This is a genomic window from Streptomyces sp. NPDC043427 (genome assembly GCF_056436655.1).
In genome coordinates, this window is record NZ_JBWKCC010000005.1 from 1 (window position 1) to 101,275 (window position 101,275).

General features: G+C 72.1%; 82 protein-coding genes and 5 pseudogenes. 44 read left to right on the forward strand and 43 right to left on the reverse strand.

What is annotated here, in order from left to right; translation table 11 throughout:
* A pseudogene (locus AC067M_RS12000) lies at positions 1-87 on the forward strand (IS5/IS1182 family transposase); the annotation flags it as partial.
* Here the strand turns inward: AC067M_RS12000 and AC067M_RS12005 are convergent.
* The 3 genes from AC067M_RS12005 to AC067M_RS12015 form a co-directional block, all read right to left on the reverse strand.
* The gene (locus AC067M_RS12005) at positions 65-973 is read right to left on the reverse strand and encodes an AAA family ATPase (RefSeq protein ID WP_478696888.1); all 909 of its coding nucleotides are present in this window, start codon (positions 971-973) and stop codon (positions 65-67) included. The pseudogene AC067M_RS12000 and the gene AC067M_RS12005 overlap by 23 nt on opposite strands.
* Positions 974-1,140: 167 nt before the next feature.
* Complete coding sequence (locus tag AC067M_RS12010) at positions 1,141-2,148, reverse strand: (-)-alpha-amorphene synthase (RefSeq protein ID WP_478696889.1); 1,008 nt, start codon at positions 2,146-2,148, stop codon at positions 1,141-1,143.
* Positions 2,132-3,616 carry a cytochrome P450 gene (locus AC067M_RS12015; RefSeq protein WP_478696890.1) on the reverse strand — a complete coding sequence of 495 codons (1,485 nt, stop codon included), beginning with the start codon at positions 3,614-3,616 and terminating at the stop codon, positions 2,132-2,134. Before AC067M_RS12015 ends, AC067M_RS12010 begins: the two co-directional genes overlap by 17 nt.
* A 389-nt stretch (positions 3,617-4,005) precedes the next feature.
* On the opposite strand from AC067M_RS12015, the pseudogene AC067M_RS12020 reads away from it, so the two are divergent.
* The 5 genes and pseudogenes from AC067M_RS12020 to AC067M_RS12040 all read left to right on the forward strand — a co-directional run.
* Positions 4,006-4,140 (forward strand): annotated as a pseudogene (locus AC067M_RS12020) (SDR family NAD-dependent epimerase/dehydratase); the annotation flags it as partial.
* Positions 4,141-4,186: 46 nt separating this feature from the next.
* The gene (locus tag AC067M_RS12025; RefSeq protein ID WP_478696891.1) at positions 4,187-5,428 is read left to right on the forward strand and encodes a glycosyltransferase; all 1,242 of its coding nucleotides are present in this window, start codon (positions 4,187-4,189) and stop codon (positions 5,426-5,428) included.
* A gap of 336 nt (positions 5,429-5,764) precedes the next feature.
* Positions 5,765-5,956: a CsbD family protein gene (locus AC067M_RS12030; RefSeq protein ID WP_478696892.1), complete on the forward strand. Its 192-nt coding sequence runs from the start codon at positions 5,765-5,767 to the stop codon at positions 5,954-5,956.
* Positions 5,957-6,156: 200 nt separating this feature from the next.
* Positions 6,157-7,923, forward strand: a complete 1,767-nt coding sequence (locus AC067M_RS12035) for a glycoside hydrolase family 15 protein (protein ID WP_478696893.1) — start codon at positions 6,157-6,159, stop codon at positions 7,921-7,923.
* Positions 7,924-7,991: 68 nt separating this feature from the next.
* Entirely contained in the window at positions 7,992-9,011 is a 1,020-nt protein-coding gene (locus AC067M_RS12040; RefSeq protein ID WP_478696894.1) for a sigma-70 family RNA polymerase sigma factor, read from the forward strand.
* A 4-nt stretch (positions 9,012-9,015) separates the two neighbouring features.
* On the opposite strand, the gene AC067M_RS12045 is transcribed toward AC067M_RS12040, so the two are convergent.
* From AC067M_RS12045 to AC067M_RS12075, 7 genes are all read right to left on the reverse strand, one after another.
* The gene (locus tag AC067M_RS12045; RefSeq protein WP_478696895.1) at positions 9,016-10,863 is read right to left on the reverse strand and encodes a hypothetical protein; all 1,848 of its coding nucleotides are present in this window, start codon (positions 10,861-10,863) and stop codon (positions 9,016-9,018) included.
* Positions 10,860-14,843, reverse strand: coding sequence for a vWA domain-containing protein (locus AC067M_RS12050; RefSeq protein WP_478696896.1), 3,984 nt, complete (start codon positions 14,841-14,843; stop codon positions 10,860-10,862). Before AC067M_RS12050 ends, AC067M_RS12045 begins: the two co-directional genes overlap by 4 nt.
* Positions 14,844-14,847: 4 nt before the next feature.
* Positions 14,848-16,017: an ATP-binding protein gene (locus tag AC067M_RS12055; protein ID WP_478696897.1), complete on the reverse strand. Its 1,170-nt coding sequence runs from the start codon at positions 16,015-16,017 to the stop codon at positions 14,848-14,850.
* Positions 16,018-16,277: 260 nt separating this feature from the next.
* Positions 16,278-21,335, reverse strand: coding sequence for a hypothetical protein (locus tag AC067M_RS12060; RefSeq protein WP_478696898.1), 5,058 nt, complete (start codon positions 21,333-21,335; stop codon positions 16,278-16,280).
* Entirely contained in the window at positions 21,332-22,186 is an 855-nt protein-coding gene (locus tag AC067M_RS12065) for a DUF4132 domain-containing protein (RefSeq protein ID WP_478696899.1), read from the reverse strand. The genes AC067M_RS12060 and AC067M_RS12065 overlap by 4 nt, the downstream gene beginning before the upstream one ends.
* 118 nt (positions 22,187-22,304) lie before the next feature.
* Positions 22,305-23,927, reverse strand: coding sequence for a serine/threonine-protein kinase (locus AC067M_RS12070; protein ID WP_478696900.1), 1,623 nt, complete (start codon positions 23,925-23,927; stop codon positions 22,305-22,307).
* A gap of 120 nt (positions 23,928-24,047) precedes the next feature.
* Positions 24,048-24,437 carry a cold-shock protein gene (locus AC067M_RS12075; protein WP_478696901.1) on the reverse strand — a complete coding sequence of 130 codons (390 nt, stop codon included), beginning with the start codon at positions 24,435-24,437 and terminating at the stop codon, positions 24,048-24,050.
* A gap of 113 nt (positions 24,438-24,550) precedes the next feature.
* Between AC067M_RS12075 and AC067M_RS12080 the strand changes: the two genes are divergently transcribed.
* The gene (locus AC067M_RS12080; protein ID WP_478696902.1) at positions 24,551-24,730 is read left to right on the forward strand and encodes a hypothetical protein; all 180 of its coding nucleotides are present in this window, start codon (positions 24,551-24,553) and stop codon (positions 24,728-24,730) included.
* Between the two features lie 32 nt (positions 24,731-24,762).
* Here AC067M_RS12080 and AC067M_RS12085 read toward each other — a convergent pair whose 3' ends face one another.
* Complete coding sequence (locus tag AC067M_RS12085; RefSeq protein WP_478696903.1) at positions 24,763-25,155, reverse strand: DUF5997 family protein; 393 nt, start codon at positions 25,153-25,155, stop codon at positions 24,763-24,765.
* A 58-nt stretch (positions 25,156-25,213) separates the two neighbouring features.
* Here AC067M_RS12085 and AC067M_RS12090 point away from each other — a divergent pair, with 58 nt between their 5' ends.
* Entirely contained in the window at positions 25,214-25,993 is a 780-nt protein-coding gene (locus tag AC067M_RS12090; RefSeq protein WP_478696904.1) for a LysR substrate-binding domain-containing protein, read from the forward strand.
* Positions 25,994-26,020: 27 nt separating this feature from the next.
* On the opposite strand, the gene AC067M_RS12095 is transcribed toward AC067M_RS12090, so the two are convergent.
* The 4 genes from AC067M_RS12095 to AC067M_RS12110 form a co-directional block, all read right to left on the reverse strand.
* Positions 26,021-28,825 carry a beta-L-arabinofuranosidase domain-containing protein gene (locus tag AC067M_RS12095; protein WP_478696905.1) on the reverse strand — a complete coding sequence of 935 codons (2,805 nt, stop codon included), beginning with the start codon at positions 28,823-28,825 and terminating at the stop codon, positions 26,021-26,023.
* Positions 28,826-28,929: 104 nt separating this feature from the next.
* The gene (locus tag AC067M_RS12100) at positions 28,930-32,244 is read right to left on the reverse strand and encodes a wHTH domain-containing protein (protein WP_478696906.1); all 3,315 of its coding nucleotides are present in this window, start codon (positions 32,242-32,244) and stop codon (positions 28,930-28,932) included.
* Between the two features lie 67 nt (positions 32,245-32,311).
* On the reverse strand, positions 32,312-33,013 hold the full coding sequence (locus AC067M_RS12105; RefSeq protein WP_478696907.1) for an HAD family hydrolase: 702 nt from the start codon (positions 33,011-33,013) through the stop codon (positions 32,312-32,314).
* A 20-nt stretch (positions 33,014-33,033) separates the two neighbouring features.
* The gene (locus AC067M_RS12110) at positions 33,034-33,510 is read right to left on the reverse strand and encodes an Lrp/AsnC family transcriptional regulator (RefSeq protein ID WP_478696908.1); all 477 of its coding nucleotides are present in this window, start codon (positions 33,508-33,510) and stop codon (positions 33,034-33,036) included.
* Positions 33,511-33,771: 261 nt separating this feature from the next.
* Here AC067M_RS12110 and AC067M_RS12115 point away from each other — a divergent pair, with 261 nt between their 5' ends.
* Together AC067M_RS12115 and AC067M_RS12120 are read left to right on the forward strand one after the other, a co-directional pair.
* A complete protein-coding gene (locus AC067M_RS12115; RefSeq protein ID WP_478696909.1) occupies positions 33,772-35,268 on the forward strand; it encodes an FUSC family protein in 1,497 nt (498 codons plus the stop codon).
* 535 nt (positions 35,269-35,803) lie between these two features.
* Positions 35,804-36,838: a lactonase family protein gene (locus AC067M_RS12120; protein ID WP_478696910.1), complete on the forward strand. Its 1,035-nt coding sequence runs from the start codon at positions 35,804-35,806 to the stop codon at positions 36,836-36,838.
* Positions 36,839-36,956: 118 nt separating this feature from the next.
* Here AC067M_RS12120 and AC067M_RS12125 read toward each other — a convergent pair whose 3' ends face one another.
* The 4 genes from AC067M_RS12125 to AC067M_RS12140 form a co-directional block, all read right to left on the reverse strand.
* Positions 36,957-37,877, reverse strand: coding sequence for a sirohydrochlorin chelatase (locus AC067M_RS12125; protein ID WP_478696911.1), 921 nt, complete (start codon positions 37,875-37,877; stop codon positions 36,957-36,959).
* A 173-nt stretch (positions 37,878-38,050) separates the two neighbouring features.
* A complete protein-coding gene (locus AC067M_RS12130) occupies positions 38,051-39,052 on the reverse strand; it encodes an N-acetylglucosamine kinase (RefSeq protein ID WP_478696912.1) in 1,002 nt (333 codons plus the stop codon).
* The gene (locus AC067M_RS12135; RefSeq protein WP_478696913.1) at positions 39,049-39,726 is read right to left on the reverse strand and encodes a uracil-DNA glycosylase; all 678 of its coding nucleotides are present in this window, start codon (positions 39,724-39,726) and stop codon (positions 39,049-39,051) included. Before AC067M_RS12135 ends, AC067M_RS12130 begins: the two co-directional genes overlap by 4 nt.
* 82 nt (positions 39,727-39,808) lie before the next feature.
* Positions 39,809-40,894 (reverse strand): WD40/YVTN/BNR-like repeat-containing protein, encoded by a 1,086-nt coding sequence (locus AC067M_RS12140; RefSeq protein ID WP_478696914.1) that lies wholly within the window; start codon positions 40,892-40,894, stop codon positions 39,809-39,811.
* Positions 40,895-41,165: 271 nt separating this feature from the next.
* On the opposite strand from AC067M_RS12140, the gene AC067M_RS12145 reads away from it, so the two are divergent.
* Positions 41,166-41,750, forward strand: a complete 585-nt coding sequence (locus tag AC067M_RS12145; RefSeq protein WP_478696915.1) for an Rv1733c family protein — start codon at positions 41,166-41,168, stop codon at positions 41,748-41,750.
* A 1,131-nt stretch (positions 41,751-42,881) separates the two neighbouring features.
* Here AC067M_RS12145 and AC067M_RS12150 read toward each other — a convergent pair.
* Both AC067M_RS12150 and AC067M_RS12155 read right to left on the reverse strand, forming a co-directional pair.
* Entirely contained in the window at positions 42,882-44,939 is a 2,058-nt protein-coding gene (locus tag AC067M_RS12150; RefSeq protein ID WP_478696916.1) for a HEAT repeat domain-containing protein, read from the reverse strand.
* Positions 44,940-45,032: 93 nt separating this feature from the next.
* Positions 45,033-46,694: an acyl-CoA dehydrogenase family protein gene (locus AC067M_RS12155; protein WP_478696917.1), complete on the reverse strand. Its 1,662-nt coding sequence runs from the start codon at positions 46,692-46,694 to the stop codon at positions 45,033-45,035.
* A 72-nt stretch (positions 46,695-46,766) separates the two neighbouring features.
* Between AC067M_RS12155 and AC067M_RS12160 the strand changes: the two genes are divergently transcribed.
* On the forward strand, positions 46,767-47,510 hold the full coding sequence (locus AC067M_RS12160; RefSeq protein WP_478696918.1) for a PaaX family transcriptional regulator C-terminal domain-containing protein: 744 nt from the start codon (positions 46,767-46,769) through the stop codon (positions 47,508-47,510).
* A gap of 112 nt (positions 47,511-47,622) precedes the next feature.
* On the opposite strand, the gene AC067M_RS12165 is transcribed toward AC067M_RS12160, so the two are convergent.
* Both AC067M_RS12165 and AC067M_RS12170 read right to left on the reverse strand, forming a co-directional pair.
* Positions 47,623-48,432: a pectate lyase gene (locus AC067M_RS12165; protein ID WP_478696919.1), complete on the reverse strand. Its 810-nt coding sequence runs from the start codon at positions 48,430-48,432 to the stop codon at positions 47,623-47,625.
* Between the two features lie 39 nt (positions 48,433-48,471).
* Positions 48,472-49,446, reverse strand: a complete 975-nt coding sequence (locus tag AC067M_RS12170) for a pectate lyase family protein (protein WP_478696920.1) — start codon at positions 49,444-49,446, stop codon at positions 48,472-48,474.
* Between the two features lie 351 nt (positions 49,447-49,797).
* On the opposite strand from AC067M_RS12170, the gene AC067M_RS12175 reads away from it, so the two are divergent.
* Together AC067M_RS12175 and AC067M_RS12180 are read left to right on the forward strand one after the other, a co-directional pair.
* Positions 49,798-50,895 carry a glycoside hydrolase family 62 protein gene (locus tag AC067M_RS12175; protein ID WP_478696921.1) on the forward strand — a complete coding sequence of 366 codons (1,098 nt, stop codon included), beginning with the start codon at positions 49,798-49,800 and terminating at the stop codon, positions 50,893-50,895.
* Between the two features lie 102 nt (positions 50,896-50,997).
* A complete protein-coding gene (locus tag AC067M_RS12180) occupies positions 50,998-52,266 on the forward strand; it encodes an extracellular catalytic domain type 1 short-chain-length polyhydroxyalkanoate depolymerase (protein WP_478697109.1) in 1,269 nt (422 codons plus the stop codon).
* Between the two features lie 418 nt (positions 52,267-52,684).
* Here AC067M_RS12180 and AC067M_RS12185 read toward each other — a convergent pair whose 3' ends face one another.
* Both AC067M_RS12185 and AC067M_RS12190 read right to left on the reverse strand, forming a co-directional pair.
* Positions 52,685-54,028, reverse strand: coding sequence for an FAD-dependent oxidoreductase (locus AC067M_RS12185; RefSeq protein WP_478696922.1), 1,344 nt, complete (start codon positions 54,026-54,028; stop codon positions 52,685-52,687).
* Positions 54,029-54,172: 144 nt separating this feature from the next.
* On the reverse strand, positions 54,173-54,835 hold the full coding sequence (locus AC067M_RS12190; protein WP_478696923.1) for a DUF305 domain-containing protein: 663 nt from the start codon (positions 54,833-54,835) through the stop codon (positions 54,173-54,175).
* Between the two features lie 151 nt (positions 54,836-54,986).
* On the opposite strand from AC067M_RS12190, the gene AC067M_RS12195 reads away from it, so the two are divergent.
* Positions 54,987-56,414 (forward strand): LVIVD repeat-containing protein, encoded by a 1,428-nt coding sequence (locus tag AC067M_RS12195; RefSeq protein WP_478696924.1) that lies wholly within the window; start codon positions 54,987-54,989, stop codon positions 56,412-56,414.
* On the opposite strand, the gene AC067M_RS12200 is transcribed toward AC067M_RS12195, so the two are convergent.
* From AC067M_RS12200 to AC067M_RS12220, 5 genes are all read right to left on the reverse strand, one after another.
* Complete coding sequence (locus AC067M_RS12200; protein WP_478696925.1) at positions 56,402-57,079, reverse strand: TetR/AcrR family transcriptional regulator; 678 nt, start codon at positions 57,077-57,079, stop codon at positions 56,402-56,404. The genes AC067M_RS12195 and AC067M_RS12200 overlap by 13 nt on opposite strands.
* Positions 57,080-57,201: 122 nt before the next feature.
* Complete coding sequence (locus tag AC067M_RS12205) at positions 57,202-57,912, reverse strand: HAD family hydrolase (protein WP_478696926.1); 711 nt, start codon at positions 57,910-57,912, stop codon at positions 57,202-57,204.
* Between the two features lie 74 nt (positions 57,913-57,986).
* Entirely contained in the window at positions 57,987-58,718 is a 732-nt protein-coding gene (locus AC067M_RS12210; RefSeq protein WP_478696927.1) for a phosphatase PAP2 family protein, read from the reverse strand.
* 78 nt (positions 58,719-58,796) lie between these two features.
* Positions 58,797-59,732: a M56 family metallopeptidase gene (locus tag AC067M_RS12215; protein WP_478696928.1), complete on the reverse strand. Its 936-nt coding sequence runs from the start codon at positions 59,730-59,732 to the stop codon at positions 58,797-58,799.
* Between the two features lie 105 nt (positions 59,733-59,837).
* Complete coding sequence (locus tag AC067M_RS12220) at positions 59,838-60,392, reverse strand: DUF5134 domain-containing protein (protein WP_478696929.1); 555 nt, start codon at positions 60,390-60,392, stop codon at positions 59,838-59,840.
* Positions 60,393-60,558: 166 nt separating this feature from the next.
* Between AC067M_RS12220 and AC067M_RS12225 the strand changes: the two genes are divergently transcribed.
* Together AC067M_RS12225 and AC067M_RS12230 are read left to right on the forward strand one after the other, a co-directional pair.
* A complete protein-coding gene (locus AC067M_RS12225; protein WP_478696930.1) occupies positions 60,559-62,223 on the forward strand; it encodes an FUSC family protein in 1,665 nt (554 codons plus the stop codon).
* The gene (locus tag AC067M_RS12230) at positions 62,220-62,753 is read left to right on the forward strand and encodes a MarR family winged helix-turn-helix transcriptional regulator (protein WP_478696931.1); all 534 of its coding nucleotides are present in this window, start codon (positions 62,220-62,222) and stop codon (positions 62,751-62,753) included. Before AC067M_RS12225 ends, AC067M_RS12230 begins: the two co-directional genes overlap by 4 nt.
* Positions 62,754-62,802: 49 nt before the next feature.
* On the opposite strand, the pseudogene AC067M_RS12235 reads toward AC067M_RS12230, so the two are convergent.
* Positions 62,803-62,928, reverse strand: a pseudogene (locus AC067M_RS12235) (VOC family protein); the annotation flags it as partial.
* Positions 62,929-63,314: 386 nt separating this feature from the next.
* On the opposite strand from AC067M_RS12235, the gene AC067M_RS12240 reads away from it, so the two are divergent.
* A complete protein-coding gene (locus AC067M_RS12240; protein WP_478696932.1) occupies positions 63,315-64,223 on the forward strand; it encodes a GNAT family N-acetyltransferase in 909 nt (302 codons plus the stop codon).
* A gap of 11 nt (positions 64,224-64,234) precedes the next feature.
* Here the strand turns inward: AC067M_RS12240 and AC067M_RS12245 are convergent, their stop codons facing one another.
* A complete protein-coding gene (locus tag AC067M_RS12245) occupies positions 64,235-64,627 on the reverse strand; it encodes a VOC family protein (RefSeq protein WP_478696933.1) in 393 nt (130 codons plus the stop codon).
* A gap of 82 nt (positions 64,628-64,709) precedes the next feature.
* Between AC067M_RS12245 and AC067M_RS12250 the strand changes: the two genes are divergently transcribed.
* Entirely contained in the window at positions 64,710-65,276 is a 567-nt protein-coding gene (locus tag AC067M_RS12250) for a GNAT family N-acetyltransferase (protein ID WP_478696934.1), read from the forward strand.
* A gap of 3 nt (positions 65,277-65,279) precedes the next feature.
* Here the strand turns inward: AC067M_RS12250 and AC067M_RS12255 are convergent, their stop codons facing one another.
* Positions 65,280-65,963 (reverse strand): glycerophosphodiester phosphodiesterase, encoded by a 684-nt coding sequence (locus AC067M_RS12255; RefSeq protein ID WP_478696935.1) that lies wholly within the window; start codon positions 65,961-65,963, stop codon positions 65,280-65,282.
* Positions 65,964-66,331: 368 nt separating this feature from the next.
* Between AC067M_RS12255 and AC067M_RS12260 the strand changes: the two genes are divergently transcribed.
* From AC067M_RS12260 to AC067M_RS12285, 6 genes are all read left to right on the forward strand, one after another.
* Positions 66,332-67,729, forward strand: a complete 1,398-nt coding sequence (locus AC067M_RS12260) for a DUF6421 family protein (RefSeq protein WP_478696936.1) — start codon at positions 66,332-66,334, stop codon at positions 67,727-67,729.
* A gap of 41 nt (positions 67,730-67,770) precedes the next feature.
* Positions 67,771-68,520 (forward strand): SDR family NAD(P)-dependent oxidoreductase, encoded by a 750-nt coding sequence (locus AC067M_RS12265; RefSeq protein WP_478696937.1) that lies wholly within the window; start codon positions 67,771-67,773, stop codon positions 68,518-68,520.
* The gene (locus AC067M_RS12270) at positions 68,517-69,587 is read left to right on the forward strand and encodes a threonine aldolase family protein (protein ID WP_478696938.1); all 1,071 of its coding nucleotides are present in this window, start codon (positions 68,517-68,519) and stop codon (positions 69,585-69,587) included. Before AC067M_RS12265 ends, AC067M_RS12270 begins: the two co-directional genes overlap by 4 nt.
* 88 nt (positions 69,588-69,675) lie before the next feature.
* Positions 69,676-70,248, forward strand: a complete 573-nt coding sequence (locus AC067M_RS12275; protein ID WP_478696939.1) for a transglutaminase domain-containing protein — start codon at positions 69,676-69,678, stop codon at positions 70,246-70,248.
* Positions 70,249-70,256: 8 nt separating this feature from the next.
* Entirely contained in the window at positions 70,257-70,952 is a 696-nt protein-coding gene (locus AC067M_RS12280) for a B3/B4 domain-containing protein (RefSeq protein ID WP_478696940.1), read from the forward strand.
* A 111-nt stretch (positions 70,953-71,063) separates the two neighbouring features.
* A complete protein-coding gene (locus AC067M_RS12285) occupies positions 71,064-71,387 on the forward strand; it encodes a hypothetical protein (RefSeq protein WP_478696941.1) in 324 nt (107 codons plus the stop codon).
* Positions 71,388-71,406: 19 nt separating this feature from the next.
* On the opposite strand, the gene AC067M_RS12290 is transcribed toward AC067M_RS12285, so the two are convergent.
* Positions 71,407-72,135: a lysophospholipid acyltransferase family protein gene (locus AC067M_RS12290; protein WP_478696942.1), complete on the reverse strand. Its 729-nt coding sequence runs from the start codon at positions 72,133-72,135 to the stop codon at positions 71,407-71,409.
* 188 nt (positions 72,136-72,323) lie between these two features.
* Entirely contained in the window at positions 72,324-72,740 is a 417-nt protein-coding gene (locus tag AC067M_RS12295) for a DUF4395 domain-containing protein (protein WP_478696943.1), read from the reverse strand.
* A 74-nt stretch (positions 72,741-72,814) separates the two neighbouring features.
* Between AC067M_RS12295 and AC067M_RS12300 the strand changes: the two genes are divergently transcribed.
* From AC067M_RS12300 to AC067M_RS12315, 4 genes are all read left to right on the forward strand, one after another.
* A complete protein-coding gene (locus AC067M_RS12300) occupies positions 72,815-73,228 on the forward strand; it encodes a TlpA family protein disulfide reductase (RefSeq protein ID WP_478697110.1) in 414 nt (137 codons plus the stop codon).
* Positions 73,229-73,445: 217 nt separating this feature from the next.
* Positions 73,446-73,955, forward strand: coding sequence for a flavin reductase family protein (locus AC067M_RS12305; RefSeq protein WP_478696944.1), 510 nt, complete (start codon positions 73,446-73,448; stop codon positions 73,953-73,955).
* Positions 73,956-74,174: 219 nt separating this feature from the next.
* Positions 74,175-74,963, forward strand: a complete 789-nt coding sequence (locus tag AC067M_RS12310) for an electron transfer flavoprotein subunit beta/FixA family protein (RefSeq protein WP_478696945.1) — start codon at positions 74,175-74,177, stop codon at positions 74,961-74,963.
* 234 nt (positions 74,964-75,197) lie between these two features.
* Positions 75,198-76,160: an electron transfer flavoprotein subunit alpha/FixB family protein gene (locus tag AC067M_RS12315; protein WP_478696946.1), complete on the forward strand. Its 963-nt coding sequence runs from the start codon at positions 75,198-75,200 to the stop codon at positions 76,158-76,160.
* A 66-nt stretch (positions 76,161-76,226) separates the two neighbouring features.
* Here AC067M_RS12315 and AC067M_RS12320 read toward each other — a convergent pair whose 3' ends face one another.
* Positions 76,227-77,132, reverse strand: a complete 906-nt coding sequence (locus tag AC067M_RS12320) for an endonuclease/exonuclease/phosphatase family protein (protein ID WP_478696947.1) — start codon at positions 77,130-77,132, stop codon at positions 76,227-76,229.
* Between the two features lie 182 nt (positions 77,133-77,314).
* On the opposite strand from AC067M_RS12320, the gene AC067M_RS12325 reads away from it, so the two are divergent.
* The gene (locus AC067M_RS12325) at positions 77,315-78,619 is read left to right on the forward strand and encodes a DUF6986 family protein (RefSeq protein ID WP_478696948.1); all 1,305 of its coding nucleotides are present in this window, start codon (positions 77,315-77,317) and stop codon (positions 78,617-78,619) included.
* 431 nt (positions 78,620-79,050) lie between these two features.
* The gene (locus AC067M_RS12330) at positions 79,051-80,871 is read left to right on the forward strand and encodes a serine/threonine-protein kinase (protein WP_478696949.1); all 1,821 of its coding nucleotides are present in this window, start codon (positions 79,051-79,053) and stop codon (positions 80,869-80,871) included.
* Here the strand turns inward: AC067M_RS12330 and AC067M_RS12335 are convergent.
* Complete coding sequence (locus tag AC067M_RS12335; protein ID WP_478696950.1) at positions 80,832-81,614, reverse strand: hypothetical protein; 783 nt, start codon at positions 81,612-81,614, stop codon at positions 80,832-80,834. The genes AC067M_RS12330 and AC067M_RS12335 overlap by 40 nt on opposite strands.
* Positions 81,615-81,621: 7 nt before the next feature.
* Positions 81,622-82,671, reverse strand: a complete 1,050-nt coding sequence (locus AC067M_RS12340) for a LacI family DNA-binding transcriptional regulator (RefSeq protein WP_478696951.1) — start codon at positions 82,669-82,671, stop codon at positions 81,622-81,624.
* 221 nt (positions 82,672-82,892) lie between these two features.
* Between AC067M_RS12340 and AC067M_RS12345 the strand changes: the two genes are divergently transcribed.
* From AC067M_RS12345 to AC067M_RS12385, 9 genes are all read left to right on the forward strand, one after another.
* Positions 82,893-83,849, forward strand: coding sequence for an ROK family protein (locus tag AC067M_RS12345; protein WP_478696952.1), 957 nt, complete (start codon positions 82,893-82,895; stop codon positions 83,847-83,849).
* A 156-nt stretch (positions 83,850-84,005) separates the two neighbouring features.
* On the forward strand, positions 84,006-84,974 hold the full coding sequence (locus AC067M_RS12350; protein ID WP_478696953.1) for a DUF1731 domain-containing protein: 969 nt from the start codon (positions 84,006-84,008) through the stop codon (positions 84,972-84,974).
* A 278-nt stretch (positions 84,975-85,252) separates the two neighbouring features.
* On the forward strand, positions 85,253-85,450 hold the full coding sequence (locus AC067M_RS12355; RefSeq protein WP_478696954.1) for a hypothetical protein: 198 nt from the start codon (positions 85,253-85,255) through the stop codon (positions 85,448-85,450).
* A 141-nt stretch (positions 85,451-85,591) separates the two neighbouring features.
* Positions 85,592-86,635, forward strand: coding sequence for an NUDIX hydrolase (locus tag AC067M_RS12360; protein ID WP_478696955.1), 1,044 nt, complete (start codon positions 85,592-85,594; stop codon positions 86,633-86,635).
* A gap of 405 nt (positions 86,636-87,040) precedes the next feature.
* Positions 87,041-88,030 (forward strand): ABC transporter permease, encoded by a 990-nt coding sequence (locus tag AC067M_RS12365; protein WP_478696956.1) that lies wholly within the window; start codon positions 87,041-87,043, stop codon positions 88,028-88,030.
* An 87-nt stretch (positions 88,031-88,117) separates the two neighbouring features.
* Complete coding sequence (locus AC067M_RS12370; protein ID WP_478696957.1) at positions 88,118-89,788, forward strand: ABC transporter substrate-binding protein; 1,671 nt, start codon at positions 88,118-88,120, stop codon at positions 89,786-89,788.
* Positions 89,789-89,872: 84 nt separating this feature from the next.
* On the forward strand, positions 89,873-90,865 hold the full coding sequence (locus AC067M_RS12375) for an ABC transporter permease (RefSeq protein WP_478696958.1): 993 nt from the start codon (positions 89,873-89,875) through the stop codon (positions 90,863-90,865).
* A gap of 11 nt (positions 90,866-90,876) precedes the next feature.
* Complete coding sequence (locus AC067M_RS12380) at positions 90,877-91,959, forward strand: ABC transporter ATP-binding protein (protein WP_478696959.1); 1,083 nt, start codon at positions 90,877-90,879, stop codon at positions 91,957-91,959.
* Positions 91,956-93,017, forward strand: a complete 1,062-nt coding sequence (locus AC067M_RS12385; RefSeq protein WP_478696960.1) for an ABC transporter ATP-binding protein — start codon at positions 91,956-91,958, stop codon at positions 93,015-93,017. Before AC067M_RS12380 ends, AC067M_RS12385 begins: the two co-directional genes overlap by 4 nt.
* Here AC067M_RS12385 and AC067M_RS12390 read toward each other — a convergent pair.
* From AC067M_RS12390 to AC067M_RS12400, 3 genes and pseudogenes are all read right to left on the reverse strand, one after another.
* A pseudogene (locus tag AC067M_RS12390) lies at positions 92,990-94,043 on the reverse strand (protein kinase family protein). The gene AC067M_RS12385 and the pseudogene AC067M_RS12390 sit on opposite strands and share 28 nt — an antisense overlap.
* A gap of 10 nt (positions 94,044-94,053) precedes the next feature.
* A pseudogene (locus tag AC067M_RS12395) lies at positions 94,054-94,769 on the reverse strand (MBL fold metallo-hydrolase).
* Positions 94,770-94,830: 61 nt separating this feature from the next.
* Positions 94,831-96,186 carry a M20/M25/M40 family metallo-hydrolase gene (locus AC067M_RS12400; protein WP_478696961.1) on the reverse strand — a complete coding sequence of 452 codons (1,356 nt, stop codon included), beginning with the start codon at positions 96,184-96,186 and terminating at the stop codon, positions 94,831-94,833.
* A 190-nt stretch (positions 96,187-96,376) separates the two neighbouring features.
* On the opposite strand from AC067M_RS12400, the gene AC067M_RS12405 reads away from it, so the two are divergent.
* A complete protein-coding gene (locus AC067M_RS12405) occupies positions 96,377-97,618 on the forward strand; it encodes a geranylgeranyl reductase family protein (protein ID WP_478696962.1) in 1,242 nt (413 codons plus the stop codon).
* On the opposite strand, the gene AC067M_RS12410 is transcribed toward AC067M_RS12405, so the two are convergent.
* Positions 97,608-98,060 (reverse strand): nitroreductase family deazaflavin-dependent oxidoreductase, encoded by a 453-nt coding sequence (locus AC067M_RS12410; protein ID WP_478696963.1) that lies wholly within the window; start codon positions 98,058-98,060, stop codon positions 97,608-97,610. The genes AC067M_RS12405 and AC067M_RS12410 overlap by 11 nt on opposite strands.
* A 129-nt stretch (positions 98,061-98,189) precedes the next feature.
* Here AC067M_RS12410 and AC067M_RS12415 point away from each other — a divergent pair, with 129 nt between their 5' ends.
* The 3 genes from AC067M_RS12415 (at position 98,190) to AC067M_RS12425 (ending at position 100,869) form a co-directional block, all read left to right on the forward strand.
* Positions 98,190-98,885 (forward strand): TetR/AcrR family transcriptional regulator, encoded by a 696-nt coding sequence (locus tag AC067M_RS12415; RefSeq protein ID WP_478696964.1) that lies wholly within the window; start codon positions 98,190-98,192, stop codon positions 98,883-98,885.
* Between the two features lie 95 nt (positions 98,886-98,980).
* Positions 98,981-100,207, forward strand: a complete 1,227-nt coding sequence (locus AC067M_RS12420) for a sensor histidine kinase (protein WP_478696965.1) — start codon at positions 98,981-98,983, stop codon at positions 100,205-100,207.
* Entirely contained in the window at positions 100,204-100,869 is a 666-nt protein-coding gene (locus tag AC067M_RS12425) for a response regulator (RefSeq protein ID WP_478696966.1), read from the forward strand. The genes AC067M_RS12420 and AC067M_RS12425 overlap by 4 nt, the downstream gene beginning before the upstream one ends.
* On the opposite strand, the gene AC067M_RS12430 is transcribed toward AC067M_RS12425, so the two are convergent.
* On the reverse strand, positions 100,830-101,150 hold the full coding sequence (locus tag AC067M_RS12430; RefSeq protein ID WP_478696967.1) for a DUF6332 family protein: 321 nt from the start codon (positions 101,148-101,150) through the stop codon (positions 100,830-100,832). The genes AC067M_RS12425 and AC067M_RS12430 overlap by 40 nt on opposite strands.
* Positions 101,151-101,275 lie beyond the last annotated feature (125 nt).

A 101,275-nucleotide genomic window follows, 5' to 3' on the forward strand; every position in this document is an offset into this window, starting at 1 on the left:
TGGCGGATCTTCCGCAGGTCCCGCTGCAGCCCCAACCGCATGACGTCAATCGCCAAAGCCATTCTCACCCTGGAGCGGCAACGCTGAAGAGGCTCAGTCCGGGCCCCTTGATGGCCGTCGCGAGGTCCCTCATCACCGGCAACTCGTGCCGCAGGCCCTTCACATGCCGTTCACGGAGCCGGAAGGCCAGCTCGACGGCTTCGAACGGGCTTCCCCAGGTGGCTCGCCAGCACTCTTCGCAGAACTCGTCCTCGGCTCCCTCCCCGATCACGTCCCTGACGATCCGCGCCACGCTCTGCGCGCCGAGCGGCACCAACGTGTGGGGACGGTTCCCTTGGTGTTCGACCAGCGCGCAAAAGGTGGTCCGGTCGGGCGGCAGGTCGTCGGGACGATAGGCGACGACGATCAGGAGCGGTAGGTCCACGGCCCGTGGCGCGAACGAGGCCAGCCAGCTGAGGGACTCGGCGTCGGCCCAGTGCAGATCGTCCAGGAGAAGAACGACGGGCGCCTTCTCCACCGCCAACCGCGTCATCACCCAGTCGAGGCCGTCGCGTACCCCGGTCGGGTCCGGTACGTGGGAAGTGTCCGTCGCTTCGAGACCGAGCGCGCCGGCGACGGTGTCGTACCAACTCCCCAAGAAGGTACGGCGCTCCGTCTCCTCCATCGCGGCCAACGCGGGCTGCAGGAGCTGGCGGACCACGCGGAACGCCAGCCCCTGTTCCTTCTCGCCGCCCTTACCCGAGAACACGGTGAATCCGTGTGCGGCGGCGCGGGCACGTGCCGCCGTGATGAGGGTGGTCTTGCCCAGCCCCGCCGAGCCGGCGAAGGCGAGCACACCGCTGTCCGACACCCGTGGCACGCCCGGGACGGCGCCCTGGAGGTCCGACAGCGCGGAGTCAAGTGCGTGTAATTCCCTGTGGCGCTCGAGCAACGGACGATGCTCGCCGTTCGGTTGCCGCAGCCCAGGTGCCATATGCGCTACCGCTTCCTGTCGTTGATCCGAGGAGGAGTGGGCGCCGAGCGTATGCCTTTCGAGCGCCCCTTTGCCGTATTAACGCATGACGACGACAGGAAAGGGTGAATAATTCGCAGGCCCATGTGTTGTGCGCCTGGCCTGCTAGTACTATGCCCCGTCATTCCTCACAGAAGGGCGGGTGCCGCCACAGTGTCCGCGTATCGGGGCACGGTGCGGGACCAGAAGTAACATCCGCGGATCCAGCCGGCCATGCCTTCCACGTAACCGACGCCGGCGGGGCTCAATTCGGGCTCGATCTCTTCGTACAGCGTCTCGAATTCCCGGATCGTGCAGTTGATCTGCTGGATCGCCAGCATGACGGCCATTGGCAAGGAGCACCGGTGCGCGCGCTGGTAGGCGAGGGCCAGGTTGATCATTCCCCCTTCCCGTTGTTCCTTCACGGCGGAGAAGAGATCGGGAATCCACACCGCCGCGTCGGCCGACAAGCGCCTCAAGCGCCGCATAGCCGGGTGGCAGAGCTCCTCGGCACGCACCTCGGCGGCCTGTCCGGCCTCGCACAGCGGATAGAACGGCTCGACGCCCGCGATGAGCGAACGAATCGACTCGCACACCCCCGTCCGAACACCCCCCGCCTCCCCCTGCGCCACCGCCTCGTACAACAACCCGTGCACATACTCCCGGCTGTTCCACGCCCAGCGTGCCGCCTGGGCGGGCGTGCACCGGTCCTGGACCTGGCGGTGGAGGTCGGCCAGGGCCGCGCCGAGAGCGGTGCTGGGGGGTTCGCCGTCCCGGAGGATGGCGATGCTCTCGCACAGCATGGGCAGCAGGCGGGCCGCACCCTGCCGGCCGACCTCCTCCGCACGGTCGTCGAAGATGAACTGGTAGGCGATCTGGTTGGCGACGATCTGGAGGAGATCGGCGTCCATCGTCGGGCTGTTGTAGGCGGCGAGCTCGGCGGGGCGGGTGCGGGCGATCATCGTCGCCACCCCCGGTTCGTCGGTCAGCCCCCGTCGGCGCAACCACGTCTCGACGCCCGCCGCGGCCTCGGACGCATGGCGATTGCACTGGAACGGAAAGGGCATGTAGAGGTCCGCGTCGATCAGATCCCTGAGACTGCCGGCCGAAAGAACGTTCTGCGGGGTTACCGCGATTTCCTCATGCGTCGTCGACACCGTTGTCACCTGCCGTTCGGGAGTCCTGCACTCGTGGTGCTGCGGTTGCTCGGATGGCGAGGGAACGTGCATGGGATGCCCCGCCGAGCGGCGCGTGGGCGCGCGGTTCGCAGGTCATCACCAGCGAACGCGGGCCCAGCGTCGCGGCGGGGCGCAGCTGTTCGGTGTATCCGGGCCGATGGCACAGCCGCCATCGGCCGGCGATGGTCGCGACGGCCACCATGGCCTCCGCTAGGGCGAACCGGTCGCCGATGCATTTGCGGCTGCCCTTGGAGAACGGGAGCATCGCGCCGTGCGGGACGGCGGTGGCCTGTTCGGGCAGCCAGCGGGCGGGGCGGAAGCGGTCGGGGTCGGGGAACGAGGCCGGGTCGTGCTGGAGGAGGTAGGGGCTGTACAGGACCGTGGCCCCCGCCGGGAGGCGCTGCCCGGCCAGGGCCGTCTCCTTCGTGGTCCGGCGCGTGAAGAGCCAGCCGGGCGGGCGGTGCCGGAGCGTCTCGGTGACGACGCACCGGGTGTAGGTGAGGCGCGGAAGGTCCTCGGGCCCGGGAAGCCGTCCGCCCAGCACGGTGTCGACCTCGTCGTGCAGCCGACGCTCCGCCTCCGGGTGCAGTGCCAGGAGTCCGAAGGCGGATGCGAGGCACAGGGCGTTGCTCTCGGCTCCGGTGAGCAGGAACGTGACGAGCTGGTCGTGGACCTCCTGCTCGCTGACCGCCGCCGCGGTCTCGCCGTCGCCACGTGTGGCGGCCAGAAGCGTCCCGAGCAGATCGTGCCGGTCGTCGCGCCGCGGGTCGCGTCGGCGTTCCTCGACGACTCCGTCGACGATCGCGTGTACCCGCTCGACGGCGCGGCGGTACCGCCGGTTCGCGGGTGTCGGCACCCGGAACAGGGCGTCGACCGGCACGGCCGTACGGACGAACAGACCGCGCACGATGGTGGCGAGACAGTCGCGCACCTCGGCGGCCGTCGCCCGGTCGAGGGAGTCGGAGAACAGGACGTGGCTGATCACCCGGGTTGTCAGGGCCAACATCTCCGCGCTGATGTCGACCGGTTCACCGGCCTGCCACGTGCGGAACGTCGACTCGGCTTCACGCCCCATCAGTTCGGTGTGCTCGGCGATACGAGAGGGGTGGAAGTCGGGTTGCAACAGCCTGCGTTGCCGCCTGTAGCTGTCATGACGGCAGGTGACGAGACCGTTGCCCATCAGCGGGCGCAGCCTGTCGTACAGCGGGCCCCCCTTGTCGAAGGTGCGCGTGTCCATGAGGAGTTGGTGTACCAGCTCCGGGTGACACGCCATCCAGGCACGCAGAGGACCCAGACGTATCTCGACCAGATCTCCGTGCTCAGGCAAGGAATTCAGAAAATCCAGCGGCCGACGGAACAAAGCGATACCGTGACCGACGAAGGGGAATATGCCTGGTGCAATACCCACCGTCCAGGCGCGATCTGTTTCAGGCGCGGCACCGTTCATCGATTACCACCTGCCTCAATCGACACACGAAATCAGTGGCCGTTCCACCGATTTGCGTTCGAGTCTTGTACTGCCCAGTTCAACCTCCCTTCGGTTGCCTGAATCGCCTCTACGCCGGGGCGCACAGGAGCACGAAGAGGCATTGCGTGGCGTGGACGACCACCCTTGGTGTGCATGGCACCGATGGACGGTCCTCTTTTGTCACTCAGGCGCTCTCACTCTCCGTGAGTCACCCGAATGCCCTACGCGGCCATGCCCGTGGCGGCGGTGCGGCGGACGCTGAGCGAGAGCTCGGAGCCGCCGACGGAGGAGAACCCGGATGACCACCACCCGTACGCGGAACTGGAATCACGCCGTCGTCACCGGTCGCGCGGGGTTCGTCGGCCTGGAGGAACTTCGCCGAGGCGCTGACCACCGCCCGCGCCCAGGCCCACGGCACCGACACCTGCATCGTGCGCCTGTTCAACACCCACGGACCCCGGATGCGCGGCCACGACGCCCTGGCCGTTCCGACCTTCGTCCAGTAGGCGCCACCCGCGCAGGGGAACGGACGGCAAGGGGAGCGGCCGTATGAGCACCGCGCCGACCGGCCCGGCCGCCCCTGGCGTCCTGGACATCGCACTGGTCGCGGGGCCCGTCGGCCCACCCGCCGCGCTCGCCGAGGGCGGGCGGAACGCCCACCTCACCCGCCTCGCGGGCGCGCTCGCAGACCGGGGCCACCGCGTGACCGTCTACACCCGCCGAGCCACGCCCGAGCCGCCCGACCGGTTGCCGTTGCGCGACGGCGTAGAGGTACACCTGGTACCCGCCGGACCCCCCGAACAGCTCCCCGAGGCCGAACTCCTGTCCCACACGTCGGAGTTCGGCCACCACCTGGCCCGGATCTGGCACAGACGGCCCCCCGACCTGGTGCACTCACACGGGTGGATCTGGGGCCCCGCCTCCCTGTGCGCGGCCCGCCACCACGGGCTGCCACTGCTGCACACGTACCACACCCTCGGCACAGTCGAGCGACGACACCGACAACTCACCGACACCAGCCCGACCCAGCGCATCGCCTACGAAACACAGGTGGGCCTGGCCTGCGACCGGATCATCGCCACCTGCCGGGACCAGGTCGCCGAACTGACCCGCATGGGCGTCCCCGCAGAGAAGACAACCGTCGTGCCGTACGGGGTCGACACCGACCGTTTCACCCCGCATGGCCCCACGGCACCGCGCGGCGCCCACCCGTACCGACTGCTCCAGCTGGGCCACCCGACCCCGCGCAAGGGCGCGGCGGTCTCCGTCGCCGCCCTGCCCCTCCTGCCGGGCACCGAACTGGTCATAGTGGGCGGCCCTGCGCCACCCCACCTCGACGAGAACGCAGAAGTACGCCGGCTGCGCGCCCTGGCGCACGAGGCCGGCGTAGCCCACCGCGTCCACTTCACAGGCGGCGTCCCCAACGACCGGGTGCCACCGCTCCTGCGCTCCGCCGACGTCATCGTCTGCCCCGCCGACCACGAACCCTCCGGCACCGTCCCCCTGGAGGCCATGGCCTGCGGCAGACCCGTCGTCGCCAGCGCCCTCGGCGGCCACCTGGACACCGTCGCCGACCCCGGCACCGGCCGCCTGGTACCACCCCGCGACCCCGAAGCACTGGCCCGCGCAGTCGGCGCCCTCCTGGCCGACCCGACGACCCGCCAGGCATGCGGAGCGGCCGCCCGCCGCAGAATCCTCGGCCGCTACGCCTGGGCACAGGTGGCAGCGGCCACCGAAAACGCGTACTGCGAGACCCTCGACGCAGAGTGGGCGGCCACCGGGGCAAGCTGACCCACCTCCCACCGACGGAGGTGCGGGCCCGGACCCCCACGTCGCGGAGGCCGCCGTACTTACGGGAGCGGGGTGATGCGGTGCGGCGCAGCCCGTCGCGTAGCCGGTCCCGACGCCGACTCACCGTGACAGCGGACACAGGGGCCAGACCAGCGACGCCGCTCGCCGCGCCGCCATGCCCCCGCCCCGCCCACGGCCGTGGCGCACCCGCGCCCTGAGAAGCCGACGCCCCCAACTGCCGTGACTACAGTGCGTGATGCTCCAACGCGCGGACGCTCCGACTCCCGTTTACGTTGGGCGGGCAAGCGACTCACCCCATCCCCCCAAGGAGGAGTCATGGCCCGCAAGGGTGGTACGGACAAGATCAAGGGCAAGGCCAAGGAGATGACCGGCAAGGTCTCCGGCGACCGCGAGCAGGAGGTCGAGGGCCGGCTCGACCAGGCCCGCGGCGAGGCCAAGAAGGTCCGGGGCAAGGCCGAGGAGCGCATGCCGGAGAGCAACCGCTCCACGAAGCGCGACCGCACCTGACCGACGCGCAGCGAACCGCCGGGCGGCGAGGCGAGGCCGGGGGACCCCCGGCACCAGCCCACCGCGTCCGGCGGTTCCCGCTGTCCGAGCGCCCCGAAACAGCGCCCCGAAACAGCGTTCTTCCGTTGCCCTCCGCGATCTCCGGGTACCCGTCCTCCCCAGAGCGCAGACGGAAACCTGACAACGGAAGGCCGACAGCCATGGGCACACCCTTTCAGCCACACGCGCTGCACGACTACGCGCTGCTGGCCGACGGGGAACGCGGCGCGCTGATCGGCCCGGACGGCGCCATCGCCTGGCTCTGCGCCCCCACATGGCACGACGACGCCCTCTTCGCCGCCCTCGTGGGCGGCCGAGGCGCCTACGCAGTAACCCCCAAGGGCCGCTACGTCTTCGGCGGCTACTACGAAGAGGGCACCCTCATCTGGCGCAGCCGCTGGATCACCGACGACGGCATCATCGAGTGCCGGGAGGCACTCGCCTTCCCCGGCGACCCCGACCGCCTCGTCCTGCTGCGCCGGCTGCGCGCCGTCGACGGCCCCGCCCACCTCACCGTCGCCCTCGACCCGCACGCCGGATACGGCAGCGCCACCCTCACCTCCGCCCACCGCAACGACGACGGCGTATGGCACCTCCGCACCGGCGACCTCCACCTGCGCTGGCGGGGAGCGGCCGCCGCAGTCGCGGGCGAACAGGGCCTGACCGCCGATCTGACGCTGCAGCCGGGCGAGCACCACGACCTGATCCTCGAATGCTCCAGGACCGAGCTGCCGCACGAGGAGCCGCGCCCCGACCAGGCGTGGGCCGCCACCGAGGCCGCATGGCGGAAAACGGTCCCCGATCTCGAGAACACCATCGCCGTCGGCGACGCCCGCCGGTCGTACGCCGTGCTGCGCGGCCTGACCGCCCGAGGCGGCGGCATGGTCGCGGCCGCCACCACCAGCCTGCCCGAGCGCGCCGAGGAGGGCCGCAACTACGACTACCGGTACGTGTGGATCCGCGATCAGAGCTACGCGGGCCAGGCCGCCGCGGCCGTGGGCTCGCACGACCTGCTGGACGACGCCGTCCGCTTCGTCTGCGCACGACTGCACGACGACGGCCCCCGCCTGGCCCCGGCCTACACCGTCCACGGCGGTCCCGTCCCCGAGCAGCGGGATCTCGCCCTCCCCGGCTACCCCGGCGGCTTCGACCGCGTCGGCAACCGCGTGAACCGCCAGTTCCAGCTCGACTGCTTCGGCGAGGCCCTGCAACTGTTCGCCGCCGCCGCACAGCACGACCGCCTCGACACGGACCACTGGAAGGCGGCCGCCCTCGCGGTGAACGCCATCGCCGAGCGCTGGCGGGAACCCGACTCCGGCATCTGGGAGCTCGGCGCCCGATGGTGGACGCACAGCAGGCTGGCCTGCATCGCCGGACTGCGAGCCCTGGCCACCGCGGCCCCCCGCCACCCGCTCGCCGAGACCTGCACCCGCCTGGCCGATACCGTCCTCACCACCACCGCGGGCACCTGCGTCCACCCCGACGGCCACTGGCAGCGCAGCCCCGACGACCCCGCGGTGGACGCGGCCCTCCTGCTGCCCGCCGTACGCGGCGCACTGGACGCTCACGACGTGCGGACCCGCGCCACCCTCGACGCCTGCCGCCGCGACCTCACCGAGGACCACTTCGTCTACCGATTCCGCCACGACGACCGACCCCTGGAAGAGGCCGAGGGGGCGTTCGTGATGTGCGGATTCGTCATGGCCCTGGCCGAGCACCAGGCGGGCCGGACCGTCGCGGCGCACCGCTGGTTCGAACGCAACCGCGGGGCCTGCGGCGCCTCGGGCCTGTACGCGGAGGAGTTCGACGTCGCCCAGCGCCAGCTGCGCGGCAACCTCCCGCAGGCCTTCGTCCACGCCCTGCTCCTGGAGAGCGCCGTACGGCTCGCCGGGACGCCGGAGGGGGACCCGCGACACGGAACGACATGACGGGTTCGCCCGGTGCTCCCCGGGTACCCGTGCCTTTTGGCACGAGGAGGGGACGGAGGAACGCAAACATGTCTCCCCTGGCACAGGCAGTCCCGGCGGGCCCCTCGGAGGACCGACGCGCTCCCGCCCGCACCGCTCGGCTGCGCAGCCGGATACCCGAGCCCGACGAGGAACCGGACCTGCTGGGCCAGTATCTGGCTCAGATCGCGGCGACCCCGCTGCTCACCGCGGAGGACGAGGTGCGGCTCGCCCAGCGCATCGAGGCGGGCGTGCACGCCATGGAGGAACTGGAACAGGCCGACGCGGGCGAACGGAACGTACCGCCGGAACGGCGCCCGGAGCTGGAGCGGATCACCCGTGAGGGGCTGGCGGCCAAGGACCACATGGTCCGCGCCAACCTGAGGCTCGTGGTGTCGATGGCCAAGCGGCACGCCCACCGGGGTCTGCCGCTGCTCGACGTCATCCAGGAGGGAAACCTGGGTCTGATCCGGGCGGTGGAGAAGTTCGACCACACCAAGGGCTTCAAGTTCTCCACGTACGCCACCTGGTGGATCCGCCAGGCCATCGAGCGGGGCCTCGCGGCGCACGCCCGCACGGTGCGGCTGCCGATGCAGGTCGTGGAACAGCTGCAGAAACTGGCCAAGATCGAACGGCGGATGCAACTGGCCCTGGGACGTGCGCCCTCCGCCGAGGAGGTGGCCGCGGAGAGCGGCTTCAGCGAGGAGAAGGTGGCGTGGCTGCGGCACGTAGGACGGGACGCCGTCAGCCTGGACACTCCGGTGGACGAGACCGGCGAGACCGTCGTCGGCGACCTCATCGCCGACACGGAGGTCCTGCAGGCCCCGGAGGTCGCCGAGTACCAGGCCCTCGCGGAGGAGCTGCACGAGGCCGTCGGTACCCTGGCCGCCCGCGAGGCCATGATCCTCAGCCTGCGGTACGGCCTCCACGACGGGCGGCCCCGCACCCTGCAGGAGGTGGCGCGGCAGGTCGGCCTGACCCGCGAGCGCGTCCGCCAGCTGGAGAAGGAGTCCCTCGCCCGGCTGCGGGCGCCCGACACCCGCGAACGACTGCTGGCCTGGACGAGCTGAGGTCTCACACCGGAAGCATCAACCGTTGTCCCGGCTCCACCCGCCATGCCGAGGCGCACAGCGCGCGGTCGACCTCATCGGTGTAGAGCGCGGCGGCGAGCCAGGCGCGCGCGAACCGGTCGGTGTCCGCGGGCAGGAGACGGCCGAAGGCGTCCCGGGCACGGTCCGCGGCGGCGGCGTGGAGCGCGTCGAGGAGATCGCCCGCCGTCGCGAGGCCGTACTCGCCGAGGCGCCGGCTGTCGTACGCGCCGTCCCCGGGAAAGGCCAGCACACGACGGCCCCCGGAGACGGCCTGATGGACGCGCCGACGCAGGAGGTGCAACGGGGCTTCGTCGGGCGTGGGCGGCGCGCCGGCCGACGGTGTCCCCGAGGAGGCGGGCAGGTCCGCGTGCTGGAGACGGTCGAGGCCGAGGTCGACACGGCTCCCCAGGTCCGAGGGGTGGTCGCAGGCGAGGAGCAGGGCGCGGGGGAGCGGGGCCGGGGTCAGACGCGCGACGACACGGAGCCGGGTGCCCGTGGCGGCCGCGAGCAGACGGAGATTGTCGCGGTGGGGCAGCGCGGGATCGTCGTGGGCGGCGGCCAGACGCAGCGGCAGACCGCCACAGTCCGCGAGCAGGCAGTCGCCCGCGGCCTCGCGCACCGTGCCCAGGAGGGTCACGTCCAGGAAGAGCAGGCCGGGGCCGCCGTCGGACAGCGCACGGGAGACCTGCTCGGCGACGGGCACGGCCCAGAGACGGTCGAGCGGCTCGCCCCGCCAGGCAGCGCCGGACGCTCGGACCGCCCGTACACCCGCCCCCGCTCCCAGCCGGCCCGTCGGCGAGACGGTGGCGCCGGAGACGGCGAGCCCGGCGCGCGACAGCTCGCGGTGCGTCAGGGCCGTGTCGCCGATGCGGACGGCCCGGTCGGCCGCGCCCACGGCCCGGGCCGCGCGGCCCGGGGCCACGTCGGAGACCGTGTAAAGACAGCCGTCGGCGTCGGCGGTCCAGGTGACGGCTCCCGCGTATCCGGTCGCCGTGAGGACGGGCTCGGAGAAGAGCCCGTACAGGCGCAGGGACCCGTCCGGGGTGTACGGCTGCCGTGCCGTGCCGCGCAGGGCGGCCAGTTCCGGGCCGGTGGCGTACGGGAGACGGTGGGCGGTGCCCAGCAGGTCGCGCAGCGCGGCGACCAGGTCGGCGAGGCGGTACGCGGGGTCGGCGGAGCGGGCCGCCCGTAGCGCGGTGACCACGGACACCGCCGAGGCGGCGGCCCTCGGCAGCCCCGCGAGCCGCGCGGTGTGCGCCGCGCGGAGCAGTTCCGCCTGGAGGACGGCCCCGGCACCGTCCGTACCGGCTTCGAACACGGCGGCCGCGGCGTCCTGGACGGCTCGGGCGGCGGTGTGCTGAGCGGGGGTGGGGGTGTCGGGCATGGCCGGGGGTGCCGGAGCTGCCTGGGCCGGGGCATCGGTGGACGTGGCATCGGTGGACGGGGCGTCGGAGTGGGCGGCCGGACCGGAGTCGTCCACCACCGGCTGGTCGGTTTCGGCTTCGAGGTCCGTCTCGGCGTCGGGGCCGGTGATCAGCGCCGCGTCGGCGATCGGGGCGGCCGAGGCCGCGGCGGCGCGGTGCAGGCAGTCGGGGGCGAGAAGACAACCGCAGCGGATGGCGTCCGCACTGGTCACGGCGCCGCAGGGGGCATGCAGTTCGAGGTCGGTGTCGTCGTCGACGGCGAGGCGCACGGTGTCGCCGTCGACGACCACCGGCCGGTCCACCAGCTTGGCGATACCCGCGTCCAGCCGCTTACGGAGCCGGGGTGACAGCGCCTCGACGAGTTCGGCGGTCACGGACGGCGCGACCGGAGGCAGCTGCGGGCTCATGCGATCTTCTCCCCTACCCAGCGGGCGAGTTCGAGCGGGCTGAGGGCGGCTACGGGCATCCCCGCGGCGACGAGCTGTCCCGCGACGCCGGTGGAGTACCGGGGGCGGCCCGTGTCGTCGAGGCTCGCGCACCCCAGGACGTGACAGCCGGACCCCACCAGGGCACGGACCTCGGCGAGCAGACCGCCGAGCGGATAGCCCTCCTCGAAGTCGCTGACGACCACGACGAGGGTGCGGGACGGCACGGTGACGAGTTCACGGGCGTGTCGCAGGCCCGCGGCGATGTGGGTGCCGCCGCCCACGCTGACCTCGAGCAGCAGGGACAGCGGGTCGTCGACATGGCCGGTGAGATCGATGACCTCGGTGGAGAAGGCCAGGAAGTGCGTGGACAGGGTGGGCACTCCGGCCAGCACCGAGGCCGTGAGGGCGGCCCACACCGTGGACGCCTCCATGGACCCGGACACGTCGGTCACCAGCATCAGCCGCCAGTCGGCGGCACGCCGGGCGCGAGTACGGAAGACCGGGTGCTCGGGGATGATCTGGACCGTTCCGTCGGGGCCTCGGCGGGCGGTCGCCAGGTTGGCGCGCAGGGTGCCGGGCAGATCGAGCCCGCCGCCCGGCCGTCGGCTGGGGCGGGGCAGGGCCGTGCCGTGCAGCGCGGGGCGCAGCCGGGTGGCCAGCTCCCGGGTGAGCGCGTCGACCAGGCGGCTCACCAGCGGACGCAGCGCGGCGATCCGTGCCTCGGGCAGGCCGCCCGCGTGCCGCAGCACCGTGCGCAGCAGGTCGACGGAGGGCCGCACGCTGTCAGGGGCCAGTTCCGCGAGCACGTCCGTCCGGCCCGACGCGGCGGCCGCCGCCAGCACCTCCTCCCGCACACCCGGCCCGAACAGCGCCGCCAACTCCTCCGACCACTCCCGCACACCGGGATACGGCGCCTCCCGTCCACCGCCACCCCCAGCACCCGGCCCACCCCTGCTGCCCTCACCGCGGCCATTGCCGTACAACTCGTCCAGCGCGGTGGCCAACGCGGCCGCGGACCGCGGAAGCTTGTCGGCCCGCCGACCGAGGAGAAGGCGCCAGCGGTCGGCGGGCGCGAGGTGGTGTGAGCCCGAGCCGGCGCCGGAACCGATGCCGGAGTCGGCCCAGCCGAATCCGGGGGCGGTGGAGCCGCCACGAGCGCCGGAGCCGGGGTCGGGCGAGCCGACGCCCTTGTCGGCGGCGCCCTCGCCGGACGCCGAGGCGGGGCTCGTGTGGGTGGCGTTGTCGGGGGACTTCGAGGCGGGGCTCGTGTGGGTGGCGTCGTCGGGGGACGCCAAGGCGGGGCTCGTGTGGGCGGCGCCCTCGCCGGACTCCGAGCCGGGGCCCGTGCCGGTGGAGACATCGCCCGGGGCCGAGTCGGAGCCGGGCTCGGTGGCGGCGCTTCCGGAACCTGAGCCGGAGCCGGGCTCGGTTGCGGTGCCCTCGGAACCCCAGCCGGAGCCGAAGTCAGCGGTAGCGGCTTGGGGTTCGGTGCCGCTCGGCGCTGCTTCGGCGCCCCCGTCGACCCGTGCCGCCGGCAGCAGCCCCAGCCGCTGGAGAGCCGCCCGGGCGGAGATGTCCGCCCGGGTCCAGGTGGCGAGGTCGGTGGGGTCGACACCGCCCGTGTCGGACAGGGGCCGGGTGGGGGAGAGGCGTTCCTCCACCGTGCCGAGGAGTCGGTCCCGGGCCGCGGGGCTCAGCGTGTCGAAGCCGCCCCGCAGCGCGGGGAGCCGCTCGAGGAAGGCTTGGTCGGGCAGTTCCGACATCCGGTCGAGGAGGGGTTCCAGCGCGGGAGCCGCCGCCTCCAGGAGCGGCCCCGCGGCGGTGAGCAGGCCGGTGAGCCGCGCGGTGAGGGCGGACCGGGCCTCGGCGTCCCAGGCCCCGTCGACCCAGGACGCGACGCGACCGCCGAGCACCTCGGCGTCCTCGTGCCCGAGCAGGACCCGTACGGCGCCGGCGGCACCCCGCATCAGGGGCGAGCCGTCGGCGGACAGCCGGGCGAGGGCGTCGGTGAGCCGCAGGCCGCCCTGGAGGTCGGCACGGTGGGCGAGTTCGAGCAGGGCGTGGGCGTCGGCCGGATCCTCGGAGCCGGTCAGACCGTCCACCTGGCGCACCGCGGCGGCGGTGAGAAGGCCGGCCACGTCGGCGGCCCTGTCGGTGCGCTCCTCGTCCGCGCCGAGCCCCGCGAGGTGACCGGCCCTCAGCCGGTCCAACAGCGCCAGACCGGCGAGGAGTTCGGACAATGTGCCGGACGGCGGCAGCACCTCGGCGACATCGGCGAGCCGTTCGTCGGCGAGCCCGGGCAGGCCGCACTCCGCCGCCTCCTGAAGGCCCCGCAAGGCCTGCGCCGCCGTGGGCCCGCCCTCGTCCCCCTCTATACGCCGCCGCTCACGCAGGACGCCCTCCGCCGCCTGGGCGGGGGTGACTCCCCGTACGCCGGCCGCGGTCAGCATGGCCGCGGTGGCGGGCGTCCACCTCACCTCCCAGCGCGAGGTGAGGGACTCCGCACCGCCCGCGCCGGCAACCTCCTTGGCCTCCGCGTACGGCACCCCGCACACGGTCAGCCTGCGCAGCAGCAGTTCGCGCCGCCGGTCGAGACCGGAACGCAGCGGATCCAGCCGCAGATCCCGGCTCGCGCCGGATCCGCGGTCCCCCGGCCCCGGCAGCCCCAGCTCCGCCACCTCCGTCTCGACCGCCGGGACCAGACCACTGCGGGGCGCGCCCGGCGCGGGCCGCCCGCCGCGCGTACCGACCAGCACCCGCTCCATCGCCCGCGCGACGGCCCGCCCTCGCCCGTACGGCTCGCCCTGCGTCAGCACCGTCTGCACGGCCTCGACCAACTCGCCCCGCCCGGCCGCGGGCAGCCCCCGCAGCCGCGCCAGATCTCCGGCGAGCCGAGTGATCTCGCGGGCGTCGGCGGGCCCGGACGGATGGCCGAGAGCCCGCAGTTCCGCGCACACCCGCACGGCCGCCCGGGTCAGTGCCTCCTCCAGCGCGGCCGGATCGCCCGCCGCCCCCAGCACCATGTGCTGCCACTCCGGATCCCGGATGCCCGCCGGGTAACCGGACCGCTCGTCGAGGAGGGCGTAGGTGTACGGGATCAGCGAAGTCGTCCACACGGGCCGGGCAGCGCCCGCCGTGACCTCGGAGGTGGCGCCCAGCTCGACCGGCTCCGCCGGCCCCCCAGCGGCTGTCGGTTCCTTTCCGGCATCGCCCGTCAGCGCCGGCGCATGGAAGGCCCCCACCACCATGGCGGCCCGCTCCCCGTTCGCGGTGGCGGCGGCCAGCCGTGCCCGCATCCAGCGCTCCCGCCGCAGATCCAGCTCGGGCACGCCCCCCGACGCGACCGCGTCCTCCCGCAGCGCCCACCCTGTGAGCAACGCCGCCCGCCGCAGCGCCTCGACCGGCGACCCCGGAGCGGTCGCCTCGACGAGCCGATCCCACAGATCGTCCCCCGGCCGACCCGTGAGCCGAGCCCGCAGGGCGACGGACAGGCGGGGAACCACGCCCACCCGACCCGGCGCCCGCCGTTCCTCCCCCCACGCCCGGTCGGCCAGCGGCAGGTCGCAGGCGATCACCGGCACCCCACGCCGGGCCGCCCACCGCACGGCGGCGAGTTCGGGCGAGAAATCGGCGAACGGATAGAAGGCCGGACCACCCCCGTGGCCCCCGCCCCCCTCACCGTGACTCCAGCCGCCCCCGGCACCGCGCCCCCCGCCACCAGGCGCGGCCGCGAGGGCCACCGGCGCCCGTGTCTCCTCGTGGGCCAGCCAGGGCACCCACTCCTGCATCTCCGCGGGGAGCTCCACGAGCAGCACGTCCGGCTTCGCCTCGTCCAGCAGCGCGGGCACCGCCGCGGCCAGGGAGGGCGCGTGGTGCCGTACGCCGATCAGGTAGGGCCCCGTCGCCGGGTCGGTGAGCAGGGCGACGGCTTCCTCGGGGGAGAGGGAGGAGTGGGTCACGACCTCAGCCCTCCAAGACCGTGCGCAGGTCCCACAGGGTCCGCCAGGTGGCGGAACCCTGTTCGGCGCGGCGCCGGACGGGGCCGTCCCAGTAGCCGCGCAACCGGGCCGCGTCGGCCGGGTCGTCCTTGCGGACCACGCCGAGAAGGTGCCCGGGGAGCAGCCCGAGCACGTCACGGTCGCCGGGGAAGTACGCGGCCGCGAGCCCCAGCGCGCCCGCGACGGCGACGGCCTCCGCGGTGCTCATCACCGTGGAGGGCCGCTCGACCTCCCAGCCCTCGGTCGACCTGCCCTCCCGCAGGTCCCGGAAGGCGGTGACGAGGGCCTCGAGAACGGCGTCGTCGACCCGGAAGGCCGCACCGGACCGCTCGACGGCGGCCCGCGCCTGGCTGCGCACCAACGCGGTCTCGGCGTCGAGGTCGGGGATGGGGCCGACGGTCTCGAAGTTGAAGCGGCGCTTGAGCGCGGCGGACATCTCGGAGACGCCCTTGTCGCGGAGGTTGGCGGTGGCGATGAGGTTGAAGCCGGGCGCGGCGTGCGCCAGGGCGTCGTCCGTGCCCGCCAGCTCGGGGACGGCGATCCGTCGCTCCGACAGGAGCGAGACCAGCGAGTCCTGCACCTCGGGCAGACAGCGGGTCACCTCCTCGACCCGGGCGATGGCGCCCCGGGCCATGGCGGTGAGCACCGGAGAGGGCACGAGCGCCTGCCGACTGGGCCCCTGGGCCAGCAACAGGGCATAGTTCCAGCCGTACTTGAGCTGGTCTTCGGTCGTACCGGCCGTGCCCTGAACGACCAGGCCGCTGGTGCCGCACACCGCGGCGGACAGCAGCTCGGAGAGCATCGACTTGGCGGTGCCGGGCTCACCGACGAGCAGCAGTCCGCGCTCACCGGCGAGGGTGACGACACATCGCTCGACCAGCGCCCGGTCGCCGACGAACTTGCCCTCCACCACGAGCCTGCGTGGCACGCCGTCGGGCACCTCCGCGTCGTCGGGCAGCCGGAGAGCCTGCCCGTCGCTGCCCCTCACGAACGTGACGACGGCACGCGGCGTCAGCCGCCAGGCGGGCGGCCGCGGCCCGTCGTCGTACGCGGCGAGAAAAGCGAGCTCGACGGCATGCCGATCCTCGGGCGGCACGATCTGCCGCACGGTGTCGGGAACAAGGACGGTGGTCATCGCAGGCCCTTCGGGATGGCGCGGGTGCGGTTCATGGGCGGCGGCCCTTCCGGGCGACACGAGCGGAGTTCACGGGCGGCGGCCCTTCCGGGCGACACAAGCGGAGTTCACGGGCGGCAGCCCCTTCGGCCGGCGGGGGATGTCATCGGCCGTGGCCCACTCGGACGGCATGGCGGGTGGCCATCGACGACGGCCCATCCCAGTGGCCCCGTGGGTGTCATCAGCGGCGGCCCTTCCGAGTGGCTCAGTGAGTGTCCGTGTCATCGGCGGCGGCCCTTCCGGGTGGCGCGGGTGGTGAGTTCCTCGTAGGCGGGTGCGTCGCCGGAGCGGACGCGGTCCCAGGCGCGGGCGAAGACCTCGGCGACCGGGAGGAGGGGGACGGGTTGGGAGAAGGCGGTGACCGGGTAGAGGCCTTCCTTCCAGGTCTCCACAGGCAGGGCGGGTGCCTTGAGGTCGAGCCAGCCGCACGGCAGGAAGAGGGTGCGTCCGGCGCGGGGCCGCTTGGCCTCGACGACCAGGTCGGTCGCGGCCAGCTCGGCGCGGGCCGTCTTCAGGCGGGCGGGCTTCCAGCCGGTCCAGCGGGCGCAGTTGCGGTCCGTCGGATCGGCAAGGGCGAGCAGTTGCAGGTAGAGCACCGCCGCGTCCTGGCTCAGCCCGTGGGCCGCGGCGACCTCGCCGACGAGCGCGGGCGCGCTGACCGTGGGGTCCTGGGCGTGGCCCACGGGCCCCTCGGGGTCGGTCCCGGCCGCGAGGGCCCGGGCGAGGTCGTCGCCGAGGATCCTCCGCAGCGCCCACAGCCCGCTCCCGCGCAGGGCCCCGACGAGCCCTTCCAACAGCCCGAACACGGCGTCGTCCGGACCGGTGAGGGCGGCCGGGCGGACCAGGACGGTCTCGTGGTCGGCGGTCCAGGGGCGCAGCACGAGCGCTTCACTGGCGGGTGTCAGGCCGTGTGCGTCGGCACCGCCCGTGGCGGGGAGCCCGTACGCCTTGCGGATCTCGGCGGCGGTCGGCCCGCCCTTCTCCGTCCACGCCACGTCCAGGTCGAGCAGCAGCCCCGGGTCGGCGACACGACGGCGCAGTGCGGCGAGGCCGTCCGGCAGGGCGGCGCGCAGGGGGTGCCCGAAGGGCAGGGCGTAGGCGAGCGCGGCCAGGGCCCCCACGGCGGTTGCCAGGTCGTACCGTCCGGGCAGGGCCTGGGCGTCCTCGGGGACGAGGTTGCCGTCCTTGTCGGGCCGTTGGACCGTGGTGCGGCTGATCCATGGGGTGAGCCCGGGATTGAGCACGGCCTCCGCGGACGCGATCTGCACACCGGCGAGGTCGCCGGCGACGTCCTCGGGCAGCCGGACGAACGAGCCGAGGCGCTCGGCCCACACCCGGCCCGCGGCCTGTGTGTCCGGCCCGCTCGTCCACAGGTCGGCGGGGTCCTCGGGCAGCAGCGCCTCGATGAGCGCGGCCCGGTCCGCCGTACGCAGCGAGCCCAGCATGGTGTCGCCGAACTCCAGCTGACGCGGTTTCAGCCCGATCTCGGCAAGTGCCTCGGCACGGGCGTCCTGCGGCCGGGCGGCGAGCAGCACGGTCGCCTGGACGGGGCCCAGCGCGCCGCCGGTCGCTGCGGTGAGCGCCTGCGGTGCCTCGGGCCTCCACGGGGCCGCGCCCTTGTCCCGGACCAGACGGATGACGGCGGCGAGCCGCTCGGCGGGGAACGCCGACGCGTGCCCGGTCTCGTTCTCCAGGGTGAAGTGGGCGACCGCGCCGAACGCCCCGGTCGGATCGTGGTCGAGGGCGAGCCAGATGATCCGGTCCCGGGTGATGTCGACGCGCTGGCAGCCGAGCACGACCACGGTACGGCCGTCCCGGCGCAGCACCTGACCGGCCCGCTCCTGCTTGCTGTGCGGCTCGCCCAGCATGACCGTGCGCAGTCCCGCCCCGGGCGCGGCGAGCGGCCCTTCGCCGACCGCCTCGAGCAGCAGGAGCAGCGCCTCCCGCGAGGCGTCGGACAGCGTCGGCGAGGCGGCACGGTAGGCGAGCGGCGGCAATGTCTCCAGGAGGGACGGCCACACCATGCCGATCCTCGGGACGGTGTGCTCCTCGCTCCGCCATCCGTCGCCGAGGGCGGCCAGCCGGGCGCGGTCGGGCAGCGGCTTGCCGTCGGCGGGCTTCCCCGACAGCACGTGGTTCACGGCCCGGATCTGGCGCAGCACGCTCCACTGGTGGTCACCGCCCCACCAGCCGCCCAGGTGGGCGAGGCCGTCGACGGCCGCGCGCAGCGTGCCGTCGTCACCGTGCAGAGGGCGGTAGTCGGCGAACATGCCCTCCGTCCGCGAGGGATTGACCTGCGTCCGTTCCACGGGAGGCGCCGCGAAGGCCGCGGCCGTCTCGGCGACGCGCAGGGCCGTGCGGACGAGCGTGCTGACGCCGACGATCAGCCGTTCGTCGGTGAGCCCTGGCAGGGCTTGGGCCACGGCGAGCCGGACGACCTCGTCCGCGGTCGGCACGACGGGCTTGCCGGCGGCCGTCGCCGCGGCCGCAGCGGCGGGCCCGCCGGCGACGGCGAGCTTCGCCTGCCGCTCGGCGAGAGCGGCCGCCGCGGCGCGCAGTACGTCGGCGGCCTGCTGGTCCGTCAGCGCGCGCAGCAGTGCCGACGCCCGCTCGTCGCGAGGGCGCAACGCGTGCCAGAAGGCGACCGGTGGTACGAGCCGGGTGCCCGCCGCGTACTCCCCGCCCTGCTCGTTCAGCGTCACCCGGCCGAGCTCTCCGGTGCCGGAGGTGTCGTCGGCCGCGAACAGGGACACCTGGCGGTGCGTCTGGGCGGCGACGGGCTCGGCGCCGCCGGGCAGCCGCAGCGCCCCGAGCGGAACACCGCGCGTGCGGCCCCGGACGACCGGCAGGGAGACGGTCCGTCCGTCCGGTGTCCCGGTCGTCGTGCGTGCCTCCACCCCCGTCCCCTCCGTGCGCACCCAGCGGCCGAGGACGGTGCCGTCGGTGCCGAACGGGCTGTGCTCCAGGCCCGGTTGCAGGGGCAGGACCTCGCAGTCGTCCTGCGCGAGGGTCGCGTCCTCCCGGATGCCCGACCGCAGGAAGGCGGGCAGGGAGGCACGCCCGTGCGTGCCCGTCACCGGGTCGTACTCGAGCCACACCGACTGCCGGCCCTGCCTGCCCAGGCGCCACAGCGTGGTGCCGTCACCGATGACGGGCCGACCGGGCGGCAGGGCGGTGTCCCCGGCGTGCAGGGTGCGGCCGCCGGTGGCGCGGCCACCGCCGGGCAGCGGGATCGATGGGGTGCCGGCGTCGCGGCCGTGCCACCAGGAGGCCAGGTGTTCGCCGCCGAGGACGAACACCTCGGACGGCCGGTTGGACCAGTAGCCGAACTGCTTGTTGTCGTGCCGCCACACCACCAGCAGCTCGCCGTCGGTGTAGCGGAAGTTCGGGCGCTGCCAGCGGTCCAACTGGACCGGGATGCGCAGGTCGTGGTCGAGCAGCACCTTGTCCGGGCCGACGACGACCACCTTGTGCCCGCGCGCGAGGATCAGCGCAGGCCAGGCCTCGGCCAGGGTCAGCTCGTTGTCACGAGGGTCGCGTGTCGCGTCATCGAGCAGGCGCAAGGCCTCGTCGAGGGCGGGCCAGCCCAGCTCGTCCATGATCCCCGCGCGCAGGGTGCGGCCGAGCAGCGGCGCGACCTCGTGCGCGGCGACCCGGGCGACCGCCTCGGAGTTGGCCTTCGCGGCGACCGGGCGGAAGGGGCGAAGCCGGTGCAGCGCCGCCCCGGCCGCGGGCAGGCCCACCGCGCCGGTGAGCTCCCCGGTCGCCTCGTCCAGCCACTCGCGCAGCACCTCACTGAGCACCGGGTGCGCCGCTACAGCCTCCAGCAGCTCGGTCGCCGCCCGGTCCCGGCCCAGGGTGCCGACCGCCTGGTGCAGCAGGGGCCGGAACCGCGGATCCGCCGCGACGGCCCTCAGGTTCCGCCGCGCGGGCCGGGTGTCGCGCAGCCACCGGTCGAGAGCCAGGTGTACGTCGGTCTCGGCGTCGGGCGCCGCCAGGGGGATGCCCTCCGCCACGCACAGGTCCAGCAGGTCGAGGTCGGCGCCCGCGTGCCAGCGACCCGTGAAGAGGTCGACGGCGCGGCCATCCGCGCGCAGCCGGGGTGCCATCCGCTCGACGAGCGCGAGTGTGGCCGGCGAACGGCCGGACACCGATGCGCCGTGCTTCCGGAAGCCGGCCCAACGACTCAGCCAGTCCGCGGCGTCGACCCCGCTCGCCGCGCGGCCACCACCGCCGACGTCACCACCGGCGGCGTCCTCGGCTCCCTCACTCCCGCCCGTCAACAACCGCTCCGCACCGCTCTCCGCCAGCAACGCCAGCCAGAGTTCGTCGTTGTCGACGCCAGGGCCCAGCCCGGCGGGCATGATCTCCAGGAGCCGGGCCCGTACGGCCGGGCGCTGTTCCGCGAGCACGGGCAGGGTGGCGCGGTAGGCGTTCCAGAAGGAGGCGGGCGCCCGGACGGAGGCGGGTGAGGCGATCAGATCGGCGACGAGGGCGCACTCCTCGGTGACCCGGGCCAGACCGGCGGCCTTGATCAGCCCGCGCGCGTCCTGCGGCAGCGAGGCGTACGGCGGCATGCCCGCGGCGCAGCGCTCCACGGTCAGCTGCCGGAACTGGGCCCACGCCGCGGCGGGATCGAGCCGGTCGGCGAGGTCCTTGACGTGCTGCTTGAGCGCCTTGACCGTCAGTGCGCCGGCGAAGGCGAATTCCAGGAACACGGCCCGCTGCCGGTCCTCGTCGACGGCCAGGGCGTGCACGCGCTCGGCGTCACGGGCCTTGCCGAAGAACGCGCCGGCGTAGGTCGTGTTCTCATGCTGGAGGAAGACCCGGGCGGCCTGTTCGTAGAAGGTCGGCAGGAAGTGCGGCACCGCGCGGCCGAGCCGTTCGCCGAGCTCCTCGAAGCCGTCCTTGGCGGTGCCCGGGCGGGACTTCGCCTGCCGCGCGAGCCGCTCGACGTCCTTGACCAGGGCAAGCGCGTGGTGGCCGTTCGCCGGGTCGTTGACCAGGGCCCAGGCGGGAAACCCGAGGGTCTCCCGGCGGACCTGACCGACCTCGGGGGAATCCGGATCCCGCGCGAGTCCCAGGAAGTCCAGGGCGAGATCCTCCGCCTCACCGAGTGTGCCCGGCACCAGGCGTACGACACGCCGGTCGTCCAGGGCGGGGTGGGTGTAGGTGCGCACCGTGAGGGTGTCGGCGTCCTCGCGCGTCGTCGTGCCCGGGGGGAGGACGGCGCCCGCGTCGAGCAGTGCGGCCGCGGTGGTGTCGTCGTACGTGGTCATGCCGCCCGCTCCTCGTCCTCGATGTCGCGTCCGGCGTACAACGCGGCCGCCATGCGCATGCCCTCCGACCAGGCCACCGGCCCGATCTGACCGAGCTTCAGCACCCGGCCCGCGGTGTCGGTCCACATCAGGGGACCGGTCTCGGTCTCCTCGTAGCTGTCGTAGTCGCCGATCCAGACCCGGGCCTCGACGCCGACGCCGTCCTCCCGCACGGAACAGACGGCGTTCCCGCCGCGTACGCGGTAGCCGAGCTGGGTGGTCCTGCCGTGCAGGAAGCGCAGTTCCTTGAACGCCCCGCCCGCGTACTCCTCGACCGCGGTGCCCTCCGCGTCGAGACCGGCGGGGCGGTGCCAGACCTCGCGGAAGAGCTGCTGGGCGCGTTGTTCGACGCCGAGTTCGACGGCGAACTCCCGTAGTTCCTCAAGGTCTTCGAGGAGTACGGGGTGGGGGAGGCGGACGAGTTCGGGGGTGATGCGCACGGTGTCGCCGTCGAGGTCGACGAGACCGAGGCCGCGCTCGAGGTCGGCGTCCCTGAGGAATCCCGCGACCTCGCCGTCGACTCCGGTGACCACGAGGTCGCGCAGGGCGCTCTGCCAGGCCGGGTCCGGCCACACCCGGGCCATCACCGCGAGCGGAACGGGGAGGGAGCGCACCATCCACCGCTCCACGTCGGTCAGGCACTGCCGTTCGTGCCGGTCCAGCCACTCGGCGAGCTGACGGAGTCCCACCACGGCCGGGTCGTCCGCGAGTTTGGCCGGAACTGACTTCAGCCGTCGCCCGGCCGCGTTGCGGCACACCACCTTCCCGCTGTCGAGGGCAACCTCGTAGTCGCCCGCCGTCACCCACCCCATACGTGCCTCCCCGCACCGCAGTGATCAAGTGACGGGAACTCTAGGGCAGGCCACTGACAACGCCTCCGACGCCTGTGTCCTGGCCCGCGGCGGCCTCCCGGCCGCGGTGGGCGCGGGGTCAGTCACCGAGTCTGGTGAACCCGTCCCGCACGTTGTCGAAGACGGGCCGGTACGTGTTCCACTCGGCGTCGGGCGCCGACAGGTAGATGTCGTACTCCCGGCCGCCCTCCCGGCCGAAGCCGAGGTCGATGGCGCGAAACAGGCGGGCCTTGCCGTGGAACGTGAACTCCCACACCGCGGCCGGCTGCTCCCGGAACCGCATCTCCTGCATGCGCAGCCGCCGGTACGTCGGGTAGTTGACCTTCGTGTTCGTCTCGATGTCCATGAAGTGGTCCTTGGGGCTCGAACCAGCGGGGTCGACCATGCCGATCGTGATGCCGGCCAGGCCGGACGGGTCGGTGTAGACGACCTCGTCGTCGGACCGCCTGGTCGCCTTCCACCCCTCGGGCACGGGGAAGGAGATGTCGAACCGCTCCTCCTTGACCGACCTGTAGCCATCCGGCAGGGGTGAGGGTGCGGACGACGCCGTGGTGGGGCCGGGCGAGTGCGTGGCGGCACCGGGTGTGTCCGTGCCGGACGGTGACATGGTGATCACGCCGACGGCCACGGCCGTGGCGGCCGCCACGGCGGCGACGACGAGGGCGAGTACGCGGCCCCCGCGACGGCCTCGGCGTCCCTCCCGGCCACGGTCGTCGAGGGAGTGTTCGGACGGCACGGGCTCCCCACCGGAGGACCGCCCCCGGGCCCCCTCGGCCGGCCGCCCCGGGGACCGCCCCAGCGTCTCGTCACCCGGCGCCCGGTCGGCCGACCGCCCCACCGTCGTGGCTGTCGTGGACCAGTCCGGCGCCAGTCCGGCCGCCTGCGCGGAGGACCGCGCGGACTGCAGCGCCCGCTCGGTCTGTTCCGCCGACGGACGCTCCTCGGGCTCCTTGAACAGCAGCGCCTCGATCAGCGGTTCCAGCGGCCCGGCCCGCTTCATCGGCTCCATCGGGTCGACGGCGATGGCGTACGCCGTCTCCACGGCCGTGTCCCGGCGGAACGGCGGCCGCCCCTCGACCGCCTGGTACAGCGTCGCGCCCAGCGCCCACAGGTCCGAGGCGGGCCCCGGGCGCCGGCCGCGGATCCGTTCCGGGGCCATGAAGTCGATGGAACCGACCATCTCGCCGGTCCGGGTCAGCGTCGACGATCCCGTGGTCACGGCGATGCCGAAGTCGGTGAGCACCACACGGTCCCCGGCACCGAGCATGACGTTGCCGGGCTTGACGTCACGGTGCAGCACACCGGCGGCGTGCGCGGCCCGCAGGGCGGCGATCATCCCGAGGCCGATACGGGCGGCCTCCTCCGGAGGAACCGTCCGGCCGTGTTCGAGGAGATCGCCGAGCGTGACGGCCGGCAGGTACTCCATGACGATGCAGGGCCGCCCGTCGTCGTCCACGACGTCATGGACGACGACCACGTTCGGATGCACGACACGGGCGGCGGCACGTGCCTCGCGGCGGGTGCGTTCGTACAGCGTGGCGAGCTCGGCGTCGGCGAGGTGCGGCTGTACGTGCAGCTGCTTCAGCGCGACCCTGCGGTCGAGCACCTCGTCCTCGGCGCGCCACACCGTGCCCATGCCGCCCCGGCCGATCAGCTCCACGAGCCGGTAGCGCCCGGCGACGAGCCGCCCCTCGTCCGACACCGCCTGTCCTCCGCCGCCTTGCCCCGTTCGATTTCGTTCCGCCACCATAGTCGCCCGCGGACAACGATCAGGTGACGACGATCACGCGGCGAGGACCGGGCGCTCACGCGCCCGGTGCGGTCAGCCCTCGACCCAGCCGTGTCCCCTGCCGAACTTCGCCAGCGCACCGCGGACCTGCAGGATCTGCTCACCGGTGAGCGAGGGCGCCGCCGCCAGCAGGAGCTCGGTGACCTCCGCGGTGAACTCCTGCGTGTTCAGCACGTCGCACAGGGAGTCGTCGTCCGGAGCCAGCGGCTTGCCGTCCTCACCCCGGGCGAGCCGCACGGCGGAGGCCTTCGGACCGCGCTCACCCTCCTCGATCTCGAACTCCACCACCACACCCCGGTGCACCGCCGACTCCGGAATCAGCATGTCGTTCACATGCAGGAACACGTCCTCGCCACCGTCGTCGGGAGCGATGAACCCGTACCCGCGCTGACTGTCGAAACGCACCACACGACCAGCAACCATGACAACCCCCAACAGACCGGGCCCTTCGCCCGTGGAACCATGGCCTGATCGTAGTGGTCGCCGGGGGCGGCACTTTTCCGCGGGGTGCGGCGTTCAGTGGTCGGGAGGGTGAGATGACACGAGAAGAGAAGACGTCCACCGAGGCGGCCGAGGCCCTGCGTCACGCGCGCTTCGGCACGCTGCCGGAGCGGATCCGCCTGGAGGACCTGGTCGAGGAGAAGCCGGCCACGCTGCCCGATCCGGCGAAGGACACCTACAACCCCGACGAGTGGCTCATCCGGTACTGCCTCTGAGACGGGCGGCCGTCAGGGCGGTTCCCGAGGCCTCAGGAACCGCCCTCGGCGCGCTCGGCGTCCCGCTGCTTGAGGCGGGCCGCCTCCTTGCGGACCTCGGCCTGGGTGGCGCGCTCCTTCTCCAGCCACTCGGGCTTGTCGTCCTTGAGCGCCTCGATCTGCTCGGTGGTGAGCGCCTCGGTGACCCCGCCCCGGGCGAGACCGGCGATGGAGACGCCCAGCTTCGCGGCGACGACCGGGCGAGGGTGCGGGCCGGTGCGTCGCAGCTCCCGCAGCCACTCCGGCGGATCGGCCTGGAGTTCGTTCAGCTCGGCGCGCGAGACGACACCCTCCTGGAACTCGGCGGGGGTGGCGGGGAGGTACACACCCAGCTTCTTCGCCGCGGTCGCGGGCTTCATCGTCTGGGTGGTCTGGTGCGACTTCATGCTGTCCAGACTATCGGCCGCGAAGGTGACCCCCGACCACAGCCGGTAGCCTGGCGGAGTGACCGGCTCGCCAGACTCCCCCTCCTTCCGACTCGCCTACGTCCCCGGGGTGACGCCCGCCAAGTGGGCGCGGACCTGGACCGAGCGACTGCCCGACGTCCCCCTGACCCTCCTCCAGGTGACGGCCGCCGAGGCATCCGATGTGTTGCGCGACGCCGACGCCGACGCGGGCTTCGTACGGCTCCCGGTCGACCGTACGGTGTTCAGCGCGATCCCCCTCTACACCGAGACGACGGTGGTCGTGGTGCCCAAGGACCACGTCGTGACCGCGGCGGAGGAGGTGTCCCTCGACGACCTCGCCGACGAGGTCGTCCTCCACCCCCTCGACGACGTCCTCGGCTGGGAAAGCCTCCCGGGGCAGCCCGCCTTCGAACGCCCCGCCACCACGGCGGACGCCGTCGAACTCGTGGCGGCCGGCGTGGGCGTCCTGATCGTCCCGCAGTCGCTGGCCCGCCTCCACCACCGCAGGGACCTCACCTACCGTCCCGTCGTGGACGCCCCCCAGTCGAGCGTCGCCCTGTCCTGGCCCGAGGACGCGACCACCGACCTCGTCGAGGACTTCATCGGCATCGTCCGCGGCCGCACGGTCAACAGCACGCGCGGCCGCACGCAGCCGAAGTCGCAGACCGAGCAGAAGCGAGAAGGCCGCAAGCTCACCACAGGCGGTAAGCCGACGGGCGGCCGTGCGAAGTCGGGCGGCGGCACGGCGCGCACCCGCTCCGCCGCCCCGAAGAGCGGCGGACGGCGCGGCACCGGAAAGCCGCGCCGCCGGTCGTAGCCCGAAACCGCTCTCAGCCAGGAGACGTCACCGCACGTACGTCGCGCTGCGCGCCGTGTTCACCACCGTCTCCCCGTCGGCCCGCGCCAGCAGCCCCGCGGACACCCACGCGTCCACCGTCGACCGCACCCGCGCCACCAGCGCGCCCTTGCCGCTGAACGGCGCCCCGGCCCAGATCTCGTCGAGGAGGGTCGTGCCGTCGGCCTTCGCCGGGTTGGCGACGCCGGAGTCGGTGTTCCCGAAGACCACGCGGGGCTCGGCCCGCCGCACGTACGCGTGGGTGGGGTCTTCCGTCCCCTCGAAGAAGGGCGCGAACTCGGTGCCGTCGAGCGTGTAGTGCAGGGGCTTTCCGGCGACCGGTGTGAGGGAGGGCAGCAAATCGCCGGAGAGGGCGGCGTTGCGGTACAGGCCGAACGGCAGGTAGCTCGTCGCCGCGTTGCGGCCGACCAGGTTGACCGGACCGTAGAACAGGGTCTGGAGCGACGGGTCGTCGAGGGCCTTCTCGACGCGCAGCCGGAACGGGACGGCGACGCGGACGGTGTCGCCGTCGCGCCACTTCCGGGACACGGTGAAGTAGCTCCCGGGCTTCGGAGTGCCGTCGACCGTACGCCCGTTGACGGTCACCCGGAATCCGGCGGTCGCCCAGGAGGGCACCCGTAGCCGTAGCGCGAAGGTGCCGGTGCGGCCCCGCACGGTGAGGGTGGTGCCCTGCTCGCGCGGATAGTCGGTGGTCTGGGTGACGGTGACGCCCTTCTCGGCCCAGGTCAGCGTGGACGGGCTGTAGAGGTTGACGTAGAGGGTGCTGCCGTCGGCGGCCTTGAAGTACACCGAGTCCTGGTACTTGGTGGCGCTCTCCATGCCGGTGCCCTCGCAGCAGGTGGTGCCCTGCTTGGGCGTGTAGTCGCGGACATGACCGGGGGTGAGGCCGATGAAGTACGTGACGAGCGGCTTCTCCGCGTCCGCCTTGTCCTGCTTGGAGCCGAGCACCTGGTTGTACAGGGCGCGCTCGTAGTAGTCCATGTACGCCGGGTTCTGATCGTGGAAGAACAGCATCCGGCTCAGCTTCAGCAGGTTGTACGCGCAGCACGTCTCGGCCGTGGTGGCGCTGATGGTCCCCGCGATGACGTCCCGGGCCTTCCAGAACTCCGCCGTGCTGGTGCCGCCGATGCCGTACATGCGGTGCGGTACGACCATGCCCCAGAAGTTCTTCGCGGCGGTCAGGTAGCGCTCCTCGCCCGTCGCGTCGTACAGCCGCACGAGCCCGGTGAAGATCGGGATGTGCTGGTTGGCGTGGAGCCCGTCGAGCGTGTCGGTGCCGGCCGCGCAGGCGTCGATGAGCTTGTCGAGGTCGAACAGCTTGGCGAGCGCGAGGTGTTCGGCCTTGCCGTTGATCGTGTACAGGTCGACGATCGCCTCGACGATGCCGCCGAACTCCCCGCTGGAGAAGATGCCCCACATCCGCTGGAGTGTGGCGTCGGGCAGCTTCGACAGCCGGGAGTACATCCAGTCGCACATGCCGGACGCGAGGTCGAGCGCGCGGTCGTCGTCGGTGGCGATGTAGGCGTCGAGCAGACCCCTGAGGATCTTGTGAGCGGTGTAGTACGGCGCCCACACCTTGGTGTAGTCGGGGCTCGTCCTCGACTCCAGGTCGATGAACTGCGTCTCCGGGTACGCCGCCAGGAACCCGGGGTGGCTCGGCGCGCCCCAGGTGCGGCGCAGCGTCGCGGTGAGGCCGCGGCCCGAGGCGTCCGCGAACGCGCCGCCCGTCGTCTCGTCGAAGGCGTACGACGCCAGGTCCCCGCGACCCGCGGACGAGTCGGCGGCACGGTTGCCCCGCAGCGAGGTGATCTCGTCCGGGGTCAGGGCCCGCGACCATACGTTGAACTCGTCGAGGGCGCCCGCGAAGACGGGGTCGGCGGGGAAGTTGGAGCGCCCGAGCCAGTTGTTGGCGAGGGTGCCGAGGGTGGCCGGGGTGAGGCTCATCGCCGTGTTCTGCGCGACGGCGGCGCCGTTGACGTACAGGGTGCCGGTGCTGCCCGTGAGGGTCACCGCGAGGTGGCTCCACTCGTCGAGCGGGAGCGCGGCGGTGCCGTTCAGTCCCTGCTCGCCGCCCGGTCCACTTGTCGTGATGGCGAAGCGCGGCACACCGCTGCCGTTGCGGGCGGCCAGGTACAGGTACCGCGTGTTGTTGTTCCCGAAGTCGAAGATCCGGGCCCAGTTGGCGTCATGGGTGGGCTTGACCCAGGTGGACAGCGTGATCGCGGAGGCGCCGCCCAGCACGCCGGAGGGCAGGTCGACGTACTGGTAGGAGCCGCGTACGTTCTCGGCGGCGGTCCCGAACCTCCCCGTGGCACTGAGCACGACGGGTTCGTGCCGCAGGGCTTCACGGACCTCGGTCAGCGCCCCGACCATGGTGCGGATCCGGTCCGCGTAGACCTGGTCCCCGGTGCCGGCGTACGCCTGCGCCAGCATGGTCAGGAAGTGCCCGGTGTAGTGGCCCCGCAGGTTGCCGTTGGCCTCTCCGTCCAGCCCCTCCCAGCCGGCCGGGGCGACCGCGCCGAGCGTCGACAGGCCGGCGTTGGCGCGGAAGACCTGGAGCAGCCGGTTCACGTCGTAGCCGCGGGCGTGGTCCAGCATCAGTTGCCGCTTGGTCGCGAAGAGGCCCTTGCCCAGCGTCACGTCCTTGAGCTGGAAGGGCTGGAGCGTCCAGGACGCCGGTGGCGGCAACGGGGCGGCGAAGGCCCCGCCGTCGGCCGCGGCCGCGAAGCCGGGGGCGGCCGCGGCGAGTATCGCGGTCTGGAGAAGGGTTCTTCTGGAGAGGGGCGGGGCCATGTTGCTCCTCCACGGGGCCACGTCGTTCGAAATCACGGACAGTGTGCGGGTGATCGACCAGACGCTATGTGTGAGGTGAGGGAGCGTCAACGGTGCGGACGAGATCAGTCGGGGCGGGGGACGCGGGCGAGGGCTGCTCGGATCGTGTCGGCGGGGTCGGGCACGGGGATGCCGAGTTGGTTGAGGAGGGAGGCGATCTCTTTGATGCCGGTGCCCTTCCTCAGGGCGGTCTGATGCAGATACTGCAGGGGGAAGTGGACGGCCTCCGGCAGCTCGCCCTCGTCCAGTTCGCCGTCGCGGATCAGTTTCAGGGCCTCGCTGAACGACAGGCCCTTGGGAAGCCTGGGGTGGGAGGTCGGGACGTTGTAGGCGCGCAGTCGTCGTGCGACGACCCCCGGCGTGGTTCCCAGCTCTCTCGTGGCCAGAAGCACATGGCTGAAGGGCACGACGTCGTCCGTCGCGATCGACCACCAGCTGAACGGGCCCGCGGCCCGAAGGATCTCCCGGTCAAGTCCCCTGGGGCGCGGGGGAACCGCCAAGGGGACGTCGAATCCGTAGGCCCGCAGACGGTGGACGGCGCGCCTGAGGTCCTCCAGATCCTTCGCACCATGGAAGATCTGCCCGTAGAACAAGGGACCCGGGGGACGGGCGAGCCCGGCTTCGTAGGCGTCTCCGAAAAGGCGGAGGTCCCCCGGAGCCGCGTTGGCGGGGAAAGGCTCGGGTCGAGGGAAGCCGAGAGCGGCGAGTTTCGCCACCACTTCCAGCGGCTCAAGATCGAGCCTCTTCGCCGCGTGCAGCACAAGTCCCGGTGGTGGGGGCTGGGTCCGGTTCATCCAGGGCCACCTGCCGTTCCCATGGGTGCTCAGCAGGTCGACCATCTCGGAGCCCGGCCGATCGGGCAGCAGGCCACGGTCGGGCCGCAGTCCGTGGGCGGCGAGCCGTCGGCACACCTCGGCAACGGGCAGGTCGAAATGGACGCTCGCGTTGGCGATGTGCCCCGGCGGCACCACGGAGCCGGGAGCCAGAACGCCGTTCGACCTCGTGCCCGGGGTCAGCCAGAGCAACTCGTCCCGCTCGGCCGCCCGGCACATCGTCACGACATCGTCCGCCACGTGGAAGCCGAAGCCCCTCATGAAGGCGGCTGTCGCGGTGACTTCCTCCTGCACGTAGTCCACCGCGCGCATGAGGTCGGCGGACGTGAGGGGGGCGGTCTTGTCGAGAGGAAGGTCGTACGCGTTTCTGAATGCGGGACTGTTCGCTACGGTGAGCTGAGCGCCCTCCCGCCATGTGCGTGGATCGATGTCGTGAAATCCCAGCGCAGCCGCCTGCCGTGCGATCTCGTGAGGGGTCGACCGTAGCCGGTCCGCTGCGAGCGCGATGTCCCTGAGGTCCAGCGGCCCACCACGCCATCGGTCCGGGTGCGTCTTGAACTGCAAGAGCCACTGGTCGGAAGGTCTCGCCCTGCGGACGGGACCCGGTTCCGCGATCTCCGGACATACGGCGGTCAGTTCTCGCAAGGCGCTGCCCCGGTAGTGGGCCAGGAGCCTCCACAGGTAGATGTGGTCCCGTGCGTGACCGTACACCGTGGCGGCGTTCCCGATGCGATGCCGCGCATTCCTGAAGCCGGGGACGAGCGAGAGGTCGCCCGGGAAGAAGCCCGTTTGCTCCGTGCCGAACGACGCGGGGTGGAGCGCCGTCCTTCGCCCCCTCGCGGAGAGTGCCGAGGCGGCGATGTCCGCCAGCACCGGACTGCCGCCGGCCACCCGGCACAGCCAGGCGAAGTCGGGCAGCGGTGTGGCGTCGTCCGCCAGGGCGCCCGAGGCCTTCTCCAGCACTTCCTGGACCGCCGAGGACACATCGTCCAGCACGTGCCTGCGGTCCACGGACAGCGTGTCCGGGGACCACGGGCCCCGAAGATTCACCACTACTCCCGTCAGGCCGGAACCCTGGGGGCAGAAGACGCCCGCGCGTGTCTGTGGCTTCACGAGCAGGCCGTCCACGAGCAGGGCGCCACCCTTCTCGCACCAGACGACCTGAGCTCCGGAGGAGTCCCCCCACTGGCCCAGTTGACCTCCGTGCGCGTTCAGCTCGAAGCGTTCGGGTTGGCCGGCGTCATCGCGCTCTTTGAGACGATCTGCTTCCCAGTCGCCCCGCCGCTCACCGTGCCGCGCGCTCGTGGCGAACTCGGCCAGGGCGAGGAAGCGTTCCAGCACATCGACGACAGACCACGTACGCGGGTCCACGTCCTCCCGCAGGTACAACCGCACACTCGTCCCCGGCTCCCGCCCCCGGGCAGCGCTTCGCACGATCCTGAACAGATGACTCGGCCCGCAGATCGAGACCTCGAACACCGGCCCGGGAACCCCGTCCGCCCCCATCCGGCACGTCGTCACGCGGATCTCCTCCGCGAGCATGAAGTAGCTGAGCACCCCGATCCCGAAGCGGCTGTTCGGATACAGCGTCACGGGCGGATCCAGCGACTCCCACTTCGCCCGCTCCAGCTTGAACTCCAGTTGCTCCGCGAAGCGTTCACCCGCGTGGGAGAACACCCCGCGCAGCTCCGCCTCGCCCATGCCGATGCCGTCGTCCCGGCACTCCACATACGCGCGTCCGTCGTGGTCGTCCGTGGGCAGCAGGTTCAGGAACTCCGGATGGCAGACGTCGGGTCCTCGCCGCAGCCCGTGCAGCAGAGCGGTCACCCTGTCGCAGGCGAGTGCCCCGCCCAACTCCTCCGCCGGCTCGCCCAGTTCGGACAGCAACCGGCGGACCGAGCCGCTGTCCATGAACTCCTGATGCCGGGTCAGCCAGCGGTGGAAGAGCCACCAGCCGAGCCGCGGCTGCGCCTCGGAGTGCCGCAGAGCGCGCTGGACGAGTACGTCGTTGCCTTCCACGAAGACCTCGAACGATCTCCGCTCGGGCCCCGCGCCGACCATGGGCCGCAACGACCAGGGTGCGACCTGCGCGAGCAGCGCGGCCCGGCGCAGGTAGTGGACCCGGTAGACGAAGGGGAACAGGACGAGGAGGGCCGCCTCGGCGGGATGGAGGTCGAGGTCGACGCCCCCGTCCTGCGCCGGCTCACCGAGCAGCCACTCCAGGTGGTCGAGGAACCGTTCGGCGATCCGCGGGTCGCTCCAGGGGTCTTCGGCCGGCGCTTCGCGCGACTCGTCGCGCAGGAGGGCCAGCCGACCGGCGACCGCGGCGGCACGGTCCCGCTGGTGACCGCAGTCGCGCCCGTTCCGCACATGCCGCCAGACCTCGGAGCCGACGACCCTGTGCACCCACGCGTCCGCCCCCGAGGCCTCGCCCACGGACTCCGCCGCCGGAGCGGCCGCATGGAAGTGCACCTCCCCGATCGACCGCGCCTGGACAACCGTTCCCGCGGTGCCGCCCATGACATTGCGGGTGTGACCCTCGACCAACCCGCCGCTCCTTCCCGATGACGCTCCGAACGAATCTAGAGGAGCGGCATCGGCGCAGGGCCCGGCTTCACGCGATCCGCGTCCCCACGGAGCGTACGAGCCACTCGTAGGCCCCCCGCGCCGTGAATCCCCCCTGTCCGCCCCGCACGAGCAGATCCGCCGAACCGAACTCCGGCGCGTCCGCCTGTGACGGGACGTACGGAACCGCGATGCACCGCATCCCCGCCGCCCGAGCAGCGGCCGCGCCCGGAGCCGCGTCCTCGACGACCACGCAGTCGGCGGGGGCCGCGCCGAGACGGCGGGCCGCCTCCAGGAAGACGTCGGGGGCGGGCTTGCCGTGGGTGACCTCGTCGGCCGAGACGGTGGTCCGCAGGTACGCGTCCAGGCCCGTGCCGGCCAGTACCGCCTCGATGGCCTCCGGCGCCGAGCCCGAGGCCACGGCCATGGGGACGCCCTCGGCCGCCAGCAGTTCCACGAACTTGCCCATCTCGGGGTAGGCGGAGGTGGCGACGCGGGCGAGTGCGAGGTAGCGGCGGTTGGTGTCGGTGAGCAGTTCGTCCACGGGGGCCTGGATCCCGTACCGCTCCTTCCAGATCGCGGCTGACTCCAGTGTGCTGATACCGACGTAGCCCTCGTGGTCCGCCCAGGTGAACTCCGGGACGCCGTGCTCGGCAAGGGTGCGGCGACTCGCCTCGTAGTAGTTCGGCTCGCTGTCCACGAGTGTTCCGTCGAGGTCGAATATGACCGCAGTGGTGCCGAAGTTGCTCATGTGGTCCAGCATGCCAAGCGTCACTTGGCGGCCGTGCGGCCGATCGACTCCACCAGCGGCAGCAGCCGGTAGGGGACGCGTTCGCGCAGGGCGACCTCGGTGCGGGTGCGGACGACGCCGGGCAGGCTGATGAGTTTCTGGATGACATCCTCGAGGTGGAGGTTGTCGCGCGCCACCACGCGCGTGAGCAGATCTCCGCCACCCGTGATCGAGAACGCCTCCACGATCTCCGGTACGGCGGCCAGCGCGTCGCCCACGTCGTCGAGGTGGCCCTGGGTGACCTCGATGTGCACGAACGCGAGCACCGGGTGGTCCAGGGCGGCGGGGGAGAGCGTGGGGCCCGTGCCGGTGATCACACCGGCGCGCTCCAGGCGGTCGAGGCGGGCCTGGAGTGTGCCCCGGGCGACGCCGAGGAGACGGGCGTACTCGCGCACGCTGGTGCGCGGCTGCTCCAGCAGCAGCCGCAGGATGCGCGTGTCGAGCTCGTCCACGGCCATGGTGCGGGGCCTCCTTGTCCGTCCTTGATCGGCGTCGACTGTACCAATGGCCCAGCGGCAAGAGGTGCAGGTGGACCACCTCTCCTGGTCCGTTGGCCTGGCGTGGCTCAATCTTCACCGCCTACTGGTGGACCAATGGCACAGCTTTCAAGGAGACACTTGAGCCAGTGGTGGAACAGGTGCTCTCATGGGTGCGTCGATGGCGCTGCGGATCCCCGCGGCGCCTTTTTCATGCCGGTTGAACCAGAGGGGCGGGAAGCAGTGCTGAAGAGGGTGTTCGTGGCTCCGGACCCGGGGCGGACGCGGCTGCGTTTCGCCGCGCGGGCCGTCCTCGGCATCGGGGCGACGGTCGTCGTCTGCGGTCTCGCCGGACAGTCCCTCGCCGGTGCCGTCACCGGAGGGCTCGCCGCGCTCCTCGCGCTGTTCACCGTCACCGACGCGACCGTCCGAGGTCAGGCCGTGACCACCGCGCTGCTGCCCGCCGTCGGTCTGCCCGTGCTCGCCGTCGCGGCGGAACTGCACGACCACCCCGTGGCACGTGACCTCACCTTCCTCGCCGTCGTCGGGGCGGGCGTGTACGCGCGCCGCTGGGGGCCACGCGGGCACAGCCTCGGCGTGTTCGCGTTCATGACCTTCTTCGTGGCCCAGTTCCTCCACGCCACCACGGACCAGCTGCCCGAGCTGTACGCCGCTGTCCTGCTGTCGGTCCTCACCGCGTCGATGGTCCGCTTCGGGGCGTGGTGCTACGAGCGCCGCCTGCCCCCGGCCGCCGTGCCCGCCCCGCCGGGCGGCAGCGGGCTGGCCCGTGTGACCACGCGCCAGGCGATCCAGGCCATGGCCGGGGCGGGCTTCGCCCTCGTCGTGGGGCAGCTGGTGTCCGGGCAGCGCTGGTACTGGGCCGTCGGCGCCACCTGGTGGATCTTCGTGAACACCACCTCGCGCGGCGAGACCCTGGTCCGCGGCTTCCGCCGGGTGCTCGGCACCGTGATCGGCATCGGCCTCGGCCTGCTCGTCGCCGTCCCGGTGAACGGCACCGCCGTCCCCACGGCCGTGCTCGTCGCCGTCTGCGTCTTCGGCATCTTCTACACCGCCGCCGTGTCCTACACCTGGATGATGCTCTGCGTGACCCTGCTCGCCGAGCTCCTCTACGGCCTCCTCGGCGTCCTCGACCCGGGCCTGCTCGCCCTGCGTCTGGCGGAGACCGGCGTCGGCGCGCTCGGCGCGGTCCTGGCGGTGCTCTTCGTCCTGCCGGTCACCACCCACGCCGTCACCGACGCCTGGATCCAGCGCGCCCTGCGAAGCGTCCACGCCTGCACCGCCGAGGCCGCGGCCCGGCTCGCGGGCGACCCCGACGCCGACCCGGCCCGCCGTGTGGCCGAACTGGAGCAGCTTCTCGGCCGCGTACGGCTCTCCGTCGCGCCACTCGTCCACCCCCTCAATCCGATGCGCAGCCGCAAGCGCCGCGCCCGCCAGGTCCTCACCCTCCTCGACAACTGCGCCCACGAAATCCGCGGCCTGGTCACCGTCGCCGCGGACCCGGAGGCCTCCCACGACGCCCGCCTCGCGGCGGCCTGCTGGCGCGTACAGGCCACGGTAGAGGCACTCACGAAGGGCGGCGGCTCCGAGCAGGTCCCGATGGCCGCAGCGCCCCCCGCCGAAGAGGCCGCCCTGATTCACCTTTACGGCCTGGAACGAGCCCTGGCGGAACTGGCCCACCCCTTGCGAACGCCGTCAGGCTCGCCGCTGGTGGGGGCCTGAGGCAGGCACCCGGCTGCTCTCGGGGAGCCCGCGCCGGCCGCCGCGGCGAGCCTCCTGCCGCACGCAGGCCGCAGGCCGCGTACCCGGGCAGCCGCACGAGCCGCCGACGGCCCGGCTACCAGCCGGGGGTTGGGAGGTGTGGCACCTGCGCCCCCAGGCCGCCGCCCCGCCGTACCCACCCGCCCCGCCGGCTCCTCCCGCGGCCGCATCTTGCTGGGCTTGCCCCACGGCGCGCCTCACGGGCCGCCGCGTCGGCTGCAGGCCACGTGCGTCGGTCAGCCGCAGCCGGCGGGCCGAGGGACGCGGGGGGGCGTAGGGGGTACGCCCCGGCCGCCGTGTTGGCTGCGCCCGCCCAGCCGTAGCAGCCCGCCTGCCCGCCGGGCTCATCCCTCAGCGCGCCTCGCAGGGGCGCACCCCGCGCTCCACACCTCGCCCGGCCCACCTCGGCACGCCGCCGCCCGAACCTTGGTCTAGACCTTGAGTGATCTCCTGCTACGGTCACCCCCTGGACAGCACCCAACGAGAGGGGACCGCGGTGACAGGTGATGGCGCGCGGCAGCGGCGGGCGTTCATTGGGTCGTTCACGGCGGCTGGGGGGCCCGGACTGGTTGCGGCCGCTGTGGATCCGGAGAGCGGGGCGCTGACGGTTCTGAGCAGTGTGGACGGTGTGGCGGATCCCTCGTATCTGGCGCCGGCGCCGGGCGGGGACATGCTCTACGCGGTCAGCGAGACGGCAGAGGGCGCGGTGGTCGCGTACCGGATCGCGGGCGACGAGCCGGAACTCGCCGGGCCGCCCGTCGCGGTCGGCGGCAGCGGGCCCACGCACCTCGGTCTGTACGACGGGCACGTCCTGACCGCCAACTACGGCTCCGGCAGCGTCACCGCCGTCCCGCTCCGCGCCGACGGCACCCTCGCACCCGCGGCGTCCGGCGTGCTCCGGCACACCGGCGGCGGACCGCACACACTGCGCCAGCAGGGACCGCACGCCCACCAGGTGCAGAGCGACCCCAGTGGCCGCTGGGCCGTCAGCGTCGACCTCGGCACGGACTCGGTGCGGATGTGCACGCTGGCCGACGGCAACCCCGTCCTGCACCGGGAGACCGCCCTGCGGCCCGGCTCAGGACCGCGCCACCTCGCCTTCCACCCGGACGGCGAGCATGTGTACGTGCTCAACGAACTCACCCCGACCGTCACGGTCTGCCGCTGGGAACCCGCCGACGGCCTGCTGAAGCCGCTGGACGAGACACCGGTGCTCCCCGGCGCCCCGGCCGGCGATGCCTACCCGTCGGGCATTGTCGTGTCCCCGGACGGTCACTTCGTGTGGACCGCGACCCGGGGCGAGGACGTGCTGTCCGTGTTCGTCGTCGAGGGGGAGGGGCTGCGCCTGGTCGGCACGGTGCCCTGCGGGGGCCACTGGCCGCGCGCCCTGGCCGAGTCGAACGGCTTCCTGTACGTCGCCAACGAACGCTCCGGTGACGTGACCTGGTTCCGCCTCGACCAGGCCACGGGCCTGCCCCGCCGTGCCGGGTCGATCGAAGTGCAGGCCGCGTCCTGCGTGGTCTTCGCCTGATGGCTGACGACTGACCGGCCGGTTCAGGAAAAAGCGAAGGGCCCGCTCCTGCTTGAGGAGCGGGCCCTTCGCCGTACGACCCGGCGCACCGCGGTCGTACGACCGTTCACGCGCCGTCTCAGCGCACCGGAGCGCCCTGCGGCTGCGGCGGGGCGATGCCCAGGGCCGTCGTGTACTTGGCCAGGGCGAGCTTGCCGATGGCCGGGTACGGGCCGAGCGCGTCGGCGGCCGCGCACCCCGCTTCCCTGGCCGCCTCCTCGAGAAGGGTGGCGTCGATCTCGGGGCCGATCAGGTACGGCGCGAGCGCCAGCTGCTGGGAGCCCGAGTTGCGGAGCTGATCGGCGACGGACGCGATCGAGCCCTCCTGGTCCAGGGCCGCCGCCATCACGGGCACGGCGAGACGCGCGGCGAGCAGCATGCCGGTGATCCCGGCAGCCTGCACGGCCTCGTCACCGCCGACGGACGCCAGGATGATGCCGTCCGCCGCGGTCGCCACGGTGAACAGGCGGGCGCGGTCGGCGCGGGCCAGACCCGCCTCGGACAGGCGTACGTGCAGGGCCTCGGCGAGGAGCGGGTGCGGGCCGAGCACATCGGTGAGGTCGGCGGCGACGCGGCTCTCCATGACGGCCTGGCGGACCTGGCGCAGCAGCGCGCTGTCCGGGCCGGCCAGCAGGGGCACGACGACGGCGACCGGGCCGTCGGGCTCCTTGACGTCCAGACCGGCGGCGCGGGCCTGCTCGTAGCGGGCGGTGCGCTCGTCGGCGGCCCGCACGAGCACGGACTGGAGCGTGGGGTACTCCGTGTCGTCCCCGTCCAGGTATCCGATGCGGGCGTCGAGGCCGGGGAGCTCGGAGCGGGCGATGCTCACGACCTCCTCGGCGAGGCCGCGGGTCGCGGCGCTGGGCGTGCCCGGAACCGCGAGGACGAGCGCGGGCGCGCCCTCGGGAGCCGCCAGGGGCTCGGGTCGGCGGTGCCGCCCGGGCTGGCGGGGGCGCGGCATTCGTACTGGCAGGCCGGCGGGCCCAGTGGGGGAACTCATGGCGCCGCATGTTACTGGCTTCTTGGGCTCCCCTGTTCGGGGAGGGTGCAGGTGAGCGGTATCCGTCCGGTTTTGTCTGATGAGTTACGTACGGATCAGAAGTGATCAGCATGTTTTCCGGGCGATTTATGCAACTGGGTCATGCCCGGAAAGCGTGACCGTTCGGCGAGCGGTCATTCCCTCTTCGTGGTCACCACGTGCAGCATCGTGTCGTCACCCGGCAGAGTGAGCGCGCCCGAAGCGAGTTCGGTGGCCACTCGCACGGCGCCGTGCAGCGGATCGCCGTCGGCGCGAACGCGCCGCGCGTGCGGCAGCCGCCGCCCCAACTCCTCCTCCAGCGGTACGACGAGTGGGGCGCCCATCCTGAACAGGCCACCGGTGAGCGCGACCTGGGGTTCTCCCGAGCTGGGGCAGACCGCGGCCGCCGACTCGGCCATGTGCCGGGCCGCCGCCCGCAGGATGTCCGCGGCGCCCGGATCGCCCGGTGCGCAGGCGGCCACCTCGGGAGCGAAGGAGGCGAGGACGGCCGCACGGTCCGCACGCGGGTAGAGCCGGCCGGGAAGCCCCGGCATCGGACCGAACACCTCCTCGGCGCGGGCCAGCAGCGCGGCCGAGCCGCCGGGCCGGCCGTCGTGGGCGCGCAGCGCGGCCTCCAGCCCGGCCCGGCCGATCCACGCGCCGCTGCCGCAGTCACCGAGCAGATGACCCCAGCCGTCGGCCCGCCGCCACCCCGTCAGATCCGTCCCGACCGCGATCAGTCCCGTCCCGGCGGCGATCACGGCACCGGGACGGAACCCGAGGGCGCCCACGTAGGCGGTGACGGCGTCGGCGGCCAGCGCGACCGTGCGGGCGCCGAACTCGCGCAGCAGGACGCCCGGGAGCTCGGCGCGCAGGCCCTCACCCAGCGTGGTGAGCCCCGCGGCGCCGACCACGGCCGTGCCCGCCCGCGCGATCCCGGTCTCGGCGGTCAACGCCCGCATCATGGGTATCAGTTGCTCCACCAGGTGCCCCGGGTCGATGCCCCGGTCACCCGTGCGCACCGGCTCCCGGGACGCCCGTACGCCCAGCACCCCGCGGTCGGTCGTGCCGACGGCAACCCGGAGGCCGGAGCCTCCCGAGTCGACGGCGAGGATGCTGGAGGCGGCCGCCACCGGGCCCGCCTCGGCGGCGGTCACGGCAGACGCCAGTCCACCGGCTGTCCCCCCTGCCGCACCAGGAGATCGTTCGCGCGGCTGAACGGGCGGGAGCCGAAGAAGCCGCGGTCCGCGGACATGGGGGAGGGGTGGGCCGACTCCACCGACGGGAGGTCGCCCAGGAGCGGACGCAGGTTGCGGGCGTCGCGGCCCCACAGGATGGACACCAGGGGCTTGCCGCGCGCGGCCAGCGCCCGTATCGCCTGTTCGGTGACCTCCTCCCAGCCCTTGCCGCGGTGCGCGGCCGGCTTGCGCGGGGCCGTGGTCAGCGCCCTGTTGAGCAACAGCACGCCCTGCTGGGTCCACGGCGTCAGATCGCCGTTGGAGGGCTGGGGCAGCCCCAGGTCGGTGTTCAGCTCCCGGAAGATGTTGATCAGGCTGCCGGGCAGCGGGCGTACCTCGGGCGCGACCGAGAACGACAGCCCCACCGCGTGTCCCGGGGTCGGATACGGGTCCTGACCCACGATCAGGACCCGTACCTCGTCGAAGGGCTGCTGGAAGGCTCTCAGGACGTTCGCCCCGGCCGGGAGGTAGGTGCGTCCCGCGGCGATCTCCGCGCGCAGGAAGTCGCCCATCTCGGCGATCCGTCCGGCGACGGGTTCCAGGGCGCTCGCCCAGCCCGGTTCGACGATCTCATGCAACGGTCGTGGTGCCACGGTCGTCACCCTACTGCCGTACGGGCAGCAGGGATCAACCGGTGGCCAAGGCCGGACAGTCGGCCGGTGGAGGTGGTCCGGCTCATGCGACGATCGCGGCGCGCACGCACAGCACGTCCGGCAGGTGCGACGCCAACTGCCGCCAGCTGTCGCCGTCGTCGGCCGACGCGTACACCTCGCCGTTTCGGTTGCCGAAGTAGACGCCCGCCGGGTCCGCGTCGTCCGTGCACATCGCGTCCCGCAGGACCGTGCCGTAGTGGTCCTCCTCGGGCAGTCCCGCCGTGAGCGGCTGCCAGGTCCTGCCCGCGTCCGCCGTGCGGAAGACGCGACAGCGGCGGTCGGCGGGGACCCGGTCCGCGTCGGCGTTGATCGGGAACACGTACGCCGTGTCGCCCCGATGGGGGTGTGCGGCCGCCGCGAAGCCGAACGTGGACGGCAGGCCCTCGCCGATGTCGGTCCAGTGCGCGCCCGCGTCGTCGCTGCGGTACACGCCCCAGTGGTTCTGCAGGTACAGGCGGTCCGGGTTCGCCGCGTCGCGGGCGACCTTGTGGACGCACTGCCCGAACTCCGGATTCGGATCGGGCAGGAACACCGCGGAGACGCCGCGGTTGGAGGGGGCCCAGCTCGCTCCGCCGTCGGTCGTGCGGAACACGCCGGCTGTCGAGACGGCCACCGTCACCGCCTTCGGGTCGCGCCGGTCGGTGAGCACGGTGTGCAGGCCCTCTCCACCGCCGCCCGGTACCCACTTCGAGCGTGTGGGGTGTTCCCACAGGGGGCGGACCAGCTCGAAGCTCTCCCCGCGGTCCTCCGAGCGGTACAGCGCGGCCGGTTCCGTGCCCGCGTACACCACGTCGGGCTCCGCCGCGGCCGGATGCAGCTGCCACACCCGCTCCAGGGAGGCCTCGGTGTCCTGGGGAAACTTGACGGCGGGACGGGCCGGTTCGGTCCAGGTGCGGCCCAGGTCGTCGGAGTGGAACACGGACGGTCCCCAGTGCGCGCTGTCGCCGCCGGCCAGCAGACGGGGGGTGTCGCCGCGCGTGTCGATGGCGACCGAGTACACCGCCTGCGCGTTGAAGTAGGGCGTCTCGTCGAACTCCCATGCACCACCGCGCCGACGCCCGATGAACAGGCCTTTGCGGGTGCCCACGGCCAGCAGAACCTCGGTCATTCCGATCACCTCCGCGACATCTTTGTCTCAGACACCGGCCAGTCTGCACCCCGCCACTGACAGTCACCTCTGGACATGACGTCACCGCAGGTCAGAGCGGTCGGAGGAGGGTACTGGGCGTACGGATTCGTCCTTCAGGGCGAGGGCGCCCACGGGGCCGGGGGAGGCGTCGTGGCGTCGAACCGGCGGAGTCGGCATGAGCATCGCGAACGCATCGCCCGTATGGGAGGGCGGTCGGGATGTTCGTGCGCTCGTGAGGAGGAAGCCTTCGATGGCGTTCCGTGGTCCGAAGGTCTGGCTGTGGCGGTGGCGACGCAACCCCCTCAAACGCCGGGCCGACGCGGTGGAGAGCTGGGTGCTGCTCGGTGCCTGGGCACTCACCGTCCTTGCCGGGGTGCTCGCCGGTCTCACGGCGGCCCGGTCCGTGGAGGACGGGCTGGCCAGGGAACGCGTCGAGTGGCGCCCCGTCGTGGCCCGGCTCACCGAGCAGGCGCCCGGCTCGGCCCCCGCCCACCCCGGGGCGGGCGGCGGCGAGCGGGTCTGGGCCAAGGTGAGTTGGACCGCGACGGACGGTTCCGCGCACTCCGGTCAGGCCCGCGTCGAGGCGGGCAGCGCGCAGGGCGCTCCCGTCACCGTCTGGACGGACGCCCAGGGCCGCCTGGTGACCAAGCCCGCCACCGTCTCCCAGGCCCAGCTCCGCGCCTCCCTCATCGGCGGCCTCGCCGGCGTGAGCGCCGCCGCCATCCCCTTCGTCGGCGGCCGCGCCCTCCGCACCCGCCTGGAACGCCACCGCATGGACCAGTGGGACGCGGAGTGGGCTCTCCTCGGGCCCCTGTGGGGACGCAAGACGGGCTGACGCCGGCGGAGCACGCCGCTGTGCACAGGGCGCGCGGGTGTGCGGACCCCCGCGCGAAGGCCTGCGGCCGGCCGGACGCGCCGGTCGTACGTGGACGCCGGTCGTGCGCGAACGCGTCCGGTTCCGAGCGGCTCGTGGCTACTGCCCGGCCGGATGCGTAACGGCTCCCCATTCCGGCGCATGCGAGGGGATGCCCGGCCGGGCGAAGCGGCCCCCGCAGCCAGGCGCGCGCGGCCGTCGCACCAAGTTGTCCGGCGGCGGGCGTGCGGCCCCCACAGACAGGCGTGCGGTGCCTGGCCGCGACTGGTGGCCCTCGGAGGCAGGCGTGCGGTGCCTCATCACACTGCGGGTAGCGGCCCTGGCGGGCGTGCGGTGCCTGGCCATGAGTGGCGGCCCCGCGGGCAGGCGCGCCGTGGCCCACCGCAGGTGGCGCCCCGCAGGCAGGCAGGTGCCCGGCCGCGAGTGGCGGCCTCCCTCGGCAGTGCGGAGAGCTCGAGGGCAGCGGGCAGCGGGCAGCGGACTGCGTCGGCAGTGCGGAGTCGGCGTTTCTGGTGCTGACCGCAGGCAGCGGCCCCAGAGAGCAGCCGCGTGGCCACGCACCCGGTGTTCAGCCGCCTGCACCGGTCCCCGGCGCCTGCACCGGCCCCCCGGCGCCTGCACCGGCCCCCCGGCGCCTGCACCGGTCCCCGGCGCCTGCACCGGCCCCCCGGCGCCTGCACCGGTCCCCGGCGCCTGCACCGGCCCCCGGCGCCTGCACCGGCCCCCCGGCGCCTGCACCGGCCCCCCGGCGCCTGCACCGGCCCCCCGGCGCCTGCACCGGCCCCCCGGCGCCCGCACCGGCCCCCCGGCGCCCGCACCGGCCCCTCGGCCCCCGCACCGGATCCCACCCGCCCGTGCCGGGTCCGCGGCCCGCCCCAGGGCCGCCGCCCGAGCCGGCACAGGCACGGGCACCGGCACCGGCACCGGCGTACCCCGCGTGGCACGCAAGGCGCCGTGGCACATGCCCGGCGCCCTCCGCCCCCGGCGCCCCATGCACGGCATCACAGACCCTCCCTCTTACTCCCTCCGCCAACCCCATGCACCGGCATCACAGGCCCTCACGCACCTCCCCGCCACCCCCACGCACCGGCATCACACGCCACCGCCCCCACCTCCCGCCAACCCCTCCCGGCAAGCCCGCAACAACCGCTCGTCCGAGTGAACCTCATAGCTGCCGTACGCCTCGGGCTGCGCCAGGTGGCGTCGAGGGGACGCCAGTTCGGTCTCGAAGAGGTCCCGGGCCGGTGCCGCTGCCGGGCCCATCTTGGTGAGGCAGTCCGCGATGGTGGTGCGGGTGTGTGGGTTCTCCGTCCAGAGGGAGCGGAGCACGGGGAGGACGGGGCCCGGATCCCCGGTGATTCGGCTCACCGCACACGCGGCCGGCATCCGCTCCCAGAGTGTGCCGGTGTCCACCATGCGGCGCAGTGCGGGCAGCGCGGGGCGGGCCGACGGGCCGAGGTGTTCCAGGGCCTCGGCAGCCCGTCGCCGACGGTAACCGTCCTCTCCCGCGAGCCCCCGACGCAGCACGGGCAGTACGGCGGACGCGGACGCCTCCCCCTCCACTGACCACAGCGCGCCCGCCGCCCAGATCGCGTGCTCGGTGTCCAGCAGCCCGCGCAGCACAGGCACAGCCTCGCGCGCGGCGGGCCCGAACGCGCCGAGTGCGCGGACGGCCGCCTCCACGACGGTGTCCCGGAGGCGCGCGTCCTCCGGCACGCCCCGCAACAGCCGGAGCACCTCCGGCACCGCCTCACCGTCGCGCAACGCCGCCAGGGCGGACAGCAGCGACCAGGCCCGGTCGAACGTGTCGGGCGCGTCCACGGGCACGCCCCCGAGCCGGTGCCGCAGGGCGGGGGCGAGCGGAGCGGCGGCAAGGCCCAGATGGGGGATCACCTGGCCCAGGTCGTGGGGTACGACCGCACCCGCCAGCACCTGGGCCAGTACCGGTGCAGCCCGCGGATCTCCGCAACGGGCCAGTGCCTTCAGCGGATCGCCCAGCGTCGGCGCCCCGTGCTTCCAGTGCCGCACCCACAGGTCGGGCCGGGACTCCAGCAGCGCATGAAGATCGTCGGCGGCGGGAACGGCCAGCTCGAAGAGGTCGGCGAGGACGGACGCCGCCGCTTCCCGCAACCTGTCCTCCTCCGCACCCAGTTGCGCGCCGAGCAGTGCCACGGACGCGGCGTAGTCCGCGCGCCACTCGCGCAGCAGGCCAGCCGACATCCACACCGCGTTGCACCGGTCGGTCGGATCGGGGCTGGTCAACTGCCCGTTGAGCAGGGCGATCCGCTCGGACACCCGACCCCCCAGCGCGGTGTGCAGGGTCCGCAGCAGCTGCGAGCCCTCCTCGTCCGAGGGTCGCAACCGGCGCAAGTGGCCGATGAGCGTGTTCGTGTCGGGGCGGCCGGGCTCGTCCGGACGGCAGGGCCGCTGCCGCGACCTGTCCCTGAGCAGTTCCACGACCGTGTCCACCAGGTCGGCCGGAAGGCGGTCCGGCGCGCAGCCGGCCAGCTGACCCAGCGCGGCCAGCCGCAGCCCCGGCCCGTACGGCGGCGCGCTCTGTGCCGCCAGCAGGTCCACCGCCTCGCCGGCGAGACCGGGATGGCGCTCAGCGAACAGACCGAGGCTCCCGATCAGCGCGGTCAGGACCCGGTCGTCCCGCTCCACCGTGAGCCGCTCCCGCAGCAGTTCCAGCACCCGCCCCGGCGTGTCCAGGAACCGTACGAGCGCTTCGGACGCGGCCCGCCGCACCCCTGCGTCCGGATCGGCCGTCAGCGCGACGAACACCTCGGCACCCGCCCGGACAGCGGCGCGCGCCTCCCCGTAGCAGCCCTCCTCACCGGCCCCCTCCTCATCGCTCCAGTCTCCGTCCCCTCCCCCTCCTTCTCCGATGCTGACCAGCAACTCCACTATCCCGTCCCGGTCCCGCACGTCCTCACACCGGGCGAGGGCGAACAGGAAGGGGATGCAGGCCAGCGTCGAGTCGTACACGTCTCCCTGGTGGTGCACCGCCCCGTACATCCCGTCGAGCGCGATCTCCCGCTCGGCGGGGTCGGTGGAGGCGAGCCCCCTGAGCAGTCCGGGAACGTCCTCCGCACTGCCGTACGCATGCCGCATCGAGGCCCAGTCGACCCCGTCGATCCCCGTGAACAACCTTGTCCTCCAAAGGCGAAGTGCAGGCTGATCGCGAGTGTGCACCACGCCACTGACAACGATGCGGAACCGGGCGGCGACTGTCCGGAACCGCTACACGTCAGTTCCCCCGGGCAGGGCCCGGTCGAGGACCGCGTCGAGGTCGGCCCCGTCGGGGAGCGTGCCGAAGGCGTGCCCCCAGTCGCCGCCGAGCCGACTCGCGCAGAAGGCGTCGGCGACGGCGGCCGGCGCGTACCGGACCAGGAGGGAGCCCTGCAGGGTGAGGGCCATCTGCTCCACCAGCCGTCGGGCGCCCGCCTGGGATCCGTTCGCCAGCAGTCCGTGCAGCCGGGTCACCGCGGCGTCCAGCCGGGCGTCCGCCCCGCGCGCCAGGGCCAGTTCCCCGAACAGGGCGTCCGCGGTGCCGGGCTCACGGGTCAACGCCCGCAGCACGTCGAGTGCGTTGACGTTTCCCGACCCCTCCCAGATCGACAGCAGGGGAGCCTCGCGGTAGTGCCGGGGCATCCCGGAGTCCTCCACGTAGCCGTTGCCGCCGAGGCATTCGAGGGCCTCCGCGGTGAAGGCCGGGCCCCGCTTGGTGACCCAGTACTTGCCGACGGCGGTGGCGATCCGGCGCAGCGCCTGCTCGCCCGCGTCCCCGCGCGCCGCCCGGTCGGCCGCGCCGGCCAGCCGCAGCGTGAGCGTCGTGGCCGCCTCGGACTCCAGCGCCAGATCGGCCAGAACGTTGCGCATCAGCGGCTGGTCGACCAGCCGCGCCCCGAACGCGCTGCGGTGGCGCACATGATGGGCCGCCTCGACGAGCGTCTTGCGCATCAGCGTCGCCGACATCATCACGCAGTCAAGGCGCGTGCAGTTGACCATCTCGACGATGGTCTTGACACCCTGTCCCTCCGGTCCGACCAGCCAGGCCACGGTCCCGTCGAACTCGGGCTCGGAGGACGCGTTGGAGCGGTTGCCGAGCTTGTCCTTCAGCCGCTGGATACGGAAGGTGTTGCGGCTGCCGTCGGGCAGCACGCGCGGCACCAGGAAGCAGGACAGCCCCTCCGCTGCCTGGGCGAGCACCAGGAACACATCGCACATCGGCGCCGACGTGAACCACTTGTGCCCGCGCAGGGTGTACACACCGGGCTCGGCCGTCGGATTGGCCGTGGTGGTGTTCGTACGGACGTCGGAGCCGCCCTGCTTCTCGGTCATCCCCATGCCCGCGAGCAGCCCCCGCTTCTCGGTCGGCACCCGCAGCCCGGGGTCGTACTCCCGACTGGTCAGCAGCGGCTCGTACACCTTCGCGAGGTCCGGCTCGCGGCGCAGCGCGGGGACGGCGGCGTACGTCATCGACGTCGGACAGCCGTGCCCGGCGTCGGTGTGCCCCCACACGAGCCCGCCCGCGGTACGGGCCACGTGCGCGCCGGGCCGGTCGTCGGACCAGGGCGCGCCGGCCAGACCCTCGGCGACCGCGACCCGCATCAGCTCGTGCCAGCCGGGGTGGAAGTCGACCTCGTCGACGCGATGGCCGTACCGGTCGTGGGTGCGCAGCACGGGCTCGTGCCGGTTGGCCAGCTCGGCCCACTCCTGCGCCTCCTGGCTCCCGGCCAGCAGGCCGAGCCGCCGGACGTCCTCCTCGGCCCAGCCGGCGCCCTCCCGGCGCAGGCCCTCGATGAGGACGGTGTCGTCGGAGGCGTCGTAGGGGGCCAGGGGCGGGGCCTGGTTGGTGACGTCGTGGGTGGTGGACCGCTCGTGCGGGAGTGTCGAGACCATACTGGCCATGTTGCACTCTCGCTTCGGTTGTAGCAATGATGCAACACACGGGCGCGCATAAGGTACGTGACCATGCGGATGAACGAGTCAGCGCAGCCCGGCGAGATCGACCTGCGGCCACTGTCCGCCCGGTCGGTCGTACTGAGCCTGCTGCTCGGCACGCATCCGCCTGAGCTGCCGGTGAAGGACCTGATCCGCGCGGTGGAGCCCTTCGGGGTCGGCGGGTCCACGCTGCGGGCGGCGCTCAGCCGCATGGTGGCCGCCGGTGACCTCCTGCGCACGGACACCGGCTACCGCCTGAGCGACCGACTGCTGGCCAGGCAGCACCGCCAGGACGACGCGGTGCGCCCCGGCACGCGCGCGTGGGAGGGCGATTGGGAGATGGTCGTGATCACGGTCACCGGCCGAGGCCCCGCCGAACGCGCCGAACTGCGCGCCCGCCTGACCGCCCTGCGCCTGGCGGAACTGCGCGAGGGTGTCTGGCTGCGGCCGGCCAATCTCATCCGCGCCCTGCCGGACAACCTGCACGAGGTGGCCCAGCACTACACCGCCCGCCCCGGCCTGCCCGCGCGCGAACTGGCCGCCGCCCTGTGGCCGCTGGACGCCTGGTCCGCGACGTCCCGCGCCCTGCTCACACACATCGGCCGGGCACGGGCCCCGGCCGACCGCTTCACGGCGTACGCGGCCGTCGTACGCCACCTGCTCGCCGACCCCGTACTGCCGCCCCGGCTCCTCCCCGCCGACTGGCCGGGAGCCGACCTGCGGGCCGCCTACGCGGACTACCGGCGGGAGGTCACCGAGGCGGTGCGGGCGTGACGCGGCGCCCCTGACCTGTGGCCGACGCACGATTCGGCGGCCGTGCGGAGCGCCGTGCAGGGACGCTCCGTACGGCCGCCTTCACCGTGGGGGGGGGCCAGCCGTGGGGGGCCTACCTGTAGGTGATGTCCGAGCTCGAGTAGTTGCAGTACGTGCCGTCGGCGTCGGTGCCGTTCTTGGTCGGCTCCTTGCCCGTGTTGTTCCCGATGTACTTCTGGCAGGGGATGATCTTCCTGCTGCTGTCACCGACCACGGTGATGGCGCGCAGCGCCACGCTGTCCCCGTAGTTGGTGTTGATGCCGGCGATCCGACCGCCCGGCGCGGTCACCTCGATGGTGTTCAGGATGATCGACCGCTTGTACTGCGTCTTGCAGTTGCCGCAGGACCGGACGAAGGTGCCGAAGTTCTGCACGGCGAACTTGGAGATGACCAGCTTGCCCGCGCCGTTGAACTGGAACACCTTGTCGCTGGCGGCCTTCGCACCCCCGCCGTAGACGGTGTAGACGCTCGACGAGGAGGAGCCCTTGAAGGTGGCGGCGTCCTCGCCGACGTCCTCCCACCACACGTTCTGCAGCGTGCAACTGCCCTTGCAGTGGACGCCGTCCGCGGCCGGGGCGCCGATGATGACGTTCTTGAGGACGGCGCCGTCGGCCAGCTCCAGGATCGGCCCCTGGTCCTCGTCCTGGCTGCCGCTGCCCAGGTCGCCGGTGCCGTACAGGCGCTTCATCCCGTAGTCCTTGGTACCGGAGACGGGGATGGTGGAGGAGACCCCCTGGCTGCCGTTGGCGCTGGGCCACGTGGCGGCGTTCGCCTCGGTGGACAGACCGCTGTCTGTCATGATCATGCCAGTCGACAGGCCGAGAGCGGCCAGCACGCCGGCCAGCGCGCGCACGCGGGTGCGCGAACGTACCGAAGAAGTCATGTCCCGATTCCTTCTTCCTGTTGGGGGACGGAAGGGTGGTCAGAGCTTTCCGGCGCCCGCGCCGGACGTCACCGAGGCGACGACGGAGGAGGCCGGCTCGGCGGTGTAGCTGTACGGAGCGCTCGTGAACGTGCCGGTCCGGGAGATCTCGGTCGCGGCTCCACCGAGATCGTTGCCGCGGAGGTTGGCGTATCCGTCGACGTCGCTGCTGCGGTTCGTGGTGACCGCGACCTTCGTCGAGCGGAAGACGTTGTTCTCGACCAGCATCTGCGCGCCCATGCGGGAGTGGACCGCGGTGTCGGCGCCGACCACGTAGTTGTCGTAGAAGTGCCCGGTGCCGAAGCGCAGGCTGGGGATGCGCGAGTAGACGTTGCTGAAGTGGTTGTGGTGGTACGTCACCTTCAAGTGACCCGTGTCCTGGCTGGCGTTGTTGTCGCTGTGGCCGACGAGCGAGCCCTTGAAGTGGTCCTTGAAGGTGTTCCAGGACACGGTGACGTTGTCGGAGCCGTGGTTGATGTCCAGCAGACCGTCGTAGTAGTCCTTGTCGTGATCGCGGTCGGCGGAGAAGGAGTTGTGGTCGATCCACACCTTGGTTGACGACTCCACCGTGACGCCGTCGGACGGCGCGAGCGGCTTGCTGATGTTCAGGTTGCGGATGACGACGTTGGTGACCTTCTTCAGCCGCAGACCGCCGCCGGTGAACCCGGACGACGAACCCACGCCCAGGACCGTCGTGTGGGAGCCGACGTCGACCTGACCGCTCAGCGTGATCAGGCCGTTGACCTTCACCACCTTGGCGGTGTTCCCGGCCACCGCCGTCTTGAAGGCCGAGAGCGTCGAGACGGTGACCGCAGAGGCGCTCCCGCCGCCGGCCGTCCCGGCGCCGAACCCGACCGGCGAGGTCTCGGCCGCTCCGGCCGACTGGGGAACGGTGAGGACGGCCACCGCGGCGAGGGCGGCGGCAGCGCCGAGAGCGGATCTTTGCGCGTGTGTACGTGGGGGGCCTGTGCGCATGCGGGTGCGTCCCTTCGGAGGAACTTCTCGGACATGTATGTGAATGTCGTACGTCATTCTGATCGCCGCGCGCGAGCAGTGTGACGGTGACGGGGTCTCACGACAGCCAGAGGCGTGCACTTCCCCGGGCTGTGGGGCTCCGCTGGACGATCCGTCGTGTGGGGGTGGGTCACACTGCTGAACGGAACGTAGGGGGCAAGCGCTTTCTAGTCAACGCTTTGCGCAGAAGACATTCGGTCAGCCCTGGTGAAGGGGAGAGGCTTTCCCCCGAGTGCCGTGGGAGCGCTTCCATGGCGGTCGTGTCCATGCCACCATGCGGCTGACGCTTCCCTTTCCGAGAAGGGCGGGTCGATGCCGACTCCGCGCACGCGCACGTTCGTCAGCGGCCTGGTGCTGCTTCTGGTGGCCGTCGCCTGCCTGGCCATGGCACCGGGCCCGGCGGCCGCCGGAGACGCGGAGGGAGATCGGGCCCGGCCGCTTCCGGAATCCTTCACCTGGAGCTCCAGCGGCCCGCTGATCAGCCCCAAGCCGGACGCGAACCACCCGATCGTCTCGGTCAAGGACCCCACGATCTTCCGGTACAAGAACCGTTGGCACGTCTACTACACGACGGCCGACACCGCAGGGGCGTGGAGCCTCGGACGCACCAGCTTCCGTGACTTCTCGCAGGCCGCGGCCGCCCCGCAGACCTTCATCGACGCCAACCCGAACATCGGCGACCGCTACGCCGCGGCACCCCAGGTGTTCTACTTCGCGCCGCAGAAGAAGTGGTACATGGTCTACCAGACCGGCCCGCCGTCGTACTCCACCACCGACGACCCCTCCCAGCCCCGGAGTTGGAGCGCGCCGAAGTACTTCTTCGACAGCGAGCCGCCCGTCGTCACGGAGAACAAGGGCAACGGCGGCTGGCTCGACTTCTGGACCATCTGCGACAAGACCGACTGCTACCTGTTCTTCTCGGACGACAACGGCCACCAGTACCGCTCCCGCACCACGCGCGCCGAGTTCCCGAACGGCTTCCGTGACACCACGGTCGTGCTCTCCGAACCCAACCGCTTCGACCTCTTCGAGGCGAGCAACGTCTACCGCCTCGGCAACAGCGGCACCTACCTGATGCTCGTCGAGGCCCTGGCCACCCAGTCCGACTGGCGGCGCTACTTCCGCGCCTGGACGGCCACCAGCCTGGGCGGCACCTGGACACCGCTGGCGGACACCGAGGCGGGCCCGTTCCTGCGCTCCACCAACGTGACCTTCGAGGGAGGCCGGCCCACCTGGACGGCCGACTTCAGTCATGGAGAGCTGATCCGGGACGGCGTCGACCAGACCCTCACGATCAACCCGTGCCGGTTCCGCTTCCTCCACCAGGGCATGGACCCCGGCGCGAGTGGCGACTACTCGCGACTCCCCTGGCGGCTGGGCCTGGTGACCCAGACGAACGCCACCTGCTGAACCGCGTACGACGTCCCCCGAGCCGCTACCGAGAAGGGACAGGACGTGTCCATCACCGCCCGCTCCACCCATCCGGCGACGAGATCGCCGCGTTCGGTGCTCATGGCGCTCCTCGCCGCACTGGTGCCGTTACTCGCAGCCACCGTCCTCGCCGCACCCACCGCCTCGGCCCGCACCGAGGCCTCCGCCGCGGTCCCCGCCGCGACGCTCACCGAGGTGACCGACTTCGGTACGAATCCCAGCAACCTCCAGATGTACCTGTACGTGCCGGCGAGCGTCACGGCGCGCCCGGCGGTCCTCGTGGCTGTGCACTACTGCACGGGCTCCGGCCCCGCGATGTACAACGGCACCGAGTACGCCCAACTGGCCGACCGCTACGGGTTCATCGTGGTCTATCCGTCCGTCACCCGCAGCAGCAAGTGCTTCGACGTCTCCTCGCCCCAGGCGCTCAAGCGCGGCGGCGGCAGCGACCCCGTGGGCATCAAGTCGATGATCGACTGGACCATTCGCACCTACTCCGCCGACACCAGCCGGATCTTCGTCACGGGCATCTCCTCCGGCGCGATGATGACCAACGTCCTGCTCGGCGACTACCCGGACGTGTTCGCGGCGGGCGCCGCCTTCTCGGGCGTACCGTTCGGCTGCTTCGCCACCACGAACGGCTCCGAGTGGAACAGCGAGTGCTCCGGCGGCAGCATCACCCACACCCCCCAGGAGTGGGGCAACCTGGTGCGCAACGCCTACCCCGGCTACACCGGCCCCCGGCCGCGGATGCAGGTGTGGCACGGCACGCAGGACGACGTCCTGCGGTATCCGAACTTCGGGGAGGAGATCAAGCAGTGGACCAACGTGCAGGGCGTCAGCCAGACCCCGGCCGCCACCGACACGCCCCAGTCCGGCTGGACCCGCACCCGCTACGGCGGCACAGGTGACCAGGCCCCCGTCGAAGCCATCAGCCTCCAGGGCGTCGGCCACAACCTGTACAGCAACGGAATGGGCGCCCGGGCCCTCAAGTTCTTCGGCCTCGACAGCACCGGCCCCGCGCCCCAGCCGCAGCCCGGCGGCTGCAAGGTGACGGCGTCCACCAGCCCCTGGAGCACCGGACTGACCGGATCCGTGACCCTCACCAACACGGGCACCACCGCGATCAACGGCTGGAAGCTGGGCTTCACCCTGCCCTCCGGCCAGACGATCACCAACGGCTGGGGCGCCACCTACAGCCCGGCCTCCGGCGTGGTGACGGCCACCAACGTGACGTACAACGGCACGATCGCGCCGAACGCGAGCGTCACCATCGGCTATCAGGCCGACCACACCGGCAACAGCGATGCACCGGGCGCGTTCACGCTCAACGGTGCTGCGTGCACGTAGAGTTGACCGCTCACCAACCGCGTGCGGCCCGCGCGGCCGCACGCGGAGATTCGCGAGCGGGTCAGCGGGCGGAGGGGTAGCTGGCGCTGACCATCGGCTCACTCGCGCTGGGCGCGTTCGCCGGGGCGCCGCTCGACAAGGCCATCGCCAGGGAGCGGGTGCGCGGGGGTCCTGCCGCCCGCCCCGCTGGGAACACCCGCCCGGGAAGGGCGGGGCAGGTCGACCACGTGACCCTGTGCCGCCACCTGGTCGACCTGCACCACCTGCACCGCCACGACGGCGTCTACCGGCGCCCGGCCGAGGACTCGGCGCAGGCGGGCTGATCGGCGGTCAGCCCGGTCAGCCCGGTCAGCCCGGTCCAGCCGGTCGGCAGGGGACGCCGGTCGTCGAACGCGAGCGGAAACGGCCGCCGATTTCGCTACGACACCGCTCCCCGCGCCGCCGCCAGCAGCGACTCCCAGTCCGGCAGCTTGACCACGCCACGCCCGAGCGAGGCCCCGAGCTCCGCCTCGGCCCGCTCGATGGCCAGCCAACCCGCCCACTCGACGGGCTCGATCCCCTCCGCGCGCAGCACCGCCACCGGATCTCCCGGCAGCTCCTCGCGTACGAGCGCTGGGGCGTCCGCCAGCAGCGACATCACCGTCTCCTTGGCGCACGGCCGGTTGGTGCCGATCACGCCCGTCGGGCCCCGCTTGATCCAGCCCGCCACGTACTCACCCGGCGCCACGACGCCCTCGCGCAGCACCCGCCCGGCCTGGTTCGGCACGATCCCGCGCCCCGCGTCGAACGGCAGCCCCTCCAGCGGAACCCCGCGATAGCCCACCGAACGCAGCACCAGCTGCGCCTCGACCTCCTCGTACCGGCCCGTGCCCGTCACCCCGCCCTGTCCGTCCGGCGCCGTCCGCTCGAAGCGCACCACGCCCACCCGGCCGCCTGCGGCGAGCAGTGCGACCGGGCGCAGGAAGAACCGCAGCCGGATCCGCCGCGGGGCACCCGTCCGGGGCCGTTCCGCCCACCCGCGCAGCACCTCCACATTGCGGCGCTGGGGAGCGGGCAGGCCGGAGGGGTCGGTGTACGCCGGGTCGAGGGCCAGCTCCGCCGGGTCCACGATCACGTCGGTGTCCGGCAACGCGCCCAGCTCACGTAGCTCCTTGGTGGTGAAGCGGGCCTGGGAGGGGCCGCGCCGACCCGCCATCTGGATCTCGGTCACCCGGCTCGCGGCCAGCGCGGTGAGCGCCGCCTGCGGCATGTCGGTGGGGCTCAGCTCCGTCGCGCCCCGGGCCAGCATGCGGGTGACGTCGACCGCGACGTTGCCCACGCCGATGACCACGGCCGAGCGCGCCTCCAGTACGAAACGGCCGGCCACGGCGTCCGGGTGCGCGCTGTACCAGGACACGAACTCCGTCGCCGAGAAGCTGCCCGGCAGGTCCTCGCCGGGGATCCCCAGGTGCCGGTCGGTCGCGGCGCCGACGCAGTACACGACCGCGTGGTACAGCTCCCGCAGCCGGTCGGCCGGCACTCCGCCGGCGCCGATGCGGACGCCGCCGAGGAACCGCACCCGCTCATGCTCCAGAACCGCGCGCAGGTTGTTCTGCAGCGACTTGATCTTCTCGTGGTCCGGCGCCACGCCGTAGCGGACCAGTCCGTACGGGCACGGCAGCCGGTCCAGGACGTCGACGAGCACCCCGGAGTCGTGCTCCACGAGGCTCTGGGCGGTGTAGACCCCGCTCGGCCCGGAGCCGACGACGGCGACACGCAGCACGGCGGAACCCCTTTTCTCGAGGGGCCCGGGGCCCCGAGGAAGCAGAGGAGATCGCTCTTGCGTCCAGCATTGCACCACCGGTGCCCCGTCGGCAGGGTGCCGCGCGGCACGCGCGCGTGCATACCGGTTTCGTGCGGAATGTGATCAGCCGATCATCGCCTGCATCCGGGTGATCTCGCTCGTCTGCTCCGCGACCACGTTGTCGGCCATCTCCCCGATCCGGAGGTTGTTGCCCTCCGCCTTGACCTCGACGGCCATGGTGATCGCCCCCTCGTGATGGCTGATCATCAAGGAGAGGAAGAGCTGGTCGAACGCCTTCCCACGGGCCGCGCGCAACTTCTCCAGCTGTGCCGCGGTCGCCATCCCGGGCATCGAGGCGTGCTCGTGGCCGCCACCGCCCGCGTCGGCCTCGGCTCCGTTGGTTTTGAGCCAGCTCTTCATGACCTCGATCTCCGGTCCTTGCGCGGCGGCGATCCGCGCGGCGAGCCGGCGCACACTTCCCGATTCGGCGTGATCCGGAGCGAGTTCGGTCATTTCCAGGGCCTGGGCGTGATGCTCGATCATCCGGCGTGCGTATGCGCGGTCCGTCGCGTTCGGGGTGTCGTCGTCCACGCGCCGGCCTGCGGCTTCCTTGGCGGACAGTGTGTGGTTCGCCTCGCCCGGGCCGCCGGGCACGAGGACCGAGGGCCCGCTCCGGGTGTCCGGCGTGGCGTCCGGACCGGAATCGCAGGACGTGAGCCCGAAAGCGGTCAGCGCGACGAGCGAGACCGTGCTGAGGGCGGCGCGTGACGCACGGCGTAAGAGCACAACGACCTCCTGGGAAAGGCGGGTTGAGGGCATCTCGTGCTTGCTCGAGGCGTATCGGACGCCAGGCCCTCTGTTGATCTGTGCATGACCAAGACGATACTTCGGAGGACCGTGAGCCGCTCCCGGACGAGCGGCTATTAGGGAGGACACAGTGACCCTGTTGAACCACCCCCGAACGCGGCACAGATCCCTGGGAGTCGTCGCCGCGGCGGCGGGACTCCTGGCCGCCCTGCTCAGTGCGGGCCCGGCGGGGGCGACGGTGGACGACGAGTTACCCGGTCAGGACGAGATCGTCCACTCCGCCAACGTCGAGCACCTCGCCAACATCCCCAAGGACGCCCTGCCCGGCACCAATTCCGACCTGGCCTTCCAGGGCGCATACGCCTTCGCCGGCAACTACGACGGCTTCCGCATCTTCGACATCAGCAACCCGAAGGCACCGCGGACGGTCTCCCAGGTGCTCTGCCCGGGAGCACAGAACGACATCTCCGTCTCCGGCGACCTGCTGTTCCTTTCCACCGACTCCTCCCGCAGCGACAGCAGTTGCAACAGCACCTCGCAGCCCGCGACCGAGAAGTCCTCGTGGGAGGGCATGAAGGTCTTCGACATCAGCGACAAGACCAACCCGAAGTACGTCGCCGCCGTCGAGACCGCCTGCGGCTCGCACACCCACACCCTGGTGCCCGAGCGAAAGAACGTCTACATCTACGTCTCCTCGTACGCGCCCAGCGCCGCCTACCCCGACTGCCAACCGCCGCACGACGGCATCTCGGTCATCAAGGTGCCGCGCAAGGCGCCCGAGAAGGCCGCGGTCGTCGGCTTCCCGGTGCTCTTCCCGGGCGAAGGCCCCGACGGCGGCGGCAACCCCGGTGGGCCCACCAACCCCGGTGTCTCCAAGACCACCGGCTGCCACGACATCACGGTCCTGCCCTCGAAGGACCTCGCCGCGGGCGCGTGCATGGGCGACGGCATCCTGTTCTCCCTCAAGGACCCCGAGCACCCGAAGGTCATCGACCGGGTGCAGGACAACGTCAACTTCTCGTTCTGGCACTCGGCGACCTTCAACCGGAAGGCCGACAAGGTGGTGTTCGTCGACGAGCTCGGCGGCGGCGGTGCGGCGACCTGCAACGAGGCGACGGGCCCCACCCGGGGCGCCGACGGGATCTACGACATCGTCGGCCGGGGCGACCACCGCAAGCTCGTCTTCCGCAGCTACTTCAAGATCCCCCGCCATCAGGCGGACACCGAGAACTGCGTGGCCCACAACGCCTCACTGATCCCGGTCAAGGGCAGGGACATCGTCGTGCAGGCCTGGTACCAGGGCGGCGTCTCCGTCTGGGACTTCACCGACTCCACCCGTCCGAAGGAGATCGCCTACTTCGAGCGGGGCCCGCTGTCCACCGACCGGCTCACGGGCGGCGGCTCCTGGTCGGCGTACTACTACAACGGCTACGTCTACTCGAACGACATGGCCAAGGGTTTCGACGTGCTGAAGATCCGTGACCGCCGCACGGACCCCGCGCAGAAGATCCGGCTGCGCGAGCTCAATGTGCAAACCCAGCCGGACTACTTCGACTGAGGGTCCGGTTCGCGGCCCGTCGCGAAGAACCGCGACAGATCCCTCTCGCACGCCTCGTCGGAGACCGCCCGGGTCTCCGGCGGGGCGCCGAGATCCCGGTCGAGGCGGTAGCGCGCGAACAGCTCGGCGCGCAGCGTCGTGATCGGCATGGGCGCGTTCGGCAGCACCATCGCGAATACGGAGCCCATGAGCAGGCTGCGCAGCATCGGATAGTCGTTGTCGACGTCCTGTGAACCGTGCCGGACGACGGTGTCCCGCAGCAGCTCGGCGAGGCGCTGCTGCTCCGGGCACTGCACGAATCCCTCGGCCTGCAGCAGCCCCGCCATGTGCTGGCGCATCAGCACCGTCCGGTCCCGGGCCAGCCCCAGGATCGCGTCGATGGCCCGCGCCATCCGCTCCCGGCCGTCCTCGGTGCGCGGTTCCCGCTCCAGCGCCTCCTCCAGCGTGCGGTGCATCAGACGGTGCACGGCCGACTGGACGAGCTGACGCTTGCCGGGAAAGTAGTACGACACCAGTCCGCGCGCCGAACCCGCCCGGTCCGCGATGTCACCGAGCGTGGTCGCGTCGTAGCCGCGCTCGCTGACCAGTTCGACGGCGGCCTGGAGCAGCCGCTCGCGGGAACGCCGTCGCAATTCTTCATTGACCGAGGCGCTGCGCGGGGACATCCTGGAACTCCTGTGTTGACTGGCTGCCAGCCAACTATACTCAGTGCGTCCCGGTCCACCCCTCTGTGCGGGGGGCCGGGTTGCCGTCCGTCCTGGGCGACGCGGGGGATCGTCCAGGACGGTCAGGCCTGCCCTCCGACGGGTCGTCCGACCAGGTCCAGCACCGGCCGCAGCCCGTCCGGCCGCTGTGCGACCGGCAGATGGTCCACGAAGTGAACCCCGCATCCCAGAGCCGCCGCGCCCCCGTCCGCCCGCCGGTCGTCGCCGACCATGAGCACCTCACGCGGGTCGACGTCGAGGGCCGTGCACGCGGCCGCGAACAGGCGCGTGTCGGGCTTGCGGATGCCGTGCTCGTAGGACAGCACGTATGTGTCGACGTAGGCGTCGAGGCCGTGCTCGCGGAAGACCGGGCGCAGGTCCCAGCCGATGTTGCTGACCACGCCGACACCGATCCCGCGCTCGCGCAACGTGCGCAGCACCTCTACGGCGTCGGGGTACGGGGACCAGGCGGTCGGCCTCATGTGGCGGTCGTAGAGCGTGTCGTGCAATCCGGGGTCGGGCAGCGGTACTTGCCGGGAGAGGCCCGTGTACGCGGCGCGGTGCAGCTCCGCGCTCTGGTCCCGGATCTCCCAGAGACCGGCGAGGTCCGCGGGCAGCCGCGCCGGGTTCGCCCCACCCGGCAGCGCGCCCGCGAGTTCCAGCGCCCGCGCCGTCTCGGCCAACTCCCCCGCGGGGAGCACGATCGCCGCCTCGGCCAGCGTGGCACGCAGCCAGGACTCGGTGGACTCGACGCGGAAGAGGGTTCCGGAGAAATCGAACAATACGGCGGTCATGGGGGTGATCCTAGGGAGTCACCTCCCACCACGCAGGGAAACCGCCGCCGCGGCACACGCGGACGAAGTACCCCTCACACGCCAGGGTGATCCCGGCCTCCGCGCCGGCGATGGGGGAGCTGGGCGTCGGTGTTCGGCGGGCGCCAGCGAGTGTGGGCCACCACCGCCGCGGCCACCAGCATCGCCCCCAGCAGCCAGCCGCCGACGACGTCCGAGGGCCAGTGCACGCCCAGCCACACGCGGGTCAGGCCCACGCCGATCACGGAGACGATCGCGACGGCCAGGGCCGTGACCCACAGGGCGCGGGCGGCGCCGTGGCGGTGGAGCAGCCAGACGAGGAGGCCGCACACCACCGTGGCGGTCAGGGCGTGTCCTGAGGGGTAGGCCGCGTAGTGGGCGGAGTCGACGGGGTCGGGCCAGACCGGGCGAGGGCGGTCGACGGCGGCCTTGAGCCCCTGCTGGATCAGCGTGCCCAGCGCGGCCGTGACCAGCAGCCAGACGCCCGTCCACCAGTCCCGCCGACGCCACATCAGCCACACCGCGACGACCGCGATGAGAATACGCATCGTCACCGGATCCCAGACCCAGTCGGTCAGGATACGGAACGCCCGGGTGGTGTCCGGATCGTCGACCGCCCAGCGGTGGGTCGTGCGGGAGATGTCGCCGTCGGTGGAGATCAGGGGGTGCCACTCGGCCGCGACCAGGATGAGCAGCAGTACCGAACAGACCGCCAGCACGATCGCCGAGCGGACGGCGGTGCGGGGGGCGGGCGGGCGGGGCGGGGAGTCGACGGTCGGGGAGTGCATGCTTCGATCCTCGCCGAACGGGGGGCCGAGAGGCCAACTCCGGGCGCGGGAACCTCAGGTTCCCTGCACTCCGGCCCCTCAGCCCAGCGCCCGCAGCCCCGGCACGAACGCCACCAGCACCGGGACCACCGGGACCAGCGACGCGGCCGCCGTCAGCCGCAGCCGCCGGGCCGCGGTGAGCCGGTCCGGGGCGGCGAGCAGCCGGTTCACCCGCTGCGGGACGTGGGCGTGCGAGGCGGGGCCCGGCCCGAACACACCCCGGCCCTCGTTGAGTTCCACCAGCGCCAACGCGGTCGTCACCCGGCCGAAGCGGCGGGAGGCCATGTCGTCGGCGGCGAGTTCGACCAGGCGGTGCATCTCGTCACGGAACGCGGCGAACACCGGAACCTGCGGGAAGCCGGTGGCCAGGGCGGCCGAGCAGTGCAACAGCCAGTCGTGCCGGGCCTGCGCGTGCCCCTGCTCGTGGGCGACGACGGCGTCCAGCTGGCGGCCCTTCAGGCGGCGCAACGCGGCCGTGGTGACGACGAGTCGGGGCGCCGCACCGGACAGCCACCAGGCGTCCGGCCGCTCGCCCTCCAACACGACCAGCCGACCGGTACCGGGCTCCTCACCCGGCAACAGCGGGGCACGCAGCAGCACTTCGTCCCGTTGCTGCCGACGCCGGGCCCGCGCCCGGACGATCTCACGGAGCAGCATCGCCGCGCTCCACACCCCGCCGCACGCGAGCGCCACTGCTGTGGCCGCCGCCCAGGGGCCGGTCGCGCCGAACGCGTAGGCCTCCACGACCCCTTGCGGCGCCGAGGCGAACACATGGCCGCGCACCGCCTGCCAGGCCGCCGCCGCGCTCAGCGTCATCGACAGCGCGCAGCACAGCAGCACCGCCGCCACCGCGCACTGCCAGACCCACAGCGCCACCACCGGTTCACGGTCCGGCCAGTCGGCCCGGGCGAGCAGGCGGGGGGCGACGACGGCGGTCAGGGCGCCGAGCATCAGCAGGAGCGCGGGGACCATCATGGTCAGCACCCTATGAGCGGCGGGCTACGGGCGGGTACGGCTTGTCACGGCAAAGTGACGCAGCCCACGTTTCTGGCCGGGGCGGTCACGTCACAAGGTCGGTCGCTACAGCGTCAACAGCATCGCCAGCATCCCGATCCCCATCGACAGTCTGCATGCCCGTGCCAGCTCCGGCCGGTCGCCCCAGCCGGCCGTCGCGCCGCCCCCGGCCACGGCCGCCACGGGCAGCAGCCGGACGCCGGAGAGCAGGACGTACCCGGCGAAGTACAGCAGCAACACGCCGGTCAGCAGTGGCACTCCGGCGCCGCCGTGACCGTGGCCGTGCCCCGACGCGGGGGAGCCCGCCATCACGACTGCCATGTAGACCATGGCCGCCGCGCCCACCAGGTGATGCAGATGGTGGGGGCCTGCCCGCGCCGCCCACAGGGCTCGCAGCGCGGCGCCGCCGAACACGGCCGCGTAGACGGGCCAGGTCCACGACGGAGGCGTGAACGCCGTCCCGGGTACGGACATCACGGCCATACCGAAGCCCATCAGCGCCTCGCCGCCCGCGGCCCGGCGCTGTTCCTCGACACTGCTGCGCATGCGCAGCAGGCAGTACACGCCGGTCGCCGCGCACAGCGCGACCAGCAGCCAGCCGGGCGAAGCCGGTCCGGGCACGCGCACCTCCCCGCTCCACGGTCGGTCACCGAAGGCGATGCCCGGGTCACGCGGCGCGCACTCGAGCGCATGGATGTACACGGGGAGCGTTGGGCGGAGCACGGCAGGTGAGAGGGAGGCACTGACTCGATGTTTCACGAGTAAAACACCTGCTAACGTGAGACGCATGAGCAGTGCACCCTCCCGACGTCTCCCGCTCGCCGGCGTGCTGCGCCTCGGCCGGCCCTCCGACATCTGGTTCAAGCCGGCCCTGAGCGTCGTCGCCGCGGTGGCGCCGGCGAACCTGATCCTGCTCGCGCTCGGGCGGCTCGACCTGGCGATGTACACGATGGCCGGATCCCTGTGCGCGCTGTACGCCCACCAACGCCCGTACGCCGCCCGGGCCCGCGCCCTGGCGTGGGTGGTGCTCGGCATGACCGCGGGCCTCGCCGTCGCCTTGGTCGCGGCCGCGCTCACCGGGAACGCCGTCGTGCTCGTCACCGTCGGCGCGCTCCTGGCCGCCGCGCAGAAGACGCTGTGCGACGCCACCCGCGTCGGCCCGCCGGGCAACGTGGTCCTGACCTTCGTCACCTCCGCAGCGCTGTTCGCACCGCAGACCCTCGACCAGGTCCCCGCCCACGTGGCACTGGCGCTCGCCACCGGTGTCTGGGCCTGGCTCATCGGCATGGCACCCGGGCTCCTGCGCCCGCACGGCCCCGAGCGCCGCGCCACCGCACACGCCCTGGACGCGACCGCCGCGTACGGGCAGGCGCGCGGCACCGGTGAGGGCGACGGCCACGCCAAGGCCCGGGCCGCCGCGGCCGCCGCCGTGCAGGCCGCCTGGCAGTCGCTGCTGTCGACCGGCGCGCACACCGCCACCCGCCGCGCCCTCGAACGCCTCGTCGTCCGGGCCGAGGTCGCGCTCGCCGCGCCCGCGGACTCGGACCCGGCGCGGTTGCGCGCGTGGGCGCGGGAGTTGCGGGGCACGGGCCGCGTCCCGAGGGTGGAGGAGGTGCCGGGTGAGGCGGACGAACTCCTCGGAGTGGACGCCGAACTCGGGGTCCCGGCCCGTCCGTTGTGGAGGCGGCTCGGCCCGCTCACCCCGATCGCCCTGCGCACCGCCCTCGGCTGTGCCCTTGCGGGATACGCCTCCCTCGCGCTCGGCGTCGGCCACCCCTACTGGGCGCTGGTCACCGCGGCTTCCCTCTACCAGGCCAACCTCGCCCTGACCTGGAGCCGGGCCGTCCAGCGAGTCGTCGGCAACCTCGTCGGCGTCCTCGTCTTCGCCGCCGTGGTCCCGCTCGCCCACCTCCACCAGACGGCGCTCGTCCTGTGCTGCCTCGCCTTCAACTTCGGCGCCGAGGCCCTGATCAGCCGCAACTACTGGCTCGGCACCGTCTGCGTGACCCCCATGGCGCTGCTCGTCACCGAGTTCGCCCGGTTCCAGGACTCCGGGCAACTGATCACCGAGCGGCTCGTGGACACCCTCGTCGGCGCCCTGGTCGGCTTCGTCGCCGCCGTCGCCGTCACCAACCGGCGTGCGGGCGACCGCCTCGAACAGGCGTTGACCGCCGTGGAGCGGGCCCGCGAGCACGCCGCCCGGCTGCTGGCGGAGCGGCAGCCCGCGCCCGGCGCCCTGGACTCCGCCCGCCGCGGCCTCGCCGCCGCACTCGTCGACCTGCGCGCCACGGCCGACGCGGCCTCGGGGGAGTGGTGGCAGCGTGCCCTGCCCCAGGAGGGGGTCGTGGCGGCCGAGCGCTCCGGACACCGTACGCTCGCCGCGACGGTACGCCGCCAGGGACTGCTCCCGGACCGGCGGACGAACACGACGACGGAGGGTGTACGGCCATGACGGCACCGAAGGCGGACACGACGACCGGACACGACACCGTCGCCGCCGTCGTCCGGCAGTGGCAGACCGTCCACCCCGGCCTCGACACCGGGCCCATGGAGATCATCGGCCGCGTCAACCGCTGCGCCGCCCTGCTCCAGCAGGCCGAGGACGCCCCGCTGCGCCGGGCCGGCCTCACCCGCCCCGAGTTCGACCTGCTCGGCGCCCTGCGCCGCACCGGGCACGAGCTGACGCCCGGCGAACTGGCCCGCGAGACCTTCTCCTCCGGGGCCGCCGTCACCAAGCGCCTCAAGCAGCTCACCGAGCGCGGACTGGTGGAGCGCCGCGGCGACACCCGCGACCGCCGCGTCGCCCACGTCCGCCTCACCGACGCCGGACGCGACCTCGTCGACGCGATCCTGCCCGAGCAGCTCGCCTACGAGACCGCCGTACTGTCCGGCCTCGACCCGGACCGGCACCACGAACTCGCAGGACTGCTGGGCGACTTGCTGGGCCAGCTGGAAGGGCGCCTGGGCGGCCTGCGCGCCTGACCGAAGCAGGGCCGGGAGCACCCCGGTCTCCCGGGCCCGGCCAGTCGACTCAGCCCTCGTCGCCGGCCCGGTACACGCCGAACACCGCCCCCTGCGGATCCCGCAGCACCGCGATCCCGGGCCCGTCGGTCACCGAGTTGGGCTCCGCGAGGGCGGTGCCGCCCGCGCCCTCAGCGGTGGCCGTCGTGGCGTCGATGACCCCTTCAGCACGTCAGAGCGTGTTGTGAAAGTCCCGGCTGCCCTGCGGCGCCCGGCACGCGCGCGCCGTGTTGTCGGGATCGCCTGCCTACGCCCAGCATGCGGGCAGGCCGCCTACTTCTGTCAGGACCTCCCTCCCCTCCCCTCCGGAAGGACCCTCCGCCGTGCGATCGCACGCACCGGACGCCGCAGGGCCCGCCCTTCGGGCGGACGACGGGACGTTCGGAACACGCCCCTGCCCCGGCCTGCGGCGGCGGCCATCCGGAAACCCTCTCGCGCGCGGTGCCGCCACCGACGTACGCTCGGCGCCGTACCGCATCGCGTGGCGGCCTCCTGACAACGTTCTTCGACCGGAGGTCCCGCATGCCCGAGGTGCGCCCCTTCCGCCGCGACGACCGCGACCAGCTCACCGAACTGGTCAACCTGCATGTCGCCGCGGTCGTCCCCGGCGTCTCCGTCTCCGTGAACACCGTGCTCAGCGACCTGGAGCGGCAGCCCGGCGAGTTCATCGTCGACCCGTGGGTGAGCGAGCGGGCGACGCTCGTCGCCGAACAGCGCGGCCATGTCGTCGCCGCTGCCCACCTGCTCCGCTACCGCGCCGACGGCGACGTGGGCGCGGACTACCGGGACGCGGGGGCGATCGACTGGTTCGTGTACCGGCCGCCCGCTTCGTTCGGGCCGGACTCCGAACGAGCGGCCGACCTGCTGATGAGCGCCTGCCTGGCCCGGCTGGCCCGCTGGCGGGTACGCGTCCGGTACGCCGACGGGGCACTGCCGGCGCCCGGCGTGTACGGGCTGCCCCGGCCGTGGCCGCACATCCGCACCGTCTACGAACGGGCCGGTTTCCGGCACACCGGGGACACGGAGGTGCTGCTCATCGCCCGGGTCGCCGATCTGCCGGTGCCGGAGCCCCGGCCGGGTGTCGTGGTCGAGCGCACGCTGGGGGAGTGCGGCACGCGCTTCACGGCGTACGACGACGACCGGGCCGTCGGCTTCGTCGAGGTCGACACGGCCCTGGCCCGCCCCGAACGCCAGACCCGCGCCGCCGGTCTCGCCGACCTCGGCAACCTCCACGTCGACCCGGCCCACCATGGCCGGGACTGGGAGCGACACCTGCTCTCCCACGCCGCCGACTGGCTCCGCCTGTGCTCCGCGGACCGCCTCCTCGCCTACGAGTCCGCGGCCGACGCCCCGGCGATCGACCGGCTGACCGACGCCGGCTTCAGGGAACTGACGCACACGGACCGGGGCTGGGAGCATCGGGCGGGGTGAGTTCGCCGGTCTCAGATTCCCGGCCGGTACCGCAACGGATGGTCGGCCGGGATCTCCACCAGCACGATCCGCGTCCCGTCCGGGTCCGCGATCCACATCTCGACCAACCCCCACGGCTCCTTCACCGGCGGCCGGAGGATCTCGACCCCCTTGGCCCGCAGCTCGTCGTGGGCCGCGTCCGCGTCCGCGACCTGGAGCCACAGCCGCACCGCCGGGGACGGCGGCGTCTGCGAGCGGCCCGAGATCTCGAGGAAACCTCCGCCGAGGAAGTAGACGGTGCCCCGATCCGCTCCCGTCCCGAACTCGCGGTGGACGGCGAGGCCCAACTGCTCGCCGTAGAACACACGGGACCGCTCGGGGTCGGCGGGACGGATCAAGGTCCGGCTGCTCAGTACATGCACCATGCACCCGGAGCGTAGTGGTGGCGCTACCCTCGTCGGTGCCAGGGACGTGCCCGAGACGTGCCCGAGAACCGGAGATTCGCCCATGGGGACCGCCGAGACCGCTGAGAGCGCCGATACCGCCGACGCCGGACTGACGTTCCGGGACGCCACCGATGCCGACGTGGACGCGCTGGTCGCGTTGATCGAGTCGGCGTACCGGGGCGACACCAGCCGGGCGGGGTGGACGACCGAGGCGGACATCCTGGACGGTCAGCGGACGGACCCCGAAGGGGTGCTGGCCGTCGTCAAGTCGCCCGACAGCCGGCTCTTGACGGTCGAGCGGGAGGGCAGGGTCATCGCCTGCTGCCAGCTCGAACACCGCGGTACCCACGCCTATTTCGGCATGTTCGCGGTCAGCCCCGCCCTGCAGGGTGCCGGCCTCGGCAAGGTGATCATCACGGAGGCGGAGCGGCAGGCCCGCGAGAGCTGGGGCGTCACGCAGATGCACATGACCGTGATCTCGGTGCGCGACGACCTCATCGCCTGGTACGAGCGGCGCGGTTACCGCCGTACGGGACGGATGACCCCGTTCCCGTACGGCGACGAGCGTTTCGGCATTCCACAGCGCGACGACCTGCAGTTCGAGCTGCTGGTCAAGGAACTCGTGTGAGCATCACGCGGTGAAGCGGCCCGTGCGCTTGATCTCCGGGTAGTCGGTCGTCGCGCCGTCCAGCTCCAGGGCCCGTACGAGCCGCAGGTGGTCCTGCGTGTTCACCACCCAGCCGATGATCCTCAGGTCCGCCTTGCGTGCCTTCTCGACGACCTCCAGGGTGAGCCGGCGGATGTTGAGGCAGACGGTCGCGGCGCCGACCGCCACGGCCCGGTCCACGATGTCGGTGCCGAAACGGCTGCCGATCAGTGCCGTGCGTACCCCGGGCACCAGGCGGGCGATCTCGGCGATCGCCTCGTCGTGGAAGGAGGACACCTCGACGCGGCCGACCAGGTCCCGCCCGATCATGACATCTGCCAGCGCCCGGGCCGCCTGCACGTCCTTGATCTCGGCCTGCAGCGGCGCCCGCACCGCGTCCAACACCTCCTCGAAGACCGGGACGCGCTCGCCGTGACCCGCGTCCAGGGCGCGCAGCTCGGAGAGGGTTTTCTCGGCGATCGGCCCCGTGCCGTCGGTCGTGCGGTCCACCTCGGTGTCGTGCATGACGACGAGGGCGCCGTCCTTGCTCAGGTGCAGATCGAGTTCGATGGCGTCGAGGCCGGCCTGCTGGGCGGCGACGAACGAACGGAGGGTGTTCTCGGGCTCGACACCCATGACTCCGCGGTGACCGATGGTAAGGAGATTCAAGGTTCGACTCGCTTTCCGTCGACGGCGGCTCGGCGCGCGCGGGGACCGGGCCTGAGCGGACGGCACCGTTCGCGCGACAGAGCCGCAGCCTAACGGCCGCGCCCCGTGATGAACCCGTGCCTGCGCGGGGCATCCGTGTGGCGTCCGGAGCGGGCCTGGCCGGTACCAGTCGTAGCCGTCACTCGGGGGCGGGCGAGTCCCGCCCTTGTTGACCATCAGCGGATTAAACCGCCGCCGCGATGGCGGACAGGAAAAAGTGCGGTGAAGATGGGGGCGGAGCAGGATAATTTCCCGGGCCTGCCCTTGCTGAAAGGAACCTCGTATGCATACGGTGTCTTGACGCTAGGTTCTCCTGTGGAGGATGGGACATGACGGAAATTCTTGTGCGGGTGGGTTCGGAGGAACAGGTTCCTCCCACGACCAGGGTCGTTGAGCACCCTGCGTGGCCCGTGCTCAAGGATGCCGTGGAGCAGATCCGGCCATGGCAGTCGAAGGACGGGTCGATCGACTTCGAGGCCGAGGGCGCCCCCGACCCGGCGGACGCCGAGCTCGCCGTCCGGCGTGTCGTGCACGCCGTCGAGGAGCTGTCCCCGCTGCTCCCGCACGACGCCGAGTACCACGCGGCGCTCGTGAAGGACCTGCACCGCTGGGCCGACGGCGGCTTCCGGGTGCCCGACTTCCTCGACTCCCTGCTGGCCTTCCAGCCCGCCGCCGACCGCCGGGACGGCCTGCAGCACCTGGTCGTCTTCCCGATGTACACGCAGAACGGCAACCCCGACCGCAACCTCGAGGCGGTCGTGCTGCGCATGGTCTGGCCCGAATGGCTGGCCGAGCTGGAGCGCACCCGCTACGACAACCCGCTGTTCTGCGGCATCAGCTTCGAGGACTTCACGGCCGGCTACGACACCAACTCCGCCGTCCTGTTCCCCGAGACCATCGCCGTGCGAGAGGCCCCCGAGCGCTTCACCTGGGGCGGCATCTTCTGCGACCGGGAGGCTGCCCGCTTCCGCCGCGTCACCGACGCCGCCGTCGACATCCTGGGCATGGAGCTGCCCGAGGACATCGCCGCCATGGTCCACGACCAGAAGCGCTGCGAGGAGGCCTTCGTCCTGTGGGACATGGTCCACGACCGCACCCACAGCCACGGCGACCTGCCGTTCGACCCGTTCATGATCAAGCAGCGCCAGCCGTTCTGGATGTACGGCCTGGAGGAACTGCGCTGCGATCTCACCGCCTTCAGGGAGGCCGTGAAGCTGGAGGCCGACGGCGTCCCGCAGGCCCGTGACGTGCAGTACGCGGTGCTCTTCGACCGTATGTTCCGCTTCCCGGTCACCGGCGAGCGCGTGCGCAACTACGACGGCCTCGGCGGCCAGCTCCTCTTCGCATACCTGCACAAGCACGACGTGTTGCGCTGGACCGACAACAAGCTGTTCATCGACTGGCAGCGGGCCCCGCAGGTCACCAACGAGCTGTGCGCCGAGATCGAGAAGCTCTACCGCGACGGCATCGACCGCCCCAAGCTCGTCCACTGGTTCGCCGGGTACGAGCTGGTCTCCACCTACCTCGCCCCGCACCCCGGCTCCACGTGGGCCAAGGGCCCGGACGCGCTGGACCTGAGCCAGCCGCCGCGCAAGCTCGTCGATGACGTGCTTCCGGACGAGTTTCCGCTGAGCATGTTCTATGAGGCACTGTCGAAGAAGCTGAAGAACGTGATCGCCTCTACCAGGGGCATCACCGCGGACAGCGCCGAGCGGGTCGCCGCGTGAGCGACCGCGGAACCGAGAACACTGCTCAGGAGGCGAGGAACATGGTGGGGAACGGGGCTCTCAGCGGTGCGGTGATCGCGGTGGCGGGCGCGGGCGGACCGGCGGGCCGGGCCGCGCTGCTGCGCCTGGCCGAGGCCGGGGCGACCGTCGTCGGGGCGGACAACGACCCCGAGCGGCTCGCGGAGGCCGTGGACGCGGCCCGTTACGCCTCCGGCGGCGCCAGCGTCACGGGCGAACCGGTCGACCTGCTCGACCTGCAGTCCACCCGCGACTGGGCCGCGCACATCGAGAGGGACTTCGGCCGTGTCGACGGTCTCGTCCACCTCGTCGGCGGCTGGCGCGGCAGTGAGACGTTCATCAAGACCAGTCTGGACGACTGGGACTTCCTCGAACTGCTGCTCATCCGCACCGTCCAGCACACGTCGCTGGCCTTCTACGACGCGCTGCAGCACAGCGACCGCGGGCGGTACGTGCTGATCAGCGCCGCCGGCGCGACGAATCCGACCGCGGGCAACGCCTCGTACGCCGCGGCCAAGGCCGCCGCCGAGGCCTGGACGCTGGCGCTGGCCGACGCGTTCCGCAAGGCCGGAGGCGCCGAGGGGCCGACGTCCGCGGCTGCCATCCTGGTGGTGAAGGCGCTGGTGCACGACGCGATGCGCGCGGAGCGCCCCAACGCGAAGTTCGCGGGCTTCACGGACGTCAACGACCTGGCCGAGGCCATCGCCGAAGTCTGGGAGAAGCCCGCCGCCGAAGTGAACGGAAACCGTCTGTGGCTGACCGAGAAGCCGTGAACCCCCCGAAGACCGACGCGCGTCGTCATCACGACCCGGAGGTCCGCGGTTTCGCCAGTGACAACTACGCCGGGGTCCACCCGGAGGTGCTCGCCGCCCTGGCCCTGGCCAACGGCGGGCACCAGGTCGCGTACGGCGAGGACGACTACACCGAGAACCTCCAGCGGATCATCCGCAGCCACTTCGGATCCACGGCGGAGGCGTTCCCGGTCTTCAACGGGACCGGCGCCAACGTCGTCGCGCTCCAGGCGGTCACCGACCGCTGGGGCGCGGTGATCTGCGCCGAGAGCGCACACGTCAACGTCGACGAGGGCGGCGCCCCCGAGCGCATGGGCGGCCTGAAGCTGCTCACCGTGCCCACCCCGGACGGCAAGCTCACCCCCGAACTGATCGACCGGCAGGCCTGGGGCTGGGAGGACGAACACCGTGCCATGCCACAGGTCGTCTCCATCACCCAGAGCACCGAGCTGGGCACCCTCTACACGCCCGACGAGATCCGCGCCATCTGCGAGCACGCCCACGCGCACGGCATGAAGGTCCACCTCGACGGCTCCCGGATAGCCAACGCGGCGGCCTCGCTGAACGTCCCCATGAGGACGTTCACCAACGCCGTCGGGGTCGACATCCTCTCCCTGGGCGGGACGAAGAACGGCGCGCTGCTGGGCGAGGCCGTCGTCGTCATCAACCAGGACGCCGTCAGCCACATGAAGCACCTGCGCAAGCTGTCCATGCAGCTCGCCTCCAAGATGCGCTTCGTGTCGGTGCAGCTGGAGGCCCTGCTCGCCAAGGACCTGTGGCTGCGCAACGCCCGCCACTCCAACGAGATGGCCCAGCGGCTGGCCGAGGGCGTGCGCGCGGTGCACGGCGTGGAGATCCTCTACCCGGTGCAGGCCAACGGCGTCTTCGCCCGCCTCCCGCACGACGTGAGCCTCCGCCTGCAGAAGCGGTTCCGGTTCTACTTCTGGGACGAGGCCGCGGGTGTCGTGCGCTGGATGTGCGCCTTCGACACGACGGAGGACGACGTGGACGCCTTCGTCGCGGCGCTCAAGGAGGAGATGGCCCGGTAGCGCCCGCCCGTGGAAGTTCATGCATAGATATGCGGTCTCTCGAAAAGTCATTGACTCTAGGGTGATCGCATTTCTATGCTCTGCGGGCATGGAGCTGATCCAGCAAACCCCGGACCTTTCGGCCTACTTGGCCGCTGACGACGTCATCGACCACGATCATCCGCACGTGCGGGCCACGGCCGCCCGGCTCGCGAAGGATGCTGACGACTCGTATGCCTATGCGCGGCTGGCGTTCGAGTTCGTGCGGGACACCATCCCGCACTCCCAGGATGTCGACGACCCGCGCGTCACCTGGCGCGCCTCCGACGTGCTGGAGCAGGGCACTGGCATCTGCTACGCCAAGGCGCACGCGCTCGCCGCCCTGCTGCGGGCCGAGGACATCCCGACCGCGCTGTGCTACCAGAGGCTCGAGGTGGTGCACGGGCTGGTCGCCGTGCGGTTCAACGGGGCCTGGCATCGGCAGGACCCGCGGGGCAACAAGCCGGGGGTGGACGCCCAGTTCTCACTGGAAGGTGAACGGTTGGCCTTCGCACCCGACCCGGAGTCCAATGAGATGGACTATCCAGTCTTGTACAATGAACCTCACCCGGCCGTCCTGAGCGTCCTCAAGGCCGCCCCTGACCGGCCGTACCTATGGCAGACCCTCCCCACCGCACTCTGAGGCAGACGATGACCCTCCCCCTGACCGTGTCCGACGAGGTGCGCGCCCTCGCCCCCGGCTTCACACACGTCGCCGTCGAGGCGCACGGACTCGTCAACGGACCCAGCACCGACGCCGGTTCCGCGCTCCTCGACGACGCCGCCCAACGGCTCGCCGTACGCCTGGACGGGCGCGCCCCGCACGAGGACCCGCACATGGCCGCCTGGCGCGAGGCCTACACGGCGTTCGGCGCGAAGCCGTCCCGTACACGCAACTCGGCCGAGGCGCTGGCCAAGCGGGCCCTGTCGGAGGGCGGGCTGCCCCGCATCAACCTCCTCGTCGACCTGTACAACGCCATCAGTGTGGCCCACCTGGTCCCCGTCGGCGGCGAGGACATCGACCGTATTCAGGGCGGCATGCGACTCGTGCGCGCGGTCGGTGACGAGGACTTCGTGACCGTCGCCGGCGGCGAGGAGGTCGTCGAACACCCCGACGCGGGCGAGGTGGTGTGGTGCGACGAGGCGGGCGTGACCTGTCGGCGCTGGAACTGGCGACAGGGCCCGCGCACCCGGCTCACCGAGGAGAGCGTCTCGGCCGTCTTCCTTCTTGAGGGCATGGCGCCGATGCCGGTCGCCGACCTCCGGACGGCCGCCGGCGAACTCGCCGAACTGCTGGAGAAGTTCAGCCCCGGAGCACGTATCGAGATCCGGGAGCCCGCCTCCTGAGGATGACTTCCACGCTCGCGACGTCCGAGAGGCGGGGCCGGCCTGACTGGAGCTCGCACGGGACGTGCCCGCCAGGCGCACGGTGGCGCTGGAGGACGTCTCGGTGCTGCGGTGGCGCCGGGACGCGGGCGAAGCAGCGGTCGTCCGCCTGGGGCCGCCCATGAGCGACGGCTGGTCGACAGCGACCGCCGGGGCGCCCTCGGCGGCATCCCGGCGGCGGGCTTCGCGGGCCGCTGGGGCTCGTCCCCGGAGGCGACCGACCGCGCGGCGGACGAGCTGTACCGACTCGCCGTGGACCGCGCGGAGGGCTTGCGGATACCGCGCGGCCTGGTCTCGCCATCGCGTCAGGAGGTCGTCGAGCGCGTCCTCATTGAGACGGACCGCCTGGACTGGCGCAGCCGACGCCCGGGCGCGAACCCCTCTGACTGGAGGTGAACCCCCAGGGTGACGCGGGTCAGCGTGCCTCGGCCGCGCGGACCTGTTCCGGCGTCGGCGCCGTGCCGCCCAGGTGGGCCGGCATCCACCACGTGTCGTTGGCGTCCTTGGGGCGCACCGGGTAGGCGCGCTGGGCGGCCTCCAGCAACTCCTGGACGCGCTCGCGCAACTGCCGGGTGAGTGCGCCCGCGTACTTGTCCTTGGAGGCCTCGATCGCCTCACCGACCCGGATGGTGACCGGGGTGTGACTGCGCTTGAAGTTACGCGGGTGCCCCTTGGTCCACAGCCGCTGGGTGCCCCACACCGCCATGGGGATCAGCGGGACGCCCGCCTCCTGGGCCATCCGCACGGCACCTGACTTGAAGCTCTTCAGGGTGAACGACTGCGAGATCGTGGCCTCCGGGAAGACCCCCACGATCTCGCCGGAGCGCAGCGAGTCGAGCGCGTGCTGGTAGGCCGTCTCGCCCTGGTTGCGGTCCACGGGGATGTGCTTCATCCCGCGCATCAGCGGACCCGAGATCTTGTGCCGGAAGACGGACTCCTTCGCCATGAAGCGAACGAGACGTTTCTGCGGGAGCGCCGCCAGGCCGTTGAAGATGAAGTCCAGGTAGCTGATGTGATTGCTCACCAGCACGGCGCCGCCCGAGCGCGGGATGTTCTCCGATCCCCTGCAGTCGATCTTGAGGTCCCACGCCTTGAACAACGTGACGGCGAGACCGACGACGGGGCGGTAGACGAGTTCTGCCATGGGCGGAGGTGGACCCTTCCTTCTCTCCGCCGGGGGACGGTTCCCGGCGAGAAAGTTACGCAGCCGTAGGTTTACGGCATCTCGCAGATCGTGCCCGAAGAACGGCCGGGTAGCCAGTCCTGGTGCCCGCGCGGCGCGAGATCCTCGTCACGTCGCCCCTTGATCCACCTCGGGGTTTGGGGCCCTCTTTACTCCGCGCGTACCGTTGCTCGCCGGACGAGCAGGTACATCTCGCACCCCAGGCAGTACCCGAACGCGGCGTTCAGGAAAGCGGCCGCCAACGCCGCCCCGGTGGCGGCGAGTCCCAGCCACTCGGGCCCCACCGCGAAGCCCACGAGGCCCACGCCCGCGAAGACAAGCCCCACCGCCTGCGCGAAACGCGGCGGTTCGGGCGCCTCGAACTCGGTCGGCGGCCCGATCCGGGGACGTACCACCTTCTTGAAGAGCCAGCCGTACGGCGAACGACCCACCCCGCCCGCGGCGCCGAGCGCGAACGCCAGCGTCTGCCAGGCGAGAAGCCAGGCGCTCCCGGTGATCAGCACGGCCGCGAGGACCACGGTCGTCACGGCCGCGCCGAAGCGCGGCCCCCTCGTATCGATGTCCATGGATCAAGCATCGCGTGGCTGAAACTGTTCGGGGAGTCGGGAATCTTTGCAGTCTCGTGAATGCTGACCCGATGATGACCGGACTCGTGGTGTGCGTGGCGGTGCTCGCGGCGGCGAGCGCCTTCGGAGTGCTGCATCGGCGACGGAGCGGGAGGGTGAAGGTGCGCGGGCGCGACGACGGAAAGCGACTGCAGGCCGCCGCGTGGGGCGGCGAACTGGGGGAGCGTGCCACGCTCGTGCAGTTCTCCAGCGCCTTCTGCGCGCCCTGCCGGGCCACCCGACGGATCCTCGGCGAGGTGGCCGACCTCGTTCCGGGTGTCACCCACGTCGAGATCGACGCCGAGGCGCACCTCGACCTCGTCCGTGAACTCGAGATCCTCAAGACGCCCACCGTGCTGGTCCTGGACGGCGACGGCCGGGTGGTGCGGCGCGCCACCGGCCAGCCCCGCAAGGCCGATGTGATCGCGGCGCTCGGGGAGGCGGTGTGAGGTCCGTGGCAGTGACCGTGAGGCATCTCCCAGATGCCGGGACGAACTTGACTGCACGGGCCATCGGTCATCAGCCTGGCCGTATGCCTACGGAACTCCTTCTCCCCGGGCGGGTCCGCGGTCGCCAGGCGCCCTCCGTCCGCCGCGCGACCGGGAGCTGTCCGGGCTGCTGAGCAGCCACGGACCCCGACGCCTCCTCACGCAGAAGGACAACTCCATGACGGCCACGCCCGGCCTGGGAACCTTTCAGCTCGCCTCTCCCGACCTCCTGCGCTCCGCCTTCCGGCGGCACGCGGCCGGAGTCGCCGTGATCACCGCGCGCGGCGAGAACGGCCCCGTCGGCTTCACCGCCACCTCGCTCACCTCCGTGTCGGCCGAGCCCCCGGTGATCTCGTTCGGCATCAGTACGGGTGCCTCCAGTTGGCCGGCGATATCGGGGGCCGACCATGTCGGCGTGCACGTGCTCGGTGAGCACCAGCGGGAACTGGCCGCCACGTTCGCCAGGAGCGGTGCCGACCGCTTCGGCGCTCCCACCGCCTGGAGCGAGGGCCCGGAGGGTGTGCCGGTCCTTGACGACGTCCTGGCCTGGCTGGTGTGCCGGGTCGTCTCGCGGGTGCCCGCCGGGGACCATCGCGTCGTACTGGCCGAGGTCGTCCTCGGCGATCCCACGGGCGCGGGTCGTCCGCTTCTGTACCACCAGGGCCGATTCACCGCGCTGCGGGATTGATCACGCGTCCGCTCTCCTGCGCGCCGGTCGAGTTCCGGTTACGCTGCGTTGCAAAGGTCACAGTTCAAAGCGCTTGCTTAGCGGGAACGAACTAGGTGTACTGGCGAGTAATATTTCGTGTCGGAGCGCGGGTCGCCCCGACCGGGATCGGCCGCTTGAGGCGCCTATGCTGCCTGCAAGCAGGCAGCCGAAACAAGACGATGCAGTAGGAGAGCCGGCGTGAGCTTGAGGATCGTTGTCACTGTGAAGTACGTGCCCGACGCCACTGGCGACCGGCACTTCGCCGATGACCTGACCGTCGACCGGGACGACGTGGACGGTCTGCTCTCCGAGCTCGACGAGTACGCGGTCGAGCAGGCGCTGCAGATCTCCGAGAACTCCGACGACGACGTGGAGATCACCGTCCTCACCGTGGGTCCCGAGGACGCCAAGGACGCCCTGCGCAAGGCGCTGTCCATGGGCGCCGACAAGGCGATCCACGTCGAGGACGACGACCTGCACGGCACCGACGCCATCGGCACCTCCCTGGTGCTGGCCAAGGCGATCGAGAAGGCCGGCTACGACCTGGTCGTCTCCGGCATGGCCTCCACCGACGGCACCATGGGCGTCCTGCCCGCGCTGGTCGCCGAGCGCCTGGGCGTGCCGCAGGTGACCCTGCTGTCCGAGGTCTCCGTCGAGGACGGCACGGTCAAGGGCCGCCGTGACGGCGACGCCGCCTCGGAGCAGCTGGAGGCCTCCCTGCCGGCCGTCGTGTCCGTCACCGACCAGTCGGGTGAGGCGCGTTACCCGTCCTTCAAGGGCATCATGGCCGCCAAGAAGAAGCCGGTGGAGTCCTGGGACCTGGAGGACCTCGAGATCGACGCCGAGGAGGTCGGCCTCGACGGCGCCCGCACCAAGGTCGACACCGCGGCCGAGCGCCCGGCCCGCACGGCCGGCACGATCGTCAAGGACGAGGGCGAGGGCGGCAAGCAGCTCGCTGAGTTCCTCGCGGGCCAGAAGTTCATCTGAGCCCCTAGGCCCTGTCCGGCGGATCAAGCCGCAGACGCGGGGTCCGGCACGCACATCTGCCGCGTTGTCATCGGTCGCCGACGCTCCGCGTCGACTCCCTCCTCCGCCTTGCAACTGCACGCGCCAGACCCCGCTCACCTCGGCTGATCAGTCGCCGTAGTTTTCCCGCGACCTGATCCGTCGGACAGGCCCCGCTGACCGCCCCTCAAGTTTCGTACGCAGGAGAGCAATCCCATGGCTGAAGTCCTCGTTTACGTCGACCACGTGGACGGTGCCGTCCGCAAGCCCACCCTGGAGCTGCTGACGCTCGCCCGCCGCATCGGCGAGCCCGTCGCCGTCGCCCTCGGCGCCGGTGCCGAGAACACCGCCACCGCGCTCACCGAGCACGGCGCTGTGAAGGTGCTGACCCACGAGGCGTCCGAGTACGCCGACTACCTGGTCGTACCGAAGGTGGACGCGCTGCAGGCCGCCTACGAGGCCGTCTCCCCGGCCGCGGTACTGGTGCCGTCCTCTGCCGAGGGCAAGGAGATCGCCGCCCGTCTGGCGCTGCGCATCGGCTCCGGCATCATCACCGACGCCGTCGACCTGGAGGCCGGCGACGAGGGTCCGGTGGCCACCCAGTCGGTGTTCGCCGCGTCCTTCACCACCAAGTCCCGTGTCATCAAGGGCACCCCGGTCATCACGGTCAAGCCCAACAGCGCCGCCGTGGAGGCCGCTCCGGCCGCCGGCGCGGTCGAGGCCCTGTCCGTGTCCTTCGGCGAGCTCGCCACCGGCACCAAGGTCACCGGCCGTACGCCGCGTGAGTCGACGGGCCGTCCGGAGCTGACCGAGGCCGCGATCGTGGTCTCCGGCGGCCGTGGCGTCAACGGTGCCGAGAACTTCTCGATCATCGAGTCCCTCGCCGACTCGCTCGGCGCGGCCGTCGGTGCCTCGCGTGCCGCCGTGGACGCCGGCTGGTACCCGCACACCAACCAGGTCGGCCAGACCGGCAAGTCCGTCTCGCCGCAGCTGTACATCGCCTCCGGCATCTCCGGCGCGATCCAGCACCGCGCGGGCATGCAGACGTCCAAGACGATCGTCGCGATCAACAAGGACGCCGAGGCCCCGATCTTCGACCTGGTCGACTACGGCGTCGTCGGCGACCTCTTCGACGTCGTCCCGCAGCTCACCGAGGAGATCAACACCCGCAAGGGCTGATCACCGCCAGGCTGTACGAGGCCCTCGTGACCGCGCCGGTCACGGGGGCCTCGTCCATGTCGGGCCTCACGCCAGACTGAGCGAGGCCCGCACCGGCAGGTGGTCGCTCGGGAACTGACCCTCGCGGGAGTAGGTGTCGACCCACGCCCGGTGCGCGGTCACCCCGCGCGTTGCCAGGATCCAGTCGATGCGGCTGCCCTCGGGAGTCAGCGGCTTGTACGCGTGGAACGTCCCGTACGCCGGGCCGCGCTCCTCGGCCGTGTCCCAGGTGTCGACGAGACCGGCGCCGAGCAGCGTGTCGTAGACCTGGTCCCCGTGGGCGGGGACGTTGAAGTCGCCGGTCACCACGACGGGCAGGGAGCGGTCGAACCCCGTGATCCGTTCGGCGATCAGAGCGGCGCCGCGCCTGCGTGCGTACGCGCTCGCGTTGTCGAGGTGCGTGTTGAGGACGTAGAACTGCTGTCCGTCGGCGCGCAGATCGCGGAAGCGGACCCAGGTGGCCATGCGGGCGTGGGCCCCGCCCCAGGTGTTGGAGCCGATGGCCTCCGGGGTGTCGGAGAGCCAGAAGTGGTCGTACTCGACCGGGGCGAGGCGGCGCGTGTCGAAGAAGACCGCCATGGACTCGTCGTGGCTGCCCCGGACGCGGCCGGTGCCGATCCAGTCGTAGTGCGGGCCGAGGTCGGAGGCGAGGTCCCGCAGCTGCTGGTAGACGCCCTCCTGGGTGCCGATCACGTGCGGGGCCGCCCGCCGCAGGAGCGTCCGCATCACCGGGCGGCGGACCGTCCAGCTGTTGGGCTCGGAGGTGCTCGCGAAGCGGAGGTTGAACGTCATGACCTCCAGCGGCGCGTCCTCGTGCCGGGAGGCCGCGGCCCGTACCGATCCGACCAGGGGTAACGCGATCGCGGCAGCCGCCACGGTTCTCAGCCCGGCCCGTCGCGTCACTTTGGTGCTGTCCCGCGTGTGTTCCCCCATGTGCTCCCCCTCCCCTCACGAGTCAGGATGAGGGGTGGGGGCCGCTGTGCGAAAGAGGGCCTCGGGGCGGGTGTGGCGGTACGGCCCATGCGGGGACAGGGTGTTGACCGGCTGCGAGATCCGCAGATAACTTCGTTCTACGGATTATCGATTCCGCAAAGCGGAAAATTGGAGGTTGCGGGATGGGCCAGGGGCGGCAGGAACAGGTGGTGACGAGCCTCGCGGGCGCCGTCAGCGAGGAGATCAGTGCCTCCCTCGCGCCGGTCGACGCCGAACTGGAGCGCCGCTACCCGGGTGACCCCGGCACCCGCCAGCCCGTCCACACCGTCTACGTCCCCGGTGACGTCTTCGCCGCCGACACCATGCGCGCCTGGGGCGACCAGGCCCTCGCCGCACTCGACGAACACGCCCCGGACGCGGCCTCCTTCGCCGCCGTCCTGGGCCTCGCCGACGACCTCGCCGAGCCGGTGTACTCCCGCGTCCGCGCCAAGCTGGAACGCGAGCCGATCGAGGACCTGCGCGTCGACTTCGAGGACGGCTACGGCCCCCGTCCGGACGCCGAGGAGGACGAGGCGGCCGCCCGGGCGGCCCGGCTGATCGCCGAGGCGTACGAGAACGGCACGGCGGCCCCGTACATGGGCATGCGCATGAAGTGCATGGAGGCACCCGTCCGTGACCGGGGCATCCGCACCCTCGACATCTTCCTCACCGGCCTGATCGAGGCGGGCGGTCTGCCCGAGGGGCTGGTCCTCACCCTGCCGAAGGTGACCTACCCCGAGCAGGTCACCGCGATGGTCCGGCTCCTCGAGGCGTTCGAGAAGGCACGCGGACTCGACCCGGGCCGGATCGGCTTCGAGATCCAGATCGAGACCAGCCAGTCCATCCTGGCCGCCGACGGCACCGCCACCGTCGCCCGTATGATCCAGGCCGCCGAGGGCCGCGCGACCGGCCTGCACTACGGCACCTTCGACTACAGCGCCTGCCTCGGGGTCTCCGCCGCCTACCAGGCGAGCGACCACCCGGCCGCCGACCACGCCAAGGCGATCATGCAGGTCGCGGCGGCGGGCACCGGCGTACGCGTCTGCGACGGCTCGACGAACGTCCTTCCCGTCGGCCCGACCGAGAGGGTCCACGACGCCTGGCGGCTGCACTACGGCCTCACCCGCCGCGCCCTGTCCCGCGCCTACTACCAGGGCTGGGACATGCACCCCTGCCACATCCCCACCCGCTACGCGGCCGTCTTCGCCTTCTACCGCGAGGGCTTCGAACAGGCGGCGGCCCGTCTCGCCCGCTACGCCAACCGTGCCGGCGGCGACGTCATGGACGAGCCCGCCACCGCCAAGGCCCTCAGCGGCTACCTCCTGCGCGGCCTGGACTGCGGCGCCCTCGATCCCGCCGAGGTGACCGGCGCGACCGGACTGGCGCGGGCCGACCTGGAAGCGTTCGCGGCACCTCGGCGGGGCGGTCTGACGGCGTCGGGCAGGTAGCGGGCTTTCGATGGTGCCGGGCCTCGGTGCCCGCCCTGGAGCGGGCCGTGGCGGACCACGCGGCGCGGTGCTCGGCCGCGGCAGGCGCCACGGACCGGGAACCGCCACGGCACCCGGCGCGGCAGCCGTCACGTAGCGGGCGTGTCACAAGGCCCGAGCGCGGGGGCTTCGTGCCACTTCCGCCCTGAGGGGTCCTTGCACCATGAGCGCCCGGGTCGCGCGGCTTGGCACCGCACCTCGCCGCGTGGCCGAAAAGCCCTGGTAGGGCCGCCCCCACTCTCGGCTCCGCTCGAATGGGGGGGACCCCCATCGAGGGCTCTTTCACGCCGCGATGCACGGCACCGGACCACCCGACCTGATCGGGCGCTCAGGGTGCAAGGAACCCTTAGGCTGGACGCTACGCAGGGACATGTCATGGGAACGGGGCGGCGGTGTCTTCGGGGGAACACGAACAGGCGGCCGGGGTCGGGCGGCTGCTGGCGGGGCGTTATCGGGTTGTGGCGCCGTTGGGGCGTGGCGGCATGGGAGTCGTCTGGAGAGCTGTCGACGAGGTGCTCGGGCGGGAGGTCGCCGTCAAGGAACTGCGTGCCTACACCGACGCCGACGCTCCTGAACTCGCCCGGCTGCGGCTGCGCATGCAGCGCGAGGCTCGCGCGGCGGCCCGGGTGCGGAACCCCGGGGTCGTCGCCGTGCACGACATCGCGGAGGTCGACGGCCGTCCGCTGATCGTCATGGAACTTGTCGACGGCCCCTCCCTCGACGACGTCCTGCGCGAACGCGGCACCCTCGACCCGCGTGAGGCGGCCGGAATCGGTGCGAAGGTCCTGGACGCGCTGGCGGCCGCCCATCGAGCCGGCGTGCTGCACCGTGACGTCAAGCCCGGCAACATCCTGCTCGACCGCTCCGGTCGCGTCGTCCTGACGGACTTCGGCATCGCGACGATGGAGGACCCGGCCGACGGCTCGGCCACCCATCTCACCCGCAGCGGCGAACTCGTCGGCTCCCTGGACTACCTGGCCCCCGAACGCGCCCAGGGCGCCGACCCCGGCCCGGCCTCCGACATCTGGGCCCTCGGAGCCACCCTCTACGCGGCTGTCGAGGGCTCCTCGCCCTTCCGCCGTACGTCGACGTACTCGACCCTCACCGCGATCGTGACCGAACCCGTCCCGGAGCCCCACCGCGCGGGCCCCCTCACACCGATCCTGCGCCGACTGCTGGACAAGCGCCCCGAGAGCCGCCCGGAGGCGGAGGAGGCGCGTGCGCTGCTGGAGGCTGTGGCGTCGACGGCCGCCTCGGACACACCGACCACGACCCTGCGAGGGGTACCCGCGCCCCTGGACCGGCAGGAAACGAAACCGGATGTACCGCCCGCGCCGCCACCGGAAGCCGGGGCAAGGCACGGGTCCGGTGTTTCGGGGTCGCCCGGGTCGGAGGCGGGGGAGCCCGGTGTTTCGGGGTCGGCCGTGTCGGGGGTGCAAGGGGCTGGCGTCTCGGGGTCGCCCGGGTCGAGGGCGGGGGAGCCCGGTGTTTCGAGGTCGGCCTGGTCGGGGATGCCCGGTGCTCCGGGGGCGGCCGTGTCGGGGGCGCAGGGAGGGGGAGCTGTTGGTTCCGCTGCCCCGCCCGCTTCGTCCGCTGCCGCTCCCACCGGGCCGATGGCGGCCCCCGCCTCGCCGCGGCGCAAGGCCCGAGACCTCCTCCCCGGCGTCGCCGTGGCCGTCATCATGGTCGCGGGCGTCATCACCGTCGCCTTGCTGAACGCCGCCAACGGCAGGGACACAGATGCGCGGTCGGGGGCCTCCCCGACCCCGGGCGCGTCCTCAGCCCCGGCCTCCGCCCGTCCCGACGCCGTCCACTCGGACGATCCCGAACCCACCGAGCCGGGCGCCGAGAAGACACCCGGCGCCGCCTGGGATCCGAGACAGACGCGCAAGGCGACGCCCACGGGCAGTCCGTCCACCACCAGCCCCGCACCGTCCTGCACGTCCATCGGCGCGGGCAAGTACAACTGCCTGGTCTGGCGCACCGCCAAGTCGTACACCTCCTCCGGCACCGAGGTGGGCGTCCTCAACGCGGGCAGCAACTACTTCTACTGCCAGCGGAACCTGGGGCGCCGTGAGACGCACGGCGCGTGGACCAACGTCTGGTGGGCGAAGACGGACGACGACAGCGGCAACACCGACGTCTACGTCAGCGACGTCTACATCAAGGGGGGCTACAACGACTCGCCGGTGCCCGGGCTGCCCGTCTGCTGAGGGCGCCCCACGTACCGCTCCAGCCCCGACGCCGTCACCAGCTTCTCCTCGGCGAGCAGCCGCGTACCCCGCTCGCACAGCCGCACATCCGCCCGGGCCCGCGCGCAGAACTCCTCCGGTGTGACGCCGAACAGCTCCCGAAGGCGGGCAGACCCCAGCAGCAGCTCGGTGATCAGCTCCCGCTGTCCCGGATGCGGGCGCGGATCGGGGGTGCCGTTGTGCAGGACTCCGCGCCGGTTGACGTACACGTACGCCCCGGGCAGCGTCTCGCCGTCCTCCAGCCTGAACCCCACGTCGGGGGAGGGCAGCCACGCCCGGCGGAAATTGCCCTGCGCCAGCGGTACGCCCTCGCTGGCGTCGACGATGGCGAGTTGCTCGGCGTCCAGCCAGGTGAGGAACAGCTCCTGTACGGCACCGGGGGAGTCGAAGGGGGACGCGGAGACGTATCCCAGGCGGCTGACGTGCGCGGAGATACCGACGCCGATGCCGGTGACGCGCACCTTCACCATGGGGATGGGCGAGGTGATCCCGTACTCGTCCATCTTGTGGCGCAGTTGGCCGGGGCAGGCGTTGGAGCCGACGGCGAGGACCGGAGTGCGGTCGGGGTGGACGAGCCGGTCCAGCGGCAGCAGCCGGTCGCCGTCGAGGAGCCCGGACTCGCGCGGCCAGGCACCCGGATAGCTCAGCGGTCGGTCGCGCGGGGCCTCCGCCAGGCCCAGCGTCGTCAGGGAGCGGTCGTCCATGAGCCGCTCAGTCCGCCGGCGGCAGCTCGCCCGAGCCGCGCGTGATCAGTCGGGTCGGCAGCTCAATGCGTTCCGGGGCGACGAGCGTGCCGTCCAGCTGCCGGAAGAGGCGGTCGGCCGCCGTGCTGCCGATGGCCGTCGCGTCCTGGGCGACGACGGTGATGCCCGGCCGGAGCAGGTCGGCGAGCTCGATGTCGTCGAAGCCGACGAGGGCGACCGGACGGGTCCGCTCGGCGAGGACGCGGATCACGGTGACCGTCACCCGGTTGTTGCCAGCGAAGATCGCGGTGACGGGCTCCGGCCCGTCGAGCATCTCCTCGGCGGCCCGGCGCACCCGCTCCGGATCGGTGGCACCCAGCGACGTCCAGGCGTCCGCGACGGGTATCCCGGCGTCCTCCATGGCCGTCCGGTAGCCGCGCAGACGCTCGGCGGTGGTGTGGATGCGGGGCATGTCACCGATGAAGCCGATGCGCCGGTGACCGTGGGCGATCAGGTGGGCGACACCGCCGAGGGCTCCGCCGTAGTTGTCCGACAGGACGCAGTCGGCGTCGATCCTCCCGGCCGGGCGGTCGACGAACACCGTGGCCACGCCCGCCCTGAGCTCCGGCTCCAGATAGCGGTGGTCGTCACCCGCCGGGATGATCACGAGACCGTCCACCCGCCGGGCGCACAGCGCCAGCGCCAGTTCCTGCTCCCGGTCCGGGTCCTCGGCGCTGGAGCCGTTGATGAGCAGTGCCCCATGGGCGCGGGCGACCTCCTCGACCGCGCGGCTGAGGGGACCGTAGTACGGGTCGGCGAGGTCTTCGAGGACCAGGCCGATGCTCGCGGTGCGGCCCTTGCGCAGGACCCGTGCGCTGTCGTTGCGGCGGAAGCCGAGGGCCTCGATCGCGTCCTGGACGCGGCGCTCCGTCTCCGGGGTCACGCCCGGCTCGCCGTTGACGACGCGGGAGACCGTCTTCAGCCCGACGCCCGCGCGGGCAGCGACGTCCTTCATCGTGGGACGGTTGCCGTAGCGGGTCCCGGAAAGGTTGTCGGCTCGGCGGATGGTCTCGGGCACGATGCGGTGTCCTGTCCTGTCGTCCACGGGCTGCTTTTGTCCCCGTCGTCCCCGAGGATGCGTTCGTCCATGGTTTGTATGAGGATGTGGCGTCGAGCATAGAACCTGGACAACGTTGTCAGATGCGGGGGACACTGTCCATCGCATTCACCTCCGGCCCGCGTCCCCCACCGCCGGACCGGCCTGCTCTTTTCCACGGTAGACGGGGAGATCCGACACTGATGCAGACCGACCTCGTGGCAGCCCTCGACATCGGCGGTACGAAGATCGCCGGTGCGCTCGTCGACGGCCACGGCAGGATCCTGGTGCGCGCGCAGCGCGCGACACCGGCACGGGAGGACGGCGACACCGTGATGCGGGCCGTCGAGGAGGTGCTCGGCGAGCTCTCCGCCTCGCCGCTGTGGGGGCGGGCGCACATCGTCGGGATCGGCAGCGCGGGGCCGGTGGACGCCTCCGCGGGCACGGTGAGCCCCGTGAACGTACCCGGCTGGCGCGACTTCCCGCTCGTCGGGCGGGTCAGGGCCGCCGTCGGCGGACTGCCCGTCGAGCTGATCGGCGACGGCGTCGCGATCACGGCGGCCGAGCACTGGCAGGGCGCCGCCCGGGGGCACGACAACGCGCTGTGCATGGTGGTGTCGACAGGAGTCGGCGGCGGGCTGGTCCTGAACGGCCGGCTCCACCCCGGCCCCACCGGCAACGCGGGCCACATCGGACACATCAGCGTCGACCTCGACGGCGACCCGTGCCCGTGCGGTGCGCGCGGCTGCGTCGAGCGCACCGCGAGCGGGCCCAACATCGCCCGCCGGGCCCTGGAGAACGGCTGGCGGCCCGGCCCCGACGGCGACACCTCCGCCGCGGCCGTGGCGGCCGCCGCTCGTGCGGGCGATCCGGTCGCCGTAGCCTCCTTCGAGCGTGCCGCGCAGGCGCTGGCGGCGGGCATCGCGGCCACCGCGACGCTCGTCGAGATCGACATCGCCGTCATCGGCGGGGGAGTGGGCAAGGCGGGCGACATCCTCTTCGCGCCCCTGCGCAAGTCGCTCCACGACTACGCCACCCTCTCCTTCGTGCAGCGCCTGACGGTGACGCCGGCGTTGATGGGCACGGACGCCGGCCTGGTGGGAGCGGCCGCCGCGGCACTCGCTGCGCGGCCGGCGGGGGCGGAGGCGGCGGGGGTCTGACGAGAACATCTGCAGAGACGTTCTTGCGGGCGGCGGCCGGACTCGGCCGCCGCCCGCGTCTTCATGAGTCACAGCGCCCCGGCTTCTCACCCCGACCTATTTTTGAACATGTTCAACTTTCTGCGCTAGGCTTCCTCCCGACGGAGGGGGAGCCCTGTGAAGTTCGTGTTGCCCGGGGGAACCGGGCAGGTCGGAACGGTCCTGGACCGCGCTTTGACCGCCGCAGGACATGAAGTCGTGATCCTCACCAGACGGCCCACGCGGGCGCGGGAAGTCCCCTGGGACGGGGAGACCCTGGGCGCCTGGGCCGAGGAGATCGACGGCAGTGACGTCGTGGTCAACCTGGCGGGCCGCAGCGTCAGTTGCCGGTACACCCCGGCCAACCTGCGGGCGATGATGGACTCGCGGGTCAACTCCGCCCGCGTCGTCGGAGAGGCGATCGAAGCCGCCGTACGGCCGCCGCGCGTCTGGATGCAGATGAGCACCGCCACCGTCTACGCCCACCGCTTCGACGCGCCCAACGACGAGGCGACCGGCTTGATCGGCGGTACGGAATCCGGGGTGCCGGACTACTGGGCGTACAGCGTCAAGATCGCCGAGAGCTGGGAGCGGGAGCAGGAACGGGCCGTGACCCCGCACACCCGCAAGGTCGCCCTGCGCTCCGCCATGGTGATGAGCCCGGACCGTGGCGGTGTCTTCGACGTCCTCTCGTGGCTCGCGCGGCTCGGTCTCGGCGGCCCGGTCGCGGGCGGCGCGCAGTACGTGTCCTGGATTCACGAGCACGACTTCGTCCGGGCCGTGGAGTTCCTGGCCGACCGGGACGACCTCGGCGGGCCGGTGAACCTGGCCGCTCCCGGGCCGTTGCCGCAGCGGGCGTTCATGCGGGACCTGCGGGCCGCCCGGAGGGTTCCCGTGGGGCTGCCCGCCACCAGGTGGATGGCCGAGATCGGCGCCTTCGCGCTGCGCTCGGACACGGAGCTCCTGCTGAAGAGTCGCCGTGTGGTTCCGGGCCGGCTGCTCGACGCGGGCTTCACCTTCACCCACCCGCGGTGGGCGCGGGCGGCCGAGGACCTCGTGCGCCGTGCGCGCGCTGGGGCCTGTCCGTCGGATCGGGTCGGAGGGTAGCTGCGGCGCCGCATCGGCGCGGGTGAGCGGGGCTTGGTGCGTGCAGCTGCAAGGCGGGGAACGGTGGTCGACGCGAGGGGTGTCTCTCCCGCGCGAGCGCCGCCGAGCGTAGGGGGAGTCGGCGACCGCCGACAACGCGGGTGGGGCTACCTTCCGTGCGAGCGACGCCGAGCGTGGAGGAGGGCGTGTCGAGCCCCGCGTCTGCGGCATGATCGGCCGGACAGGCCCTGGATCCGGGCGGGGGCGTGACTCCGGGGCGGTTTCCCAGTTGAACCGGCATGAAGAAGCGCAGCATGCTCGCCATCGCCTCCCTCGCCACCGGATTCGTCGTCGCGGCGATCACGCCCTCCCACGGACTGGGCAGTGAGGACCTCAAGGGGCTCAACGTGGGCGACGCCCTCAGCGGCATCGACCCCACGATCGCCCAGGACAACAGCCTGGACATCGAAGACGACCTGCTGCGGCAGGCCGACTGACGGCGGGACAGCACCACTCATCGCGCCGGGCCCCGCACGAAGGGGTACCGGCGCTTCCGTTTGCGCGGCCTCTACGACGGCTGGTTTCCGTGGCAGGGTGGAGCGGGCAAGCCACAGGGGGCCAACAGAAGAGGGGGAATCGTGACCGTCGTCTGGATCAACGGCGCTTTCGGTGCGGGGAAGACCACCACCGCACGGGAACTGATCGAACTGATCCCGAACAGCACGCTCTTCGACCCCGAGGTCATCGGCGGAGCGCTCCCGTACCTGCTCCCGCCCAAGCGCCTCGCCGAGGTCGGCGACTACCAGGACCTGCCGATCTGGCGACGGCTCGTGATCGACACGGCCGCCGCGATGCTCGCCGAACTCGGCGGCACCCTCGTGGTGCCCATGACCCTGCTGCGCCAGGACTACCGCGACGAGATCTTCGGCGGCCTCGCCGCCCGCCGGATCCCGGTACGGCACATTCTCCTCACTCCGGCCGAAACGATCCTGCGTCAGCGAATAGCGGGGCGGGAGGTTCCGCCGGACCTCCCCGACGGCGACATGCGGATACGGCAGTGGTCGTACGACCACATCGAGCCCTACCGCGCCGCCCTCGCCTCCTGGCTCACCGCCGACGCCCACCCCGTCGACACCGGCCCCCTCACCCCGTACGAGGCCGCCGCCCGCATCGCCGAGGCCGTCGGTACGGGTGCGGTCCCCGAGTGCGAGATCGTGCAGACGCCCGAGCCGACCGCCGAGACCCTCGCCGCCGGGGTTCTCCTCTTCGACGAGCAGGACCGGGTGCTGCTCGTCGACCCCACCTACAAGGCCGGCTGGGAGTTCCCCGGCGGGGTCGTCGAACCCGGTGAGGCGCCCGCGCGGGCCGGCATCCGCGAGGTCGCCGAGGAGACCGGCATCCACCTGGACGACGTACCGCGGCTGCTCGTCGTGGACTGGGAGCAGCCCACTCCGCCCGGTTACGGCGGACTGCGCCTCCTCTTCGACGGCGGCCGACTGGACGCCGCACGGACCGAGGGGCTGCTGCTGCCGGGGCCCGAACTGCGGGACTGGCGGTTCGTCACCGAGGAGGAGGCGGCCGATCTGCTGCCGCCGGTCCGCTACGAACGGCTGCGCTGGGCGCTGCGGGCACGCGAGCGTGGCGCTGCGCTCTATCTGGAAGCGGGGATTCCCGTAGGCTGACGCGCCGTGAGATTACCGGCCGGTCCCGTTCGGTTTTCGCCGGGAAATTCTTTGGCTTTTCTGTGTGTCGCTCCACCGCGGTGGGCCGACTTTACCCGGTCCGGAGAATACCCGGAGAAAAGCGCGGGCGGACCGTCATCGTTCCGAAACCACCGTGTGCACCCGTCGGAGCAGGGGAAACCCTAAGCAATGGCCAAGGGGGTGTCGTCCTCCCCTCACGCTCCGGCTAATCACACACCCTGCACTCGTCAACACTTTTCCACGAGCGCAAACAATCCCTTTTCTGCCCCTGGTGCGCCTTGACCGGACTCGCGACGCATTGCGAAAGTCCGCATTGTCTCGTGGGGCCGGTGACGGCCGCCACTCATTTCTTTCAGCCAGGGGTAGATCCGGGATGTCCGTACGATGACCACGCAACTCCAGCCGGTCGAGCTCGGCAGCGTGATCGCGCCGACCGTCACCGGCCGCTCACCGGCCCGCATGGCCTGGAAGCGCATCACGCGGGACAAGATCACCATGGTCGCGCTGGTGGTGACCGTCCTGTTCCTCGCCGTCGCGCTGCTGGCCCCGGTGCTCACCGCGCTGACCGGCTGGGGGCCGATCACCCCGGACGGCCGGGCGATCGACCCGGACACCGGCAACTTCCCGCGCGGGGCGCTCGGCGGCATCAGCCTCACCCACCTGCTGGGCGTCGAACCGGGCACCGGCTACGACCTGTTCGCCAGGATCGTCTACGGGCTGCGGACCTCGCTCTTCGTGGGCTTCGCGTCGGCCGTGCTGTCCACCGTGGCCGGCGTCGTGGCGGGCCTCGCGGCCGGCTACTTCGGCGGCTGGGTCGACTCCGTGCTGTCGCGGATCATGGACGTGATGCTGGCCTTCCCCCAGCTGCTGTTCATCATCGCGCTCACCCCGGTGATCCAGAACGCGCTCCAGACGAACAGCCACGGCGGCACCGACGAGAACCTCCGGCTGCTGGTCCTCGTCGTCAACATCGCGATCTTCGCCTGGGCCTACACCGCCCGCCTGGTACGCGGACAGGTGCTGTCCCTGCGCGAGCGGGAGTTCGTCGACGCCGCCCGGCTCATGAGCGCAGGCCGGCGCCACATCCTCTTCCGCCAGCTGCTGCCCAACCTGTGGGCGCCGATCCTGATCTCCTTCGCCCTCGCCGTCCCGCAGAACATCACCACCGAGGCGGCTCTGTCGTACCTGGGCGTCGGCGTCATCCCGCCCAACCCGGACTGGGGCGCCCTGCTGTCGGACGCCTCCCAGTTCTTCCTCCAGGACCCGGCGTACCTGTTCGTCCCCGGTGTCCTGCTCCTCGTCCTCGTCCTGGCGCTCAACCTCCTCGGGGACGGCGTACGGGACGCCCTCGATCCCCGCGCCCGTCGAGGCTGACGCGCGGCCCTCGCATCTCCGGCCCCGACGGCGCAACGAACGACCGCCGAAGCCGGGCCTGTCGAACAAGAACGGAGTGTTTACCTCATGAAGCGCAGAACGCGCACGGTCGCTCTCATGGCCACCGCCGTGGCGATCACCCTGGGGGCCACCGCATGCGGCGGAGGATCCTCCACCGGCGCGGGCAGCGGCTCCCCGACCAAGGGCGGCACGCTGACCATCCTGAACAACGCCGACTACGACCACCTCGACCCGCAGCGCGTGTACACCACGCAGGGTTCGAGCATGGACGAGGAGTTCGTGCGCACCCTCACCGGCTGGGACGAGTCGGGGTCCGCCCCGAAGCTGGTCGGAGACCTGGCCACCGACACCGGCACGGCCTCCAAGGGTGACACGGTCTGGACCTTCCACCTGCGCCACGGCGTCAAGTGGCAGGACGGCACCGAGGTCACGGCGCAGGACGTCAAGTACGGAGTGGAGCGGACCTTCTCCCCGGACATCAACGGCGGTCCGCCGTACGCGAGTCAGTGGCTCGTCGGCGGCGCCGACTACAAGGGGCCGTACAAGGGCAAGGAGCTCGCCTCCATCCAGACCCCGGACAAGTACACGATCACGTTCCAGCTGAACCAGCCGGTGGCCGACTTCAACGAGACCACCGCCATGCCCGGCTGGTCGGCGGTGCCCAAGGCCCACGACACCGGGGCGACGTACGACACGCACGTCTGGTCCGACGGGCCGTACATGATCAAGTCGTACACCAAGAACAAGGAACTCGTGCTCGTCAAGAACACGAAGTGGAGCCAGTCCAACGACCCGATCCGCCAGCAGAACGTCGACGAGATCGACGTGAAGTTCGGCCAGGAGCAGGCCGCCATCGACCAGCAGATCAAGTCCGACGCCGGGGTCGCCCAGACCGCGATCATGCAGGACCCGATCGCCGGCTCCGACCTGACGACGATTGCCAACAACCCGTCGCTGAAGTCGCGTTACTACAAGATCCCCGCGCCCGGCATCAACTACCTGGCCATCAACACCACCCGGGTCAAGGACATCAAGGTCCGTCAGGCCATCGAGGACGCCATCGACAAGACCACCGTGCGTGGCGCCTTCGGCGGTTCGGCCTACGGCAACTACGCCACCACCATGCTGAGCCCCGGCATCGGCGGCTACCAGAAGTTCAACCTCTACAGCACCAACCCGGCCGGTGACCTCACCAAGGCCAAGGCGCTGATGAAGGCGGCCGGCAACCCGAAGCCCACCATGTCGCTCGCGGTGGAGAACAGCACCACCCAGACGCACTTCGCGGACGCGGTGAAGACCTCGCTCGGCAAGATCGGCGTCACGGTGAACATCGCCCCGATCGACCCGGCCAACTACTTCAGCACCATCGACAACGTGAAGAACCAGTACGACCTGGTCTGGGGCGACTGGATCGCGGACTGGCCCAACGCCTCCACCGTGCTGCCCGTTCTGTTCGACGGACGGCAGATCAAGAAGCTGCCGCAGTCCAACCAGGACCTGTCGTACCTCAACGACCCGGCCGTGAACGCGCAGATCGACAAGGCCGCCAAGATGACCGACATCAAGCAGCGCAACACCGCCTACGGCGCCCTGGACGAGCAGATCATGAAGGACGCCGCCGTGGTCCCGCTGATGTACATGAACTTCAGCGAACTCGCGGGCTCCAAGGTCGGCGGTGTCATCTCCGACCCGATCCTCGCCGAGCCGAGCCTGGTGCACGTCTACGTCAAGCACTGACGCACCCCGTCCGACACCCCGCCGGCGGTACGCCGCCGGCGGGGGCACCCCAGCACCCCACCTCACGTCAGGTCCCAGGACGCCATGCTCCGTTACCTCATCCGACGCCTTCTGGCGGCGGCCGTGATCCTGCTGGTGATCACCGTGATCACCTTCTTCATCTTCTACGCGCTGCCGTCCGACCCCGCCCTGCTGGCCTGCGGGAAGACCTGCTCACCCTCGCGCCTCACGGAGATCAAGCACTCACTGGGCCTCGACCAGAGCTTCCTGACGCAGTTCTGGGAGTTCTTCAAGGGCCTCTTCGTCGGCCGTGACTTCGGCGACCAGAGCGTGGCCATCCACTGCTCCGCGCCCTGCCTCGGAGTGTCCTTCCAGACCGACACCCCCGTCCTCACCACCCTCCTCGACGACTTCCCCGCCGACCTCTCCCTCGGTCTCGGCGCCGCCGTGGTCTTCCTGATCCTGGGCGTCGGCCTCGGAACCGTGGCCGCGGTCCGCCGGGGCAAGGCCGCCGACAAGGCCGCGGTCGGCCTCGCGCTGGTCGGCGTCTCCGTGCAGATCTACTTCGTCGGACTGCTGCTGCTCTTCCTGTTCGTCGACAAGTGGCAGCTGCTGCCCGCCGCCGGCTACACCCCCTTCACCGACGACCCGGCCGGCTGGCTCCAGGGCCTCATCCTGCCCTGGGCGACCCTGGTCTTCGTCTACCTCGCGCTGTACACCCGGCTCACCCGCTCCTCCATGCTGGAGGTCTTCGCCGAGGACTACATGCGCACCGCCCGCGCCAAGGGGCTGCCGACCGGCCGGATCGTCCTCAAACACGGGCTGCGGGCCGCCATCACCCCGATCATCACCATCTTCGGCATGGACGTCGGCTCGCTCATCGGCGGCTCCGCCGTCATCACCGAGTCCGTGTTCGGCATCAACGGCATCGGCAAGCTCGCCGTGGACTCGGTCCAGAACTCCGACCTGCCGGTCATCCTCGGCACCACCCTCTTCGCCGCCACGTTCGTCGTCCTCGCCAACGTCGTCGTCGACCTGGTCTACGGCCTCGTCGACCCCCGCGTACGCCTCGCGTGAAGGAAAGTCCAGTGACCCTGTCCACCCCCGAGCAGCCCGCGGACCTGCTGCCCGCCGCCACCTCCTTCCTCGACGTACGGGACCTGCGGGTGCACTTCCCGACCGAGGACGGTCTCGTGAGGTCCGTCGACGGGGTCTCCTTCACGCTGGAGAAGGGCCGCACCCTCGGCATCGTCGGCGAGTCCGGCTCCGGCAAGTCGGTGACCTCGCTGGCCCTCCTCGGACTGCACAAGGGCACCCGCGCCCAGGTGTCCGGCCAGATCTGGCTGGAGGGGCAGGAACTCGTCGCCCTGCCCGAGCGCGAGATGCGGGAGCTGCGCGGCGAGACGGTCTCCATGATCTTCCAGGACCCGCTGTCCGCGCTGCACCCGTTCTTCACCGTCGGCTCCCAGATCGCCGAGGCCTACCGGGTGCACCACAAGGTCTCCAAGAAGGAGGCCACACAGCGTGCCGTGGAGATGCTGAAACGGGTCGGCATCCCGCAGCCCGACCGCAGGGCGAAGGACTACCCGCACCAGTTCTCCGGCGGCATGCGCCAGCGCGCCATGATCGCCATGTCACTGGTCTGCGACCCCGCCCTGCTCGTCGCGGACGAACCCACGACCGCCCTCGACGTCACCGTCCAAGCACAGATCCTCGACCTCATCCGCGACCTCCAGGAGGAGTTCGGCTCCGCGGTGATCATCATCACCCACGACCTCGGCGTGGTCGCCGACGTCGCCGACGACATCCTGGTGATGTACGGCGGCCGCCGCATCGAGTACGGCACCGTCCGCGACGTCCTCAAGCAGCCCGAACACCCCTACACCTGGGGCCTGTTGCAGTCCATGCCGGACATCGCCGACGACGTGGGCCGCCGGCTCAACCCGATCCCGGGCACCCCGCCGAGCCTGATCAACCTCCCGTCCGGCTGCGCCTTCCACCCGCGCTGCGCCTACAAGGGCCGGGTCCCGGAGGGGAGTTGCACGGTCGAACGGCCCGAGCTGCGGCCGGTCGCCGGAACGGCCGCGCACATCGCGGCCTGCCATCTCACCGAACGGGCCAAGCAGGAGATCCGGGGCGCCGGCCCGAACGACCACAGGAGCACGCCGTGAGCACCACCCAGCCCATCCGCGAACCGCAGGCGGCGAAGGCCCCGGGCGGGAAGCTCCTCGAGGTCACCGGCCTCATCAAGCACTTCCCCCTCCGGACGGGCATCGTCTTCCGGCGCCAGGTCGGCGCCGTGCGCGCCGTCGACGGCATCGACTTCTCGGTCGGCGCCGGGGAGTCGCTGGGCCTGGTCGGCGAGTCCGGCTGCGGCAAGTCGACCACGGGCCGGCTGATCACCCGGCTGCTGGAACCCACCGCCGGCTCCATCGTCTTCGACGGCGAGGACATCACCCACAAACCGGCGGCGAAGCTGCGCCGGGCGCGCAAGAACCTCCAGATGATCTTCCAGGACCCGTACTCCTCGCTGAACCCCCGCCACACCGTCGGCACGATCATCGAGACGCCGATGCGGCTCAACGGCATCGAACCGCCGCAGGGCCTCAAGAAGCGCGCGCAGGAACTCCTGGAGACGGTCGGCCTCAACCCCGAGCACTACAACCGCTACCCGAACGAGTTCTCCGGCGGCCAGCGCCAGCGCATCGGCATCGCCCGCGCCCTCGCCCTGCGCCCCAAGCTCATCGTGGCCGACGAACCGGTGTCCGCGCTGGACGTCTCCATCCAGGCCCAGGTCGTCAACCTGCTCCAGGACCTGCAACGCGAGTTCGGCATCGCCTTCGTCTTCATCGCCCACGACCTCGCCGTCGTCCGGCACTTCTCCGAGCGCGTCGCGGTGATGTACCTCGGCAAGGTCGTCGAGGTCGCCGACCGGGAGGCCCTCTACGCCCGTCCCCGGCACCCCTACACGCGCGCGTTGCTGTCCGCCGTCCCCGAGGCCGACCCCGACGCCGCCGAGCGGCGCGAGCGCATCCGCCTGAGCGGGGACGTCCCCTCACCGATCGACCCACCCTCCGGCTGCCGCTTCCGCACCCGCTGCCCCAAGTTCGCCCAGGCCCTCACCGAGGACGAACGCGGCGCCTGCCTGCAGCAGGAGCCCGAGCTGACCGACCGGGGCGGCGGCAACCCGGTCGCCTGCCATTATCCGGAAACCGTGGAGCTGTCGTAGAGCGCCCGTAGTTCGGCGTGAGGGAAGGGCGTCTGCCTGCTCTCCTTCTCGAACCGTCGCAGGAAGTCGTTCATCACGGCGGCGACCGGCGCGTGACGGGCGATGACGTCGGCGGCCGCCCCAGGGGCCCCCTCGGGCCGCGCGCCGTCGGCACACGCGCGGATGTAGGCCTCGCGCTCGTCGCGGCCGTGTCCGTGGAGGGCGACGACGAGCCAGGTGACGAAGAAGGACGTCGCGTAGGCGCGGTCGTAGTCGCGGTGGCGGTCGAGGAAGGCGCGTTGCGCGGGGGTGAGGCGGAAGCGGGAGGACAGCGAGAGGCCGTAGTCCGCGAGATACAGCCGCCGGCCGTCGGTGAGGATGTTCCGGAAGTGGACGTCGAAGTGCAGCAGCCCACGCGCGCGGAGGAAGTCGGTGGCTTCGGTGAGCCTGCGCTCCACCAGGGCGCAGGCGGTGTCGGCGTCGGCTGTGCGGATCCGTGCGTCGAGCCAGTCGTGGAGCGTGTACGGGATGTACTCGAGGAACAGCGTCAGGCTCGCGGTGGCCATGCGCAGGCCCTCGAGGCGCGCGCGGACCCCCGCGCCTCCGCCCCAGTGGGCGACGGCCCGGTCCACGTCGGCGAGTTCGTCGGGGAGGGGTCGGGGGCTCGTCGGGCAGAACCCGCCAGTGGTGCGTCAGCGGGAACCCGGCGAAGTCGCCGGCCAGGACCCAGTGGGTGGTCATCGTGTGCACGGCCAGCTCCCGCCAGGCGCCGAACCCCGGGCTCCCGATGCCGTAGTGGCAGAAGGGCGGCATGCCGAAGAGGTTCGCCGTGGACCGTACGCGGTCCGGGAGCCGCTCGGCGTGCGTCAGCCGCACCCGCTTGACGAAGACCCGCCTGCCGTCCACCTCCACGAGCAGGACCCGTCCGCTGATGCCGGTGCCGACGGGCACGCCCGTGGCGAGGAGGTCGGCCAGTTCGGCGTCACTGAGCAGGGCGAGCGAGGTGGCGAGGTCATGGTGGGCGGTGAGGCGTTCGGCGGGGTTCATGCCCTCATCGTCAGCCTGCGGCCGCGTACCTGTCCGCGGTTTCCCGCAGCGTGGCCCCCGCCCGTCCGAGCACGGGAGCACCGTGGCCGAAACAGGCCACGTCCGTGTCCAGCGCCGCCAAACGCTGGAACGAGGCGATCGCCTGGGTGCGGTCGACGTTGAACACACCGAGCAGCACGGTGCCGTCGACCGGCGACGCGGCCACCGCGTCGCCCGTGCAGAGCACGCGGTGTCGGGGCAGGTGAAGGGCGATGCTGCCGTGCGTGTGCCCGGGTGCGTGGACGACGTGGGCGCCGTCGCCGAAGTCGAGGACGTCGCCGTCGGACAGCTCGGTCACCGTTGTCGGGCGTGCGAAGTGAGCCGGTGGCAGGTGTTTCGCGGCCTCCGCGTGCAGCGGGATCTCCCACTCCTCGAACACCGGTGGCGGGCCGGGGACTTCGCCGCGCACCACGGGCGCGTCCAGGCGGTGGGCCAGCACCTCGGCCCCGGTCGACGCGGCCAACTCGGCGGCCCCGCCCACGTGGTCGACGTGGAAGTGGGTCAACACGATGCGCCGTACGGCGGCCGGAGGGTGCCCGAGAGCCCTGATCGCCTCGGCGATGCGCGCGCCCGAGCCCGGCGGGCCGGCGTCGATCAGCGTCAACTCGGCCCCGTCACGCCAGAGATAGGCCTGACGACCGGGAAGCGCAGGAGATACAGGCGGGGACGGAGCTCGATGAGGTCCATGGGACGACCGTAGAGAGGCCCGCGCCCGGCAGGCGAGGGCCTCTGCTGAGGGCAGAGCGGGTCAGCTCGCCGCGTAGTTGCGCAGGAACAGGGCCTCGGCGACCGAAAGACGCTCCAGCTCCTGGGGCGACACACTCTCGTTGACGGCGTGGATCTGGGCCTCCGGCTCGCTCAGGCCGATGAGGAGGATCTCCGCGCGCGGGTACAGGGCGGCGAGGGTGTTGCACAGCGGGATGGAGCCGCCCTGACCGGCGTACTGCATCTCCTGCCCCGGGTACGCCACCGCCATCGCGTCCGCCATCGCCGCGTACGCCGGACTGGCCGTGTCGGCGCGGAACGCCTGGCCCTGGCCGACCTGCTCGGTGCGCACCCGCGCGCCCCACGGCGTGTGCGCCTCCAGGTGGGCCTGGAGCAGCTTGGTGGCCTCGACGGCGTCGACACCCGGCGGCACCCGCAGGCTCACCAGTGCGCGGGCGCTCGCCTGCACCGACGGGGTGGCGCCGACGACCGGCGGGCAGTCGATGCCGAGGACCGTCACCGCCGGGCGCGCCCAGATGCGGTCGGCGACCGTGCCGGAGCCGATCAGGCCGACGCCGTCCAGCACCTTGGCATCCTTGCGGAACTGCTCCTCGTCGTAGCGCAGCCCCTCCCACGCGGAGCTGCCGGTGAGCCCGTCGACGGTCGTCGAGCCGTCCTCGGCGCGCAGCGAGTCCAGGACACGGATCAGCGCGCCCAGCGCGTCGGGCGCGGCGCCGCCGAACTGGCCGGAGTGCAGGTTGCCTTCGAGGGTGTCGATCTGCACGCGGAGCATGGTCATGCCGCGCAGCGTGGAGGTGACCGTGGGCAGGCCGGCACGGAAGTTGCCCGCGTCGCCGATGACGATGGTGTCGGCCTCCAGAAGCTCCGGGTGCTCCTCGGCATACCGCTCCAGGCCGCCGGTGCCCATCTCCTCCGAGCCCTCGGCGATCACCTTCACGTTGACCGGCACGCCACCGTTCGCCTTGAGCGCGCGCAGGGCGAGCAGGTGCATGATGACGCCGCCCTTGCAGTCGGCGGCGCCGCGTCCGTACCAGCGGCCGTCGCGCTCGGTGAGCTCGAAGGGCGGGGTGGCCCAGGCAGCCTCGTCGAGCGGCGGCTGCACGTCGTAGTGGGCGTAGAGGAGAACCGTTTTCGCGTCGGCCGGCCCCGGGAGGTACCCGTACACCGACTGCGTCCCGTCCGGGGTGTCCAGCAGGGCGACGTCCTCGAAGCCCTCGGCGTGCAGCGCGTCGGCGACCCACCGCGCGGCGGCCTCGCTCTCACTCTTCGGGAACTGGTCGAAGTCCGCCACCGACTTGAAGGCCACCAGCTCGGTGAGCTCCGCCTTCGCCCTGGGCATCAGCGAGGCGACGGTCTCGGCGACCGGATTCGACGACATGGGCACGCTCCTTGTGGGTGCGACGTTGTACGGGTGGGCACCCGCGTGAACGGGTGACCGTGCGAGCGTACGCCGGACCCGGTGTGCGGGCGCACGCGGCGGTGATCCTCCCACAGCGGGCTGTGGCGATCTCCGCCGTAGGATGCGGATGACAGGTGCGGCAGCGGCTTGATCGGAGCAGTAGACCATCGTGAGCAGCGAGAACTCTTCGGCGGACGACGTGCGGCGGGTGTGGGACGTCGTCGTGGTGGGCGCGGGACCGGCGGGGGCCTCGGCCGCCTACGCGGCCGCGGTCGCGGGACGGCGTGTGCTGTTGCTGGAGAAGGCGGAGCTGCCCCGCTACAAGACGTGCGGCGGCGGCATCATCGGCCCCTCGCGCGACGCGCTGCCGCCGGGCTTCGAACTGCCCTTCCGTGATCGCGTCCATGCGGTGACGTTCTCGAACAACGGGCGCTTCACCCGTACCCGCCGTTCCAAGCAGATGCTGTTCGGGCTGATCAACCGCCCCGAGTTCGACCAGCAGCTCGTGGAGCACGCGCAGAAGGCGGGCGCCGAGCTGCGCACGGGCGTCACCGTGCAGCGCGTCGAGCAGCACGGCTCGGCGGTGCCGGACCGGCGCACGGTCGCCGTCGTCCTCCAGGGCGGCGAGACGCTGCTGGCCCACGCGGTCGTCGGCGCCGACGGCAGCGCAAGCCGGATAGGAGCGCACGTCGGGGTCAAGCTCGACCAGGTGGATCTCGGCCTGGAGGCGGAGATCCCGGTGCCGGAGACCGTCGCCGAGGACTGGAAGGGGCGGGTGCTCATCGACTGGGGGCCGATGCCCGGCAGCTACGGCTGGGTGTTCCCCAAGGGGGACACGCTGACGGTCGGGGTGATCTCCGCGCGCGGTGAAGGCGCCGCGACCAAGCGGTACTTGGAGGAGTTCATCGGGCGGCTCGGCCTCGCCGGCTTCGAGCCGAGCATCTCCTCAGGCCATCTGACCCGCTGCCGGGCCGACGACTCCCCGCTGTCGCGCGGGCGGGTCCTCGTCTGCGGAGACGCGGCGGGGCTCCTCGAACCGTGGACCCGCGAGGGCATCTCGTTCGCGCTGCGCTCCGGCCGGCTCGCGGGGGAGTGGGCGGTACGGATCACGGAGGCGCACGACGCGGTGGACGCCCGGCGTCAGGCCCTCAACTACGCGTTCGCGATCAAGGCGGGGCTCGGCGTGGAGATGAGCGTCGGCAAGCGGATGCTGATGGCGTTCGAGCGCCGCCCCGGGCTGTTCCACGCGGCGCTGACGAGCCTTCGGCCCGCCTGGAGGGCGTTCACCGACATCACCCGCGGCTCGACGTCACTGGGGGAGCTCGTCCGCTCCCACCCGCTCGCCCAGCGTGCCCTGACCGCGATGGACCGCCGGCTGACGGAGCCCGCGGCCGGCGAGGTCACTGAGTGACCGTGATCCGGAAGACCGGGTGGTCACCGGCGGCCGCGACGATCTCCTCGTCGGAGGACTTGGCGGTGACCCCCTGGAAGTACTGGTTGACCTCCCAGCCCCACTTCTTCAGGTAGGCACGCAGGATCGGGAGCTTCTCCTCGTCGGGCAGCTCCACCGCGGTGAACGCGCGCACCCTGCGGCCCACCCTCAGCTCCCCGCCGCCCGCCGCACGCATGTTGCGCACCCACTGGGAGTGGCCGCGGGCCGAGACGAGGTACTGCGTGCCCTCGAACGTGTGCGGGTTGACCGGGATGCGCTGCATCCTGCCGCTCTTGCGCCCCCGCACGGACATCTCCGCCGTGCCCAGGAGGCTGAAGCCGTGCCGGGCGAGCCAGCCGACGACGCCGTTGAGGCGGACGGTCAGCGGGCTGCCCTTGAGGTAGTACGGCGACGACTGCATGGTGACCCCCGGAGAGTTTCGGAGAGCGATGCTCTCTCTTGTGAGGAGTCTGCATGAGAACGGCGCTCCAAAGCAAGAGCAGTGCTCTTTTACGTGTGCACCGCTCCGGATTCATGGAACACTTCCTGCATGACGACGAGCAGAACCGCACAGGGCGCACGCGCCCGGGCCAGGATCGAAGTCACCGCCGCAATCAAGGACGAGGCGCGACGGCAGCTCGCCGCCGACGGAGCGGCCAAGCTGTCGCTGCGGGCCGTGGCCCGGGAGCTGGGCATGGTCTCCTCCGCGCTGTACCGGTACTTCCCCAGCCGTGACGACCTGCTCACCGCTCTCATCATCGACGCCTACGACTCCCTCGGCGAGCGGGCGGAGGCGGCACACCGGGCGGTCGCGGACGCCGGCCCCGTGCGTCGCTGGACGACGGTCTGCGAGGGCGTACGAGGCTGGGCGCTCGCGCACCCGCACGAGTACGCGCTGATCTACGGCTCGCCGGTGCCCGGATACTCCGCCCCCGAGCACACCGTCGCGGCCGCGGCCCGCGTCGGCCGCGTGCTGATCGGCGTCCTGCGCGACGCGCACCGGGAGCCCGGCCTGGCCGAGCCCCCGCTGCCGGACGAGCTGCGCCCCGAGGCCGAGCGGATCGGGGCCCTCCTGGCCACCGACCTGCCGCCCGCGGTGACCGCGGCCCTCGTCGCGGCCTGGGCCCAGCTGTACGGCCTGGTCGGCTTCGAACTCTTCGGCCAGTTCGACCGGCTGGTGGAGGAACGGGACGTGTTCTTCCGGCATGCGGCGGAAGGGCTCGCGCGCGGGGTGGGGCTGCGCTGAGGAGCCCACTCCACGGATGTACTTCCCCGGGAGTACGCGTGATCACCTCGCCCGGCTGACGTCCGCGGCCGCGTGCGGCGTCTAGCGTGGCGGACATGGACGAGCAGCGCGTACGCGGCGGTGGTCCGCCCTCCTGGCGGCGGTACGGGTCGCCGTGGCGCGGCCGCTGGGACGACGAGGAGCCCGGCGTCCGGTGGCCGTGGCGCTCCACCCTGCTGGTCACCGCCTTCGTGCTGGTCGGCTCGAACTTCGCGGCCCATATGCAGGAAGGGGACCGCGCTCCGCTCGACGTCTTCGCGCGCGTGCTGCTGCTCGTGGCCTCGGGGCTGCTGCTGTGGCGGCAGCGGTATCCGGTGCCCGTCGTGTTCGGCACGGCGGCGGCCGCCATGGTCTACCTGAGCGCCGGATACGCGTACGGGCCCGTCTTCCTCACTGTCGCGCTGGCCTGCTTCAGCGCCGTGGTGGCCGGGCACCGCAGGGCCGCCTGGATCGCCCTGGGGATGCTGTGGGCCGGCCACGTCCTGGTGGCCCACTGGCTCTACCAGTGGCTGCCGCCCTCCCGCGACGCGGGCGCCTCCTGGGGGCAGGAGCTGGTGATCGCCACCTGGGTCGTGGCGATCGTGGCGGTGTCGGAACTGGCCCGCACGAGACGCGAACAGTGGGCCCGCGAGCGGGCCGAGCGCGCGCAGGCGGCCCGGCGGCGCGCCGACGAGGAACGGCTGCGCATCGCACGCGAACTGCACGACGTCCTCGCGCACAGCCTCTCCGTCATCAACGTCCAGGCGGGCGTCGGACTCGCGCTCCTCGACGCCGACCCGGAGCAGGCCCGCACGGCGCTCACCACCATCAAGTCCGCCAGCAAGGAGGCGCTCGGCGACGTACGCCAGGTGCTCGACACCCTGCGCACGCCCGGCGGCGCTCCCCGCGCCCCGGCGCCCGGCCTCGACCGGCTGCCGGAACTGGTGGAACAGGCGGCCCGCGCGGGTCTCACCGTCGAGATCGAGGGCGAGTCGCCACGCCTGCCCCCCGGCACGGACCTCGCCGCCTTCCGCATCGTCCAGGAGGCGCTCACCAACGTCGTACGGCACTCCGGCTCACGGCACGCGCGCGTGCGCCTCGACCACACGGGTGGCGCGCTGCGGCTGCGCGTCGACGACGACGGGCCCGCGACCGGCGACGAGGCGGGCGGCAGCGGCAACGGGCTCGCCGGAATGCGGGAGCGGGCGGCCTCGCTGGGTGGCACGATCGAGGCGGGGCCGCGCCCCGACGGGGGCTTCCGGGTCCTCGCCGTGCTGCCGTCGAGGGTCAGGGAGGGCCGGTGATCCGCGTACTGCTCGCCGACGACCAGTCACTGGTGCGGGCCGGGTTCAGGGCGCTGCTCGACGCGCAGCCCGACATCGAGGTGGCCGGGGAGGCCGCCGACGGCGAGGAGGCCGTGCGCGGGGTGCGCGAACTGCGCCCGGACGTCGTGCTGATGGACATCCGCATGCCGCTCCTGGACGGCCTGGCCGCGACCCGGCGCATCACCGAGGACGAGGCGCTCACCGAGGTCAGGGTGGTCATGCTGACCACCTTCGAGCTCGACGAGTACGTCTTCGAGGCCCTGCGCTCGGGAGCCTCCGGCTTCCTGGTGAAGGACACCGAACCGGACGAACTCCTGCGCGCCGTGCGGGCGGTGGTCGCCGGTGACGCGCTGCTGTCGCCGGGCGTGACCCGTCGGCTGATCGCCGAGTTCGCCGCGCGTTCCAAGGAACCCGCGGCCGCCAACGCCCTCGGCCGGCTCACCGAGCGGGAGCGTGAGGTGATGGCGCTGGTCGGGATCGGCCTGTCCAACGAGGAGATCGCCCGCCGCCTGGTCGTCAGCCCGCTCACCGCGAAGACCCACGTCAGCCGCACGATGGTGAAGCTGGGCGCCCGCGACCGCGCCCAACTGGTCGTCCTGGCCTACGAGTCGGGGTTGGTCCGGCCCGGCTGGCTGGGCTGAGGACCGAGCCCTGCCCGGTCGAGGGGGCCGGGCCGGGCCGCCTGCCGGAAGCGGACCAGGACGCTGATCACGCGGGCCGCGAAGAGCACGGGCGCCAGCACCAGCCCGGTGCGCAGCAGGACACGGGAAAGAGTGTCCTGGAGGTCGAAGAGGAGCGCCGGGCCCGCGACGGCACCGAACACGACGGCTGCCGCGAACGTCGCGCTGAACAGTGCGTATCCGATCTCGACGGTGATCGCGTCCCGTTCGGCCTGGCTGCGCCGTCCCCCGTGTGTGGTCATGCCGGTGAGTGAACAGGAGTGGGGGGGGGGGGGGGGGGGGGGGGGGGGGGGGGGGGGGGGGGGGGGGGGGGGTTCGGGCCGGTTTTGGCTATATCGGCGGCAGAAGCCCACCCTCCTGGTGTGGG

Bases quoted from the DNA above. Each gene is read 5' to 3' on its own strand.
- AC067M_RS12005 (WP_478696888.1), bottom strand. From the start codon at position 973: ATGGCACCTGGGCTGCGGCAACCGAACGGCGAGCATCGTCCGTTGCTC.
- AC067M_RS12015 (WP_478696890.1), bottom strand. From the start codon at position 3,616: ATGAACGGTGCCGCGCCTGAAACAGATCGCGCCTGGACGGTGGGTATT.
- AC067M_RS12025 (WP_478696891.1), top strand. From the start codon at position 4,187: ATGAGCACCGCGCCGACCGGCCCGGCCGCCCCTGGCGTCCTGGACATC.
- AC067M_RS12030 (WP_478696892.1), top strand. From the start codon at position 5,765: ATGGCCCGCAAGGGTGGTACGGACAAGATCAAGGGCAAGGCCAAGGAG.
- AC067M_RS12035 (WP_478696893.1), top strand. From the start codon at position 6,157: ATGGGCACACCCTTTCAGCCACACGCGCTGCACGACTACGCGCTGCTG.
- AC067M_RS12040 (WP_478696894.1), top strand. From the start codon at position 7,992: ATGTCTCCCCTGGCACAGGCAGTCCCGGCGGGCCCCTCGGAGGACCGA.
- AC067M_RS12045 (WP_478696895.1), bottom strand. From the start codon at position 10,863: ATGAGCCCGCAGCTGCCTCCGGTCGCGCCGTCCGTGACCGCCGAACTC.
- AC067M_RS12055 (WP_478696897.1), bottom strand. From the start codon at position 16,017: ATGACCACCGTCCTTGTTCCCGACACCGTGCGGCAGATCGTGCCGCCC.
- AC067M_RS12060 (WP_478696898.1), bottom strand. From the start codon at position 21,335: ATGACCACGTACGACGACACCACCGCGGCCGCACTGCTCGACGCGGGC.
- AC067M_RS12065 (WP_478696899.1), bottom strand. From the start codon at position 22,186: ATGGGGTGGGTGACGGCGGGCGACTACGAGGTTGCCCTCGACAGCGGG.
- AC067M_RS12075 (WP_478696901.1), bottom strand. From the start codon at position 24,437: ATGGTTGCTGGTCGTGTGGTGCGTTTCGACAGTCAGCGCGGGTACGGG.
- AC067M_RS12080 (WP_478696902.1), top strand. From the start codon at position 24,551: ATGACACGAGAAGAGAAGACGTCCACCGAGGCGGCCGAGGCCCTGCGT.
- AC067M_RS12085 (WP_478696903.1), bottom strand. From the start codon at position 25,155: ATGAAGTCGCACCAGACCACCCAGACGATGAAGCCCGCGACCGCGGCG.
- AC067M_RS12095 (WP_478696905.1), bottom strand. From the start codon at position 28,825: ATGGCCCCGCCCCTCTCCAGAAGAACCCTTCTCCAGACCGCGATACTC.
- AC067M_RS12105 (WP_478696907.1), bottom strand. From the start codon at position 33,013: ATGAGCAACTTCGGCACCACTGCGGTCATATTCGACCTCGACGGAACA.
- AC067M_RS12110 (WP_478696908.1), bottom strand. From the start codon at position 33,510: ATGGCCGTGGACGAGCTCGACACGCGCATCCTGCGGCTGCTGCTGGAG.
- AC067M_RS12125 (WP_478696911.1), bottom strand. From the start codon at position 37,877: ATGAGTTCCCCCACTGGGCCCGCCGGCCTGCCAGTACGAATGCCGCGC.
- AC067M_RS12140 (WP_478696914.1), bottom strand. From the start codon at position 40,894: ATGACCGAGGTTCTGCTGGCCGTGGGCACCCGCAAAGGCCTGTTCATC.
- AC067M_RS12145 (WP_478696915.1), top strand. From the start codon at position 41,166: ATGGCGTTCCGTGGTCCGAAGGTCTGGCTGTGGCGGTGGCGACGCAAC.
- AC067M_RS12155 (WP_478696917.1), bottom strand. From the start codon at position 46,694: ATGGTCTCGACACTCCCGCACGAGCGGTCCACCACCCACGACGTCACC.
- AC067M_RS12160 (WP_478696918.1), top strand. From the start codon at position 46,767: ATGCGGATGAACGAGTCAGCGCAGCCCGGCGAGATCGACCTGCGGCCA.
- AC067M_RS12165 (WP_478696919.1), bottom strand. From the start codon at position 48,432: ATGACTTCTTCGGTACGTTCGCGCACCCGCGTGCGCGCGCTGGCCGGC.
- AC067M_RS12170 (WP_478696920.1), bottom strand. From the start codon at position 49,446: ATGCGCACAGGCCCCCCACGTACACACGCGCAAAGATCCGCTCTCGGC.
- AC067M_RS12175 (WP_478696921.1), top strand. From the start codon at position 49,798: ATGCCGACTCCGCGCACGCGCACGTTCGTCAGCGGCCTGGTGCTGCTT.
- AC067M_RS12180 (WP_478697109.1), top strand. From the start codon at position 50,998: ATGGCGCTCCTCGCCGCACTGGTGCCGTTACTCGCAGCCACCGTCCTC.
- AC067M_RS12200 (WP_478696925.1), bottom strand. From the start codon at position 57,079: ATGTCCCCGCGCAGCGCCTCGGTCAATGAAGAATTGCGACGGCGTTCC.
- AC067M_RS12205 (WP_478696926.1), bottom strand. From the start codon at position 57,912: ATGACCGCCGTATTGTTCGATTTCTCCGGAACCCTCTTCCGCGTCGAG.
- AC067M_RS12210 (WP_478696927.1), bottom strand. From the start codon at position 58,718: ATGCACTCCCCGACCGTCGACTCCCCGCCCCGCCCGCCCGCCCCCCGC.
- AC067M_RS12215 (WP_478696928.1), bottom strand. From the start codon at position 59,732: ATGATGGTCCCCGCGCTCCTGCTGATGCTCGGCGCCCTGACCGCCGTC.
- AC067M_RS12225 (WP_478696930.1), top strand. From the start codon at position 60,559: ATGAGCAGTGCACCCTCCCGACGTCTCCCGCTCGCCGGCGTGCTGCGC.
- AC067M_RS12230 (WP_478696931.1), top strand. From the start codon at position 62,220: ATGACGGCACCGAAGGCGGACACGACGACCGGACACGACACCGTCGCC.
- AC067M_RS12240 (WP_478696932.1), top strand. From the start codon at position 63,315: ATGCCCGAGGTGCGCCCCTTCCGCCGCGACGACCGCGACCAGCTCACC.
- AC067M_RS12245 (WP_478696933.1), bottom strand. From the start codon at position 64,627: ATGGTGCATGTACTGAGCAGCCGGACCTTGATCCGTCCCGCCGACCCC.
- AC067M_RS12250 (WP_478696934.1), top strand. From the start codon at position 64,710: ATGGGGACCGCCGAGACCGCTGAGAGCGCCGATACCGCCGACGCCGGA.
- AC067M_RS12260 (WP_478696936.1), top strand. From the start codon at position 66,332: ATGACGGAAATTCTTGTGCGGGTGGGTTCGGAGGAACAGGTTCCTCCC.
- AC067M_RS12265 (WP_478696937.1), top strand. From the start codon at position 67,771: ATGGTGGGGAACGGGGCTCTCAGCGGTGCGGTGATCGCGGTGGCGGGC.
- AC067M_RS12275 (WP_478696939.1), top strand. From the start codon at position 69,676: ATGGAGCTGATCCAGCAAACCCCGGACCTTTCGGCCTACTTGGCCGCT.
- AC067M_RS12280 (WP_478696940.1), top strand. From the start codon at position 70,257: ATGACCCTCCCCCTGACCGTGTCCGACGAGGTGCGCGCCCTCGCCCCC.
- AC067M_RS12290 (WP_478696942.1), bottom strand. From the start codon at position 72,135: ATGGCAGAACTCGTCTACCGCCCCGTCGTCGGTCTCGCCGTCACGTTG.
- AC067M_RS12295 (WP_478696943.1), bottom strand. From the start codon at position 72,740: ATGGACATCGATACGAGGGGGCCGCGCTTCGGCGCGGCCGTGACGACC.
- AC067M_RS12300 (WP_478697110.1), top strand. From the start codon at position 72,815: ATGACCGGACTCGTGGTGTGCGTGGCGGTGCTCGCGGCGGCGAGCGCC.
- AC067M_RS12305 (WP_478696944.1), top strand. From the start codon at position 73,446: ATGACGGCCACGCCCGGCCTGGGAACCTTTCAGCTCGCCTCTCCCGAC.
- AC067M_RS12315 (WP_478696946.1), top strand. From the start codon at position 75,198: ATGGCTGAAGTCCTCGTTTACGTCGACCACGTGGACGGTGCCGTCCGC.
- AC067M_RS12320 (WP_478696947.1), bottom strand. From the start codon at position 77,132: ATGGGGGAACACACGCGGGACAGCACCAAAGTGACGCGACGGGCCGGG.
- AC067M_RS12325 (WP_478696948.1), top strand. From the start codon at position 77,315: ATGGGCCAGGGGCGGCAGGAACAGGTGGTGACGAGCCTCGCGGGCGCC.
- AC067M_RS12335 (WP_478696950.1), bottom strand. From the start codon at position 81,614: ATGGACGACCGCTCCCTGACGACGCTGGGCCTGGCGGAGGCCCCGCGC.
- AC067M_RS12345 (WP_478696952.1), top strand. From the start codon at position 82,893: ATGCAGACCGACCTCGTGGCAGCCCTCGACATCGGCGGTACGAAGATC.
- AC067M_RS12355 (WP_478696954.1), top strand. From the start codon at position 85,253: ATGAAGAAGCGCAGCATGCTCGCCATCGCCTCCCTCGCCACCGGATTC.
- AC067M_RS12365 (WP_478696956.1), top strand. From the start codon at position 87,041: ATGACCACGCAACTCCAGCCGGTCGAGCTCGGCAGCGTGATCGCGCCG.
- AC067M_RS12370 (WP_478696957.1), top strand. From the start codon at position 88,118: ATGAAGCGCAGAACGCGCACGGTCGCTCTCATGGCCACCGCCGTGGCG.
- AC067M_RS12375 (WP_478696958.1), top strand. From the start codon at position 89,873: ATGCTCCGTTACCTCATCCGACGCCTTCTGGCGGCGGCCGTGATCCTG.
- AC067M_RS12400 (WP_478696961.1), bottom strand. From the start codon at position 96,186: ATGTCGTCGAATCCGGTCGCCGAGACCGTCGCCTCGCTGATGCCCAGG.
- AC067M_RS12410 (WP_478696963.1), bottom strand. From the start codon at position 98,060: ATGCAGTCGTCGCCGTACTACCTCAAGGGCAGCCCGCTGACCGTCCGC.
- AC067M_RS12415 (WP_478696964.1), top strand. From the start codon at position 98,190: ATGACGACGAGCAGAACCGCACAGGGCGCACGCGCCCGGGCCAGGATC.
- AC067M_RS12420 (WP_478696965.1), top strand. From the start codon at position 98,981: ATGGACGAGCAGCGCGTACGCGGCGGTGGTCCGCCCTCCTGGCGGCGG.
- AC067M_RS12430 (WP_478696967.1), bottom strand. From the start codon at position 101,150: ATGACCACACACGGGGGACGGCGCAGCCAGGCCGAACGGGACGCGATC.